This is a genomic window from Rhodococcus sp. NS-SX18 (genome assembly GCF_057367935.1).
Window position 1 is genome coordinate 4,051,270 of sequence record NZ_CM170633.1, and the last position, 115,343, is coordinate 4,166,612.

A 115,343-nucleotide genomic window follows, 5' to 3' on the forward strand; every position below is an offset into this window, starting at 1 on the left:
AGGCCCTGACCGCCGCCTTCGCGATCCTGCTGATCGGGCAGCAGTCGATCGGCGGATCGAACGGACTCAACCGCTTCCGCAGCTTCTTCGGCCTGTCGCTCGCCGACCCGGCGAACAAGCGGATGCTGTTCTTCGTCGCCGCGGGTGTTCTGCTCGTCGTCGTCGCGCTCACCCGGCAACTGATGTTCTCCCGGTACGGCGAGCTGCTCGTGGCCGTGCGCGACCAGGAGGAGCGGGTCCGCTTCCTCGGCTACGACCCGGCCGACGTCAAGGTCGTCGCCTACGCCACGGCGGCCTTCTTCGCCGGCATCGCCGGGGCGCTGTTCGTGCCCGTCGTCGGCATCATCTCCCCCGCCGACGTCGGCATCGTCCCCTCCATCGCGTTCCTCATCGGCGTCGCCATCGGCGGCCGCACGACCCTGCTCGGCCCGGTCCTCGGGGCCATCGGCGTCGCGTGGGCCCAGACCGCCCTGTCGGAGAACTTTCCGTCCGCGTGGACCTACGCCCAGGGCCTGCTGTTCATCGTCGTCATCGGGTTCTTCCCCGCCGGCCTGGCCGGGCTCGCGACGTTGCGCCGGCGACGCACCCGCACCGGCCCGGCCCGCCCGATCCCCGCACCGACCACGACGATGGAGCCGGCGAGATGACCGAACCTCACTACGGCGGCAACGCCGGTATGTCCAGCCAGTACCTCGAGATCCGCGATCTGCGGGTGAGTTTCGACGGGTTCACCGCCGTCGACGGCGTGGACCTGACCCTGTTGCAGGGCGACCTGCGCTTTCTCATCGGCCCCAACGGCGCGGGCAAGACCACCCTCGTGGACGCCGTCACCGGGCTGGTGCCGGCCACCGGGTCGGTCACCAAGTCCGGCACCGAACTGCTCGGCAAGAAGGTGCACAAGATCGCCAGGCTCGGGGTGGGCCGCACCTTCCAGACCGCGTCGGTGTTCGAACAACTCACCGTGCTGCAGAACCTCGACATCGCCGCCGGCGCCGGTCGCTCCCCGTGGTCGCTGCTGCGCCGCCGCACGACGGTGCTGCCACAGATCGAGGAGGCCCTCGAGACGATCGGCCTGACCGGCCTGCGCGACGTGCCCGCCGGCATCCTCGCGCACGGGCAGAAGCAGTGGCTCGAGATCGGCATGCTGCTCGTGCAGAACTCGGACGTGCTGCTGCTCGACGAGCCGGTCGCCGGGATGAGCCACGACGAACGCGAGGAGACCGGGCAGTTGCTGCGCCGGATCGGGGCGCAGCGCACCGTTGTCGTCGTCGAGCACGACATGGACTTCATGCGCGCCTTCGCCACCTCCGTCACCGTTCTGGCCCGCGGCAGGGTGATCGCCGACGGCACCGTCGAACAGGTGCAGAACAACCCGCAGGTCCAGGAGGTCTACCTCGGGACCGCCACCGCTGTACAGGAGGCGTGAGATGCTCGAGCTCGTCGACGTGCGGACCGGATACGGCCGCACCGAGATCATCCACGGGGCCACCCTGACCGTCCCCGCCGACGGAGTCGTCGCCGTCATGGGTCACAACGGAGCCGGCAAGACCACCCTGCTGCGCGCCGCCGTCGGCCTGCTGCCCACCACGTTCGGCCGGATCCTCCTCGACGGCGAGGACATCACCTCGCTGCGGCCCGCCGCGCGCGTCGCCCGCGGCCTGGCCTACGTCCCCCAGGGGCAGCAGTCCTTCGCGCAGCTCACGTGCGCCGAGAACCTGCAGGTCGTCGCCGACGGACGCAGACGCGGCAAGCAGCTCGTCGCCGACATGCTCGAGCTGTTTCCCGCCCTCGTGCCGTTGCTGGACCGACGCGCCGGTCTGCTCTCCGGTGGTCAGCGCCAGCAACTCGCGATCGCCCGCGCTCTGATCACCGAGCCCCGCATGCTCATCCTCGACGAACCCACCGAGGGTATCCAGCCGTCGGTCGTCGCCGAGATCGAGAGCACTGTCGTCGAACTCAGCCGGCGCGGCGACCTCGGGGTCCTGCTCGTCGAGCAGCACATCGGCTTCGCCCTGCAGGCCGCGCAGCGGTACTACGTCCTCGAATCCGGCCGCATCACCGCCAGCGGCGACGGCGGGACGGACGCCGCCGGCACCGTCCGCGCGGCCATGGCGATCTGATGAGCGCCGGCGGCACGCGGCGTGACCGGGTCTACCGGGCGCTGCGTTCGGATCTGATGACGGGCGTTCTGCCGCCGGACGCCCGGCTCGGCGAGGAACGACTCGCCGAGCAGTACGGGGTCTCCCGGACGCCGGTGCGGGAAGCACTGGCGCGGCTGGTGTCCGACGGGCTGGTCGAGCGGCGCGAGCAGGGGCTGTTCCCGTACCGGCCGCGCTTCGACGACCTCGCCGACCTGTACGAGCTGCGGACCACACTGGAGCTGAGAGGCATCCGCCGGGCGCTGGCCGATCACTCGGTCCGGCACGATCCGCACGTGCTCGGCGCCGAGCTCGACCGGTGGTACGCGCTGCGGCGGGACCTGCCCGAACCGGACGCGGGCTTCGTCGGGCTCGACGAACAGTTCCACCTGGCATTGCTGGCCGCCGCCGGCAATGCGGCCCTGTGCGACGCACTGGCTGCCGTGAACGCGAAGGTGCGGCCCGTGCGCATGTTCGACTACCTGACGCACGACCGGATCACGGCGACCGTCGACGAGCACATCGGCGTGGCGGAGGCGGTGCTCGCCGGCCGCCTCGAAGACGCCCACGACCAGCTCCTCGCCCACATCGACATGTCCAGGGCGGTGGTGGTGCAGCGCGCCGAGCAGGCCCGGACCATGGCCCGATTGGCGCGTGCCGTGCGAGACTGACCGGCATGTCGCCTCGCATCCGGCCCGGCCGGTTCAAGGAACTCGGCCCGCTCAACTGGGCGGTCTGGCGTGTGCTGTCGACCGTGGCGGGAACGAAGGACGCGCACCTGTTCAGCACCCTCGGCCGTACCGGCGGCCTGTTCCGCGGCTGGCTGCACTACTCCGGGAAGCTCATGCCGTTCGGGCGGTTGCCCCGGTTCGAATCCGAGCTGGCCATCCTGCGGGTGGCGCATCTGCGCGAGTGCGGCTACGAGTGGGACCATCACACCCGCCTCGGCCGCCGCGCCGGCATCAATCCCGAGATCCTGCAGCGCATCCTCGACGGCCCCGAGGCCCCCGGGTGGAGCCCGCGGCACCGGGCGATGCTCGCGGCCGTCGACGAACTGGTCACCACCAAGGACCTCGGCGACGAGTCGTGGGCGGCGCTGGCTGCTCACCTCGACGACCGGCGGATGATCGAATTCTGCCTGCTGGTAGCGCAATACGACGGCCTGGCCACCACCATCGGCGTGCTGCGCATCGAGCGGGACTTCTGAGAGTTCTTCCTAACCGTCGCTTTACCGCGGGCAATCTCGGCGAAACACGACGTCCATAGCGTATACAGCTATGTCGACACGTACGGATACAGCCACGGCGCAACCGCTCCGGACCCGGGTGTACCGGGAACTGCGTACCGAACTGATGAACGGCTCGATCCCGGTCGGTGAGCGGCTGACCGAGCCGAAACTGTCCGCGCGCTTCGGCATCTCCCGCACCCCGGTCCGGGAGGCCCTCGCGATGCTGTGCGCGGACGGCCTGCTGCGCCGCGAGGAGTACGGATTCTCGCCGGTGCCCCCGAGCATTCCCCGCATCCGCGACCTCTACGAGCTGCGGATCACCCTGGAACTGCAGGGCATTGCGCGCGCGATCGACAATCCCGATGTGCGGCACGACCGCGTCGCCCTCGCCGCCGAACGCGAACGATGGTTGCGCCTGTCCGCCCATCCGCCGCAGCAGGAACCGGGTTTCGTGGTGCTCGACGAGGAGTTCCACGTGGCCCTGCTCGCCGCATCGGGCAACGCGGAACTGGCCGGCTCGCTCGAGTCGGTCAACTCCCGGATCCGGCACGTGCGGATGTACGACTTCATGGTCAACAGCCGGATCGAGACGTCGATCGCCGAACATCTCGCCGTCGTCGACGCCGTCCTCGGCGACGAACTCGAACTCGCCCACCGGTTGCTGCACCGGCACATCGGCGAATCCCTCGCAGTGGTGCTCGACCGGGTGACCCGTGCCGTCACCGCGATGTCGTTCGCGCACTGACGACCGTTCCGCCCCCACACCTTTCCCTTCCCCGTCACCGAAGGAGCCTGTCGTGACGTTCGCTTTCGACACCCTGCTCGTCGCCAACCGCGGCGAGATCGCCTGCCGCATCATGCGTTCGGCGCACACGCTGGGGCTGAAGACCGTCGCCGTGTACTCGGATGCGGACGCGTCCGCCGCGCACGTCGAAATGGCGGACATGGCGGTGCGCCTCGGCCCGGCCCCGGCTGCGCAGTCCTATCTGCGGGCGGATGCGGTGATCGAGGCGGCGCTGTCGACCGGCGCCGGCGCCGTCCATCCCGGCTACGGCTTCCTCTCGGAGAACGCCGAATTCGCCGCTGCCTGCGAGACGGCGGGCATCGCGTTCATCGGGCCCACCCCCGAGCAGTTGCGGGTCTTCGGCGACAAGCACACCGCCCGCGAGGCGGCCCGTGCCGTCGGGGTCCCGCTCGTCGAGGGCAGCGGCCTGCTCGGGTCCGTCGACGACGCCCTCGCCGCTGCCGACACCGTCGGTTACCCCGTGATGCTCAAGGCCGTCGGCGGCGGCGGCGGCATCGGGATGCAGGCCTGCCACACCCCGGGCGAACTGCGGGACGCCTACGAGCGGGTGCAGCGTCTCGCGTCCGCGAACTTCTCCTCGTCGGGCGTGTTCCTCGAACGGTTCGTCGCCCACGCCCGCCACATCGAGGTGCAGGTGTTCGGCGACGGTCTCGGCCGCACGATCAGTCTCGGCACACGCGACTGCTCGCTGCAGCGACGCAACCAGAAGGTCGTCGAGGAGGCGCCCGCACCGAACCTGCCCGACGCGGTCGTCGAGGAACTGCTCGCGTCGTCGCGACGGCTCGCGTCGTCGGTGCACTACCGCTCCGCCGGCACCGTGGAGTTCGTGTACGACGTGGAGCGCGGCGAGGCGTCGTTCCTGGAGATGAACACCCGTCTGCAGGTCGAGCATCCGGTCACCGAGGAGGTCACCGGCATCGACCTGGTGGAGTGGATGCTGCGGCTCGGCCGGGGCGAGACCGAGATGCTCGACGCCCTGCCCGACAGCGGACCGCGCATCGTCGGTCACGCCGTGGAGGCGCGCGTGTACGCGGAGGACCCGGGGCACGACTACCGGCCCAGCGCCGGGCTGCTCACCGCCGTCGAGTTCCCGGCCCACACCCGCGTCGAGACGTGGGTGGACACCGGCACGGAGGTGAGTTCGTTCTACGACCCGATGCTCGCCAAGATCATCGTGCGCGGCGAATCCCGTCGCACCGCGTTCGCGGCCCTCGCCGAGGCGCTCGACGACACGCACCTGTACGGGGTGCAGACGAATCTGCCGCAGCTGCGGCGCATCTGCACGGCGGAGCCGGTGCTCGGGGCCGCCCACACCACCGCGACGCTGCGGGAGGTGCGGGCGACGGGCCACCGCATCGACGTGCTGCGCGCGGGCACCATGACCACGGTGCAGGACTTCCCCGGCCGGATCGGGTTGTGGGCGGTCGGCATTCCGCCGTCGGGGCCGATGGACGACCTGTCGATGCGCGCCGCGAACGGCGCCGTCGGCAACCCGGAGGGGGCGCCGGCGCTGGAGTGCACGTTGCAGGGTCCGCGTCTCGAGTTCTCCGACCCGACGCTCGTGTGCGTCACCGGTGCCCCGGTCGTGGTCACCGTCGACGGGACCCGCGTGCCCATGTGGGAGCCCCTGGAGGTGCCGGCCGGCGGCGTGCTCGACGTCGGCACCCCGGCCGAGCAGGGCCTGCGCACCTATATTGCGGTGCGTGGCGGTCTCGACGCCCCGCTCTACCACGGCAGCGCTTCGACGTTCACGCTCGGCGGCTTCGGGGGCCTCACCGGCAGGGCCGTCGCCACGGGCGATGTGCTCGGTGTGGCCGAGTCCCGCGCGCTCGCCTCCCCCGCGCCGGTGCCCGTGGACCGTCGGCCGGAGTTCACCCGTACGTGGCACCTCGCGGTCACCGAGGGGCCGCAGCCGGCACCGGCGTACTTCACCGAGGACGACCTGGCCCAGTTCTACGCCGCCACGTGGACGGTGCAGTCCCACGCGAACCGCACCGGGATCCGCCTGGACGGCCCGAGACCCGGCTGGTCCCGCACCGACGGCGGGGAGGCCGGGCTGCACCCGTCGAACCTGCACGACAACCCCTACTCGGTGGGCGCGCTCAACGTCTCCGGCGACACCCCGATCCTGCTCGGCCCGGACGGCCCGAGCCTGGGCGGATTCGCCTGCCCGCTGACGGTCGTCTCCGGGCACCGCTGGAAGATGGGACAGATCCGGCCCGGGGATTCGGTGCGGTTCGTCCCGGTGACCGACGAGGCGGCGGTCGAGCTGCGCGGCGCCACCACCCGCGCCCTCGACGTCCCGCCCGTGGCGCGGCCGTCCGCACTCGACGGTGGCCGCTTGGCCGGCACCCCGGCATTCCTGGATCGCCCCGAGGTGGTCTATCTCCGCGGCGGCGACGACAACGTCCTCGTCGAATACGGCGACATGGTGCTCGATCTCGGTCTGCGGATGCGGGTGCACGCGCTGTCCGAGGCACTCGCGGCGCTGCGCCTGCCGGGCATCGTCGACGTCACGCCGGGTGTGCGGTCCCTGCACGTGCACTTCGACCCGGACGTGCTGCCTCAGCACCGCGTGCTGGGGATCCTGCAGGATCTCGAGACCGAACTGCCGGCCACGCACGACCTGGTGGTCCCCAGCCGCACCGTCCGCCTGCCGCTCTCGTTCGACGACCCGTCGATCGCCGAGGCGATCTCCCGCTACCACAGCGGTGTCCGCGCGTCGGCGCCGTGGCTGCCGTCGAACACCGAGTTCATCCGGCGCATCAACGGACTCGACTCCATCGAGCAGGTGCGGGACACGGTGTTCGACGCCGAGTACCTCGTCCTCGGCCTCGGCGACGTGTACCTCGGTGCGCCGCTGGCCGTTCCGCTCGACCCCCGGCATCGGCTCGTGACGACGAAATACAACCCGGCACGCACGTGGACCCCGTCGGACGCCGTGGGCATCGGCGGCAAGTACCTGTGCGTCTACGGGATGGAGTCCCCCGGCGGCTACCAGTTGATCGGGCGGACGGTACCGATCTGGTCCGGATACCGGCAGTCCGGCCCGTTCGAGGACGGCAAGCCGTGGCTGTTCCGCTTCTTCGACCGGATCGTGTGGGAACCGGTGAGCCCGGAACAGCTGCTCGAGCACCGCGCCGCGTCCCTGGCAGGCCGGTTCGACGCCGAGGTCTCGGAGGGTACATTCGCCCTCGCCGACCATCTGCGGTTCCTGGCGGACAACGCCGAGTCCATCGACTCGTTCCACGAGCGGCAGTCCGCGGCGTTCGAGACCGAGAAGCTGGCATGGCACGCGGCCGGTGAGTTCGACCGGGCCGAGACGGCACCGGCAGAAGTGGCCGAGTCCGCCGACCCGCTCGCCGGGATGCCGGCCGGATCCGTCGTCGTCGAAGCCCCCATGGTCGGCAACGTGTGGCGGGTCGAGGTGGCGGAGGGCCAAGAGGTCGGCGCCGACGACACCGCCGTCATCCTCGAGGCCATGAAGCTCGAGATGCCGGTGCCGGCCGCCGTGCAGGGGACCGTCCTGAAGGTCCTCGTCGGACCGGGCGCGAAAGTCGCCCCCGGTACCCCTCTTCTCGTGATCGGAGCAGCATGAGCATCGTTGTGGAACAGGCACTCTCGGATACGCAGGAGTCGAGCCGGGCCCGCGCGGAGGCGGCGCTGCGCCGCATCGACGAGGTGGACCGGCCGGAGGTGTGGATTGCGCTGCGGCCTGCCGACGAGGTGCTCGCCGACGCCGACTCCGTGGACGAGCGCGTCGCGGCGGGCGAGAACCTGCCGCTCGCGGGCCTGCTCGTCGCGGTGAAGGACAACGTGGACGTCGCGGGGATGCCGACCACGGCGGGCTGTCCCGAGTTCGCGTACACCCCCACCGAGACCGCCTCGGGCGTCGCGCGCCTCGTCGACGCCGGTGCGGTGATCCTGGGCAAGACCAACCTCGACCAGTTCGCCACCGGTCTCGTCGGCACCCGCAGCCCGTACGGCGCGGTGCGCTGCTCCTGGGATCCCGAACGGGTGTCGGGCGGCTCGAGCTCGGGTTCGGCGACCGCGGTCGCACTCGGTATTGCGGACCTCGGGATCGGCACCGACACCGCGGGTTCCGGCCGGGTCCCGGCCGCGCTGCAGGGACTCGTGGGGATCAAGGCCACCCTGGGCGTGATCCCGGCCCACGGTGTGGTGCCGGCCTGCGTGGACTACGACTGCCTCACGGTGTTCGCCACGTCGCTCGACCTGGCGGCGACCGCCGCGGCGGTGATGGCCGGGCCGGAACCGCGCGACCCGCGCAGCCGGACGTGGCCGGCCGACGTAGCGTTCGCGGCGCCGGCGTCGCCGCGTGTCGCGGTTCCGCGCGCCGAGAATCTCGTCGCGCTGTGCGACGACTACCGGGACGCGTTCGCGCGCACCGTCACTGCGGCGCGCGACGCCGGGATGGAGGTGACCGAAGTCGACGTCACCCCCCTGCTGGAGGCCGCGACGCTGCTCTACGACGGCGCCGTCGTCGCCCAGCGGTATGCAGCCGTCGGCGAGTTCCTGGCGACGAACCCCGCCGGCGCCGATCCGACGGTCGCGGCGATCGTCGCGGCCGCAAAGCGCCCGGCGGCGCACGAGCTGGTGGCCGACCTCGACACGCTGACCCACGTCGAGGCCGTCGCGGCGGGCCTGCTGGACGGGTTCGACGGGCTGTTGCTGCCCACCACCACCGAGCACCCGACGATCGCGGCGGTGCAGGCGGACCCGACCGGGATCAACCGGCGGATGGGCACGTTCACGAACTTCTGCAATCTGCTCGACATGGCGGCCGTCGCGGTGCCGGGTGCACCGACCGCCGACGGCCGTCCCTTCGGGGTGATGTTCGTCGTGCCGGCCTTCGCCGATCAGGTCGCGGTCGATCTCGCGGCCCGGTTGACGGGCGTCCCCACGCCGGAGTTCGTCACGGGCGGGGTGGAGCTGGCGGTGTTCGGGGCGCACCTGCGCGGTCAGCCGTTGCACGTCCAGCTCGAGGAGATCGGCGCCCGGTTCGTCGAGGAGGTTCGCACCTCCGACGCGTACCGGCTCACGGCACTGAACACCACTCCCCCGAAACCCGGCCTCGTCCGTCACGGCGCAGGCCGGGGCGCGCCGATCGTCGGCGAACTCTTCCGGGTCTCCGAGGCCGGCCTCGGCCGGTTCCTGGCCGCGCTGCCCGCTCCGATGACGCTCACCAGCGTCGAACTGTCCGACGGTCGGTGGGTCGTCGGCTTCGGCTGCACGCACGACGCCGCGGCGGACGCCGTCGACATCACCGAGTTCGGCGGCTGGGTGGCGTACCGGAGTCGCTGAATCGGTGCGCGACTTCGGGATCTGCCCACACCCCGGCGTGGGCAGATTCCGGTTCACCGCTTCGATTTCCGAGCGACGGCACGGGCGAATCGTTCGGCGACGACGTCGAACCGCTCCAGGTCGGCCCACGTCCACCGGACGACCTCGAGCCCGAGATCGCGCAGCGCGTCCTCCCGATGCTTCTCCGCGACGAGATCGCGGCGGTCGGAGTACTTCCCGGCGCCGTCGAACTCGCCGACGACACCCTCGGTTTCCCAGAAGAAGTCCACGCGGTACCGGCGCCCGTCCCGAACCACGACCTCGTGCTGCAGTTCGGGCCGCGGCAGGCCGCATCGAGCCATCCGCAGACGGGACAACGACTCCCCGACACTGTCGCTCCGCCCGTCGAGTAGGTTCACCACCGCGGCTGCCCGAGATGCGCCGGTACGGTGCCGGGCGGCGGCGAGCACCCCCGGCAGGAGCTCCCGCGCGGACGGTTCGGCGCGCAGGCCGGAGTCCCCGGCGACGACGGCCTCGTCGAGCGGCAGCGACCGCCCGAGGTCGACGACGGTCCGCGCCACGGAGGTGACGTGGACGCCGTCGATTACGACGACGTCGCCGTCGCGCCAGTCGGTTGCATGCACATGGAGGTATGTGGCCTTGCGCCCGCTCGCAGATGCCCGCGAGACGTGCACCCGGCGCAGGTCCACGTTCCACACGTCCAGGCCGAGCAGGACGGCGGCCGACACGTGGCTGAGCGCATCCCCGGGCCGCAGACCCGCGCCGAAGTGCCGCGCCATGACCCGGTGGCGGCCCACGTCGTCGAGGGACGCGACGTCGGTTCGGCCCAGGTAGACGCCGGGTTTCAGCGCGACGAGGTCTCCGGCACGCAGCGCCGCCCGGATCCGGTCGTCCGATATGCCTTGCGTCAGCAGGTCCTGTCTCGTCATGGCGATGGGATCGGTCATGCAAGGAGGGTGACGCACGCCTCGGGCGGCCGCGGTCGGAATATGCGCGGACCGGCGCATCTGGGGATGAAGCCGCTGCCTGTGGACAACCGGGATTCCCACGGTGTTTCGGAATCCGCCCAGGTCACGACGTGAGCGGATTCCGAAGGCGCGCGCGGATCCGCGATCGTCAGCGCGGCGGCGGCTCGACCTCCACACCGCCGTGCTCGTGCTCCGGACCGGCGGCCGGGTGGTCTGCCGGCAGCCGGCTGCGGAAGCGGGCCGCCTCGCTCGGCGCCGCCGCCGACGGATCGTCCGCGCTGCGGTACGGCCCCGGCTTCGGCCGCGGCTTGCCGCCGGGGAAGGCCAGACGCAGGATCGTCCGGTGCACGGTGCCCCACTGCTTCGACAGGGGCCCGGTGTTGTACGGCAGCCCGTAGCGCTCGCAGATGTCCTTCACCGCGGGCGCCACCTCGGAGTACCGGGTGCTGGGCATGTCGGGGTAGAGGTGGTGTTCGACCTGGTAGCCGAGGTTTCCGCTGATGACGTGGAACAGCGGACTGCCCTCGATGTTGGCCGCGCCGACCAGCTGACGGACGTACCATCCGCCGCGGCTCTCGTTCTCCACCTCCTTCCGGCTGAAGGTGTACGTCTGATCCGGGAAGTGGCCGCAGAAGATGATCGCGTGCGACCACACGTTGCGGATGATGTTGGCGGTGAAGTCTGCCGCCAGGGTGGCCAGAAACGTCTTCTCCACCCCCGGCAGGACCTTGTCGAGCACGTCGGCCACGGCGTCGGCCCGCGGGGCAGCACCACCGCGCCCGAGACGGCCGAGGCCCCGCAGCCGGCGTCCGATCCGGGAGGTCCGCGGCTGCGGGATCCGTCCGCCCGACAGCAGCGCCGCGGCCGCGAACGCGCCGGCCGAGACCAGCGGCCAGCCCACGTAGTCCTTGACGAACTGCCGCCGCGCCTTGCCCGCGATGCCCTTCAGCTCCTCGAGCACCTGCCCCGGCGTCTTCTCCCCTGCCCACAGCGCGTCGAGATCGAGGTCGTGCAGCGCCACCCCCCACTCGAAGAACGCCATGAGCAGCACGTTGTAGAACGGCTGGGCCAGGTAGACCGGGTGCCACTTCTGGTGCGGATCGATCCGCATGATCTCGTACCCGAGATCCTTGTCCTTGCCGCGGATGTTCGTGAAGGTGTGGTGGATGTAGTTGTGGGAGTGCTTCCAGCCCGCCGCGGTCGAGGCGGTGTCCCAGTCCCACACCGACGAATGGATGTCCGGATCGTTCATCCAGTCCCACTGCCCGTGCATGACGTTGTGGCCGATCTCCATGTTCTCGAGAATCTTGGCCATGCCGAGGCAGGCCGTGCCCGCGACCCAGGCCGACTTCGACGCCGAACCGAGCAGCAGGGCCCGGCCGGCGACGGCCAGCTGGCGCTGCGTCGCGATCACGGTCTTGATGTAGCGACGGTCGCGCTCCCCCAACTCGGAGTAGACCTTGTCGTGGATGGCGTCGAATTCCTTCGCCAGTGCGTCCAGCGTTTCCTCGCTCAGATGCGCGAGTGGACTCTCGATCTCCGTCGTCATCTCGCGTTCCTTCCGTTCACAGCTCGATTTCGATGTCGCCCTCGGCGGTGTGGATGCAGGTGCGGACCGCAGCGCCGGCGGGTTCCGCGACCTCGTCCGTACGCAGGTCCCGGATCTTGCCGGAACGCAGCGTGCCCACACAGGTGTGGCAGATCCCGATCCGGCATCCGTACGGAAGCTGCAGGCCCGCCTTCTCGCCCGCCACCAGGATCGGCGTGCCGCCGTCGCATTCGACGTCGGCCTCGCTGTCGAGGAAGTGGACCGTACCGCCCTCACCCGATCCCGCATTCCCGCCGATGATCGGCTGGAAACGCTCCATGTGGAGCTTCTTCGGATCACCGTGGTCGTTCCAGTGCTCGACGAATGCGTCGAGCATGTCGCCGGGGCCCGAGCAGAACGCCTCCCGCTCCCGCCAGTCGGGGCACTGCTCGTCCAGATCGGCCGGGGTCATGCGGCCCTGCTCCGCGGTGAGCCGCAGCACCAGCCGGAAGCCGGGGCGGCGCGTGTCGAGGTCACGCAGCACGGAAGCGAAGATGACCTCGTCGGCGGTGCGGGCCGAGTGCACCAGAACGACGTCGTCGAGGCGATCGCGGTGGTCCAGGCTGCGCAGCATGCTCATGATGGGGGTGATGCCGCTGCCTGCACTGACGAACAGCATCTTCCCCGGCAGTGGATCGGGCAGGGTGAACACACCCTCGACCTCGCCGAGCCGCACCACGTCGCCGGGCCGGATGCGGTGCACCAGGTAGGGCGAGACCACGCCGGTCTCGACCACCTTCGGGGTGACGCTGATCAGTCCGTCCTCGGGATCGGGATCGGAGGTCAGCGAGTAGGCGCGCCAGTGGTAGACGCCGTCGATGATCACGCCCAGTCGTACGTATTGACCGGGGCGGTGTCCGCGCCACTCGTACGCGGGACGGATCAGTACGGACGCCGCGTCGGGCCCTTCCGGTACCACCCGCTCGACCCGGCCCCGCAACTCCCTCGTGGTCCACAGGGGATTGATCATCTCGAGGTAGTCGTCGGGCCGGAGAGGAGTGAACAGGTGTCGGACGGCGCGCAACATCATCTTGCGCACCGGATGCACCGTGGGACGCGCACCCCGTTCTGCCATGCCGACAACGTACCCCGCGTCACGGGTATCCAATCAGGTTTCGTCTCCCGAGACGACGACAGCCCGCGGCGACGTTTCGGTCACCGCGGGCTGAGGCCGGTACATCCGAGCGGGGATCTGCCCGCGCGGAGGATCTTCGACGCGCTGGGATCAGAAGTTGATCATGTGGCCTGCGAGGCCGTGGATGGCCTCCTGCAGTGCCTCGCTCAGCGTCGGGTGGGTGTGGACGTTGCGGGCCAGTTCGTTGACCGTCAGGTCCCACTTCTGCGCGAGGGTCAGCTCGGGCAGGAGCTCGGAGACGTCGGGGCCGATCAGGTGGCCGCCGAGCAGCTCGCCGTGCTTGTTGTCGGCGATCAGCTTGACGAAGCCGTTGGGATCGCCGAGGCCGTGGGCCTTGCCGTTCGCGGTGAAGGGGAAGGTGGCGACCTTGACGTCGTAGCCCTCGTCGCGGGCCTGCTGCTCGGTCAGGCCGAAGCTGGCGACCTGCGGCTGGCAGAACGTCGCGCGCGGCATCATCCGGTAGTCGTCGAAGGTGAGGGTCTCGGCGCCGCCGATGGTCTCGGCCGCGACCACACCCATCGCCTCGGCGACGTGCGCGAGCATGAGCTTGGCGGTGACGTCACCGATGGCGTAGATGTGCGGCACGTTGGTGCGCATCACGTCGTCGATGGCGATCGCGCCCCGGTCGGTGAGTTCGACGCCGGTGTTCTCGAGGCCGAAGCCCTCCACCCGCGGGGCGAACCCGACGGACTGCATGACCTTGTCGACGACCACGGACTCGACGTTGCCCGACTTGTTGTCCTTGATCGCGACGGTCACCTTGTTGCCGTCGTCGTCGATGGACTGCACCGCCGCCCCGGTCATGATCTTCACGCCGAGCTTCTTGTACGCCTTCGCGATCTCCTTGGAGACGTCGGCGTCCTCGTTGGGCAGCGCCCGGTCGAGGAACTCGACGATGGTGACGTCCACGCCGTAGTTCTTCAGCACGTAGCCGAACTCCATGCCGATGGCGCCGGCGCCGACGATCAGGATCGAGCCCGGCAGGTCGCGGGTGAGGATCTGCTCCTCGTAGGTGACGACGTTCTCGCTCAGCTGCGTGCCGGGCAGCAGCTTGGTCACCGACCCGGTCGCGATGATCGCGTTGTCGAAGGTGACCGTCTCGGTCCCGCCCTTGTTGAGCTCGACCGAGATGGTGTTGGCATCGACGAACGAGCCGGCACCGTCGTATTCGGTGATCTTGTTCTTCTTCATCAGGAAGTGCACGCCCTTGACGCGGCCGTCCGCGACCTTGCGGCTGCGGTCCATGGCCGCGCCGAAGTCGAAGGACACGTCCCCGGACATGCCGAACGTCTTGGCCTCTTTCGTGAAGAGATGCGCCAGTTCGGCATTGCGGAGAAGCGCCTTGGAGGGAATGCAGCCCACGTTCAGGCAGACACCACCCCAGTACTTCTTCTCGATGATGGCGGTGCTCAGGCCCAGCTGTGCCGCGCGGATAGCAGCGACGTACCCACCGGGACCGGCTCCGAGGACAACGACGTCATAGTGTGAGGTCACGAACAAACAGCGTAGACCTGCCGCTCCGGCGTGTCTGCGGATGGTCCGGTTACTCGCCGGTAGTCCCGGCACCGGGCACGAATCGGGCGTGCACACGGGGTCGAACGGAGCGGAAACCGTATGCGCGGCCCGCGGTCAGCGGCGGAAGCTCCGCATCCGCCGCACGTAGCGCAGCACCTTCCGGACCGGCACCGGTCGCGGCCAGTCGACGGCGCGGAACCACGCCTCGCTGCCGCCGTCGACCACCACGACCGAGCCCACGAGGAAGTCCGCGGCCGGGGACAGCATGAACTCCACCCACTCGGCGATCCGGTCCGGCTCGCCGAACCCGCCGATCGGGACGGGGAAACTCCGGACCCGGTCACCCTCCGGGCTCGCGAGCTGGGTGTCGAGGAGGGGGGTCGCCACCGCGCCCGGCGCGAGGATGTTCAGGCGGATCCCCGCCCCCGCCCAGTCCGGGGTCACCGCGTTCCGGCGCACCCAGTGAGTGACGGCAATCTTCGATGCGGCGTAGGTGAAGGGCGCGGCCGCGGGCCGGATCCGTCCCGCCCGCCGCACCCCTTTGTCGAGGTCGCCGGCGAGGAACGCCCGCACCGCCGACATGGGCACGGCGGGGGTGGTGGTCGTCGAATTCGACCCGAACACGACGACCTTGCTGTTCCCGGCCGCGGCGAGCGCCGGGCGCCATCCTTCGAGCAACTCGATCACGCCCCGGACGTTGACCTGGGCGAGGGTCTGCTCCTTGCCGGGCACCGGGCCGAGACCCGCGGCGAGCACCGCACCGTCGAGCCGGTTCCCGGCGCGCTCGAGGGTTTGACGCACCGCCGCGGACCGCCCCGCCGGGGTCGCGAGGTCGGCGACGACGTCGCCCTCCTTCAGGTCGATAGTGATCACGGTGTGGCCCGCGGCCCGCAGCCGGTTCGCGCTCGCCGCGCCCATGCCGGACGCCGCCCCGGTCACCGCGTACACGCCCATCGCCACTCCCTCGTCGATCCGGTTCCGACCGGCACGCTACCGCCGGAACCGTCCCGAACCAAGCAGTTGCTCGCCCGCATCTCGGGGCCTCCGGGTACGCCTTGCCTACGCCCGCGCGACCTGCGCGAGGGCCTCGCGCAGCAACGCCTCGTACCGGTCCAGCTCTCCTGGCTCGATCACCTGCGGACTGGTGGTGATCGACAACATGACCACGTCGCCGATTCCGTGCACGCCGTGGGTCAGGCCCATGACCGGCGACAACCCCGGGAATCCGGCGGTGAAGCGCACGGCGGCCCCGCCGAGTACCAGATCCTCCGCGCCGCGGTACACGCTGGAGACGACCGTGTTGCCGGTGACGGTCCGCGGCACCGCACCGAGGTCGGCGCGGGCGAGCCCGAACCGCAACAGCGGCGCCGGAAGGTGCGTGAACGGACGGTCCCGGAGATCCACGGCCGGATGCGCGAGCCGTCGTCGCCGCAGCGCCAGGTCGGCGGCGATCGCCGCGGCACGTTCCCGGGGATCGTCCACGTGCGCGAACAGCCGGACGCCGGCACTGCGGTAGGAGTTGCGCGCCATCCCGTTTCGGGCGACGGAGACCGGCACCTCCGCGCCGAGCCGGTCGGCCGGGAAGTCGCCGAGGAACTCGCGGAGCGCGGACGCGATCGCGGTCAGCGCACCGACGGTCACGGTCCCCACCGTGCGCAGGTCCGTCGCCGGGCACACGATCGTCCGCACCGCACGCCGCGGGCCGGGATCGGTGTTCACGGCGCTCAGCGGGCATCCCGGGGCCGGCGGCGGGACGGCCGGATCGGCCAGGTCCCGCTCGGCGCGGCCCGCGCGTGCCCCCGTCACGACCAGTGCGCCCAGCTGGATCGGCATCCGGGTCACGGCCCGCAGCAGCATCGCCGGCACCGACGGCGCCTCCGGCCCGGTCTCGGCACCGTCGGCGGTCGGACCGGGACCCGACAGCAGCGCCCGGGCCAGGGCCGAAGCGCGCATCCCGTCCGCGAAGGCGTGCGAAACCTGCAGCACGACAACGGTTGCGGTCGTGGTGCAGCGCGGCGCCCCCGTCACGCCGGCCAGCAAGTGCAATCGCCACGGCGCGGCCGTGATGTCGAGCCGGTCGGTCAGCAGTTCACCGAGGGCCCGCTGCACTCCCGGCCAGGACGGATCCGGCAGCCGGTGCACGACGAACCGGTCGGCACCGACGAGTCCCGCCGCCCAGTACGGGTAGTCCAGACCCCCCGGCACCGGCACGGCGCGCAGCCGGAGTTCGGGGACGGCCGACGCCCGCTGCCGAAGTTCGGTCACCAGGGCGTCCGGGTCGCCGGCCTCCCCCTCGAAACAGAACAGCAGGAACTGGTCGCTGCGGACACGGTCGTCGAGCCAGTCCCGCAGGGCGTCGGAGGGATGCAGCTGCATGCCGCCAGTGTGGCGGGTGCGGCGCGGGAGCCGCGCCCGCGGTCCCCGCCGGGTCGTTCCGGCCCGGATGGGTAAGAATTGCCTATGGCCGACGACACGAACGACCCGCACCTCTGGCTCGAAGACGTCACCGGCGACGAGCAGCTCGGGTGGGTGCGCGCGCACAACGACCGCACCGTCGACGAGTACACCCGCACGGAGGCGTTCGAGACGCTGCAGTCCCGGATCCGGGAGGTGCTCGACACCGACGCGCGCATTCCGTACGCGCGGCGCCGCGGCGAGTACCTGTACAACTACTGGCGCGACGCCCGGCACGTGCGCGGCCTGTGGCGGCGGACCACCATGGAGCAGTACCTGCGCGACGAACCGGACTGGGACGTGCTGGTCGACCTCGATGCGGTCGCCGAGGCGGAGGGCGAGAACTGGGTGTGGTCGGGGGCGCAGGTGCTGCGACCCGACCAGTCCCGGGCCCTGATCGGCCTGTCACGCGGCGGCGCCGACGCCACCGTGATCCGCGAGTTCGACATGGAGTCAAGGAAATTCGTCGACGGGCCGGACAGTTTCACGGTGCCGGAGGCGAAGACCGACATCGGCTGGATCGATGCGGACACCGTGTACGTCGGCACCGACTTCGGCGACGGCTCGCTCACCGACTCCGGGTATCCGCGCCTGGCCAAGCGCTGGCGCCGCGGTACGCCGCTGACGGAGGCCGAGACGGTGTACGAGGGCGACAAGTCCGACGTCGCCGTCTCCGCCTGGTACGACCGCACTCCCGGTTTCGAGCGCAGTTTCGTCGAGCGCGCCATCGACTTCTACACGTCGCACCGGTTCGAATTGCGGCCCGACGGGGAACTCGTCCGGATCGAGGCCCCGGACGATGCGAAGGTCTCCGTGTACCGCGACCACCTGCTGATCCGGACCCGGTCACCGTGGCTCGGACATCCGGCGGGCACCCTGCTGGCCGCGAACTACCCGGACTTCCTGGCCGGGTCGCGCGAGATGACGGTGCTGTTCGCACCGGACGCGCACAGCTCGCTGGAACAGTACGCCTGGACGCGCAACCACCTGCTGACGGTCGTGCTGCGCGACGTGCAGACCGAGGTGCGGGTGCTCACCCCGGACGCCGACGGGTGGACCGATCGACCCGTCGACGACGTGCCGCCCGCGACCACCACCTCCGTGATCGACGTCGACCCGCTCGAGAGCGACGAATTCTTCCTCAACTCCAGCGGTTTCACCGTGCCCGCGACGCTGCTGTCCGGCACGGTCGGCGGGCCGCTGGAGTCGATCAAGCAGGCACCGGCGTTCTTCGACGCCGAGAACATCACCGTCACACAGAATTTCGCCACATCGGACGACGGGACCCGGATCCCGTACTTCGTCGTCGGCCGCGACACCTCGTCCCCCGCTCCGACCCTGCTGTACGGCTACGGCGGATTCGAGAACTCGATGGTGCCCGCGTACAGCGGCGGCGTGGGCCTGGCGTGGCTCGAACGCGGTTACACCTACGTGATCGCCAACATCCGCGGCGGTGGCGAGTACGGGCCGCAGTGGCACACCCAAGCGCTGAAGGAGAACCGGCACAAGGTGTTCGAGGACTTCGCCGCGGTGGCACGAGATCTGGTCGCGCGCGGCATCACCACCGCCGACCGTCTCGGCATCCAGGGTGGGAGCAACGGCGGCCTGCTCATGGGAGTGATGCTCACCCGCTACCCCGAACTGTTCGGAACGATCGTGTGCCAGGTGCCGCTCCTCGACATGAAGCGCTACCACCTCCTGCTCGCCGGAGCGTCGTGGATGGCCGAGTACGGCGACCCCGACGATCCCGACGAGTGGGCCTACCTGCGCGAGTACTCGCCGTACCAGAACACCGCCCCGGACGCGGCGTACCCGCCGATCCTGATCACCACCTCGACGCGCGACGACCGAGTGCACCCCGGACACGCCCGGAAGATGGTGGCCCGGCTCGAGGAACAGGGCCACGAGGTCTGGTACTACGAGAACATCGAGGGCGGCCACGGCGGCGCCGCGGACAACGCCCAGGCCGCCTTCAAGGCGGCACTGACGTTCACGTTCCTCGAACGCATGCTGTCCGGGTAGGGGTCACCGGTCCTTGAGCCAGGCCGCGACGCGGTCGACGGTGTCCGCGTTGTCGCGAATCCAGCCGTTGTGCCCCAGCGGCCGGGACTGGTGCCACGTCGTCACGTCCGCGCCCGGCATCTTCTCGAGCAGGTGCCGGGCGGCGGCGACCGGCGTGAGGTCGTCGCCCTCGACGGTGACGGACAGGACCGGCAGCTTCAGCTCGGCGAGCCGCTGCTCGTAGTCGACGTCGGCGTCGCGGGGCTCGAAACGCCCGCTCCGGGCCAGGCGCGCCCAGTCCGAGATGAGCTGCCGGGACTGGCGACCGAAACCGGCGACGTCGAGCCGGTCGCCCGGCCAGAACCCGGCGATGCTCGCGGTGATCGACATCGCCGCGGACCCGAGGAGCAGACCCGGCCCGCGGATCCCCGCGTGGTGGCGGTAGTACGGGGTCCCCGCGGCGACGAGAACCAGGCCGCCGAGCCGGCCGGGGTTGCGGGCGGCATAGAGCGCCCCGAGCTGCCCGCCCATCGAATGCCCCAGCAGGTACGGGGTGGAGTCGAGGAACCGCTCGTGCACCACCTCCAGCATGGCCGGCAGGTCGACGGCCACCAGTTCCTGGTAGCCGTAGTCGCTGTCGGGTCCGGGGCGGGGCCGGCTGTCCCCCTGTCCGGGTAGCTCGCAGAGCGCGGCGTCGAACCCGTGCGCGGTCAGGGCGTCGGCGAAGGGCTCGTAGTAGCCCGCCGGAATGCCGAGGCCGGGCAGGATCACGACGACGGGCCGCGGCGCGTCGATGCGGGCCGGTTGTTCCGGACCGGGGAACAGGCGAACGGGTGTCGTCGTGCCGCCCGGCAGCTGGATCGGTACGGTCTCCACCGGCTCAGCCTAAGCGGTTCCGGTGTCCGGGTCAGGCGGTTCGGCGGTCGGCGCGGTACCGAGTCCCGCGGCGTCGAGGGCGGACTCGGTGAGGCTGCGCCCGAGCGCGATCATCTCCGCCGCGCGGTGGAAGTCGAGACTGCGACCCGACTTGCGGGGGATGCGGATGAGCACGTCCGGTGGGTACCCGGCGAGCTGGTAGCGGGCCAGGGCCGACTGCATCAGATCGAGCGAGCGGTTCATCACCTCGAAGCGGCTGAGCTTCGGGACCGGCACCGGATCGTCGGCGGCCTCGACGTCCTCGGCGGCCACGTCCTCCGCGGCGTCGCTGCGCGCCACCGGTCCACCGCCGAATCGACCGACCATCGTGCGGACGACGTCCCGCTCGAGCAGTTGCGCGGCGCTGCGCCGGAATCGGCCGATCCACTCGTCGACCGGTCGCGGCTCCGCACTCGCGTGGGCCGGGGCCCCGCCCTCGACGTCGCGTTCCTCGGCCCCGAGACTGACACCGATGGTGACGTCGGCGCCCGCGGCGAGGATCGGGGCGAGCGGCAGCGGATCGAGGATCCCGCCGTCCGCGAGCACCCGCCCGTTGAGCACGTACGGGGTGATCACGCCGGGGATCGCGATGGATGCGCGGATCGCCACGTCGACGGGGCCGCGCTGGAACCAGACGGATCGTCCGGCGGCCAGGTCCGTCGCGACGGCCGTGTACGGGATCCGCAGCCCCTCGATGGGCGTGTCGCCGAGGATCTCGCGCACCTTGTCGAGGATCTTCTCGGCGTGGATGGCGCCCGGCGCGGACAGCGACACGTCGAGCAGCCGCAGCACGTCGAGCTGTGTCAGCGACGTCGCCCAGCGGGTGTAGTCGTCGAGCTTGCCCGCCGCGTACAACCCGCCCACGAGCGCGCCCATGGACGAGCCCGCCACGCCGGCGATCTCGAGTCCGCGTTCCTCGAGCGCCTCGATCACGCCGATGTGCGCGTAGCCGCGGGCGCCCCCGCTGCCCAGGGCGAGCGCCACCCGCGTCGGTCCGGCCATGCCCAGATCCTACGGAGCCTCGTCGGTGCGCACCCCGAGACGGAAGTTCAGGGTGTGGATCGGGGCGTCACCCGATGTGGAACGGGTCCTGCGCCCGGCACGCTCGACGGCATGACACGCACTTCGAGCAGTTCCCTCGTCGTACCCGAAACCGCGCGCCGCTCAGGACGTTCGATGCGCGCCTCGATCGCCGCCGGGTGCGCGGCGGTGTTGCTGGGCGCCGGGGCGGCGGTGTTGCCGGGCGCCGGGACGGCGGCGGCGCGGCCGGCCCCGAACGTGGTCGGCATGAGCGAACAGCACGCCCGGGCCACGCTCGAGGCGCAGGGCGTGCCGTACAACGTGGTCAACCGCGCGGGCGCGGCGTCCGGACACTGCCACGTCACCGGCCAGCGCGACCGGGGCTACCGCACCGAGGTCGACATGCAGTACGACCACGAGAAGAACGAGTTCGAACGGGTCGAGACGCCGATCTGGCAAGGCGTGGGCCTGACGGTGGTCTGCAACTGACGAGTTCTCGCCGACGATCGGGCGAGCCGGGATTCCGGCCCGCCCGATCGTCTTTCCGGTTCACCGACCGGCTCAGGAGGCTACTCTCCTGGCATGGTCCGTCTGCTCGCGTCCGCGGTCGTCGCACTGCTCGCCAATGCACTGGCGCTGCTCGTCGGCGCCTGGGTCCTGCCCGGCATGTCGCTCGACGGCGTCGCCTTCGTCATCGCCGTCGCCCTGTTCACCGTGACGGCGATGCTCGTCGACCCGCTGCTGCGCCAGCTGGCGGTCACCAAGACCCCGGCACTCCTGGGCAGCAGCGCGCTCGTCTCGACGCTGGTCGCGCTGATCGTCACCTCCCTCGTCAGCGACGGCCTGCAGATCCGTGGCGCGGCGACCTGGATCCTCGCGACGGTCATCGTGTGGGCCGTCGCGCTGGTCGCCCGGATGCTGCTGCCCTTGGTGGTCTTCAAGAAGACGCTCGCCAAGAATCGCTGAGGACGCACCCCGAGACGAAAGATCAGGGTCGGAATCGGGGCGTCACCCGATGTGGCGGGCAGGCCCGCGGCGGCACTCTTGTCGCATGACATTCGAGAACAACACCCCCGCTCCCCGTCCCTTCGCCCGTTCCCGCTCGCAGCGCATGCTCGGCGGTGTGTGCGGCGGTCTCGCCGAGTACTTCGGCATCGACGTCAACCTCGTCCGTGCCGGCGTGGTGGTCGCCGCGTTCGTGACCGGAGGCGGCGCCGCCCTGGTCTACCTGGCGCTGTGGATGCTGCTGCCGGAGTGACGGCGAGCCTGCACCCCTTCCACGAAGCGTGCACCCGCTCCGGAACGTCGGAGAGGGTGCACGCTTCCCATACCGGGTGTCGGCTCGCCCCGGCGGTGTCCTAGCGTCGACTCATGTTCTCCAGGATTCCCGTGCTCGGTCGCCTCGACCCGTTCCTCGTCGGCATCCTCACCACCGTCGCGGTCGCGGGACTGCTGCCGGCCTCGGGCACGGCCCTGGACATCTTCACGTGGGCCGCGAAGATCGCCATCGGTCTGCTGTTCTTCCTCTACGGGGCACGACTGTCCACGCGCGAGGCACTCGAGGGCCTCCGGCACTGGCGCCTGCACCTGACGATCCTCGCCACCACGTTCGCGCTGTTCCCGCTGCTCGGGCTGGCGACGAAGCTGCTGGTGCCGACCGTCCTGACCGAGCCGCTGTATCTCGGAGTCCTCTACCTGTGCCTGCTGCCGTCGACGGTGCAGTCGTCGATCGCGCTGGTCTCGGTGGCCCGCGGCAACATCGCGGGCGCGGTCGTCTCCGCCAGTGCCTCGAGCCTGCTCGGCATCGTCGCCACCCCGCTGCTCGTCGCGCTGACGATGACCACCCAGGGCGTGACGTTCAGTGCCTCGGCGGTGCTCGACATCGTGCTCATGCTGCTGGTCCCGTTCGTGGCGGGCCAGCTCCTGCGCCGCTGGATCGGCGGCTGGGTCGGCAGGCACGGCAGGCCGCTGAAGATCGTCGACCGCGGCTCGATTCTGCTCGTCGTGTACGTCGCGTTCAGCCGCGGCATGAACGAGGGCATCTGGTCGAGCCTGTCGCTCGGGCGGCTGCTCGCCCTGACGGGCGTGTGCCTCGTGCTGCTCGCTCTGGTCCTGGCGATCACGTGGTTCGGCGCACCGCGCCTGGGTTTCGCCTACGAGGACCGCGCGACGATCCTGTTCTGCGGTTCGACCAAGTCGCTCGCCACGGGCCTGCCGATGGCGACGGTGCTGTTCCCGGGCCAGCCGATCGGGCTGATCGTCCTGCCGCTCATGTTGTTCCACCAGATCCAGCTGCTGGTGTGCGCGGCGATCGCGGCGCGGCTGGCGAAGCGCGCGGCCGCCCCGGCCGTCGCGGTCTGACCCGGTCGCCCCTCACCCGAACGCAGCCGCGGCGGCAGGAGATCCTGCGGCTGCGGCTGCGATTCGGTTGCGGTCTCGGGCCGCGACTAGTCCGCGCTGCCCGAGCCGAGGTCGGCGATCAGTTCGAGGATGGGCGTGATGAGGTCGAGCAGGCTGCCGATCATGATCTTCTCCGTCCGGGTGGTGGGTGGCCGCTAGTCGTCTGCACTCAGCGAGTCCAGAACCTCCAGCAGATCGAAGTTTTCGAGCACCCAGCCGATGATGTCCGCGAGAGATCCCATGGCGACTCCTCCTTGATTTCGTCCGTGTCACGGATGCGCGGCCCTGGAATGCGGCCGCGACGCCATTGTTACAACAGGACACGACCCGAGAACGCGGAAATCGGAGAAATCACCCGAACTGCCGACGCCACGAGGCCCGGCCCACCGAAGTGGAACCGGGCCTCGAAGACGGTCGGGGGTGGATCAGAAGTCCATGCCACCCATGCCGCCGGTCGGGTCGCCGGCGGGAGCGGCGGCCTTCTCCGGCTTGTCGGCGACGACAGCCTCGGTGGTCAGGAACAGGGCCGCGATGGACGCCGCGTTCTGCAGCGCCGAGCGGGTGACCTTGACCGGATCGTTGATGCCGGCGCCCAGCAGGTCCTCATACTCGCCGGTGGCGGCGTTGAGGCCGTGGCCGGCGGGCAGGTTGCGCACCTTCTCGGCGACGACGCCGGGCTCGAGGCCGGCGTTGAAGGCGATCTGCTTCAGCGGAGCCTCGAGGGCGACCTTGACGATGTTGGCACCGGTGGCCTCGTCACCCTCGAGCTTCAGGTCGTCCAGAACCGGGGCGGCCTGCAGCAGCGCGACGCCGCCGCCGGCGACGATGCCCTCCTCGACCGCAGCCTTGGCGTTGCGGACGGCATCCTCGATGCGGTGCTTGCGCTCCTTGAGCTCGACCTCGGTGGCGGCACCGGCCTTGATGACCGCGACACCGCCGGCCAGCTTGGCCAGGCGCTCCTGCAGCTTCTCGCGGTCGTAGTCCGAGTCCGACGCCTCGATCTCGGCGCGGATCTGGTTCACGCGACCGGCGATGGCGTCGGCGTCGCCGGCACCGTCGACGATGGTGGTCTCGTCCTTGGTGACGACGACCTTGCGCGCACGGCCGAGCAGCTCGAGGCCGGCGGTCTCGAGGGAGAGACCGACCTCTTCGCTGATGACCTCGCCACCGGTGAGGATGGCGATGTCGGCGAGCTGGGCCTTGCGACGGTCACCGAAGCCGGGGGCCTTGACGGCGACCGACTTGAAGGTGCCACGGATCTTGTTGACGACCAGGGTGGACAGAGCCTCACCCTCGACGTCCTCGGCGATGATCGCCAGCGGCTTGCCGGACTGGATGACCTTCTCCAGCAGCGGCAGCAGGTCCTTGACGGTCGAGATCTTGCCCGACACGAGCAGGATGTAGGCGTCTTCGAGCACGGCCTCCTGACGCTCGGCGTCGGTGGCGAAGTACAGCGAGATGTAGCCCTTGTCGAAGCGCATACCCTCGGTCAGCTCGAGCTGGAGGCCGAAGGTGTTGGACTCCTCGACGGTGATGACGCCTTCCTTGCCCACCTTGTCGATGGCCTCGGCGATCAGTTCACCGATCGCGGGGTCGCCCGCGGAGATGCCGGCGGTGGCGCCGATCTGCTCCTTGGTCTCGACCTCCTTGGCGGTGTCGAGCAGCTTGGCGGTGACGGCCTCGACGGCCTTCTCGATGCCGCGCTTGAGGCCGAGCGGGTTCGCACCGGCAGCGACGTTGCGCAGACCCTCGCGCACCAGCGCCTGGGCGAGCACGGTGGCGGTGGTGGTGCCGTCACCCGCGACGTCGTCCGTCTTCTTGGCAACTTCCTTGACCAGCTCGGCGCCGATCTTCTCGTACGGGTCCTCGAGCTCGATCTCCTTGGCGATGGACACACCATCGTTGGTGATCGTGGGGGCGCCCCACTTCTTCTCGAGCACGACGTTGCGACCCTTGGGCCCCAACGTCACCTTGACAGCGTCGGCGAGGCTGTTCAGGCCCCGCTCGAGGCCGCGACGGGCCTCTTCGTCGAACGCGATGATCTTGGCCATTGCGAAGTGATCCTCCGGATATGGGGGTGACACGCAGGGCGACCGCTCGTCGGGTCGCCCCATGTACGCCTTCGGCCGGAAGCAGTGCCCGCGACGGACGACCAGGGGTGTCGATATTCCCGGCCTCACCGTCCCGACCTGGCACTCACGTGTTGCGAGTGCCAAGAGCATTCTTAGCACTCGAGGGTGGCGAGTGCAAGGTTTGGAGCACCCGCCACCCTCGTCGCGCAGGCCCGGTCCGGGGTGGGATCAGCGACGCGTGGAACCGACGCCGACGGCGCACCACTGGCCGGTGGCCGTGTTGACCGCGAACGACTGCGGACCGACGCAGGTGACGCCGGTCGGGTCGGCCGTCGCCCCCGAACCCCAGCCGGCGACGGACACCGTCGTCGCCGGGCCCTGGGCCGAGGAATGGCTGAGCCCGCCGCCGAGGGCGTATGCATAGGCGCGGCCACCGTCCCCGGCCCCGCTCAAGGCTGTCCCGAAGCCCGTCGCGTGGGCTTCGGCCGCGCCCGCCGTCTGCGCCGACGACACCGCGGTGCCGCTCTCGGAAGCGAACGAGTGGGCCGTGCCGCCCTCGGTGGCCGTCGCACCGCAGCTCGCGGTGTCGGACACCAGGATCTCGTTGGCCGACGGCGGCGACACGCACGTCACCGGTGCCGCCGCGGCGGTGCCCACGCCGAGCAGGGCCGCCGATGCGACACCGAGAGCGGCGACCACACCGGCCCGGAGGAGACGGCGGGGGACTACGACGGCACGGATGGATCGGATGGACAACAAGGTCTCCTCTGCGCTGGGCCGGGGCTCGGATACTGCGGACGGGGGCGACTCCCCCGGCGCGAGGGTACCGGCCGGACCCGCCCGGAGCGAGAGGGCGTCAGAGCGTGTCGAGGAGCTCCGGCAGGTCGGCCACCGAATCGACCACCCGGTCGGGACGCTCGACCGCGAGATCGAGCACCGACTGCCGAAACTTGCCGGTGCGCACCAGGATTCCCGTCATACCGAGTCGCTGGCCGGGGATGACCTCGGCGTGCAGGTCGTCGCCCACCACCGCCATCCGGTCCGGTTCGGTGCCCATCAGCTCGGCCGCGGCGAGAAAGCCCCGCATCGACGGCTTTCCGACCGCGACGACGGTCTGCCCGCTCAGCTCCTCGAGACCCGGCAGATAGACGCCGGTGTCGATGCGCAGCCCGTCCGCGGCCTGCCACGTGGCGCCGCGGTGCATGGCCACCACCGGCACCCCGTCGAGCATCAGTTCGGCGACCCGGCTGAGGGCACGGTGGCTGAATTCCGGCCCGGCCCCGCCCAGCACGACCACCTCGGGGTCGTCCTCGTCGCGCACGATGCCCTCGAGGTCCGCCTCCACGTCGCCGTGGTTGAGCACCCAGCAGCGCCGGCCCGGGTAGGTCTGCCGCAGATACTCGGCGGTGAGGGACGCGGCCGTCACGATCTCGGCGGGTTCGACCGGCATGCCCAGGCCGGAGAGGGTCTCGGCGATCTGCGCACACGTCCGCGACGTGGTGTTGGTCAGGAAGGCCCGATGCACGCCGCGCTCGCGGAGCCCGGCAAGCACCTCCGCGGCGCCCGGCACGGGCACCCACGACGTCACGATCACGCCCTCGATATCGAACAACACCCCGTCCACACCGGCCATGGTGCGAGCCTATCGGGTCACCCCACCCCCGCCGCCCACGGACCGAATGTCACATCGCATCGATCGAATCGACGCGATGTGACATTCGGCCGGAAAAAAGGGTGAGCCGGAGGGGCGCGCGCCTACAGCGTGCGCGCGAGGCGCTCGGCGAGCAGGCGGGCGAACGCCGCCGGGTCGTCGAGTTCCCCACCCTCGGCGAGCAGCGCGGTGCCGTACAGCAATTCGGCGGTCTCACCGAGCGTCGGATCGTCGGCGCGCTGGGCGTGCGCGTCGCGCAGCGCCGTGACCAGCGGGTGGTCCGGGTTGAGCTCGAGGATGCGCTTGGTGTGCGGGACGGGCTGGCCCGACGCCCGGTACATCCGCTCGAGGGCGGGCGACATGGCGAACGTGTCGCCGACGAGGCACGCGGGCGACGTGGTCAGCCGCGACGACAACCGCACCTGCTTCACATGCTCGTCGAGCGTCTCGCCGAGCCACGACAGCAGTTCGGCGTACTCCTTCTCCCGCTCCTCGCGCTCGGCCTCCGCGGCCTTCTTCTCGTCCTCGGTACCGAGGTCCACCTCGCCCTTGGCGATCGACTGGAACCGCTTGCCCTCGAACTCGGGGACGGACCCCACCCACATCTCGTCGACCGGGTCGGTGAGCAGCAGCACCTCGAGACCCTTGGCGCGGAACGCCTCTATGTGCGGCGAACTCTCGATCTGCTGCCGGGACTCGCCGGTCATGTAGAAGATCTCGTCCTGGCCCTCCTTCATCCGCGCGACGTACTCGGCGAGCGTCGTCGTGGCGTCCTCGCTGTGCGTGGACTCGAAGGAGGACACCGCGAGCAGGGTGTCGCGGTTGTCGAAGTCCGAGAGCAGACCCTCCTTGAGGACCCGGCCGAACTGCGACCAGAACGTCCGGTACTTCTCCGGCTCGTTCGCCGCCATGTCCTTGATCGTCGACAGCACCTTCTTGGTGAGCCGCCGGCGGATCGCGCGGATCTGCCGGTCCTGCTGCAGGATCTCGCGGGAGACGTTGAGCGACAGGTCCTGTGCGTCGACCACGCCCTTGACGAACCGCAGGTACTCCGGGACCAGTTCCTCGCAGTCGTCCATGATGAACACGCGCTTGACGTAGAGGTGGATCCCGGTCTTGCGCTCACGCATGAACAGGTCGAACGGCGCCTGCGACGGAATGAACAGCAGCGCCTGGTATTCGAAAGTGCCCTCGGCCTTCATCGGGACGACCTCGAGCGGCTCGTCCCACGCGTGGGCGACGTGCTTGTAGAACTCGTTGTACTCCTCGGCGGAGACGTCGTCCTTCGAGCGCGCCCACAGCGCCTTCATCGAGTTCAGGGTCTCGGTCTCGCGGACCACCTCGGCGACGGACCCCTCGCCCTCGGCCGGCTTCGTGTGTTCGACCTGCATCCGGATCGGCCACGCGATGAAATCCGAGTAGCGTTTGACGATCTCCTTGATCTTCCACTCGGCCGTGTAGTCGAACAGGTGGTCCTCGGTGTCCTCCGGCTTGAGGTGCAGCGTCACCGACGTGCCCTGGGGTGCGCCCTCGACCGTCTCGATCGTGTACGTCGCCTCGCCGCTCGACTCCCACCGGGTGCCGTCGTGCTCGCCCGCCTTGCGGGTCAGCAGGGTCACCTTGTCGGCGACCATGAAGGTCGAGTAGAAGCCGACACCGAACTGCCCGATGAGCTCCTCCGGCGCAGCCGTTTCCTGCGCCTCCCGCAGCTTGCGGCGCAGTTCCGCCGTGCCCGACTTCGCGAGGGTGCCGATCAGGTCGACCACCTCGTCCCGCGACATGCCGATGCCGTTGTCGCGGACGGTGAGGGTGCGCTGCTCCTTGTCGACCTCGATCTCGATGTGCAGATCCGAGGTGTCGACCTGCAGGTCCTTGTTGCGGAACGCCTCGAGCTTGAGCTTGTCCAGCGCGTCCGACGAGTTGGAGACGAGTTCCCGGAGGAAGGTGTCCTTGTTCGAATACACCGAGTGGATCAGCAGATCCAGCAGCTGACGAGTCTCCGCCTGGAACTCGAGCTGTTCGATACCCGTGGTCATGGATGGTTCCCTTCGACAGCAGAACGTTCGACGAAATCGTACGACCGGTCCGGTCCACTCTTCCAAGGGGCCACGGCCGGACCGCGAGCGCACTCGGTCTCGGATCCGACACATCCGCCCGGACCTGTTGTCGCGGGGTGCTCCACCGCAGTGTCATGGAGTGAGGCGAAGGCGCGCCGGTGTCGAGAGGAGGCCCCATGGCCACCGGAACAACCCCCTCCCCCGGACCACGGCCCGTGCGCGCCCCGCGCGGTCCCGAGTTGCGATGCCGCGGCTGGCAGCAGGAGGGCGCGCTGCGACTGCTGATGAACAACCTCGACCCCGACGTCGCCGAACGACCGGACGACCTGGTGGTCTACGGCGGCACCGGCCGGGCGGCCCGCAACTGGGCCGCATTCGACGCGATCGTGCGGACCCTCGAGACCCTCGGCGACGAGGAGACGCTGCTCGTGCAGTCCGGCAAGCCCGTCGGGGTGCTGCGCACCCACGAATGGGCGCCGCGCGTGCTGCTGGCCAACTCGAACCTGGTCGGCGACTGGGCGACCTGGGAGGAGTTCCGCCGTCTGGAGGCGCTGGGACTGACGATGTACGGGCAGATGACCGCGGGGTCCTGGATCTACATCGGCTCGCAGGGGATCCTGCAGGGAACCTACGAGACGTTCGGGGCCGTCGCCCGCGCGCGGTTCGGGGGCAGCCTCGCCGGAACGGTCACCCTGACCGCGGGCCTGGGCGGCATGGGTGGGGCGCAGCCGCTGGCGATCACGATGAACGAGGGTGTGGCGATCTGCGTCGAGGTCGACGAGGCCCGGGTCGACCGTCGGCTCGCGCAGGGCTTCCTCGACACCAAGGCCGACGGTGTCGAGGCGGCGCTGGCCGAGGCGCTCGCGGCACGGGAGGCGCGCCGACCCCGCTCGATCGGAGTGGTCGGCAACGCCGCCGACGTCGTGCCGGCGCTGCTCGCGATGCAGGCCCCGATCGACATCGTCACCGACCAGACCTCCGCCCACGACCCGCTGTCCTACCTGCCGCGCGGGGTGACGGTCGAGGAATGGCACACCCTCGCGGCGAAGGACCCCGTGTGGTTCACCGAGCAGGCCCGCCGGTCGATGGCCCGGCACGTGGAAGCCATGGTCGGGTTCCTCGATCGCGGCGCCGAGGTGTTCGACTACGGCAACTCCATCCGCGACGAGGCCCGCAAGGGCGGCTTCGACCGGGCATTCGCCTTTCCCGGCTTCGTCCCCGCCTATCTCCGTCCGTTGTTCGAGGAGGGCCGCGGACCGTTCCGGTGGGTCGCGCTGTCGGGCGATCCCGCGGACATCGCGGCCACTGATCGGGCCGTGCTCGAACTGTTCCCCGAGAACGAGCATCTCGTCCGATGGCTCACCCTGGCCGGACGCGCGGTGCCATTCCAGGGGCTGCCGGCCCGCATCTGCTGGCTCGGCTACGGCGAACGGGACCGGGCGGGCCTGAGGTTCAACGAGATGGTCGCCGCCGGAGAGGTCTCCGCCCCGATCGCCATCGGCCGGGACCACCTCGACGCCGGGTCGGTGGCCTCGCCGTACCGCGAGACCGAGGCGATGGCCGACGGTTCGGACGCGATCGCCGACTGGCCGCTGCTCAACGCCCTGGTGAACACGGCGTCCGGTGCGTCGTGGGTGTCGATCCACCACGGCGGCGGGGTCGGAATCGGCCGGTCGCTGCACGCCGGGCAGGTGTGCATCGCCGACGGCACCGACCTCGCCGCGCGCAAGCTCGAGCGGGTGCTGACGAACGACCCGGGCACCGGCGTCCTCCGGCACGCCGACGCCGGTTATGCCCGGGCCACCGAGGTCTCCGCGCGTCGCGGACTGCGCATCCCGATGCGGGAGAGCTGACGCGATGTCGCACCGACGGGACTGGACCCTGCTCGACAACATCGGCTGCCTCGTCACGAACGACCCGGAGCTCGGGCGGGGCCCGCTGGGCCTGCTCGTGGACGCCGCGGTCGTCGTGGGCGAGGGTCTGGTGCGGTGGGTGGGGCCGAGCACGCGGATCCCCGAAGGCGCCGCCGGCACCCGGCACGATCTGCAGGGCCGAGCCGTGCTGCCCGGGTTCGTGGACAGTCACGCCCATCTCGTGTTCGCCGGCGAGCGCGCCGAGGAGTTCGCCGCCCGGATGGCCGGTGCGCCCTACACGGGCGGTGGCATCGCCACGACGATCGCGGCGACCCGCGCGGCAACCGATCGCGCGCTCGCGGCGACGGTCTCGCGACTCGTCGCGGAGGGCTGGAGGTCCGGGACGACGACGGTCGAGTGCAAGTCCGGGTACGGCCAGTCCGTCGCCGACGAACTGCGCAGCCTGCAGATCGCCGAGGTGTACACACCCGAGACGACGCTGCTCGCCGCGCACGTCGTGCCGCCGGAGTTCGCGGGCCGCCCCGACGACTACGTCCGGCTGGTGTGCGAGGAGATGGTTCCCGCGTGCGCTCCGCACGCCAGGTGGATCGACGTGTTCTGCGAGCGAGGCGCGTTCGACGCCGATCAGTGCCGGGCCGTGCTGCAGGCGGGGATGGCGCACGGCCTCACCCCGCGGGTACACGGCAATCAGCTCGGTCCCGGGCCCGGCGTGCAGCTGGCGGTGGAGCTCGGCGCGGCGTCGGTGGACCACGTCACGTACACGACGGCGGCGGACGTGGCGGCGCTCGCCGCTTCCGGCACGGTCGCGACGCTGCTGCCGGGCGCCGACTTCTGCACGCGCAACCGGTATCCGGACGCGCGGGCACTGCTGGACGCGGGCGTGACCGTCGCCCTGGCCACCGACTGCAACCCCGGCACCTCCTATCTCACGAGCATGCCGTTCTGCGTCGCGCTGGCGGTGCGCGAGATGCACATGAGCCCGGAGGAGGCGGTCGGTGCGGCGACCGCCGGTGGCGCCGCGGCGCTGCGCCGCACCGACGTCGGCGTCGTCCGGGAGGGCGCACGGGCAGATCTGATCGCGCTGGACGCCCCGTCGTACCTGCACCTGGCGTACCGGCCGGGAGTGCAGCTGATCCGCGAGGTCTGGCAGGAAGGAATGCTGATGTGACGATTCCGGTCGACGTGCCGCCGGCGCCGTGGACGGGCCGCGACGACGGGCCCGGTCCCGAGCACCTCCGCTGGCACGGTGTCGTCTCGCCGCTGCCCGCGGACGCAGCGCGGGCTCAGGTCTTGATCGGATTCCGCAGCGACGAGGGTGTACGTCGCAACCGGGGGCGGCCCGGCGCGGCGGACGGGCCGGTCGCATTGCGGCGCGCCCTGGCGTCGCTGGCGCTACCCGCTCCGGTCGCCATCCACGATGCCGGTGACATCGAGGTGCGCGGCGGCGCCCTCGACGACGGGCAGCACCGTCTCGGGACCGCGGTCGCCGCGCTGCTCGACGCGGAGCACGCGGTGGTGGTCCTCGGCGGCGGGCACGAGGTGGCCTTCGGCAGCTACCTGGGCTGGGCCGAGTCCGCGGCCGCGCGGGCCGGGGCCCGGTGGGGGGTGCTGAACCTGGACGCGCACTTCGACCTGCGGGCCGCGCCCGTCCCGACGTCGGGCACCCCGTTCCGGCAGATGGCCGAACGCGAACGCGAACAGGGCCGGTCGCTGCGCTACGCGGTGGTGGGCATCGCGCAGCCGAGCAACACCGCCGCGCTGTTCGCCGCCGCGGACGAGTTCGGGGCGCAGTACCTACTGGACGACGAGTGCCGCGCCACGAACCTGCCCGTCGTGGAGACGTTCGTGGAGGACTTCGTCCGCGAGCTGGACGCGGTGCATCTGACGATCGATCTCGATGTGCTGCCCGGCTGGGTGGCACCCGGGGTGAGTGCCCCGGCGGCCTGTGGGGTCGCGTTCGAGGTGGTGCAGCACGTGTGCGACGTCGTGGCGCGCAGCGGCCGGCGCGCGCTCGTCGAGGTCGCCGAACTGGCGCCGGCCCTCGACGTCGACGGGCGGACGGCACGGGCGGGGGCGCGGTTGATCCACCGGATCGTCACGGGACGGCGGGACGGCGGCCACCCTCGGTTCGCGGGCACCGAACCCGCGGACGGTCCATGATGGAGGTGATGGGGTACCTCGAGATCGGGAGTGCGTCATGGCGATTCGTCGGGTCGTCGTCGTCGGGGCGGGCTTCGCCGGGTTGTCGACGGCGTGGTTCCTGCAGGAGCGCGGCGTCGAGGTCACGGTGCTCGACCGGGCCGGGGTCGCGGCGGATGCATCGTGGGGCAACGCCGGCTGGCTGGCGCCCGCGCTGACGTTGCCGCTGCCGGAACCGGCGGTGCTGCGGTACGGGATCCGATCGATGCTCACCCCGTCGTCACCCGTGTACGTGCCGCCCGCGGTCGACCTGCGGTTGTGGCGGTTCCTGGTGGGTTTCGCGCGGCACTGCACCACCCGCCGGTGGCGGGCGGCGATGACCGTGTTCGCCGAGGTGAACCGGAGCGCGCTGGGTGCCTACGACGATCTGGCCCGCGGCGGGGTCGTCGAACAGACCCGGCCGGCGGATCCGTTCCTGGCCGCGTTCGCGTCCGAGGACGACCGTCGCGTGCTCGTCGAGGAGTTCCGGCAGGTGGTCGCGGCCGGCGGCGAGGTGGATTTCGACCTGCTCGACGGCGACACGATCCGCACCCTGGAACCGCTGCTCGGCGACGGGGTGCGGGCCGGGATCCGGCTGCGGGGGCAGCGGTTCCTCGATCCGCCGCGGTTCGTCACCGCACTGGCGGACTCGGTGCGTGATCGCGGCGGTGCGGTCGTCACCGGGTGTGAGGTGCAGGCGGTCCGGGACGACGCGCGCGGCGTGCGTGTGGTCGGTACCGACGGCACGGACCGGGCGGCGGACGCGGCGGTGCTGGCCACCGGCGCCAGGCTGGGCGACCTCGCCCGGCCGTTCGGGGTCCGGATGCCGGTTCAGGCCGGTCGCGGCTACAGCTTCAGCGTGCGCCCGGCGGACCTGCCGAAGAACCCGATCTACTTCCCGGCGCAGCGGGTCGCATGCACACCGCTGCACGATCGGTTCCGCATCGCCGGGATGATGGAGTTCCGGCGGCCCGACGCCCCGCTCGACCCGCGCCGGATCCAGGCCATCGTCGACGCCGCGCGGCCGCTGCTCACCGGCGTGGACTGGTCCGCCCGCACGGAGGAATGGGTGGGCTCGCGCCCCTGCACTTCGGACGGTCTGCCGCTGGTCGGGGGGACCCGCTCGCCGCGCGTGTTCGTCGCGGGCGGTCACGGCATGTGGGGGGTGGCGCTGGGCCCGCTGACCGGGCGGCTGCTGGCCGACACGATGACCGGTACGCCGGCGACGGTCCTGCGGCACTTCGATCCGCTGCGCTGACGATCAGTCCAGCGCTCCGATCGCCGCCTCCGCCGCGGCGACGAGTTCCCCGCTCGCGGCGAGCCGGACCGCGACGTCGATCTCGGGACCGAGCCGCCGGTCCGGGCCGGGGCCGGCCACGTACCGGCGGAGTGCGGCGACGACGGCGCCGGTCCCGGGCGCCGGAGCGAGCGGGGCGCGCAGGTCCAGGGCACGCGCCGCGGTCAGCGCCTCGATGGCCAGGACCCGGGTCAGTGCGTCGAGGCTGCGGCGCAGCTTGCGAGCGGCGGACCAGCCCATCGATACGTGGTCCTCCTGCATGGCCGACGACGGAACGGAGTCGACACTGGCCGGCACGGCGAGGCGTTTGAGGTCTGCGACGAGCGCGGCCTGGGTGTACTGGGCGATCATGTGTCCGCTGTCGACGCCGGGGTCGTGCGCGAGGAACGGCGGCAGGCCGTGGCTGCGGGCCACGTCGAGCAGCCGGTCGGTGCGGCGTTCGCTGATGCTCGCGACGTCGGCGACGACGACCGCGAGGAAGTCGAGGACGTACGACAGCGGGGCGCCGTGGAAGTTGCCGTTCGATTCGATCCGGCCGTCGCCGATGACGACGGGGTTGTCGATCGCGGAGGCGAGTTCGCGTGCGGCGACCTGCTCGGCGTGGGCGAGGGTGTCACGGGCCGCTCCCGCGACCTGCGGGGCGCACCGCAGCGAGTAGGCGTCCTGGACCACCGGGCAGTCGGGGGTGCGGTGGCTGGCCACGACGGCGGACCCGGCGAGGAGCCGGGTCATGTTGGCGGCGGCCGTCGCCTGGCCGGGGTGCGGCCGCAGGGCGTGCAGGTCGGCGGCGAAGACCCGGTCCGTGCCGAGCAGCGCTTCGGTGCTCATCGCGGCCGTGACGTCGGCGAGCCGCAGCAGGGCGCGCAGGTCGTGGCACGCGAGGACCAGCATGCCCAGCATCCCGTCGGTGCCGTTGACGAGGGCCAGTCCTTCCTTCTCGGCGAGCACGACGGGATCGAGGCCCGCCGCGGCGAGGGCCTGGGCGGCCGGCACGAGCGCGCCCGCGGCGTCGCGGACGTCGCCCTCGCCGGTGAGGGCGAGGGCCACGTGGGCGAGGGGCGCGAGATCCCCGGAACAGCCGAGGCTGCCGTGCTCGGGCACCACCGGCGTGATTCCCGCATTCAGCATGGCGGCGTAGGCCGTGGCCGTCCCGGGACGGACCCCGGTGTGCCCGGTGGCGAAGGTCGACAGGCGCAGCAGCATCATCGCGCGGACCACCTCCCGCTCCACCTCGGGTCCGGTCCCGGCGGCATGGGAGCGGATCACGCTGCGCTGCAGATCTATTCGTGATTCCGGCGGAATGTGGCGGGTGGCGAGCGCCCCGAAACCGGTGGTGATGCCGTACGCGGGCCGGGGGTCGTGGGCGAGCGCGTCGACCACTGCGCGGGCGGCGCCGACGAGAGCGAGCGCCTCCGCGGAGATCCGGACCGGCACACCGGACCGCGCCACGCGCAGGACGTCGTCCGCGGCGACGGGACCGACCCCGACGACGACTTCCCCGGCCACGGCCACCTCCCGGTCGATGCGCGCTATCCGGATTGTGTCCCCGGCACCGGCCGGTTCGCCGCGGAATCGGAGCGGGAAGGCCGGCCGGGTGACCGCGACCCGATCGTGGGCGCGGTCGCCCGCCCAGGGTTACGACAGGCGCAGGTTCACGAGACGCCCGGGTTCACGGCCCCAACGAGTCCTCGACCCGGTCGAACCACTCGAGCACGGCTCGTTCGTAGACGATGCCGAAGTCCAAGGTCGCCGACGAGTACGGATCCGCACCGCATTCGGCAGCGCGCTCGTAGTCGGCGAGCCGGCGTTCGTGGGCCACGCGGTGGACGGCGAGCATCTCCGCCAGCCTGCCGGGGGGCAGATGCCTGCCGAACGCGACGGTGAGCAGCAGCGGGTAGCGGATGTTCTCCGGCCCGGGTTCGCGTTCGATCCACTCGGCGAACGCGGCCCGGCCGGCGTCCGTGAGCGCAAACGGCTTACGGTCGCGCGGGCCCACCTCGCCGGCCTCGACCAGACCGGCCCGTTCCATCGCGGCGAGTTCGCGGTACACCTGGCTGGTCGTGATCGACCAGAACTTTCCGATCCGCTCCTGCGCGGTCACCACCAGATCCCATCCCGTCTTCGGGCCGTCGTGCAGGAATCCCAGCAGCGAGGCCGCGGTGGCATTCAGCGGGCGGGCTGCGGTGATCTTGCGCGGACGGGCCGCGGTGACCTCGGACGGGCGGTCGGCCATAGCTGACACCTTCCATGGGGGTTGACATTCCACTGTGGCATATCCACCATGGTGATAGCGACCTTCCACTGTGGAACTTCGACCCGCAGACCCGGTCGCCTCGATCCCTCCGGGAGGCAACGATGGAATACGCCGACGGCGTCCGCATCTCCGACCCCGAACGCGAACGTCTCGTCGACGAACTTGGCCGGCACCTCACCGCCGGCCGGCTCACGATCGGCGAGTTCGACCAGCGCGTCGGCGCGGTGTACCGATCCGTCACCACCGACGAGGCGCGCCGGGTGCTGAGCGACCTTCCCGCAGCACCCCCGCCCGCACCCGCCCCCGCCCCCGCTCGCACCGCCGGCCCCCGGCTGCCCGTGCATCAGCGGATCGAGTGGGCGGCGTGGGCCGCAGCCGGGACGATCAACCTCGCAATCTGGGCGATCGTGTCGATCGCCGTCGGCGCGGCGGTGTACCCGTGGCCGATCTGGGTGATCGGACCGTGGGGACTGGTACTGCTCGGCCGAACGCTCGCCGGACGAGAGGGCACCGCCCCCTCCACGGTCTTCAGCCGCAGCGGACGGCAATCTCACCGGTGGTGCGCATCACAACTTCGGCTATGATCGACGGGAATTACTTGTAACTCGCGGTTACGCGAAGGATCAGGGAGGACCCCCGTGTCGAAGACGCTCGAAGCCACCGTCGAGATCACCGCATCGCCGCAGCAGGTGTGGCAGGTGATCTCCGACCTGAAGCGGATGGGCGAATGGAGCCCGCAGTGCCGGAAGATGGTCGTTCTCGGCGGACCCGTCGGCCCCGGGACCAAGACGATCAACATCAACCGCAAGGGCCTGCTCGTGTGGCCCACCACCGCCAAGGTGCTCTCGTTCGAGCCGGGCCGCCTGCTCCGCTTCCGGGTCGCGGAGAACGGAACCGTCTGGTCGTTCACTCTGGATCCGACCGAGACCGGCACCCGGGTGACCCAGAGGCGGGAAGCCCCCAACGGCACCAGCAAGGTCTCACAGTTCCTCATCGACAAGGTTCTCGGTGGCGCCACCGCCTTCGACGACGACATGGTGGTCGGCATGAATGCCACCCTCGCACGCATCAAACGGGAGGCCGAGGGCGCGGCCCTCGCCCGGTGACCCTCCTCGCGTAGGCTGTGATAGCCCGCGGGCCGCACGCCCGCGGGTCACACCGCGCGACACTAAGAGGAGCCGTGGCCCGAAAGCCCACACCCCCCGGAACCCCACCGCCCACCAGCGTCGAACACGTACTCGAACTGGTCCGCAAGACGATTCCACCGCTCCACCCGGCCGGCATCCCCTTCGTCGCCGCGCCGCTCGCCGTCGCGGCGCTCGGCCGCAACCGCAAGTGGATCCGTCGCGCCGGCCTCGCCTCGGCCGCCGCCACCGCCGGGTTCTTCCGGCATCCGCACCGGGTGCCGCCGAACCGGGTCGGCGTCGTCGTGGCCCCGGCCGACGGTGAGGTGGCACTGGTGGACACCGCGGTGCCGCCCGCCGAACTCGAGATGGGTACCGAGCCACGGCCGCGGGTGAGCATCTTCCTGTCCGTGCTGGACGTGCACGTCCAGCGCAGCCCCGTCGGAGGCACCGTCTCCAAGGTCGTGCACCGGCCCGGGCAGTTCCTCTCGGCCGATCTCGCCGATGCCAGCGAAGTCAACGAGCGCAACAGCATGCTGCTCGAGACGCGCGACGGGGCCGACGTGGCCGTCGTCCAGATCGCCGGGCTGCTCGCCCGCCGCATCGTGTGCGACGCCCAGGTGGGTGACACCCTGCCGATCGGCGACACCTACGGCCTGATCCGTTTCGGTTCCCGCGTCGACACCTATCTGCCCCCGGGCAGCACTCTCCTCGTCGAACGCGGGCAGAAGACGATCGGCGCCGAGACCGTCATCGCGCAGCTGCCGTGAGCCCGTCCCCGGCCTCCCAGGCAGCCCCGGAGCGCAGACGTCGCGGGCGCCCGCAGGCCGTGCGGCTCCTGCCGAGCGTCATCACGATCCTTGCGCTCTCCGCCGGGCTGTCGGCGGTGAAGTTCGCCCTCGACGGCCAGCTGGGCACCGCGCTGGGCATGATCGGTGCGGCGGCCGTGCTGGACTCCCTCGACGGACGCATCGCCCGCCTGCTCGACGCCACCACCAAGATCGGCGCCGAACTGGACTCGTTGTCCGACGCGGTCGCGTTCGGCGTGGCGCCGGCCCTCGTGCTGTACGTGACGCTGCTGGACGGCAGCCCCTTCGGCTGGATCGTCGCCCTGCTGTACGCGGTCAGCATCGTGCTGCGCCTGGCCCGGTTCAACACGCTGCTCGAGGACGACACGGTGCCCGCGTACGCCCGCGAGTACTTCGTCGGCGTGCCGTCCCCCGCCGGCGCCCTCGTCGCCCTGGCACCGGTCGCCGCGCACGTCCAGTGGGGCGACGGCTGGTGGGACTCCTACCCGGTGGTGGCCGTCTGGACGCTGCTCACCGCCGCCCTCGTCGTCAGTCAGATCCCGACCCTGGCGATGAAGTCGGTGTCCGTCCCACCGCGCTACGCAGTCGTCCTGCTGGTGCTCGTGGCGGTCGCGGCGGCCGCACTGGTCACCTACCCGTACGTGCTCATGCTCGTCCTCGTCGGCCTGTACCTGGCGCACATCCCGTTCGCGGTCCGCTCCAAGCGCTGGGTGGCGGCGCGGCCGGAGACGTGGAACATCAAACCGTCCGAGCGGCGCGCCCTGCGCGCCGAGCACCGCGCCCTGCGGCCTCGCCGGGTCGGGATCCGGCGCGCTCCGCAACCCCGGCAGTCCGCCGCGCGGCTCGGTCTGCGCCGCCCCCGCGGACGCTGACGACGCTCTAGGCTCGGCGGGGTGAGCAGCCCCGAACTCGCATTGACCGTCCGTCTGAACACCTCTGCGGCCGATGCGCGCCGCGGCGTCGTCCGCGTGCACCCGGAGGTGCTCACCGCGCTGGGCCTGCGCGAATGGGATGCGATCGGCCTGATCGGCGGGCGCCGCACGGCGGCCGTCGCCGGCCTCGCCCCCGCCGGCACCCCGACCGGCACGATCCTGCTCGACGACGTCACGCTGTCCAACGTGGGGCTGCGCGAGGACGCCACCGTCCTCGTCGGCCCGGTCGTCGTCCACGGTGCCCGCACCGTCGCGGTCGCCGGATCGGCGCTCGCCACCCACACGATCGACGACGTCACGCTGCGTCAGGCACTGCTGGGCAAGGTCCTCACCGTCGGCGACGCGGTGTCACTGCTGCCCCGCGATCTCGGTCCGGGTACGAGTACCGCCCCCACCACCCGCACCCTGTCCCGCACGTTCGGGATCGCCTGGACCACGGAACTGCTCACCGTCACCGCCGTCGACCCCGGCGCACCGGTGAGCGTGCAGCCGAACACCGCGGTGAGCTGGGGCAGCGCCCCGGCCGGACGACTCGTCGCCGAGACTCGTCCGGCAGCCGTGCGGTCGGCCCGGTCCCCGGTTCCCACCCCGCCGCCGCCACCGGTGGAGGACCTCGTCGGCGTGCAGACCCAGGCCGGCAAGCTCTCCGAGTGGCTGAAGCTGGCCCTCGACGAGCCGGAACTGCTGCGCACCCTCGGCGCCTCCCCCCACCTGGGAGTGCTGATCACCGGGCCCGCCGGCGTCGGCAAGGCCACCCTCGCCCGGGCGGTGCTCGCCCACCGTCGCGTCGTCGAACTCGACGGGCCCGGCGTGGGTGCCACCGCCGCCGACGACCGGCTGCGCCGCGTCACGGCCGCCGTCGCCGACCTGGCCGCCGGCGGGGTCCTGCTGGTCACCGACATCGATGCGCTGCTGCCCGCGAATCCCGAACCGGTGTCGGCGCTGATCCTCGACCAACTGCGCCGCGCCGTCGACACCGTCGGGGTTGCGCTCGTCGCGACCACGGCGCACCCCACCGAGGTGGACTCGCGGGTCCGGTCCCCCGAGATCTGCGACCGGGAACTGGCCCTGCCGCTGCCCGACGGCGCCACCCGTCGCGCCCTCCTCGACGTGCTGCTGCGCCGGGTGCCCACCGGCGACCTCGCCCTCGACGCCGTCGCCGCCCGCGCACCCGGCTTCGTCGTCGCCGACCTGGCCGCCCTGTGCCGGGAGGCGGCTCTGCGGGCGGCCGCGCGGGCCAGTCGCGACGACACCGAGCCGGAGCTGACCCAGGACGACCTCCTCGGTGCGCTCGAGGTGATCCGCCCCCTGTCACGATCGGGCACCGAGGAGCTGGCCATCGGCAGCGTCACCCTGGACGACGTCGGCGACATGGTCGACACCAAACAGTCGCTCACGGAGGCGGTGCTGTGGCCGTTGCAGCACCCCGATTCCTTCGCGCGCCTCGGTGTCGAGCCGCCGCGCGGTGTGCTGCTCTACGGGCCCCCGGGGTGCGGCAAGACCTTCCTGGTACGGGCACTGGCCAGCTCGGGACAGCTGAGCGTGCACGCCGTCAAGGGCGCCGAGTTGATGGACAAATGGGTGGGCGCCTCGGAGAAGGCCGTGCGGGAACTGTTCCAGCGCGCCCGCAACTCGGCACCCGCACTGGTGTTCCTCGACGAGATCGACGCGCTCGCCCCCAGACGCGGGCAGAGCTCGGACTCCGGGGTCACGGACCGGGTGGTGGCCGCACTGCTCACCGAACTCGACGGGGTCGAACCACTGCGCGATGTCGTGGTGCTCGGCGCCACCAACCGGCCCGACCTGATCGATCCGGCGCTGCTGCGCCCCGGCCGGCTCGAACGGCTGGTGTTCGTACCGCCGCCGGACGCCGAGGCGCGCGCGGCGGTTCTGCGCACCGCGGGCCGGTCGGTGCCGCTGGCCGACGACGTGGACCTCGATGCCCTCGCCGCCGACCTCGACGGTTACTCCGCGGCGGACTGTGCGGCGCTGCTGCGGGAAGCGGCGCTCGCGGCGATGCGCCGCAGCGTGGACGCCGCGGCGGTCACCGCCGGCGACGTGGCGGCGGCACAGAAGACGGTGCGCCCCTCGCTGGACGCCGCCCAGGTCGAACACCTGCGCGCCTACGCCGAAGGACGCTGACGATGCCGGCCGTGACGGTGCGAGTGGACGAACCCGTCGCGGGGCTCGCCGCGTTGTGTGCGGGCGCTCTCGCCGGCTTCGCCGTGTCGGTGGACGTGGTGGCACTCCCCGCCGGCACCGGCAGCGCGGCGGCACCGATCGTGTTCGCGGTGGCGGCGGTGCTGGCGGTCGCGGGGCTGCAACACTCCGGCTCACGCCGCACGGCGTGGCTGCTGGCCGCCGGCTGCACGGTGGTGCTCGCCACGGTGCGCTTCGCGGTGCCGACCGCCGACGTCGACACCCTCACCGTGCTGGACCTCATCGGCGCGGGAGCCGCCGGGATCCTGCTGGGGTCGGCGGTCGCCGCGGTGTGGGGGGAACCGATCGGGCCGTGGGCGGTGGTCACCGGGACGTGGGCGGCGTTCCTCGTCGCCGGCCCGGCGGAGACGTCGCTGCAGTCGTCGGCACTGCCGTCGCCGCTGCAGTGGCCGCTCGCCGTCGGGGCCGGAGCCGTGGTGCTCGCAGCGCTCGTCGCGGGGCCCGGAGCCCGGGTACAGCGGGCGGATGCACGGATGCCGATCGTCGCGGTCGGGGCGACGGCGGCGCTCGTCGTCGGCATGCACGTGCTCGGGGGCTGGGTGGACGAGTATGCGGCGGGGACGTGGATGTGGCCCGTCGTCGTCGGCGCGCTCGCCGCGACGGTGCTCGGCGTCGAAGCCGTCGCCCGTGTCCTGCCCTTCGCGGACGGCCGGTTCCCCGTCGCCGCGCTCGGGGCGACGGCCGCGGCGTACCCGCTCGTCGACGAGCTCGCCGGGACGGAGGTGTCCGCGTGGGTGCCCGCGACCGGGTTGCTGGCCGTCGCGGCGGGAGCGGCACTCGCGTGGCGGGTTCCGCGCGTCGAGCTGGGACTCGGGGTGGCCCTGATCGTCACGCTGACCGCTGCGCTGTGGCCGGGCGTCGGGACGGACGGCCCGCAGTTGCTGGTGCGCGTCGCCCTGGTCGCCGCGGGTACCGGGCTCGCGCTGGGGGCGGCACTGCCGCGGACGGCGCCGGTCGCCGCGATGGGGCTGGGGCTGCCGTTCGCGGCGGCCACGGTCGCCGCGGTAGGGGCCTTACCCGCCGACCAGCGGATGCTCACCGGCGCGCTGGCGGCAACCGTCGCGGTGTGCGCCTGGCGCTGCCGGGGTTGACGTGACCGATCTCACCGAGCCCGGACCAAACCGAGTGCGTGCAGGTGCTCGAACACCAGCATCGAGCCCGGCGCGACCTCGGGAAGGGCGGCGTAGTCGGCGATCGTGAACCAGCCGAGCTCGGCGATCTCCGCCGCCGGACGTGGCTCTCCGGCGAGTTCGGCCGTGAAGCAGGTCATGTGCAGGCGGGTGCCGGGCGGGTGTCCGAACGCGTCGGCCTCGAAGATCCCGATCTCGGCCACGGTGCCGTCGACGAGGCCGACGCCGAGTTCCTCGCGGATCTCCCGGTGCAGTGCCTGCTCGGGTGTCTCACCGGGATCGATCTTGCCGCCCGCCATGTAGAAGGCGGTCTTGCCGACGGAACGGGTCTGCAACAGACGTCCGTCGCGGACGTACGCGAGCGCGGCGGTGCGGATCGGGCCGGTGGCGGGCATGGAGGGACTCTACGATGGGAGTCGGGCGCCTGAGCGTCGACGGTCCGTTCGCAACGTTGTGAACGATACCGGTAGACTTCAGTCAATCCGATTTGTCCATTTGCACAGCAGCGCGTGTGCCGGGGCTTTCCCGGTTCCGCGTAGTTCGGGCATCGCCCCCAGCGGGCGACGCCCGCCAATTGCAAGCCTGTTACACCCCGCCGCCAGGCCCGACCCCGACGGAGTGCCTTTTGCTCGCCATACTCATCGCCCACGCGGTCGCCACTCTCGTCGCGCCGCCTCTGGTCAGAGTCATGGGGAGAAATGCGTTCCTGCCGCTGGCGCTGGTGCCGCTGGCGAGCCTCGGCTGGGTGATCGGCAACTGGAGCACCGAACGCACCCTGCAGATCGCCTGGGCTCCGGGTCTGTCGATGAACATCGACATGCGCTTCGACTCCCTCGCAGCGATCATGTCGGCGCTGGTGCTGGGCATCGGCGCGCTCATTCTGCTCTACTGCGCCCGGTACTTCACCGACGACGAGCCCCGCCTGGGCATCTTCGCCGCCCAGATGGTCGCCTTCGCCGGGGCCATGTTCGGCCTCGTGACCAGCGACAACATGCTGGTTCTCTACATCTTCTGGGAACTGACCACGGTCCTGTCGTTCCTGCTGGTCGGCCACTACGCGGAGCGGGCGTCGAGCCGCCGCGCGGCCACCCAGGCCCTGCTCGTCACCACCGCCGGCGGCCTCGCGATGCTCGTCGGCGTCATCGTGCTGGGGCAACTGGTCGGAAGCTACAACCTCTCCGACGTGATCGCGGCCGCCCCGAGCGGCTGGCTGGCCGGGGTGGGTATCGCTCTGGTGCTGGTCGGCGCCCTCTCGAAGTCCGCGGTGGTCCCGCTGCACTTCTGGCTACCCGGCGCGATGGCGGCCCCGACCCCCGTCTCCGCGTACCTGCACGCCGCCGCGATGGTGAAGGCGGGCATCTACCTGGTCGCGCGGCTGGCTCCGGCGTTCGCCGATGCGGCGCCGTGGCGGCCCATCGTGGTCACCCTCGGCCTGGCCTCGATGCTGCTCGCCGGCTGGCGCGCGTTCCGGGCCTTCGACCTGAAGCTGATCCTGGCCTTCGGCACCGTCAGCCAGCTCGGTTTCCTCATCGCGCTCGTCGGGATCGGCAGCCGGGAGGCAGCACTGGCGGGCATGGCCATGGTCGTGGCCCACGCGATGTTCAAGGCGTGCCTGTTCATGGTGGTGGGCATCGTCGACCACGGCGCGGGCACCCGCGACATCCGCAAGCTCGCGCACCTCGGGAAACGGGCCCCGTTCCTCGCGGCAGTCGCGGCCGTCGCCGCGATGAGCATGGGCGGGTTGCCCGTGTTCATCGGGTTCGTCGGCAAGGAGGCCGCCCTCGAGGCCGTGCAGGTGACGACCCTGCTGAGTCCGTGGGCACGGATCGCAGTCCTCACTGCGATCGTGGTCGGGTCGATCCTCACCCTGGCGTACAGCATCCGGTTCGTGTGGGGCGCCTTCGGACGCAAGCAACTCAAGCGCCCCAGTCCGGCCGTGCAGGGCTTCCACGCGCCCGGGCCTCTGCTGCTGTTCTCTCCGACCGTCCTGGCCTTCGGCGGCCTGGCCGCCGGACTCGCCGCGCCGTGGATCGACACGCTGCTCTCGCCGTACGCGGACACGCTGCCCAGCACCCTGGACAAGCCGTACCACCTCGCGCTGTGGCATGGCGTCGGCCTCCCCCTCGTGCTGACCGCCGTCGTCGTGGTCGGCGGAACCGCGCTGTACTTCGCACACCGCACCATCTCGCGCCTGAAGTTCGAGCGTCCGATGCTCGGCAACGCCGACCGCATGTACGACGAGACGTTGCGGCTCATGGACACGGTGTCGATGCGTCTGACCGGCTTCCTCCAGCGTGGTTCGCTGCCCTTGACCCAGGCGACGATCCTGATGACGCTGGTCCTGCTCCCCACGATCCTGCTGTTCGTGTTCGGTGTCGCGGAACGTCCCCGGCTCCGCTGGTGGGACAGTCCGTTCGAGTTCGTGGTGGTGCTCGCGATCATCGGCGGTGCCCTCGCCGCCGCGATCATGCGCAACCGCATCGCGGGCGTGCTCGTCGTCGGCCTGACCGGATACGGCTGCGGCCTGCTCTTCGCCTTCCACGGCGCACCGGACCTCGCATTGACACAGGCCCTGGTGGAAACTCTCACGCTGGTGATCTTCGTGCTGGTGTTGCGCAAGCTGCCGGCCGAGAACCGGCACGTCGCCGGCAACCGCCTCCGCCGAGCCCTCCTCGGTGTGGCCGTCGGCGCGACGGTCACCGGAATCGGGGCCTTCGCCGTCGCGGCCCGCAGCACCGAACCGATCGCCTTGCTCCTCCCGCAGGCCGCCTACGAGTCCGGCGACGGCAAGAACGTCGTCAACGTCCTGCTCGTCGACATCCGGGCGTGGGACACCCTCGGGGAGATCTCGGTACTTCTCGTGGCCGCGACGGGCGTGGCGAGCCTGGTCTTCCGTACCCGGCGGTTCGGAGCGGCCCCCCGGGTCGCCGACGCCCCCGCCGCACAACTCGATGCGGTGGCCGCCAGCACCGAGACGACCTGGCTCCGAGGTGGGGACCTGATCGATCCGCGACACCGGTCGTTGATCCTCGAGGTCACAACCCGGCTGGTCTTCCCGACCATGATGGTGTTGTCGGTGTACTTCTTCTTCGCGGGCCACAACGCCCCGGGCGGCGGCTTCGCCGGTGGGCTCACCGCGGGCCTGGCGCTGGTGCTGCGCTATCTCGCCGGTGGTCGCTACGAACTCGGCGAGGCCGTCCCGATCGACGCGGGCAAGATCCTGGGCCTGGGCCTGACCTTCTCGGCGGGCACCGCGCTCGTCTCGCTGTTCCTCGGGGCGCCCGCGCTCTCCTCGGCGACACTCGAACTCACTCTGCCCCTCCTGGGAGACGTCAAGATGGTGACCGCCCTGTTCTTCGATCTCGGTGTGTATCTGATCGTGGTCGGCCTGGTGGTCGATGTGCTCCGCAGCCTCGGGGCCCGGCTCGACGCCGAGATCGTCGGTGAACGCCGATGACCGTCAACCTGACCCTGCTCATCGCCACGGGTGTGCTCGTCGCCTCCGGTGTGTACCTCCTGCTCGAGCGCAGCATCATCAAGATGCTTCTCGGGCTCCTGCTGATCGGCAACGGCATCAACCTGCTGATCATCGGGCTCGCCGGTCCCGCCGGCGAGCCGCCGATCATCGGATTCGGCAACGAACTCCACGAGGAGATGGCCGATCCGCTCGCCCAGGCGATGATCCTGACCGCCATCGTCATCACGATGGGTATCGCGGCGTTCGTGCTCGCCCTGACGTACCGGTCCTTCACGCTCAGCGCACGCGACGAGGTCGAGAACGATCCCGAGGACACCAAGGTGTCCCAGCGCCGGGCTCTCGCCGACGCCCCGGACCGGGACCGATCGGACGATCCGATCACGGGCGAGCCGAGCAAGATCGGCGACGCCTTCGATTCCGCCGGCAACCCCATCCCTCTCGAGGAGCTGACCAACATCGAGGATCTCGAGTGCTACGAGGACCTGCACGACGGGGATTTCGACGACGAGACCGACTCCGCCTACAGCGACGGTGAACCGGCACGCGGAGACGATGCGCCGTCCCCGCGAGGAGGGAACCGATGACCCTGTCCGCAGCCGCCCTCGTACCGCTGCCCGTCCTCATTCCGATGCTCGCGGCGGCTACCACCCTGATCCTGGGGCGCCGGCCGCGTGCCCAGCGTGCCGTCACCGTCGTGTCCCTCGTCGCGGTGCTCGTCGTGGCGGGCCTGCTGCTGTATCTCGCGGACCGGGACGGCATCGCGACGTTGCAGGTCGGCGGATGGGAGGCGCCCATCGGGATCACGCTGGTGGTGGACCGCCTGTCCGCCCTCATGCTCGTGGTGTCGGCGATCGTGCTGCTCGCCGTCATGCTGTACGCCGTGGGTCAGGGCATCCACGACGGCAACGAGCAGCAACCCGTGTCGATCTTCCTGCCGACCTATCTGGCGCTGACGGCAGGCGTGTGCAACGCATTCCTGGCGGGAGACCTGTTCAACCTGTTCGTCGGTTTCGAGGTCCTCCTCGCCGCGTCGTTCGTGCTGCTCACGTTGGGGGCGAGCGCCGACAGGGTGCGCGCCGGCGTCTCGTACGTGATGGTGTCGATGGTCTCGTCACTGATCTTCCTCGCGGGGATCGCGCTCGCCTACGCGGCCACCGGCACGTTGAACCTGGCTCAGCTGTCCGTGCGTCTCGACGACGTGCCCGCCGGCACGCGGGCGGCGATCTTCGGAGTCCTGCTCGTCGCGTTCGGCATCAAGGCCGCCGTCTTCCCCCTGTCCTCGTGGTTGCCCGACTCGTACCCCACCGCCCCGGCACCGGTCACCGCGGTGTTCGCCGGTCTGCTCACCAAGGTCGGCGTGTACGCGATCATCCGCACGCACACCCTGCTGTTCCCGGGCGGGGAACTCGACAACGTCCTGCTCATCGCCGGCCTGCTCACGATGCTCGTCGGCATCTTCGGTGCCATCGCGCAGAACGACATCAAGCGCCTGCTGTCGTTCACCCTCGTCAGCCACATCGGTTACATGGTGTTCGGCGTCGCCCTGTCGACGCAGGCCGGGCTGTCGGGGGCGGTGTACTACGTCGCGCACCACATCCTCGTCCAGACCACCCTCTTCCTGGTGGTGGGGCTGATCGAACGCCAGGCCGGATCGGCGTCCCTGCGCCGTCTCGGCGGTCTGGCCCTGGCGAGTCCGCTGCTGGCGATCGTGTTCCTGGTCCCGGCCCTGAACCTCGGCGGCATCCCGCCGTTCTCCGGTTTCATCGGGAAGGTGGCGCTCCTGCAGGCCGGCGCAGCCGAGGGCTCCGTACTGGCGTGGGTGCTCGTGGCCGGTGGCACCGCCACCAGCCTGCTCACCCTCTACGTGGTGGCCCGCGTGTGGACGAAGGCGTTCTGGCGCGCGCGTGCCGACGCACCCGAAGGCGACCTCGCCGACACGGCGCCGTCCGCACTGCTCGACCGCTCCGAGGAAGACATCGCCTTCGGCGACCGGGCGGACGTGGGACGCATGCCCCCCGCGATGCTCGTCCCGACGGTGGGTCTCGCACTCGTCGGCCTCGGTCTCACCGTCTTCGCCGGCCCGTTGATCGACATCAGCGATCGTGCCGCGGCGAACCTGCGCGACCGCTCCGTCTACGTCGAGGCGGTCCTGGGAGGAGTGCCGGAATGACCAGACGTGCATCGCTGCTCCGGGTCCTCGTCCTCGCCTGGATGGTCCTGGTCTGGGTGCTGCTGTGGGGCACCTTCTCCGTCGCGAACGCCCTCAGCGGCCTCGTCGTCGCGTCGGCGATCATGTTCCTGCTGCCGTTGCCGAGGGTGCCGGTCGAGGGCCGGGTCCACCTGTTCTCCCTGGTCAAACTGGCGCTTGTCATCGTCGGCGACACGATCCGGAGCACCGCGTCGGTGGCCTGGCTGAGCATCCGGCCGGGACCCGGTCCCCTGACCGGGGTCCTGCGCTGCCGGCTGATCATCAAGTCGGACCTGGTCCTCACCCTGTGGACCGACATCATGAACAACATTCCCGGAACCATGGTGCTCGAGATCGACCGGGTGCGACGGATCGTCTACGTGCACGTCCTCGACCTGAGCAGCGACCGGGCGGTGGCCGAGTTCTACCGGTCGGCGCGCCGGATCGAGCGGCTGCTGATCTCGACGTTCGAACGGAACTCCGAGTGGCAGCCGAGTCCCTGGTACCGGGACCCGACCTCGGCAAACAGGGAGGACATCGCATGATGGTGATCCTGGCAATCTCCGGCGTGCTGCTGGCGTCGGCAGCCGCGCTGCTGGTATTCCGGGTGCTGGCCGGACCGAGTTCCCTGGATCGGCTGGTGGCCATGGACTGCATCCTGGCCCTCACGCTGTGCGGGATCGCAGTGTGGGCGGTCTACAGCCGCGACACCAGCATCGTTCCGGCGCTCGTGGCCTTCTCCCTGGTGGGCTTCATCAGTTCGGTGTCCATCGCTCGCTTCCGGGTGCGTGACGAATGATCACGGACATCCTGGAAGTGGTCGGTCACATCCTCATCCTCCTCGGCTCGGCGGTCTGCCTGGCCGGGGCGATCGGGGTTGTGCGCTTCCGCGACACCCTGGCACGCATGCACCCCGCCACCATGCCGCAGGTGGTGGGGGTCCTGCTCGTGCTGAGCGGTGCAATCCTCAACCTGCGGGGCAGCGTCGACATCTGGATGCTGGTGCTCGCGTCGATGTTCATGGTGCTGACCGCACCGGTCGTCGCGCACCGGGTGGGGCGGGTCGCCTACCGGGAACAACTCGGTCGCGACGGCCTCCCGACGCCGGACGAACTGCCCTCGGATTGACGTCCACCCGGCTTTCGGGCCGACGCGGACGTCATAAGGACTCGTTCGTGGTGTCCGCCCGGGTCGGCGCGCCGGATCCGGACGGGGTGCCCTCGGGGGACGCGCCGGTGCTCGTGAAGGTGACGTGGAAGGCCACCGCCACCACCACCAGCGAACCGATCAACAGCGGCCCGGCGAGCAGCGGGTGCTCCGCCATGAGCTCCGGCAGGTACCGGTAGGCCGTCAGCTGCGCGGCCAGCACCGCCGTACCGCCTGCGACGAGCCGGATGCGGAACCAGCCCCACCCGCGGTCCGGGTCGCGCAGCGCCGCCTCGAGTGTCAGGCACAGTACCGCGCCGGAGACGAGGTCCACGCCGTAGTGGTAACCGAAGCCCAGCGTGGCGGCGAGCGTGCACCCGAGCCATCCGGTGCCGAGGAGCCGCAGCCAGCCGGGACCGCCGCGGGTGTGCAGGAACAGCGCCAGCGCCCACGCGGTGTGCAGGCTCGGCATGCAATTGCGCGGGGTGATCGTGTCGAACGGGATCGGCTGCGGGTCGGGATTCCACGGCACCGTACCCGGCCAGAAGGTCCCCACCTGCCAGCCCTCGCCGTGCTCGCCGAATGCGAAGATCGGGCCCACCACCGGGAACAGCATGTAGATCAGCGGACCCACCAGGCCGATGAGCAGGAAGGTGCGCACCAGGTGGTGCGCGGGCCAGGGACGGCCGTCGCCGACGTGGCGAAGCTGGTAGACGGCGACGACGATCGCCGCGACGGGCAGTTCGATGTACACCCAGTGCAGCACGGCGTACACGCCGGGTCCGAGCCATTCGAGGACCTGACCGGCCAGCCACGACGGATTGCCCAGCGCGTGGTCGGCGAGCTGGACGTACTCGTCGAGCACCTCCGGCCGGGTCTGCGCGGTCAGCTCGAGCCAGGTGTCGCCGATCTTGACGGAGAGCACGAGCAGCACGCCGAGGGCGATGCCGCGCAGCGCGCCGCGGCGTCGGCCGCCCTGCAACGCGACCGCGGCGTATCCGGCGAGCAGCACGAGCACGATCGTCGGACCGTTCCCCGCCGTCAGGGGTCCGCCGGTGAGGTACCGCTCGGCCGCGAATGCCGCGTCGAGCAGCACCGCGGCAGTGAGGGAGACGACCCGCAGGCGGGTGGTCAGACCGACCATTGCCAGCGCGAGACCGGCCCACGGCACGGACGCCGACGTCGGAACGGCGACGACGTCACCGACGAGTGCGGGGACCAGCCCGGGGAACCCGCTGTACCGCGCGACCACCTCGGCCACGAGGACACCGAGGACCGCACCGATCAGAGCGAGTGGAACGAACAGTTGCGGCACATGCGCCTGCTGCGCCTTCGGGCGCTCCACCCCTCGGATCGACACCGACACATGGTAAACAGCCGGTGAACTGCGCGGGAACGCGGCCGCCGGGTCAGGCCCGCAGTTCCTCGACCAGCGAATCCACCACGGCGACGAGGTCGCCGCCGGTCTGCTCGGCGATCCGACGTTGCCGCTGGTAGGAGGCGCCTCGCACGGGGATCTGCGCCACCTGGGCGAGTTCGTCCGCACAGCCGAGCCGCACTGCCGTGGGTGTGAGCTGCTCGAGCAGGTCGTTCAGGTCGTCGGTGACGAGCCGTTCGTGGCACACCGGGTCGAGGATCACCTCGGCCTCGAGGCCGTAGCGGGCGGCACGCCACTTGTTCTCCTTGACGTGCCACGGCTGCAGGGTGGGCAGCTGCTCGCCCTGCTCGAGGCGTTCGTCGTAGTACACGACGAGCGAGTGCACGAGCGCGACGAGGGCGGCCAGCTCGGCCTTGTTGGTGATGCCGTCGAACACCCGGATCTCGATGGTGCCCCACCGCGGCGACGGGCGGATGTCCCAGTGCATGCCGCCCGGCTTCGTGATGACACCGGACTTGAGCTGATCCTCGATGAAGCTCTCGTACTGTGCCCAGCTCTCGAAGTGGTACGGCAATCCGGCCGTCGGCAGCTGCTGGAACATCAGGGCACGGTTGCTCGCGTAGCCGGTGTCCACACCCGCCCAGATCGGCGAGGACGCCGACAGCGCCAGCATGTGCGGGTACTTCACCAGCAGTGCATTGAGGATCGGGATGACCTTCTCGGCGGAGGAGACCCCGACGTGGACGTGCACCCCCCAGATCAGCATCTGCCGGCCCCACCAGCGGGTGCGCTCGATCATCTCGTCGTAGTCCGGGGACCGGGTGACGACCTGGTCGGTCCACTGTCCGAACGGATGGGTGCCGGCGCAGATCAGATCCACACCCGCCGGATCGGCGGCCGTGCGCAACAGGTCGAGGGACTCGGCGAGGTCGTCGACGGCCTCGGCGACGGTGTCGTGCACATCGGTGACGAGTTCGACGGTGTTGCGGAGGAACTCCTTGGTGAGCCGCGGGGTCTGACCGGCACGTTGCTCGACCGCGTCGAAGACGACGGCGGCGGTGTTGGACAGGTCGCGGGTCTTCTTGTCCACCAGCGCGATCTCCCACTCGACGCCGAGGGTCGGGCGGGGCGAACCGGGAAACGGAACGGGCACGAGTCGATCCAACCACAGGGCCCCGGCGACCGTCGCCGGTCGCCGGGGCCCTGGGGAAAGCAGTGCCGGGAGGTCGCCGTCAGGACACGACGCCGCAGGCGAGACGTTCGCCGCCGGCGGTTTCCTCGTGGACGACGACGGAGGTGCCGTCCCCGCCCTGCAGGTCCTCGAGGGTGAACTCCTCGGTGACGACGGTCAGCGACCCGGTGCCGTCCTCGCGCACCACGACCGCGCCGAGGTCACCGCTCTCGGGGACGCTGGTGTTGCCGCCGGCCTGCAGATGCCCGCCCGCGGACAGGTAGTTGCCGGGTGCGCCTCCGGTCGGTGCGGTGGAGTTCGTCTCGCACTTGCCGACCTCGTGGACATGGACGCCGCGGTAGCCGGTCGGCATACCCTCGAGATCGACGGTGACCTCGACGCCTCCGTCGACCTCGGTGAAGGTGACCGTGCCGGCGGCCTCGTCCGCCGGGGTCCGCAGTTCGGCGGAGTTGTCCGCGCCACCGTGACCACCCGATGCACCCTCCGTGGCCTCACCCGGGACCGCGCCGCCGCCGTGGGCCTCGTCGGCACCCTCCGGAGCGGGGGATCCCGTCCACACCGGCGGGGTGGTGCCGGGGGTGTCGCTCGGCTCCTCGCTGTTCGAGCACGCGCTCAGGCCCACCGCAGCGATCGCGACGATCGGGGCCAGGGCACGCCAGGACATGCGACGGGTGGAACTCGAGGCCATCAAACCGCTCCTTCGAAGTGGCGAAAAGTCACCCGATCATAACCGGGCGGCGGACGCCCTCACGGCGAGGTGACGATGACGATGACCCCGGGCGCGGAGTCCGCGATCCCGGCGAAGCGCGGCTGTGCCGTCACCCCCAGTGCCTCGGCCACCGCCTCGGCGGTCTGCCGCTCCCCCGGACCCGTGCCGTAGTACACGGACGTGGATGCGATCACCCCGTCGCTGTAGTTGCCCGTCTCCGCGACGGTGAATCCCTCGTCCTCGAGCAGGCCGGCCGTCTGGGCGGCGAGGCCCGTGACGTTGCTGTTGTTCAACACTCGTACCGGTGCGGTGGCGGCCACCGGGGAGGAGGTGGTGGCGGAGACGGTCGTCGTCGCACCGGCGGTGGTCGTCCGCGCCGGTGTCGCGGCGAGCGGCGCCGATGTCGCGGATGTGGTCGCCGGCGCGGCCGCCGGTTCGGTCGCAGGCTCGGGAACAGAGCCCTCGGAATCGGAGTTTCCGAGCGAGGCGAGGCCGAGGCCGGCGAACAGGATGGCGAGAGAGATCAGCACCATCGCGAGCGCTCGCAGCGGCGGACCCGACGATTCCGAGGTTGTGCTCACGCCGTCGACCTTAGTTGCCGCGTCCGCCGGAGCACCGTCGTACTCGCACTACGTGGTGATCTCGAACCCGAGCCGGCGCGCGGCCCGGGCCTTCTGCCGGCTCGCGCGCAGGCGCCGCAACCGCTTGACGAGCATGGGGTCCGCTGCCAGTGCCTCCGGCCGGTCCACCAGGGCGTTGAGGACCTGGTAGTAACGGGTCGCGGACAGGCCGAAGAGCTCCTTGATCGCCTCTTCCTTGGCACCCGCGTACTTCCACCATTGACGTTCGAAAGCGAGGATGTCGCGTTCCCGGCGAGACAGACCGTCCGTGCCCGCCTCGTCCGGGTTCACGACGGTGGGGTTGTTCTCGGCGTGGTTGCTCCGGTCGGAAACCTGCTCGGATTCGTTACCGATATGCGCTGCTGCGCCGTCCATCTCACTCCTCGACTGCCTCGAATCACACCGGCGTCCGATCGGACCCGGGTGTTTCCGAGGGCAATTCAACCATGGTGGTACGACAGGTACCGGCTCAACGGACGGGCGAGTCCCGCCCACTATCCTCTTGCACCATGGCAATTCTTCCGATCCGGATCGTCGGTGACCCCGTCCTGCATCACCCGACGAAACCGGTCACCCAGTCGCCGGCCGAACTGGCCCAGCTGATCGCCGACATGTACGAGACGATGGACGCGGCGAACGGCGTCGGCCTGGCCGCCAACCAGGTCGGGGTCGACCTGCGGCTGTTCGTCTACGACTGCCCGGACCGGGACGGGTCCGGCAACGTGGTCCGCCGCCGCGGCGAGGTGATCAACCCGGTGCTCGAGACGTCGGAGATCCCCGAGACCATGCCCGACCCCGACGACGACGTCGAGGGATGCCTGTCGGTCCCCGGCGAGCAGTTCCCCACCGGGCGCGCCGAGTGGGCGAAGGTCACCGGCACCGACGCCCAGGGCGACCCGGTCGAGATCGAGGGCCACGGCTTCTTCGCCCGGATGCTGCAGCACGAGGTCGGTCACCTGGACGGCTACCTGTACGTCGACAAGCTCATCGGCCGCAACGCCCGGGCCGCGAAGAAGACCATCAAGCGGGCCGGATGGGGCGTGCCCGGCCTGAGCTGGGTGCCGGGCACGGTCGAGGACCCGTTCGGCCACGACGACGAGGACTGACGCCGCGGTGACGACCGAGCAGCCCGTACCCGTCGGCACCCGGGTGGTGCTGCGCTACCGGCTGCCCGCCGGTTACAGCCACCCGATGACCGACGTGATCGGGGAACTGGTCGCCCTCGACCCGGCCGTGGTGGTCCGCACCGCCGACAGCCGTCTCGTGCAGGTCGCGCCCGACGCCGTGGTGGCGCTCAAGGCACTCGGCGCCCGCCCGATCCGCACCGGCGAGATCCGCGCCCTCGAGAACGCCGCAGCCGCCGCCTGGCCCGGGCTCGAGCAGGGCTGGATCGACGGCTGGCTCCTGCGGGCCGGCGCCGGCTTCACCGGCTGCGCGAACTCCGCCACGCCGCTGGGCGACCCGGGCACGGTCGCGGACCCCCTCGACCCGGACGTACACGCCCGGATGCGCGAGTGGTTCGCGGACCGGGGCCTGCCGCTGCGGCTCCTGCTGCCGGACCGGCTCGCGCGCATCCCGCACGGGTGGACCCCGAGCGACGAGGTACAGGTGCTGGCCGCCGACCTCGACAACGTGCCGCTGCCCGGCGTCGCCACCCCCGTGACCGTGAGCCCCGGCCCGGACGCCGGCTGGCTGTCGCTGTACCGGTATCGCGGCGCTCCGGTGCCTGCCGAGGGCCGGGCGGTCGTCGAGTCCGTCCTGGGCGGCGCGCTGGGGTTCGGCCGCATCGGCAGCGATGCGGAGACCCTGGCCATCGGCCGTGCCGCGGTCACCGACGCCCCTGACGGCCGGCGCTGGGTCGGGCTGACCGCCGTCGAGGTGGCCGCCGCACACCGCCGGCACGGCCTCGGCACACTCGTGTGCGGCGCCCTGCTGCAGTGGGGACGCGACCGCGGGGCCACCCACGCATACCTGCAGGTCGCCGCGGACAACAGCGCCGCCCGAGGCCTGTACCGGGCGCTCGGATTCGTCGAGCACCACCGCTACCGGTACGCGACGGAACCTGTCCGTCCGCTCGCCTAGAGTGAGGACGTGCGTCTTGCTACCTGGAACGTGAACTCCGTCCGTGCCCGTGCCGACCGGATCCTCGACTGGCTGCAGCGGTCGGGCACCGATGTGCTCGCCATGCAGGAAACCAAGTGCAAGGACGAGCAGTTCCCGTACGAGCGGTTCGAAGAGCTCGGTTACCGGGTCGCACACGTCGGGCTCTCCCAGTGGAACGGTGTGGCCATCGCCTCCCGTATCGGCCTCGACGACGTGCAGATCGGGTTCGAGGACCAGCCCGGGTTCACCAAGGACCCGGACGCCGACCCGGCGCAGGAGGCCCGGGCGATCGGCGCGACGTGCGGCGGGGTGCGGGTGTGGAGCCTGTACGTGCCCAACGGCCGCGAGCTGGCCGATCCCCATTACGTCTACAAGCTCGAGTGGCTCGCGAAGCTGCGCGCCGACGCACAGGCCTGGCTCGCCGCCGACCCGCAGAAGCAGATCGCGCTCGTCGGCGACTGGAACATCGCGCCCACCGACGAGGACGTGTGGGATCCGGCATTCTTCGATGGGAAGACCCACACCTCGGAGCCGGAGCGGGAGGCGTTCCGCGCGTTCCTCGACAGCGGTTTCACCGACGTGGTGCGCCCGCACGCCCCGGGCCCGGGCGTGTACACCTACTGGGACTACACCCAGCTTCGATTCCCGAAGCGTCAGGGTATGCGGATCGACTTCGTCCTCGGTTCCCCGGCTCTCGCGGCACGCGTGGCGGGCGCGGAGATCGACCGCAACGAGCGCAAGGGCAAGGGCGCGAGCGACCACGCGCCCGTCGTCGTCGACCTCACGGACTGAGGAGCCGAACCCCGGCCCGGCGGATACCGCGCGTCAGCGACGGGCAGCGGTCCGTCCGCTCGGCAGCACGACGTCCCGATACTCGGGATGGGCGGTGAGGAATCGCTGCACGTAGGTGCACACGGGACGGACCCGCCAGCCCCGCTCACGCGCGAGATCCAGGGAGCGGCCCACGAGTACGCCCGCGAGTCCGCGGTGCCCGAAGTCCTCGACGATGACGGTGTGCAGGAAATCGACGACGGGATGGTTGCGTCCGGGCACGCCCGAGGGACGATCCGTGTCGAAATACCCGAGGATCCCGACAAGATCCCCGTTCAGGCGTAGCTCGAAGCGGTTCTGATCCTTGTTGTCGGTCACCTCGGTGCGCGGCGCGTTGACGAGCATGATCCCTCCGAGGTGCCGTAACCGAACTGTGACCTACGCCACTATAGAGCATGCAGGGTGCATCTGCCGAGACGTGTGGGACAAAACTGGACGTTGTCCCGGGACAGCGCTGCGCCGGTGTGGCAGCGCACATCGGCGGCCGCGCGGCCGCTCATCCGACAACCGGCCGGGCCCGCAACCGGACCGGATCGGTAGGGTCGCAGCCGTGAAGCTGCTGCCCCTGCCACCGAAGGGCCGAACCCCGGTCCGTGCCCTCACCATCGCCGGAACCGATTCGGGGGGCGGGGCCGGCATCCAGGCCGACTCGCGCACCATGGCGATGTGCGGCGTGCACGCCTGCGTCGCCGTCGCGGCCGTGACCGTGCAGAACTCCGTGGGCGTCAGCGGTTTTCACGAGATCCCGCCCGAGACGGTGGCCGCGCAGGTGCGCTGCGTCGTGGAGGACATCGGCGTCTCGGGCGCCAAGACCGGCATGCTCGCCTCCACCGGGATCATCGAGGCGGTCGCCGCGGTGTGCGCCGAGGTCGGCATCGGACGCGATCGACCGGTGCCGCTCGTGGTGGACCCGGTGTGCGCGTCGATGCACGGCGATCCCCTGCTGCACGCGGAGGCTCTCGACGCGGTGCGGCACACCCTGATACCGCAGGCCACCGTGGTCACACCGAACCTCGACGAGGTGCGGCTGATCACCGGTATCGAGGTCGTCGACGACCCCTCCGCGCGCCGCGCCGCCGAGGCCCTGCACGGCCTCGGCGCGCAATGGGCCATCGTCAAGGGCGGGCACCTGCGCACCTCCGACGTCAGCACCGACCTGCTGTTCGACGGGGATCGATTCCTCGAGTTCACCAGTCCCCGCATCGACACCGGCAACGATCACGGCGGCGGCGACACGCTCGCCGCGGCGATCGCGTCGGCCCTGGCTCACGGATGGTCCGTGCCCGATGCCGTCGCGTTCGGCAAGGAGTGGGTCACCCGGTGCCTGGAATGGTCCTACGACCTCGGCGCCGGGCACGGTCCGGTCAACCCTCTGTGGCGACTGCAGTCCTGACCCGCCAGATCCCGAGTTCGGGCGGCACTCCCTTGGGGGCCGAGGTGAACAGACCTCGCCGGTGCGGGCGCACCTCGAGGCCGAGCACGTCGACCGCGCCGGCCGGCAAGGCGTCGAGCGTCGCGGACGACACCACCACGTGCCCGTTCCCGGCGAGTTCCATCATGCGGGCCGCAACGGTGACGTCGACGCCCAGCCAGTCGCTGCCGATCCGCCGGGGCAGGCCCGTGTGCGCGCCGACCCGGATCCGCGGCAGGTAACCGTCCACGGTCACCTCGGTCAGGGCGGCTCGGGCCGCGAAGATCGCTTCCAGCGCCCGTTCCGGCCGGTCGAACACCACCATCAGCCCGTCGCCGAGCCGCTTGACGACGGTGCCGCCGCGTTCCGTGAACGCCGGCTCCAGTGCCCCGGCGACGCGCCGCAGCAGGTCGAGGGTGGCGACGTCACCCGCGGCGAGGGACCACGTCGAGAACCCCACGAGGTCGGTGAAGACCACGGTGACCTCCCGGTCGCCGCGACCGGCGCCGGTGCGTTCGAGCAGCGCCTGCCATGCCTGCAGCACGCCGAATCCGAGTTCGTGCACCGCGCTCGGCTCGTCGACGCCACCCCACCTCCCGGCCAGCCGCGCGGTGCGCCACTGCCCGGCCAGCCGGGCGACCGCCTGCGGCCCGCTGGTCCCCGCCGTGGACAACGGATCGCCGAAGCCGGGGTCGCCGGGCAGCGTGCGCCGCAGCCGCCGGGCCAGCCGGACCAGTTCGGGCCGCCGGTCCACGGCCGCGAACCGGTCCGCGAGGCGACGGCCGAGTCCCGGCGTCTCATCCATCGGATCGGGCCTCGGTGCGTTGCGGTCCGACCGGTACCCCGTCCGGCCCCGTGACGGCTCGCGCATACGTACCGACCGCGTACCCGACGGCCGAGGCTGCGACGGCCAGCGCCGCCCGGTCGATGTTCGCGAGCGTGTCCTGCGGGCTGTGGTAGTTCGGGTCGAACGGTTCGTCGCCGGTGCCGCCCCACTTCTGCGCCTGCTCCGGGGTCTTGCGGTCGTCGGCACCGGAGAACACACCGCCTGCGGGGATGCCCGCGTCCACGAACGGCCCGTAGTCGGAGCGCCCGTCGAAGTCGGTCCCCTCTGCGGCGACGCCGCGTGAGGTCAGGTACGCCAGGAACGTGCGCTCGATGCCGGCCGAGCCCTCCGGTCCCGGACCGGTGCCCACCGCATCGGAGTCGTCGCCGTCGTAGACGAGGTATCCAGGGTTGGGCGAGCCGAGCATGTCGAAGTTCAGGTACAGGGCGATGTCCTCGCGGGCGGCGTCGTCCAGGGAGGCCACGTAGTCGGTGGAGCCGACCAGCCCGACCTCCTCGGCACCCCAGAACGCGAACCGCACCGCATTGGTGACGCCTGGTTCGCTGCCGAGTTGCAGAGCCGTCTCGAGCACCGCGGCGACGCCGGTGCCGTTGTCGTTGATCCCCGGCCCCTCCGGGACGCTGTCGAGGTGGGCGCCGACGACGACCACGTCGTCGGTCGAGCCCGTGGCCGTCTGCGCGAGCACGTTGCGTGAGCGCACGCTCTCGATGCGGGTGTCGAGGACGAGGGTCACGGTGGTGGGGGCGGCGGCGAGCGCGCGGCCGTCGGCGCCGCTGATCCCCGCGGCGGGCACGCGGTCGTCGCCCTCCTCGCCGAGGGTGGCGCCGACGAGCGCACCGTCCTCGTTGTTGGCGACGAGCAGCGCCGCCGCGCCGCGTTCCGCAGCGACCTGCTGCTTGACGGAGAACGGGCACACGCCGCGGGTGACGAGCGCGACGGCACCGGAGACGTCGAGACCCTCGTAGTCGGAGGCCTCGCATCCGGGTGTGTCGTCGGCGGGCACCGGCACGAGCCGGGCGGTGAGCCCGTCCGGACCGGTCGACGGCGAGAACTCGAGGGCCCGGACCGGCACCGGCGCGCCGGCGACGGTCAGGGTCTCGGTCTCGACGTCGAAACTGCGAACGTCGAACTCCGGGGTCTGCACGTCGAATCCCGCGCCGCGCAGCCGGCCGGCGACGTAGTCGACGCTCGCGTCGTAACCGGCGGTGCCCACGGCGCGGTTGCCGTCGTGCTCGGTGGCGATACGGTCGAGTTCCGTGAGGTGGCCGACCACCGCATCGATTCCCACGGCCTCCGCCAGCGCGGCCGGATCCACCGGCGGTGGTGGCTCCTCCGAACATGCCGCCGCGAGCAGCACGATCGCTGCGACGACGCCCCCCGCCCGTACCCGCGCTCCCCGGTTCATCCGCCGAGGATACTCACGCGTCGCGCCGGTTCACCACGACCAGCGCGGCCGCGAACACCACGGCGACGAACACCGCGAAATACACCAGCGAACCCCACGGCCCCCAGTGGAAGTCGATGCCCTGGTCGCTGCCGAGGAAGTGGTTGGCATTGGCGAACGGCAGGAAGGGCTGCACCCGCCGGCCGAACGAGCCGAACAACGCGAACAGCGACTCGATCAGCAGCGGCCACAGCAACAGCAGCGCGATGGTGCCGGCGGACTGGCGCAGCAACGCCCCGACGGCGACGGCGAGCACCGCGCACAGCAGCGCGTAGATCGAGACGCCGTAGATCGACCGCCAGGCCTGGTCGCCCTCGAGAACGAGCTCCCGGCCCGCCTCCGGACCCGCGAGCGCCTTGGCGAGATAGAACGACGCGAGCGCCAGCACGCCGGTGAGCACCGCACCGAACAGCCCGATCAGCAGCGCCTTGACGACGAGCACGACACTGCGGTTCGGCATCGCCTGGAACGTGGTGCGGATGACCCCGAACCGGTACTCGCTCGTCACCGACAGCGCCGCGAGGATCATCAGCACGAGCACCCCGAAGCCGGCGACGCCGCTCACCGCGACGTCCACGGTCGGGTAGAACCGGCCGACCTCGTCGTCGACGGACATGCTCGCCTTGGAGGCGGCGCCGAGGATCGCCGCGAGACCCAGGCCGAGCGCGACGATCACGACGGTGCACCACCACGGCGACTGGGTGGAGGTCAGTTTGATCCGTTCCGCCTTGACGGTGTCGACGGCCACGCTCGCCGCCCCGGTGTTGTCGACCGCCACGCTCATCGCAGCTCCCCCTTCATCGGCTGCACGGCCGGGCCTCCGGCCACGGCTCCCTGGTACTGCACGTCGTCTCCGGTCAGTTTCATGAACGCCTCCTCGAGCGACGCGTTCCGGCTCGCCAGCTCGTGCAGCACCACCGAGTGCGCGGCGGCGAGCTCCCCCACCTGCGCGGTGGTGACGCCACTGACGATCAGCGCGCCGTCGTCGTCCCGGACGGTGTGGCCCTGCCCGGCCAGTGCCGTGCGGAGGGTGTCGAGCTGCGGGCTGCGCACCCGCACCGTCGCCTCCGACGCCCGCTCGACGAACTCCGCGACGGACGTGTCGGCGATGAGCCGGCCCCGGCCGATCACCAGCAGATGGTCGGCGGTCTGCGCCATCTCCGACAGCAGGTGGCTCGACACGAGCACGGTTCGCCCCTCAGCGGCGAGGGCCTGCATGAATTGGCGGATCCACACGATGCCCTCGGGGTCGAGGCCGTTGACGGGCTCGTCGAACAACAGCACCTTCGGATCCCCGAGCAGAGCGCCGGCCAGTCCCAGCCGTTGCGACATGCCGAGCGAGAAGCCGCCCGCGCGCTTGTCGGCCACCTCGGTCAGGCCGACGAGCGCGAGCACCTCCTCGACGCGCGAGTTCGGCAGGCCGTTGGACGCGGCGAGCCAGCGCAGATGGGCCCGCGCCGATCGGTTCGGGTGCACCCAGCGCGCATCGAGCAGCGCACCGACGGTCCGCAGCGGCCGTTTCAGCTGTCGGTAGGGGACGCCGTCGATCAGCGCGGTCCCGGCGGTGGGCCGGTCGAGGCCGAGGATCATCCGCATCGTCGTGGACTTCCCGGCGCCGTTGGGGCCGAGGAATCCGGTGACGATCCCCGGGCGGACCGTGAACGTCACGTCGTCGACGGCGACGGTGGAACCGAAGGTCTTCGTCAGTCCGGTCACTTCGATCATGACCCACAGCCTGCCCGATTCGGCCCGATCGTGCCGCGCCGGGTCGCCCCACAGTCCGGTGCACAGGTCGCCGGCGGAAGCTCGTCGCAGGTGACGGCGAGGCGTCCCGGCCGGTGCTGCGGAGCCGACGAGCGAGAAGGCGCCGAATCGGGCGCAGGGACCGAGGTGACGATCGTCCCCGTTGTCGAGTTCCGCCGAGCCGGTGGACGGCACGGGACCGGAGAGTACCGGCTGTTGCCGCTGCCGGCCGCCGTCACGGCGGATTCCGAGAGCAGCCGGTCGTGGCGGTGAGCGCCGGGACACGGCCGGCGCGGGTGATGTCAGGTCGAGCCCGGCTCGGTCCGGTCGGCGTGGAGTCTGCGGTAGCGGCCGTGTCGACTCCGTTGCACTCCAGTCTGTTTCATGGGATTCGACACGTCCGATGAGGCCGGTCCCGTCGCCTCCTGCCGGGCCGTGACGTCGACGCGCGGTCCGAGACGTGGACGGCGGCGCGGCAGGTGGGGACGGAGCCTGTCGATCAGGCGGTTTCGGCGATGACGAGTGCGGTGACGTAGCCGCCGTACTTGTCATCGAAATTCTTGTCGGCGTAGTCACATTCCACGCGGAAGGTCACTGTGCCGCCCGAGATCGACACGAGATCGGTGTCGACCTCCACGATGTTGATGTGGTGATCATCGGAGTCGTAGTCGAGCTTGAAGCCGTTGAGGGCGACTCCGGCGCGCAGCACGTTCCGCGGAAACGACACCGACTGCTGGATGCTCCTGCGGCCCGTCCCGACCGGAATCGTGACCGACGGAGTGAGAAACGATATTGCCATGGGACCGGTCCTTTCTGATGGTGACCTGACATATCGACTGTGAGCTGCGGGGTGCGCGGCAGCCACGCACCCTGGGGGTGCATCCACACGACCCTCGGGCTGAATTCGCTCGATACCGGCAGCTACGCGGGGATTGGCCGGGCGAGGTATGCGCTGTGCTGCGCTACCGACCTCGCCGTCGAGCTCTGCGAACTGCCGGGGCCGGAACGGAGAGAGATCCGCCGCCCGGATCGCCCATGCCGTCGACGCCGCGCACGCCGTCGCCGTAGCACTCGCCGTGTTCCACCCGAACTGCGATCCGGACAGGACATTTCGTACATGACGTCGCCGCCCCTCTGCCCGGAACCGACCCGGACTCCCGGGCACATCGTCTCCGTACGGCATTGTGATCTCTTCGGCGCAGAACCCCCGACCGGGCCGACCGATATCCACATGGACCTGGGGAAAGGCGCGTTCCTCCCAACTGCCGTACCGCATCGAAGCCTGCGCGTTCCGCCCCCGGATCAGGAGCGTAACGCGGGCCTCCCCCTGCCGTCCGGCAGCCGATCCGCCCTGCAGCGGCGACCGGAGTCGCGATATGTCGCGCCGGGTTCGGTCGTCGCCGGCGGCGTCCGCCGCATCCGGCGGCGTGCCGGTACCGCCGGTACCCCTACATACCGCATGAATGCATTGTCCTTCAACGAAATCCGCTACTGTCGGCCGCCAGAGGCGCGAATCGGTGCGACAATCCAAGTGTCGAAGGGAGGCACGTGATGACCCAGACACGAGCCGTGATCGGGGAGAGCGTCGAGGAGTCGATCGGCGGCGGTGAGGACGTCGCGCCCCCGAGACTCGGGGCGGCCGTCGGCGCCCTGGCCGACGTGTTCGGTCACGGCCGGACGGTGGCCCGGCACGGCGTGTCGTTCGGCAAGGAACTGGCGAAGATCGCCGTCGGCCGCTCCACGGTGGCCCCGGCGAAAGGCGACCGGCGGTTCGCCGACCCGGCCTGGAGCACGCACCCGGCCTACCGCCGGCTCGAGCAGACCTACCTGGCGGCCAGCGGTGCCGTCGACGGCGTCGTCGACGACGTCGGCCGCGGCATCGACCCCCGCCGGGCGGCCGAGGCCAAATTCGCGGCCGACATCCTCACCGCGGCCCTGGCCCCGACGAACTACCTGTGGACCAACCCCGCGGCACTGAAGGAGGCGTTCGACACCGCCGGCCTCAGTCTCGTGCGGGGCACCAGGCACTTCGTCTCCGACCTGCTCGAGAACCGGGGCATGCCGTCGATGGTCGACCGCGGCGCCTTCACCGTCGGCACCGACCTGGCGGTCACCCCGGGCGCGGTGATCTCCCGCGACGAGGTCGCCGAGGTGCTGCAGTACACCCCCACCACCACCACGGTCCGCCGCCGGCCGGTGCTGGTGGTGCCCCCGCCGATCGGCCGGTACTACTTCCTGGACCTGCGACCGGGACGCAGCTTCGTCGAGTACAGCGTCGGCCGGGGCCTGCAGACCTTCATGCTCTCGTGGCGCAACCCCACCGCCGAGCAGGGCGACTGGGACTTCGACACCTACGCGGGCCGGGTCCTGCGGGCGATCGACGAGGTGCGGGAGATCACCGGCAGCGACGACGTGAACCTGATCGGGTTCTGTGCCGGCGGGATCCTCGCCACCACGGCGCTCAACCACCTCACCGCCCGGGGCGACGACCGGGTGCACAGCATGGCGTACGCGGTGACGATGCTCGACTTCGGCGATCCGGCACTGCTCGGCGCGTTCGCCCGGCCCGCCCTGATCCGGTTCGCCAAGGGCCGCTCCCGCCGCAAGGGCCTGATCAGCGCCCGGGACATGGGATCGGCGTTCACCTGGATGCGCCCGAACGACCTGGTGTTCAACTACGTCGTCAACAACTACCTCATGGGACGCACCCCACCGGCGTTCGACATCCTCGCCTGGAACGCCGACGGCACCAATCTGCCCGGCACCCTGCACGGTCAGTTCCTCGACCTGTTCCGGGACAACCTGCTCGTCGAGCGCGGTAAGTTCACCGTGCTGGGCACACCGGTGGACCTGAAGTCGATCACCGTCCCCACCTTCGTCTCGGGCGCGATCGCCGATCACCTGACCGCCTGGCGCAACTGCTACCGCACCACCCAGTTGCTCGGGGGAGACACCGAATTCGTGCTCAGCTTCTCCGGGCACATCGCCAGCCTGGTCAACCCGCCCGGCAACTCGAAGGCGCACTACTGGACCGGCGGCACACCGGGCCCGGACCCGGACGCCTGGCTCGAGCACGCCGAGCGGCAGCAGGGCAGCTGGTGGCAGGCCTGGGCCGACTGGGTGCTCGCCCACGGTGGGGAGGAGACCACTGCGCCGAGCGCACCCGGCAGTACCCGGCACCCCGCGCTCGAGGCGGCCCCCGGCCGGTACGTGCGCGACCTACCCGCAGACCGACCCCCTGGATCCGGAATCCGACCCGGACCGACAGGCAGACCCCTGACCGTCGGCGGCTGACGTCAGCAGGTGGCGACCCGTCGTCGACGGCAAGGTGGAGGACGCGCGGCGCCGGCGCCCTCCGGCTCACGCCATCTCGGGGACGTGCAGGTGGGCGATGGCGAGCTCGAATTCGCAGGTGTCGAGTATCTCCGCGCCCGCTTCGCGAACCACTGCCGCCCGGATGCCGTCGAGGCGTTCCCTGTGGCGTTCGATCGCCTCGGCGCTGTCGAACGTCATCGACGACACCCCGCGGCCGGATGCGCGGTCGATCATCAGGCTGGCGCTGCAGAACCCGTCGAGTTCCTCCACCTTGGGCAGTGCGCCCATCTTCCACAGGTCGACGCCACGGTCCATATGCGCCGGCTCGGTCCTGATCCACGTGACCCGGCACCATGCCCCGCGATCCGAATGGTGGTCGCGATGCATGACGGCGATCTCCCACCGCGACACCTCCGTGGTGCCGTGGAAGATCCTGGCGGCCTCGTCACGTAGTGTGCGCACCGCTCCTTCGCTGGCGCGCATCGATTCCTCGTCGCGCCACGAACTGGTCGCGATGCACCGGCCCGAGCCGCGATCGATCAGCAGGGACATGCCGAGGCAGCCCTCGATGTCTGCCAGCGTGGGCATCACGGTGTCGCGTACGTGCCTGATCCCGGCGTCGATGTACGACGGATGCGCGTGAATTGTGGTCGAGCGTGCGAACACGATCGGCACCCTTCTCCTCAGGGCGGTGCCGACGCGGCGCCGCCGGTCGTTGTCGTTCCCCAGGTTTCACCTTGCTCCCCCGATCCACTGGAGGCAATAGGCACATTCCGCTTCGACCGGTTTCGCCCGAGTTGCACGACCCGGCCACCGCTGCCGTCCCTCGATCGTGGGAAGAGAACCACCCGTGCACGACTGCTCGCCGACGACGACGCGGTGGTGCCGCGACGCGTGCGGCACCACCGGGTCCGGTGAGAAACCGACCGTCACGGCCTCACATCGGGTCGTCTCAGGGCTCGAGCGGGGACGACGCCTGCGCCCAGAACCGCTTCGGGATGCGGCCCGCGTGCCGGGCCCGGAAGCCGGCCTCGACGGCGTGGCGCATCGCGGACGCCATGAGAGCCGGGTCCTTCGCCCGGGTCACCGCGGTCGCCAGCAGCACCGCGTCGCACCCGAGTTCCATCGCGAGCGCGGCGTCCGAGGCCGTGCCGATGCCCGCGTCGAGGATCACCGGCACCCCGGCGGCCTCGACGATCATCTCGATGTGGTGCGGGTTGGCGACCCCGAGGCCCGTGCCGATCGGCGAGCCGAGCGGCATCACGGCGGCGCAGCCGACGTCCTCGAGCCGTCGCGCCAGCACCGGGTCGTCGTTGGTGTAGGGCAGCACCACGAACCCGTCGTCGACGAGTTGCTCGGCGGCCGAGACGAGTTCGATCGCGTCGGGCAGCAGCGTGCGTTCGTCGGCGACGACCTCGAGTTTGACCCAGTCCGTTCCTAGCGCCTCGCGGCCGAGTTGTGCGGTGAGCACCGCCTCGGCGGCGCCGCGGCAGCCGGCGGTGTTGGGCAGCGGCACGATGTCGAGGCGGCGCAGCAGATCGAGCACGCCGGTCCCGGACGCCGCGTCCACCCGGCGCATCGCCACGGTGGTCAGCTCGGTGCCGGAGGCGACGAGGGCCTCCTCGAGCACGGCGAGGTTCGCGGCCCCACCGGTGCCGGTGATCAGCCGCGAGGCGAAGCTGCGTCCGGCGATCGTCAGGGGCGGCAGGTCGTGGCCGGGGTCGGGGCCGAAGTCGCGCTCAGCCACCCTGCACCGCCGTCAGCACCTCGATCTGCCAGCCCTTCCCGACGCGCTCGGACCAGCGTCCCCGGGGGAAGACGGCACCGTCCACGGCGACGGCGACCCCCCTGTCGGGCAGCCCGAGCCCGCTCAGCAACTCGGCCATCGTCGGCGCCTCGGCGAACCAGCGCTCCTCCCCATTGACCGTGACTCCCACCGTCGGCGCACCGTTCATCACACTCACTCCTCGGTAAATCGTTGCGGATCAGCATATTTCGCCACAGCGAGCGGTTCGTCCGCGAGCTCCGCGACCACCGCGTCCGCCGTGACCGGGGTCAGCAGCACGCCGTTGCGACCGTGCCCGGTCGCGGCGATCACCCGCTCGGACAGCCGGCCGATCAGCGGCAGGTTGTCCGGGCTCACGGGTCGCAGTCCCGCACTCGCCTCGTACAGCTCGTACTCGCCGATCGCCGGGAACAGCGTCTCGGCGTCGGCGATGAGATCCCGCACCCCCGCGACGGTGACCTGCGTGTCGTCGGCCTCGTACTGGGTTGCGCCGACGACGAGCCCGTCCGCGCGCGGCACCAGGTACGCGGGCCGGCCGTGCACGCTGCCGCGGACCGTCCGGTGCGGGGCGGGAGCCGCGCCCGGACGGGTCCGCAACCGCAGGATCTCCCCCTTGACCGGCCGCACCGGCAAGCCCGGCCACAGCCGCGCCGAGGCGGCGCCGGCCGCGAGCACCACCCGGTCGGCGTCCAGGTCCGTGACGTCAAGGACCGGCTCGTCGACGAAGGTGACCCCGGCCGCGGCGGCCGCCCGTCGCAGCGCGTCGACGAGAACCCGGTTGTCCACGGCCAGCTCGTCCGGGGCCAGCAGCCCGAGACGGATGCGCGGGCCGAGCGACGGCTCGAGTTCGCGCACCTCGGCGCGGCCGAGCACGCGCATCTCGTGCCCCTGGGCCGACACCCACTCGGCGATCGTGCGCAGGTCGGCGGCGTCGGCCGCGTCCAGCGCGACGGTCAGCGACGCAGTGGAGGTGAACAGGTCGAGGCCGGTCTCCCGCAGCAGCTCGGCGCCGAACGCCGGCCAGCGGGCCAGCGACGCGGCGCCCAGCTCGAGGACGTGTTCCTCACCCGGCCAACCCTCCGACAAGGGCGCCAGCATCCCCCCGGCCACCCAGGACGCCCCCGCTCCCGGGGACGGGTCGTGCACGGTCGCGGTCCAGCCGGCCCGGGCCGCGCGCCAGGCGATCGACAGCCCGATCACGCCTCCGCCGACAACGGATACGGTTCCCAACAGTTCGTCCACCTCACTCCCTGCGCCGGCATGATCCGGTTCAGGTGCTGACGGTCGGGGCCGGCAGGCCCCCTCTCAGCCCCGCGATCCCCGGGACTCCCGTGTCGATTCGTTCAGAGCAGAGACTACCGTCTCCGCCGTGACTACCTACCGCGGCAACCATCCCGCCCCCCGGGAACGCCTCGCGCAGGCCCGGCTCTACCTGTGCACCGACGCCCGTCGCGACACCGGCGACCTGGCTCGATTCGTCGAGGAGGCCCTTGCGGGCGGTGTCGACATCGTCCAGCTCCGCGACAAGGGCTCGGCAGGCGAGAAGAAGTTCGGCCCGCTCGAGGCGCGCGAGGAACTCGAAGCACTCGAGGTGCTCGCCGCCGCCTGCCACCGGCACGGCGCCCTGCTGGCCGTCAACGACCGCGCCGACATCGCCCTGGCCGCCGGCGCCGACATCCTGCACCTCGGGCAGGGCGACCTGCCGGTGCGGTACGCCCGGCAGGTCCTCGGCGACGACGTGGTGATCGGCCGCTCGACCGCCAGCCGGGCCCAGGCCAGCCTCGCCGACATCGAGGACGGTGTCGACTATTTCGCCAACGGACCGGTGTGGGAGACCCCCACCAAGCCGGGTCGCACCGCAGCGGGACTCGAGGTGCTGCGGGAGGTGGCCCGGTCGCAGCCGCGGCGGCCGTGGTTCGCCATCGGTGGTATCGATGCCGAGCGGTTGCCCGAGGTGCTCGACGCCGGTGCCACCCGCATCGCGGTGGTCCGCGCCATCACCGCGGCACCGAATCCGCGGGCCGCGGCGGCGGCCCTGAAGGCCGCGCTGCCCGGCTGAGAGGCCGTCACAGCCAGTCGAGCACCGTCGACGGCGCCAGGGTCGGCACGTCCCCGGGCAGCCGGGCACGCAGTCCCCGGTCGGCCGTCACCACTACGGTGAGCACCTGGTCCAGGACCGCCGACGTGCCCTTCGCCAGGACGGCCAGCTCGTCGTCTCCGCTGCCGGCCGCGGAGTGCACCGGGGTGCGGTCGTCGTCGATCACCGCTGCGCGGGCCTGCCCCTCGAGGACCGCCTCGATGCGGCTCACCCAGCCGAAGGACCCGCCGGGCAGCTCGACGGTGCGGGGCACCGACTCCGCCAGCTCCGCGAGCAGTCGTGCGGTGGCACCCGGCCGATCGCGCCACCAGCCGTTCGGCCGCGAGCCGAGGACGTTGGCCGTGTCGAGCAGCATCCGCACCGCCCGGGTTCGCAGGTCCGGCCAGGCCGCCGCGAACCCGGAGTGCAGGGGCATGGTCTCGACATCCGCCTCCGGCACCCAGCGCAGTTCGGTGCTCTCCCCGTTGAGGGTCGTCGCCATCGGGCTCGGGGTGTCCGCGACGACCGTGGTGTACGTCCATCCTCCGGTCACGCCGGAGGTGACCCGCTCGGTGCGCACGTTCACGGCAGCCGCGTCGATCCCGGTCTCCTCCTCTGCTTCCCGTACAGCCGCGGCGACGGGACTCTCGTCGCTGTCGCGGGCGCCGCCGGGCAGGGCCCACGTGCCGCCCTGGTGGCTCCACGCCGCGCGGTGCTGGAGCAATACGGCCGGCGTGCCGTCGGGCAGCGGTGCACGCAGCAGCAGCCCGGCCGCGCCGAACCTGCCCCACCGGCGACCACCGTCGGGTCCGACGGCCCAGCCGTCCCCGTCACCTCGCATCGCGTCCGCCTCCCTGCCGCCCGGCCGCCGACCGCGAGCCGGGCGTCCACCGTCCTCGGACGGCAACAACATCCCATTACTGCTTATATGCTCGCCACACACAGTGCCACATCGGAAGGGGTGCTCTCGTGGACGTGCGCGTGACCCCCACGCTCGGCGCGGTCGGGGGTCGCCTCGAGCGCGGCGACGTGTCCGGTCCCGTCGTCGACCACGACCGCCGCGCCGACGACTGGCGCACCCTGCTCCGATCCACCCCCGCCGCATTCCTCACCCTCGGCGCGCTGCTGTCGATCCTCCTCATCGTCTCCGGCATCGTCGCAGGTCAGACCGTGACGAGCCGGCAGGCCACGCACAGTCGGCTGCTCACGTCCGTCGAACCCCTCGCCGACGCAGCCCAGAGTCTCTACAGCGCGCTGTCCGTCGCGGACGCGGCCGCCGCCACGGGTTTCATCGCGGGCGGTATCGAGCCCGAGGAGGTGCGGGAACGCTACACCCAGGCCGTCGGCGAGGCGTCCACCCAGCTCGTCGCCGCGGCCGGCGGAATCGCCGCCGACGACAGGGTGAGTGCCCGGTTGCTGGCGGACATCGCCGGCCGGCTCACCGTCTACACCGGCCTGGTGGAGACGGCCCGTGCGAACAATCGCGTCGGAAACCCCGTAGGCGCCGCCTACCTCGGCGAGGCCTCGTACCTGATGCAGTCCGAACTGCTGCCGATGGCGCAGGAACTGTACGAACGCAGCTCGTCCGCCGTCACGTCCACCCAGCGGGCGGCGGTGCAACCGCCGTGGACGTCGATCGGGATGCTGCTGATGACGGTCGTCGCGCTGACCGGCGTGCACGTGATCGTCTCGCGGATCAGCCGCCGCACCCTCAACCTCGGACTGCTCACGGCCATCGCCTCGACGGGGATCCTGCTGTGCTGGCTCCTCGTCGCGGGACTGATCTCGTCGAGCGCCACCCGGAACGCCGTCGAGCGCGGCGGCGAACCGCTCGGGGTCTTCACCGACAGTCGGATCCTCGCCCAGCAGGCCCGGACCGCCGAGACGCTGCAGCTGGTCCGGCGGGACGTCACCGGCGAATACGACGCGATGTTCGACGGCAGCATGGACCGTCTCGAGGAGTTGCTCACCGGCTCCGCGGCCACCGACGTGGAGTCCCAGGCCGAACCGGCCGGCCGCGCCGCCGAAGCGCGCACGGCGTGGCTGGCATCGCACGACCGCGTGCAGGCGGCACTCGACCGGGGCGACTACCCGGCTGCCGCGATCCTCGCCACCGGTCCCGGGCCCGACGAGGCGGCGGCCCAGTTCCACGCCGTCGACCGCGCCCTCGAACAGGGCATCGACCTCGCGCGCGCCGAACTGCGTGGCAACGAGGTCCGCGCCGCGGACACGCTGTCCGCGCTCGCACCGGCCGCGTGGGTGCTCACCGTGCTTGCGTGGCTCGGCGTCGTGGGAGGACTGGCGCCACGAATCCGGGAGTACCTGTGAACATCCGCAACACCCTGCTCGCCGTCGCCGTCGCCGCGGCCGTCCTCACCGGTGGGTGCGCGACGTCGCAACCGGAGATCGTCGCCGGTCCCGACGTGTCCTACACCGAACCGCCGTTGCCGGAGCGCGCCGCACTCGCGCCCACCGACGTGCCGATCCCCCCGGAGCCGGACTGCGGCGACCCGACCGCCGGGCTGCGTCCCGACGGGGCGACGACCGGACCGGCCCTCGATGCGATCCGGGCGCGCGGACGCCTCGTCGTCGGGCTCGACACCGGCAGCAACCTGATGAGTTTCCGCGACCCCTCGACCGGCCGGATCGCCGGGTTCGACGTGGACATCGCCCGCGAGATCGCCCGGGATCTGCTCGGCAGTCCGGACCTGCTCGACTTCCGGATCCTGAACTCCGCGGACCGGGAGCAGGCCCTGCAGGATTCCACCGTCGACATCGTCGCGAAGACGATGACGATCACGTGTGCCCGACGTGAACGCGTCGACTTCTCCACGGTGTACTTCGTCGCCCAGCAGCGTGTCCTGGTGGTCAAGGGCTCCGACGTCCGGGAAGTCGCCGATCTCGCCGGCCGGCGGGTGTGTGCGGTGCGCGGCACGACGTCGCTCATGCGTCTGCGGCAACTGCAACCGTCCGCGGCGATCCTGACCGTCCCGTCGTGGGCGGACTGTCTCGTCGTGCTGCAGCAGCGCCAGGTCGACGCCGTCAGCACCGACGACACGATCCTCGCCGGGCTCGCCTCCCAGGACCCCTACCTGGAACTGGTGGGGGCGCCGCTCGGAACCGAGCCCTACGGCATCGGGATCGCGCAGGGCCGTGAGGACCTGGTGCGGTTCGTCAACGGCACCCTCGAACGGATCCGTCGGGACGGCACGTGGACACAGATCTACAACCGTTGGCTCACCGTCCTCGGTCCCGCCCCGGCGCCGCCGACCCCGACGTACGTGGACTGAGAGAACGCATGTCCGACACCGACGACGACACCGGACCGGCGACAGCACCGGCGGCACCCCCGGATTCCGGTCCGGCGACCGCACCGAGCGCCCGGCCGGGAACAGCACCGGACATCGGTCCGGGTACAGCACCGAGTTTCGGTCCCGGTACTCAGCGCAGTCGCCGGGGAAGCGTGCCGTCGCAGCGGTCGTCCTCACGCCGCTCCCGGTCGCGGTTGCCGTCGCGGCGGCGTCTCGCGGGTCTCGTCGACATCCCCGTCCCCACACCCGTCGACCCCGAGTCCGTCGTCCTGCGCGACCCGCACGTCGCCGAGGGCAAGCGGTTCTGCTGGAAGTGCGGCAAGCCGGTCGGCCGCAGCACACCCAACGGCCCCGGCGCGACGTCGGGCCGATGTCCTTCGTGCGGAACCCCGTTCGAGTTCACTCCGCTGCTCGCGGTCGGCGACGTCGTCGGCGGGCAGTATGTGGTGCAGGGCTGTCTCGCCCACGGTGGTCTCGGCTGGATCTACTTGGCGATCGACCGGAACGTCAGTGATCGCTGGGTGGTCTTGAAGGGTCTGCTGCACTCCGGAGACGCCGAGGCGCAGGCCGTCGCGCTGGCCGAGAAGCAGTTCCTCGCCGAGGTGACTCATCCGAGCATCGTGAAGATCTTCAACTTCGTCGAGCACCCTCGCCCCGACGGCAGCCCGATGGGCTACATCGTCATGGAATACGTGGGTGGGCACTCGCTGCGCGAGGTGCTCGACACCTGTCCCAAGCCCTCGCGGATGCCCGTCGAACAGGCCGTCGCGTACGTCCTCGAGATCATGCCGGCGCTGAGCTATCTGCATTCGATCGGGCTCGTCTACAACGACCTCAAGCCCGAGAACATCATGGTCACCGAGGAACAGCTCAAACTCATCGATCTCGGTGCCGTCACCGGCATCGAGGACTACGGCTACCTGTACGGCACGCCGGGCTTCCAGGCGCCGGAGATCGTGCGTACCGGCCCGACCGTGGCATCCGACATCTACACCGTCGGCCGGACCCTCGCCGTGCTGACCCTCGACATGCCGTGGACGCAGGGGCGTCCGGCCGACGGCCTCCCGACGCCGGCCGAGGCGCCGCTGCTGGCGGAGTACGAGTCCTACCACCGGTTGCTGCTGCGGGCCATCGATCCCGATCCGCAGCGACGGTTCGAGTCGGCCGACGAGATGGCGAGCCAGCTGACGGGTGTCCTGCGCGAGATCCTGTCGCAGCAGACCGGCGAGGAGCATCCGGGTCTGTCGTCGGTGTTCAGCCGGCAGCGGACGACGTTCGGCACGGACGAGGCTGTCGGGCGCACGGATTCGATCGTCGACGGTGTCGAACGGGACGAGAAGCTCGCGGCGCGTGATGTGGCGGCAGCGCTGCCCGTTCCGCTGCTCGATCCGCTCGATCCGAGTGCGGCACTGCTGGCGGCGGCGGTGCACAGCGAACCTCAGCAGACACTCGACGCGCTGCGCCACGCGCGCGACAACGGCATCGAGCGCGTCGTGGGCACGGCCGATGTCTCGTTCTCCCGGGAGATCACGCTCGCCGAGGTCCGTGCCCATCTCGACCTCGGGCACGGCGCGCGCGCCACCGAGATCCTGGGCAAGCTGGAACGTGATCTGGGAGCGGACTGGCGCATCGACTGGTATGCCGGTCTCGCCGAGCTCATCAACGGCGAATACGAGTCCGCCTTCGGCAGATTCGAGAAGGTGCTCGCCGCGATGCCCGGCGAGACCGCACCCAAGCTCGCTCTGGCGGCCACCGCCGAACTCATCCTGCAGCATTGGGAGAGCGAGGATCCCGACGCCTGGCGCGCGTTCTGCGAGAACTACTACCGCACCGTGTGGCGCACCGATCACAACGTGGTGAGTGCCGCGTTCGGCCTGGCGCGGCAACTCACCCTCCGCGGCGAGCGGACAGCCGCGATCGCCGCCCTCGACCAGGTGCCGCCCAGTTCCCGGCATCACGCTGTCGCCCGGATGACGACCGTGCTGATCCTGCTGCACGACCGCCCCGTCGACGAGATCGAGGAGGCCGACCTGCGCGAGGCCGCGCGGCGGGTGGAGACGTTGTCGCCGGAGGAGGGACGGCTCCTGCAGATGCGCACCCTGGTGCTGTCGATCGCTCTCGACTGGGTCCGCGCGGGGCACTCGGCACGCCGCCGATCGGACCCGATTCTCGACGTCCCGTTCGACGAGAGGGGCCTTCGCAGCGGCACCGAGTCCGGTCTGCGAGACCTGGCCCGCAATGCGCCGACCCGCGCCCACCGATTCACCCTCGTCGACCTGGCCAACGCCATCCGCCCCCGCAGCCTGCTGTGAGCCGAGCGGGAGGATCTCGCGGCATCGGCCGAGTGGGCTCGACGACAACCTCCCGCTCGGCGCGGAATCCGCCCGCTCACCACCGCTGTGGACAACCCCGAAGTTGTCCACAGTCCGGTGACCGGGGGTTCCGCAGCGGCCGGACGCCCTGCATCGTGTGCGTCCGTGCATTCCTTCGACGCTCCCTTCCGGGGCACCGAGGCGATCGCGTCCGGTGCGCTGACCGCCTACGAGTTGCGGCACGGATTCGTCCGCCTGCACCGTGATGTCTACGTGCGGCGCGGTGTCGCGCCCACGGCACGCACCAGAGCCCGGGCCGCCTGGTTGTGGTCGGCGGGCAGGGGAACGCTTGCCGGCCTGTCGGCCGCGGCGCTGCACGGGACGAAGTGGATCGACGGCTCCGCCCCGGCGGAGCTGCTTCGGGCCGGTCACGTGCGTGCGCCCTCCGGCATCGTCGTCCGGCAGGGCATCCCCGACGACGACGAACTGTGCCGCGTGGACGGAATGACGGTGACCGGTCCCGCGCGGACGGGGTTCGACCTCGGCCGTACGGTGAAGGGAGACCGCGCTGTCGAACTCCTCGACGCCTTGTGTCACGCCACCGGCGTGATGCCTGCGGAGATCCGCGAGCTCGCCGGTCGGCACGCGGGAGCGCGTGGGGTGTCCGCACTGCGGCAGGTGCTCGGGCACGTCGACGGCGGCGCCGAGTCCCCACCCGAGACACGGACGCGCCTGCTGCTCGTGCGCGCCGGACTTCCCGCTCCCGAGACCCAGATCCACGTCCGTGCCGCGGACGGACGACTACTCGCCCGCGCTGACCTGGGGTGGCGATACTGGCGGGTCCTCGTCGAGTACGACGGCGAACACCACTGGACGGACCCCGCCCAGCGCACCCGGGACATCGACCGGTACGCACTGCTCGAGTCCGCGGGCTGGCGCGTCGTCCGGGTCGACGCCCGACTGCTCGCCCAACGCCCGGACGTCGTGCTCGAGCGCGTGCGGGCGGCGTTGTGGGCGGCCGGCGCCCGGTGGTGAGGAAGCGAGCGGGAGGATCTCGCGGCATCGGCCGGGTGGGCTCGACGACAACCTCCCGCTCGGCGCAGAAACGTCCCGCTCGCCTACACCAGCGCCGCGGCCGCCCGCGCGATCGCGAGCTCCTCGTTGGTCGGGATCACGAGGACCTCCACCTGCGACGTGTCCGCCGAGATGCGCCGCTCGCCGCGCTCGGGCGCGACGTTGCGGGCGTCGTCGACGACGATGCCGAGGCGTTCGAGGCCGGCGAGGGCGTCGCGACGGACGTCGACGTTGTTCTCGCCCACCCCGCCGGTGAAGACGACGACGTCGACGCCGCCGAGCTCGACGAGATATGCGCCGAGGTACTTGCGCAGACGGTGCACGTAGACGTCGTAGGCCAGCTTCGCGTCCTCGGAACCCTCGGCGACGAGCCGCAGCAGCGCCCGGAAGTCGTTGACACCGGACAGACCCTTGAGCCCGGAGCGCCGGTTGAGCAGGCCGTCTATGGTGTCGACGTCCATGCCCGCGCTGCGATTCAGATGCAGCAGCACGCCGGGATCGATGTCGCCGCAACGGGTTCCCATGACCAGGCCCTCGAGAGGGGTCAATCCCATTGATGTGTCGACGGGCCGGCCGCCGGCGATCGCGGAGGCCGACGCACCGTTGCCGAGATGCAGCACGATCTGGTTCAGCTCGGACAGTTCTCGTCCGAGGAACCGGGCCGCACGTTCGGACACGTACTGGTGCGACGTGCCGTGGAACCCGTACCGCCGGATGCCGTGTGCCCGCGCGACGTCCCGGTCGATCGCGTAGGTCGCGGCTTCGGCGGGCAGGGCGTGGAAGAACGCCGTGTCGAACACCCCGACGTGCGGAATGTCGGGCAGTTCCTCGCGCGCGACCTCCATGCCGATGACGTTCGCGGGATTGTGCAGCGGCGCAAGAACGGACAGTTCCTCAACGGTGCGCACCACGTCGTCGTCGACGAGAGTGGGTTCGTGGAACACCTCGCCGCCGTGGACGAGCCGGTGGCCGACGGCGATGATGCCGGCCTCGCGCAGTGGCCGGCCCAGTCCCTCCACCCAGTCGAGGACGATCCGCAGTCCGGCCCGGTGGTTCTCGATGGGACCGACGTGTTCCTCTGTGCCGGTGGTGTGGTGGAACACGACCCGGCCTTCCGGCTCGCCGATCCGTTCGACGAGACCGTGCGCCACCGACTCTCCGGTCTCGGGGTGGACGAGCTGGAACTTGATCGACGACGAGCCCGAGTTGAGCACCAGTACGGTGCCTTCCGTCCGGGCGCTCATTCGCCGGTCTCCTGCGCCTGGATCGCGGTGATCGCCACCGTGTTCACGATGTCCTGGATCAGCGCTCCCCGCGACAGGTCGTTGACGGGTTTGCGCAGCCCCTGCAGGACCGGACCGACGGCAACGGCTCCGGCGCTGCGCTGCACGGCCTTGTAGGTGTTGTTGCCGGTGTTGAGGTCCGGGAAGATGAACACGGTCGCCCGGCCGGCGACCTCCGAGCCGGGCAGCTTGGCGCTGGCGACGGACGGTTCGATCGCGGCGTCGTACTGGATCGGCCCTTCCACCGGCAGATCGGGCCTGCGTTCGCGCACCAGGGCGGTGGCGGCGCGGACCTTGTCGACGTCGGCGCCCGACCCGGATTCGCCGGTCGAGTAGGACAGCATCGCGATGCGCGGTTCGATGCCGAAGCGTGCGGCGGTGGCGGCCGAGGAGATCGCGATGTCGGCGAGCTGTTCGGTGGTGGGGTCGGGTACCACCGCGCAGTCGCCGTAGGCGAGCACCCGGTCCGACAGGCACATGAGGAAGATGCTCGACACCGTGGACACGCCGGGTTCGGTCTTGACGATCTCGAAGGACGGGCGGATCGTGTGCGCGGTGGTGTGCGCGGCACCGGAGACCATGCCGTCGGCGATGCCGAGATGCACCATCATCGTGCCGAAATACGAGATGTCGCTCATGATCTCGCGAGCGCGTTCGATCGTCATTCCCTTGTGGGCACGCAGCCGGGCGTATTCCTCGGCGAACTGCTCGGCGAGTTCGGACGATCTGGGATCGAGCACCTTCGCGGCGCTCAGGTCCACGCCGAGTTCGGTGGCCCGGCGCCGGACCTGCGTCTCGTCGCCGAGGATCGTCAGGTCGGCGATCCGGCGTTGCAGGACACGCCCGGCCGCGCGCAGGATCCGATCGTCCTCGCCCTCGGGCAGCACGATGTGCCGGCGCTGACGGCGCGCCCAGTCGATGAGCTGGTACTCGAACATCTGCGGGGTCGTGACGGACGGCCGCGGTACGTCGAGGCGGCTCAACAGCTGATCGGTGTCCACGTGCTGTTCCATCAGCGCGACGGCGGTGTCGATCTTGCGGTGCGCGCCGAGGGCCATGCGCCCACGTGTCCGGTCGGCGGCCGACGCGGTGTCGAAGGTTCCGAGGCTCGTCGTCAGGATCGGCAGGCTGGGCTTGAGTCCGGCGACGAGCTGCGCCACCGCCGGGTGCGGCAGGAGGCCGCCGTTCATGATGATCCCGGCCAGCGACGGAAAACCCTGGGCCGCATTGGCATTGACGAGGGCGAGGAGCACGTCGGAGCGGTCGGCGGGGGCGATGACCACGACGCTCTCGGTGAGGCGTTCGAGGATGTGTTCGGCGGTCATGCCGCCGACCATGACGCGCAGCGCTTCGCGGTGCAGCAGTTCCGGGTCGCCGCTGTAGAGTTCGCCGTCGATCGCGGTGAGCAGTTCCCCCATGGTCGGCGCGACGAGAATCGGCACCTCCGGCAGGGTCCACAGCGGCACACCCCGGTCGCCGACAGCCGCGGCGATCTCGTCGAGGCGGTCGGCGGGGCAGCGGTTGACGACGATTCCGGTCAGGTGGGCATGCTGGGCGGCGAGTTCGGCGGTGCACACGCTGGTCAGTTGCGCCACCTCGTCGGGGGTGCGCCGAGAGCCACGCAGGACGAGCAGGACGGGCGCGTCGAGATTGGCAGCGATGCGGGCGTTGTAGCCGAGTTCGCTGGGGTTGGCGATCTCCGTGTAGTCGCTGCCGACGATGACGACGGCGTCGCAGCGGTCCGCGACGGCGTGGTACTTGACGACGATCTCGCTGAGGGCGGCCTCGGGGTCGGCGTGGACGTCGTCGTAGGTGGCGCCGACGCACTCGTCGTAGTCGAGGTCGACGGTGATGCGTTCGAGGAGCAGTTCGAGGATGTAGTCGCGGTCGTTGTCGGAGCGGGCGATGGGACGGAAGACACCGACGCGCGCGGCGGAGGCGCACAGCGCCTGGAGCAGGCCGAGCGCGACGGTGGACTTGCCGGTGTCGCCTTCCGGCGCGGCGATGTAGATGCTCGACACGGACTCGGCGGCGGCGCTCATGGGTCACACGATATGCGGCTTCGCCGCCGGTGTGTCCTTCGGGCTGTGGGAGCAACCCGAAGGACACACCGGCGGCGCGGGGCGTGTCAGTCCGCGAGTGGATCGAGCGCGAAGTCGTACGTGGCGACCTTGCTTCCGGCGTCGTCGACCTGCGGATCGAGGACGAGTTCCGGCTTCGTCGCCGTCGCGACGTCGTCGTCGAGCCAGTCACCGCCGGCGAAGTACAGCTGGGTGACGATCGGCTGCCGGTCGGGTGCGGTCACCCGCAGGTGCAGGTGCGCCGGGCGCCACGGGTGCCAGCCGGCCGCCTCGATGAACTGGCCGGTGGGCCCGTCCGTCGGGATCTGGTACGGAGCCGGTTCGATGGTGGTGATCGCGTACCGGCCCTCGGCGTCGGCGACGACGGTGCCGCGCAGATTCCACTGCGGCAGGTGCGGGGCGAACTGCGAATAGTAGCCCTCGTCGTCGGCGTGCCAGATCTCGATGCGTGCGCCGTCGAGGCCCCGACCGTCGAGGTCGGTGACCTGCCCGCGCAGGACCAGCGGGGGGTGGACGCGGTCCTCGTCGCGCATCGGGAGGGTGCACAGTGCGGGTAGTTCGGGGGCGCCCGGAACGTAGTACGGCCCCTCGATGCTGCCCTTGGTGCCGCGGAACCGCCGGGAGTTGACGTCCTCGATCTCGTGCTCGACGAACACGTCCAGCAGGAGGGGCCACTCGCCGCCCTCGCCGACGTCGATGAGCCACTGCTTGAGCACGCGGTACTCGTCGTAGGTGACGGCGTGCTTCCGGATCAGCGCACCGAATCCCGCGAGTGCTTCGGTCGCGATGGCGGACAACCGTTCCGGCGAGGTGTCGGCGGTGAAGCGTTCACCCTTGAACTTGTCGGTGGCGGCGTTGCCGGAGGTGACCGCGGTGGGACTTTCGATGGTGGTCATGATGTCTCCCGGGAAGTGTTCAGGCGCGGCGGAAATGGGACACGTCGTCGTTGCCGACGAGGTCGGGCACGGTCCAGCCGTCGAGGTCGTACTCGCTCATGAACTGCTCGGCCAGGCCCTTCATGGAGGACACGTCTCCACGGCCCTCCGCCGCGAAGAGGAGCTCGGCCTTGACGTTCTCGTGGTTGCCGGCGTAGTTGCGCTCGTAGAGTTCGTGGCGGCCACCGAACTCGGAGCCGATCGAATCCCACAGCGCCTTCATCACCTTGACCCGGTCCACCGCGGTGATGCCGTCCGAGCCGCGGACGTACTTGTCCAGATACGGACGCACGTCCGGATTCTTGAAGTCCGCGGCCGAGGACGGCAGGTAGATCAGGCCCGAGGCGACGTCCTGCTCGATGATCTCCTTGATGCGCGGGTAGCCCTGCATCGCGAACATCCGGTAGGTCAGGCCGTACTCGAGCTTGGGGATGACGGTGTCCCCGATCCACGGTTCCGGGTTGTTGACCATCGCGTCGGTCAGCGACCAGAACAGGTTGCGCCAGCCGATGACCTCGCCCACGCGGGTCTGCACGCCGCGGAACCCGCCGGCGCCGGTCGCGTCGAGCGCCTTCATCAGCAGGCCGGCGATGAAGTCGAGCTTGACCGCCAGACGGGTGCAGCCCTGCAGAGTGAAGCGCTGGAGGAATCCGGAGCCGCCGAGGAAATTGTTGATCTTCTCCACGTCGCCGTACATGAAGACGTTCTCCCACGGCACCAGCACCTTGTCGAAGATGAAGATGGCGTCGTTCTCGTCCATGCGCGAGGACAGCGGGTAGTCGAACGGCGAACCGACGACATTGGCGTTCTGCGAGTAGGAGGCCCGCGAGATCAGCTTGATGCCCGGGGCGTCCATCGGCACCGTGCAGATCAGGGCGAATTCCTTCTTCTTGATCGGCAGGCCGTAGTGGGCGATGAAGTTGTAGTTGGTGATCGCCGAGCCGGTGGCGACGACCTTGGCGCCGGAGACGATCAGGCCGGCGTCGGTCTCCTTCTCCACCTTCATGAACACGTCGCCGACCTCGTCGGGCGGCAGCGACCGGTCCACCGGCGGGTTGATGATGGCGTGGTTCCAGTACAGGACCTTCTCCTGCGACTCGCGGTACCAGCGCTTCGCGTTGTCCTGGAACGGCGAGTAGAACTCGTCGTTGGCACCGAGCGTGCCGAGGAAGGAGGCCTTGTAGTCGGGGGACCGGCCCATCCAGCCGTACGTCAGTCGCGCCCAGGTGGCGATGGCGTCGCGGTCGGCTCGCAGGTCGTCCGCGGACTTCGGGGTGCGGAAGAACGGCATGGTCACCCCGCCGTTGCCGGTGTCGGTGGGGGCGGTGAGGGTGCCGACATGCTCGCCGGTGTGCAGCGCGTCGTACAAGCGTGCGGTCATGCGGATGGAGTTGCGGAACGCCGGGTGGTTGGTGAAGTCCTTGACACGCTCACCGTGCAGGTAGATCTCGCGGCCGTCGTCGATCGACGCGATGTACTCGTCGCCGGTCATGGGCCGCGTGGCGAAGTTCTTCTGCTGATTGGCCGGGTGGTCTGCGGCGACGTTCACCTTCGACCGGTCGACGGTGCCGGTAGCGGGGGCTGCTTCGGTGATGGTCATGTTCTTCCCTTCGAGAGAGGCGGGAGTGGGATCAGGAGGCAGCGCGGGCGAGTTGCGCGGGCAGTGGGGTGAATGTGGCTGTGGCGTCGAACCATCCGCTGTGCGGATCGTCGAGGCACCCGTTCCACGCGGTCGAGCCGGATCGGTCCCCGAGGTCGTGGAAGGTGCTGCGGAAGAACAGGAGCGGGTCCTTCTCGGCGTCGACGGAGGCGTCGACGATCTCGCCGACGAAGATGACGTGGTCGCCGCCGTCGTACTCGGCCCACGGTCGGCAGAGCAGGGTGGCCGCGTTGCCGGGGAGGGCGGGTGCGATCCCGGTGTCGTCCCATGCCGGCGCGACGGCCTGCGGCCTACCGGCGAAATGCAGTGCGGTGGAGAGCTGGTCGGCCGCCAGGATGTTCACGGCGAACGGCGCGTCGCTGAGGTAGCCGCACGCCTTCGACGTCCGCGTCAGCGTCACCTGGCACAACCTCGGCTCCAGCGAGACGGCGGTGAAGGCGGTGACCGTGGCCCCGTGCGGGGTGCCCTCGGCGTTGGCGCACGTGACCACCGTGACCCCGCTGGCGAACTGGCCGAAGATGTTGCGAAGTGCTCGCTGGTCCATGGGGAGACCGCCTTTCTGCACGCTGTGCGGTTGCGGGTCGATCCGGAACGAGGACCAACGTATGACCCGGATCACACCCCGTCGATCCGCGTTGCGAAGGGCCGATCCGCATTGCGAAGCGGGCTCGAATCGACCGGACGGCACGTGACCGTCGTCACAGTACGGTGCTAGCGTGGGGAGTTGCCCACACACCGGCACAGCACCAGTTGGGAGGGTTGGAGGGGCGAATGCGAGCACCGGAGAGCCGCAGCTTCACGGACTGGGACGAAGTGCACGATGTGGTGTCCCAGGCGTACTTCCCGCACCAGCTGACGCTTCTCGGCCGTGGGTCCGCAGCCCGCACGTCACTGGAATCCACCCAGCTCGGCGCCTCGCGGCTGGCGAGAATCGGCTTCGGCGTGGACGTGTCGATCCGCTCCGAGCACCCCGGCGCGTACGGCATCAACATTCCCCTGACCGGCCACCTCGTCACCGCGGTCGGCCGCGACGAGGTCGTGTCGGCTCCCGGGCTGGCGACGGTCTGCCCGCCCGACACTCCGACCGTCATCACCCGGTGGAGCAGTTCGTGCGAGATCATCGGGTTCAAGATCGACCGCGACTACGTGCAGCGCGAGATGGACCGCCTGCTCCCCCGCCCCGGCAGGCGGCTGCCCGCGCAGCTGGATCTGCGGTCCGGCGCGGGGGCCGACTGGTTGCGCCTGGTGCGTGCGATCGCCGACGAGTCGCTGCGGGACAACGCCCTGCTGCGCAGCGACCAGGTGGCCGAGCAGCTGTGCCGCGCCGTCACGACAGCACTCGTGCTCGCCGCCGCACCGGACGACGGCGACTGCCCGGTCGGAGCACGACCGCGGACCGTCAAGCGGGTGATGGACGCGATCCAGCAGGATCCGGCGCGTCAATGGACCGCCGTAGACATGGCCGAACTCGTCGGCGTCAGTGTCCGTCGCATCCAGCAGGGGTTCCGCGAGTGCGTCGGCATGACACCGATGGAGTACCTCGCCGACGTCCGGCTCGAGCGTGTCCATGCAGATCTGTCCGTGAGCGAGTGCACCGCAACTGTTTCGGATGTCGCGTATCGCTGGGGAATCATGCACACCGGTCGGTTCGCGGCCGCGTACCGGCGCAAGTACGGGGTGAGCCCGTCCGAGACGCTGCGCGGCAGGACCGCCTGATCTGCAGCGCGACTGCGCACCCGATTTCGCTCGGCATCCACTGCGGCCCCGCAGGGCGTTTGACTTTCGTGTGACCCATACCACATCATGATGTACGCATAGTGAATCGTACGTACGCATTGCGTACATCTTGTGGGTGGTGCCGTCGGCGATCCGGACGGCTCGTGCCGAAGACGAAAGGTGAACGATGACGAAGACTGTTCCGCACTCACGTCTCGGCAGGCGAGCAGCGGCGGCCCTCGCGGCGGGCGCGCTCTGCTTCGCGGTCGCGGCCTGTTCGTCGTCCGAGCCCGCCGGCTCCGCGTCCGTCGCGGCGACCGGTGGCGTCTCCGCCGACGACGCCCCGCACCCCGCGGCCACGCCGGTCGCCGAGGGCGAGATGCGAGTGACGTTGCTGGGCACGGGTAGTCCTGTCCCGAGCACCACCCGCTACGGCATGTCGACCCTGGTTCAGGCGAACGGTCTGAACCTGGTGTTCGACGCCGGTCGCGGCGCGACGGTACGCCTGAACCAGGCGGGCGTTCCACTCGGGCAGATCGACGGCGTGTTCCTCACCCACTTCCATTCCGATCACGTCAACGGCCTGGACGACCTGTGGCTGACCGGGTTCATTCCCGCCTTCGGCGGTCGCGAGGGCACGTTCGACGTGTACGGACCGACGGGCGTGAAGAACATCACCGACGGGCTGGCCCAGACGTTCCGCAACGACATCGACGTCCGCGTCGCGGACGGCGAGGTCGATCGCGCCACCACCACGATCGTCCCGCACGAGTTCGACCGCGACGGAATAGTTTTCGATCGGGACGGGGTGCAGGTCACCATGTTCGAGGTGCGGCACGATCCCGCCGATGCCATCCGTCCGGCGGTGGGGTACCGCGTCGACTACGCCGGGAGGTCGGTCCTGATCAGCGGCGACACCGTGCCGGTGGACAACGTCGTCCGCTACGGCACGGGCGTGGACGTCCTGATCCACGAGGTGGCCGAATTCGAGGATCCCGCGGCCCTGCCGAGCGTCTACGCCCACCACACCAATCCGAGGCAGGCCGGAGAGATCTTCACCGAAACCGCACCGAAGATGGCCGTCTACAGCCACATCGTCAACGGCATCCCCGGCCGCGTACCCGGCGTCACCGACGAGGTCCTGGTCGAGCGTACCCGCGAGACCTACGACGGCCCCCTGACCGTCGGCGCGGACCTGATGAGTTTCACGATCACCGCCGACGACGTCCGCGTCGACTAGGCGGCTCCGCCGCCGGTGTGCCTTTCGGGCTGCCCTGACCGCCCAAAGGACACACCGGCGGCGTCAGCCGAGTCAGGCCAGCGCACGCAGGCGCGGCGCCAGATCACGCTCGAACAACTCCAGAAACCGCCGCTGATCGTGCCCCGGCGCATGGAACACCAGATGATTCAGCCCGGCCTTCACATACGCGGCGACCTGCTCGACCGCCTCGTCCGGATCCGACGCCACGATCCACCGCCTGGCGACCTGCTCGATCGGCAACGCATCCGCCGCCGCCTCCATCTCCACCGGATCGTCGATCGAGTGCTTCTGCTCCGCCGACAGCGACAACGGCGCCCAGAACCGGCAGTTCTCCAACGCCTTCTCCGGATCGGTGTCGTAGGAGATCTTGATCTCGATCATCTTGTCGATCCCGCCGGCGTCCCGCTCGGCCTTGCCCGCGCCCTCCGCCACCGCCGGCAACAACTTCTCGGTGTACAGCTCCATGCCCTTGCCCGAGGTGCAGATGAACCCGTCCCCCGCCCGGCCCGCGTACCGCGCCACCACCGGACCGCCCGCCGCGATGTACACCGGGATCCCGCCGGCGGGCACGTCGTAGATCGACGCCCCCTTCGTGGTGTAGAACTCCCCCTCGAAGTCGACCCGCTCCCCCGTCCACAACGCCCGCATCAACCGCACCGACTCCCGCAGCCGCGCGAACCGCTCCTTGAACTCCGGCCACGCCCCCTCGTAGCCGGTGGCGATCTCGTTGAGCGCCTCCCCCGTGCCGACCCCGAGCATGATCCGCCCCGGATACAGACACCCCATCGTCGCGAACGCCTGCGCGATCACCGCCGGGTTGTACCGGAACGTCGGGGTGAGCACACTCGTGCCCAGCTGCAACCGCGACGTGCGCTCGCCCACCGCGGTCATCCACGCCAACGAGAACGGCGCATGCCCCCCGTTGTGCCGCCACGGCTGGAAATGATCCGACACCGTCGCCGAATCCATCCCCCGCTCCTCGGCGAGCACCGCCAGCTCCACCAGCTCCCGCGGCCCGAACTGCTCCGCCGACGCCTTGTACCCCAACTTCAGACCCTGCGACACCACGAACTCCTACCCGTCTACGTTTCTCAGCCGGTTCGAGTATGGCCCAGCCGACTGTGACAGGCGCGACGTCACGTCTCGAGTTCGGCCGGATGCAGATGCGGCTGCCAGTCGTAGACGACGCTGGTGCGCAGGAGGATGTCCTGCAGAGACCGACGGCGCCGGTCCACCGCCACCCACAACAACCCGAAGCCGAACATCACGCACAGCCAGGCTCGCACCGCGCAACGAATCCACCCGACGAGGTCGCCGTTGCGACTGACCACCCGTAGCCCCATCACCACCGCGCCGAGCGTTCGTCCCGTCGTCGCCCAGCACGCCGTCAGGTACACCACCGCGAGACCGACGAACACGGCGACGGACAGCAGGATCTGTGCGTCCGGGAGGGTGAATTCCTGCGGAGAGAACAGCAGCCGCGCGAACACCACGGCCAGGTAGACCCCTCCCATCATGGTGAGCACCACTCCGAGGTCGACGGCGGCTGCGATACCCCGCGTGACGATCCCGGCCGGCCGGTGCTGCTCCCCGCCGGTCACGCGGGTGCTTCCGGGGATTCCGGCACGCGTCCGAACAACCGCCCGACGAACCCGGACACCGCGTCGTCGGCGTGCATCCCTTGGTTCCGGACGCCGCGGACCGCCTCGGTGGACATGGACCCGGTCGACTCCCGGATGATGCTCGGCAGGTCGACCCCCTCGATCACCGAGTTCGCCAGGCCGACGAGGTCGACCCGCCCGATGATCGCGTCCACGTCGATCTTCGCCGCAAGTGCGTCCAGGTCCACGCGGTCGATGATCGCGTCCACGTCGATCTTCGCCGCGAGCGCGTCGAGATCCACCCGGTCGACGATCGCCGCCACGTCCACTCGTTCGGCGACCGCGTCGATGTCGACGCGGGCCAGGATCGGTGCGATCGCGACTCGTGCCGCGACGGCGTCGATGTCGACCCGATCGAGGATCCGTTCGATGTCGATCCCCTCGGCGAGCGTGTCGAGGTCCACGTGGTCCCGCACGACGGCGGTGATATCCACGACGTCCAGGGCCGCGTCCACGACCCTGCGCACCACGGTGTGCAGCACCCGGTCCGCGATCTCGTCCCCGGCGCGCAGGGTCTCGGCGCCGCGCGACTCGAGGGCGACGAGCGCCGGGTCCACACCCGGTAGCCGGCGTGCCGCGTCGACGCCGAACAGGAGCATGCGACGAATCCCGTCGCCCACGGTTGCCGCGGCACCCACCGCCACGCGCACCGGGTCGAGGGTGGACCTGCCGTTCATACCGATATCAAAGCCCTCCGGCGCCCGAAATGCACGTAGTTCACGATCGGCTGAGGGCCGCCGGCGTTCACGCGGATCGGTCCAGGCTCCGAGCGGTCCGGAGCGACGCCGGGGCGAATTCGACGGTGACGGACCGGGCGCCGGAGTACGCGAGGAGTGCCTGCACCGCCTCGGTGTACCGGCTCCGAGGGTCCGGGATCCGCCGGACGACATCCGGTACCGGAACAACGGGCGCCTCCGACACGGGCAACAGGATCTCCGCGTCGAGCCGGCTGCGGCTCCCCTCGATCAGCAACCCTTCGGCGACCACGCGGCGCACCGGCACATCGTGCCTCCGCCGGACGTCGCCCACCACCAGCGCCACGTACTCGTCGTCGTCCACGACGACGGTGATCAGACGCCCGCGCCGGGTCCCGACCGTCAGCGGCACGTCCGAGACGAACTCGGCGCCGCCCGCCGGCGTCCCGGGAACCGGGCATCTGTTGGTGTGCAGGATCATTCGTCTGCGGTTCCAGCTGAAGAACGGCTCGTCCACGACTCTCGTTCCTCCTTCGCGCTGTCGACGAGATGTGCTGTCTCCATCTTCGGCAGGAAGAGCGGTCGCGAACTGTCCCACATCCGGACAGGGGGTCGCACCGTGCGGCGGCAGGTTCGGTGACCCGCGGGGGCCTACTCGCCGGTGAAACCGAACAGGGTCAGTTTCCGGTACAGCGACGACCGGGAGATTCCCAGGGCGCGGGCGGCGTGCACCCGGTTGCCACCGGTTTCCCGCAGGACCTTGGCGATGAGATCCCGTTCGGCGGACTCGACCGCGTTGAGCTGGCGACGCGGACCGTGCCGGCACCATTCGGGTAGGTCCTCGACGGTGATGGCACCGGCAGGCCGGTGCGCGACGGCGCAGCGCAACGCCGCTTCGAGCTCGTGGATGTTACGCGGCCACGGATAGCGTGTCAGCACCCGCATGGCGTCGGGAGCGACGGTGCGGCTCTGCGATCCGGTGATCTTGCGGAGGACCTGGGCCGCGACTCCTGCGATGTCGTCGGTGCGGTGTCGCAGGGCGGGCACGTGCACCGTCCGGTCGAGGGCCGCGAGCAGCGGGGCGAGGGCCTCGGACGGCGGCTCCTCGGACTCCTCCATGGTGGCCACGACGAAGACGTGCTCGGCGACGGGTTCCGCCAGGGTCTCGGCCAGGGTGGCCGTGAGCGGGCCGGGCATCGCCTGGATGTTGCGCAGCACGTACAGGGTGGGGTTGGCGGAGGGCACCGTGAGTCCGGACAGATCGGTCTCGCTACCGTCCACGAGGATGCTCAGTCCCCCGCCGTACAGGGAATGGAAGATCTCGGACGCGAGAGAGGCCTTCCCGGTGCCCGGTTCGCCGGTGAGGAGCAACTTCGCCCCGGCGGACAGGGCCTCCTCGATCTCGTTGCAGGCGCGCATCCACAGCGCGGAGGAACCGCTCGAGCGGAGACGATCCGTGCCGGCCGCGGCCAGTCCGACCCGCCCGGAGTGCATGCGGTGTTCGCGAACGCGGTTCGGAACGGGCGGAAGCGGTGCCGCGGCCGCGGCCGCTTCGGAGACCTCGACGAGGTATCCGGCGGTGTCCTCGCCCGCCAGGATCCGGGTGGCCCGGACCCGGACGGACAGGCCGGTGCTCAGCTCGAGCAGTTCGTCGATTCGCGCGCGGTGCCCGATGACGTAGTCGACGTGCTCACCGACCCGGCGCTGGTCCTCCGGCGCGAGGAGGGTGTGGGCGAGCGGATTCGCGAGCGACATCGCGCTCCCGATCGCCATGAGGGCCGCGCCGCCGCGGGCGTCGGCGCGCACGAACGCGTCGAACAGCGCGTGCTGGCGGGCGCTGCGGTCGCGGAACAGATTCTGTTCGATCTCCGCTGCCGCGGTCCGCACGACGGTCGTCAGCAGCGGCGACGAATGCTCGGTGAGGCAGCTGATGTCGATGACGCCGGCGACCCGTCCGCTGAACGGGTCCCGGATCGGCGCGCCGGAGCAGGCGAACGGCTGGAACCGTTCGTGGAAGTGCTCGGCGCCCTCGATCTGCACGGCACGCCCGGATTCGAGCACCGTGCCGACACCGTTCGTGCCGATCTGGCCCTCGTTGTAGTCGAAGCCCGGTGCGAGCGAGACGTGGTCGAGCAGCCGTCCGATGGCCCGGGCACCGTCGAGTCGCATCAGCACCTGCGCCTTGGCGTCGGTCAGGGCGATGCTCACCGGGACGTCGACGGTCTCCTCCGCGAGCCGGTCCAGAACCGGCAGCGAGCACTGGACCAGGCGGGAGGTCCGGTCGACCTCACCCGCAAACCGGACCTCCCCACCGGACGGTCGCACGCCCGCCGCGGCGGAGCGTCGCCACGACGCCGACACGACGGAGGAGACCAGCGAATCGTCCGGTTCGCCGGAGTCGAGGAATCCGGCCCGGGCCACCGCCACCCGCAGCCGTCGGTCCGCGCTCTTCACCGGCCGCCCCGCCCCGGTGTGGTCGTGATGCATGTCACGCCTCCAGGGTAGCGTCCGCCCTCCGGCCGGTGCCGCTCCCTGCGGCACCGGCGTGCAGGTCGTCCACGATCAGGCACCGGGAACGTCGAGTGCGGCCAGCCGGGCGAGCACCGTCTCCGGGACCGCGTCCGCCGGCAGGTGCGCGAGCCGGAAAACGCCGTGCGCGTCCGGGACTGCGGCGTCCTCGGCGAGCCAGTAGTCGGAGCCGAGGACGTCACCCTCGTGCTCGCCGATCGAGACGGTGTCCTCGCCGCGCAGTCCGATCTCCCACCGGTAGTGCGCGGCCACGTTCGTCACGGGCACGTACGACTGCGGATCGACCGGCGGCAACGCGGCGGCGTCCGCCGCGATCCGCTCGTCGAGCAGGACCGCTGCGACCGGCACCTCGGCGAATCCGCGCAGCCAGTCCGCGACGTACATGGCCGCGGCCTCGACACGGTCCGCGTCCAGATCCGCGGCGTCTCCGGGATGGGTCGCCGCCAGCCAGGCCCGCGGTGAGGGGATCTGCAGCAGCAGCGGCAGCCGGGTGGTGCCGGCCACCGTGGCGGCGAGCGTGGTCACGGCCCGGGTGGTCGCGGCGTCCGCGAGCAGCGCCCGCAACGCGTACCCGGTCCGGGACCGTGCGGACATCGCCTCGCCCAGACGGGGGTCGCCCGCCGCGATGCGGTAGAACTCACCGAGATCGAGCAGCGTGACGTCCGGACGCAGCAGCCCGTGCGCCTGGTTGAGGAAGTTCGACAGTGCGGTGGGATCGGCCCAGGGCACCGGGTTGCCGCGGAGCAGGATCCGGCGGCTGTAGTCGAGATGGTCGACGACGAGGGGAACCCGGCGCCCGGAGACCGGCGCGTCGAGCACGGCGGGAAACGAGATGGTCATGACTGTGACTCCAGGGAATGGGTGCCCGCACGGTGAGGGGAGCACACGTGCGGGCACCCGGTTCGGGGTGGATCCGGTGACCGAAGCGGGCCGGATCGGTTTCAGGACTTGCGGTGGACGATCTCGCCGTGCTTCGCCTCGAGTTCCTTCACCCGGGCCGCGAGTTCGGCGATCTTCAACTCCCGGCGGTCGGGCATCATGATGATCGGCATCTTGTCGATCGTCGTGGTGACCCGCTCGGCGCCGTGGACGGTGAAGTGGGTGGCCGTCAGTTCCTCGGTGTCGCCCCAGGACCCGTAGTACAGCAGGTCCTGCGGCGGCTCCGGCGTCACGAACTTCTCGACGAACTCCCCGTAGGGCACACCGCGCGAGAGCCGGTCGCGTCGCATCGAGGCACGCAGCGCCTCCGTGGCGTCGACGTCCACGACGAAGGTGTCCGGTGCGTACACGACACCGTAGATGTCGTGCGCCACCTTCGCGGAGATCCGGTCGATCTCGAGATCGGCAACCACGTCCTCCGGGGCGCGTTCGAGCGGATCTCCGTAGCCTCCGCCCGTGCCCTGCGAAATCATGTACAGCTCACCGTCCTTGGCGACGTCGAACTGCAGGCCCATGTGGCTGGTGCTGTACTCGGCGCCCTCGAAGGGCTGTTCGTTCATCACCTTCTCGATCGACAGGTCGAACCGTTCCGGGTTGCGGCGCAGTTCGTCGTAGACGTTGACGCCCTTGACCGTCGCGAGCGGGTAGGTGTTGCAGCCGTACCCGCCGAACTGCCCGCTGATGGAGGAGAACTTCGCGCCGGAGGTCACCGTCATGAAGCCCCACAGCGGGGTGCCCTCGGCCGCGACGATCATCTCGTAGCCCATACCGCCGCGGTACTTGCCGAACCCCTGGTTGTCACGGACGATCCGCTTGCTCACCAGCTGCATGAAGGGCACCTCCTCCTCCATGACCTCCTGCTCGGCCGTATCGGCCATCGCGCAGAAGAGCGGGGAGACCGCGTCCTCGCCGTCGCGGAACGCCTTGGCGCCGCCGCCCATTCCGTTCAGGTCGGCGCACAGGTTGCCGACCTGGTCGCCGTGCTGGGTGACCCCACCCCACAGGAAGGTGTTGATCTGGTTGAACCAGGGCGCGATGACGTTGGAGAACTTCTCCGGGTTGGAGAACTGCAGCTTGGCCCAGGGGTTCTGGAGCGCCGAGAAGCCGCGGAAGGAGGCCTGCAGCGATTGGCCCATGGGGGCGTCGTAGCCGGCGTCGGACCACGTGTGCTCGTCGGAGATGATCTCGATAGGGCTCATCGCGGAGGTGCAGCGCGGCAGGTCCGGCCACCAGAACGCGAGGATCGCCTGCATCATCATCGATTTGACCGAGCACAGCGGCGAATTGATGGCCCGGTTCAGGATCTCCGGTCCGCTGCCGCGCAGGTCGATGGTCATCTTCTCGCCCTTCACCGTGATGGAGCAGGCGAGCTTGATGAGGATGTTCTCCTTGAGGGTGGAGTCCATGAACTGGTTGAACCGGACCGTGCCGTCGGGCAGTTCCCGGATACGCCGGCGCACCTCGGCTTCGACGTCCTCGACGGTGATCCGCAGCGCCGCGACGAACGTCTCCACGCCGACCTCGTCGATGATCTTGTCGACGCGTTCCTGGATGCGCTGGACCGCACCGATCTTCACTTTCAGGTCCGCCAGCTGGAGCTTCGGGTCTCGGACCGAGTGCTGCAGGAAGGTGAGCAGGTCGCGGCGCAACTCGCCGCGCTCGACGATCTTGAACGGGCTCATCCGCAGTCCGTCGTCGAACGGGGTCTCCGAACCGGAGGGCATGCCGCCCGGTTCGCAGGCGCCGTTCTCGCCCTCGTGGATCGTGGCGGCAACCCACGCGATGATGCGGTCGTCCCGGATGATCGGCATGATCATCGACTGGTCGGTGTTGTGGACGTTGCCGAAGCGGGCGTCGTTGTGGATGAACCCGTCGCCGGGATGAATTCCGACGGTCGGCTCGTCCTTCCAGTACTTCATGATGTACCGGATCGGGTGGTGCAGGATCGCGGAGAACGCGATCACGCCGTGGCAGGACAGGTAGGTGACGTCCCCGGCCGCGGTGTAGATGGCCGTGGTGAGGTCGCCCCACTTGGCGCCCGGGGCAGCGCCCATCGCCTCACACATCTCGAAGCCCTCGTCGAGGGCGCCGGCGAGGCGCTTGCGGATGCGGTCCACCTGGAGGGGGTCGACGCCGTCGGCGAGGCACTGCTGTTCGAACTCGCTGCGGGAGGTGATGTGGTGCGAACGCATGATGTCGCGGTCCGGGCCGAGGAACAGCGTCGTCTCGTCCATGAAATCGTCGACCCACTGCTGTTCCTGCTCGTTCAGCGAGGCCGTCAGGCGCTGCTGCGCAGCGGTTGCGAGGCGCTGCTCCGCAGCGGTTGCGAGGTCGTCGTGAAGTGCGGTCATGGCTGTGTCTCCTGTGCTTTCTGCGCTAGTCCTTGAGGAACCAGACGGCGCCCTGTGGTGAGGGTTCGAGGCGCCAGCCGGGCTCGACGAGGTAGGTCGTGTTCTCGGTAGTGACGATCGCCGGACCGGGAATCACGTGGTGGTGACTCAGCGCGTCGGCGTCGTAGATCGCGGTGGTGATCACCCGGGGATGCGCGACGAAATGGACGTCGCGGTGCCCGACCGGTGCCGGCAGCGTCCGTTCCCCGTCGTGATGCAGGGAATCGAACTCGACGGTCTCACCATTGACGTAGGACGCGACGCGGATGGTCTGGACGCGGATGCCGGCCTCGGGTGCTGCCGACCCCTCGCCGTAGCGCTTGGAGTAGATGTCGGAGAACGTGCGGATCAGGTGGAGCACGTCCCCGACGCCGTGGATCCGGTTGATGTCGAACGCCACTGCGGTCGTCACGAGCTGGTTGCCGTAGCGCAGATCCATCTCGAGGCGGTGCTCGATCGCGCCGTCGCCGACGCCCTGACGGCGCAGATCCTCCGCGCCCCGGGCCTCGAGCGCCGCGACGATCTCGTTGAACTCGTCGTAGCTGTCGTAGAGCCCCCGGGTGGTGGCGTTGTAGAGCACCACGTGGACGCCGCGTTCGTGGATGTGCAGCTGCTTCATGTTGCCGGCACCGCAGGCGGAGAACACGGAGGAGAACGGCGGGGCGAGGATCTTGCGGATGCCGGCCTGGTCGGCGATCCCGCACGCGTGCAGCGGGCCGTTGCCGCCGTAGGCGAGCATCGTGAAGTCCTCCGGCAGGTAGCCGCGCACCCGCAGCTCCTTGGCGATGCCGATCGCCATCTGCTCGTCGACCGATCGCTTGATGACCTTGGCGACGTCGATGACGTCGAGGTCGAGCTCGTCGCACAGTTGTTCCTCGACGGCGAACACCGCCCGCTTGCGGTTGAGCTTGATGAAACCGTTGGCGTAGTTGTCCGGGTCCAGGTAGCCGAGCAGCAGGTCGGCGTCGGTCACCGTGGGGCGCAGCCCGCCGCGGTCGTAGCAGGCCGGACCGGGGTCCGAACCGGCGGACTCGGGCCCGAGCCGGACCGAGTGGTGGATCCGGTCGTAGCTCGCGATGGATCCACCTCCGGCACCGAGGGTTTCGAGGTGGATCATCGGGACCGAGACCAGCCAGCGGTCGATCGTGGGCTGGAAGTCGTAGTGCTTGACGCCACCCGCCGGCACCAGGCCGATGTCGAAGGACGTGCCGCCCATGTCGGTGGTGATGATGTTGCCGATCCCCGAGGACTCCGACAGATGCTCGGCGGCACTGACACCCGCGACGGGACCGGAGTGGATGGTCTGCAGGGCATCGGTCGAGTTCATCTGGGCCATGCCACCGGAGTTGTGGATGATGAGCATCGGCTTGTCGTAGCCCGAGTCCCGCAGGTTGTTCGCGAGCTGGCTCATGGCGTGGAACATGATGCCGTGCAGGAAGCCGTCGACGATGGTGGACGTCGCGCGGACGTATTCGCCCTTGCGTCCGGAGACCTGATGGCCGAGCAGGACCGGGATCGCGCCGAGCTGATGCTCCGGATACTCCTCCTGGATGATCTCCATGATCCGCAGCTCGTGGGCAGGATTCTCGGTGGCGTTCACCAGCGACACCACGAGCGCCTGCGCGCCGGCGTCGACGAGCTCGCGCACCATCTCGCGCACGTTCCGCTCGACGAGCGGGACGACGATCTCGCCGGCGGAATTGACCCGCTCCTGGACCGACCGGATCAGGCTGCGGTGGACCAGCGGCTCGGGGCGCTCCGCAGCCGGAAGGTTCTGCTGCATCGACGGATCGAGTCCCTCACCGTAGCCCCGTCCGCGGGAGAGCGGGATGGTGTCCTCGAAACCGTGCGTGACGATGGCACCGACGCGCGGACCCTTGCGTTCGATGAGGGCGTTGGTGCCGAGAGTGGTGGCGTAGCGGACCGAATCCACCTGGGACAGCACGTCGTCCCGGTCCAGATCGGCGCGGCGGCAGGCGAGGTCGAGGGCCTCGTTGAAGCCCTGGGCCAGGTTGTGGTGAGTGGTGAGGGCCTTGGCCTCGACGTACTTGTCGTCCCAGGCGAAGAAGCAGTCGGTGAAGGTGCCGCCGATGTCGACGGAGATTCGTTTCATGGTGACGGTGTTCCTTGCGGGTCGCGGTGACTAGTGGTGGTTGTGGCGCCGGCCTTCGAACTCGCCCTCGGCGTCCTGGCCGGGGCCGTACGTGACGACCTGGCCGGGATCGGTGCCGCGTTCGAGCCACTGGGCGCGCAAGGCGTCGACGTCCCATTCCATGTCGACGGTCGGGGGATGTCCGGGCGGGATGTACTCGGTCTCGATCTGGGTGCCGCAGCCGGGGCAGTAGTACTCGAGGATGCGGCAGTAGTTCGGGTCCGGTGAGAAGGTGAACTCGTAGCGGTCGGGATCGATGATGGGCTGGTGGATCTCGCGCGGGTCGCGGTCGTAGACCAGGGTGCCTTCCTTGTAATTGCCGCGGGCGCTGCCGAGTTCGTGCCGGCACTCCCGGCACACCCACAGTTCGGTCTCGAGGTCGATGACCAGGTATTCGGTCATGGGAATCTGCATGTCGTGCGTCCTTCGAACGGTCGAACAGGCTTCGGGATCTGTCGGTCAGTGGGTGTCGGTGAGCAGCAGGTCGCCGCCGGCGGTGACGTCGAACTTCCAGCCCTCCTGCACCCGGGCGGTGAAGAAGGGGCCTTCGACGATGGCCGGGCCCTCGGCGGTGGCGCCGGGCTCCTGGTCGGCCAGCGCGAACACCGGAACCGGCTGCCGTCCGGCCGCTCCGAGCACGGTGCGTTCGCCGGCCGCCCGGGGGGTGCGGGCCTCGGCGAAGGAGCCGTGCGGGAGCTCGATCCGGTTCATCCGGCGGGTGGCCACCAGGGTCAGGGCGGTGGACGCACCGGGCAGCAGCTCGACGCACTCGCCGGGCTCGTACGGCGTCTCGTCGACCGTGGCACCGTGTGCGTCCTCGGTGGTCAGGCTCCAGGACAGTTCGCAGTCGACGAGGGCGTGCCCTTCCTGGAACATGTCCCGCTCGGCCTTGGCCAGGAGGTCAGCCACGGCCGCGGCGAGTGTCGCCTCCGCCGTGTCCGCGACGTCGGCCTCGTAGCTCTGCCCGATGTCGGAGAACCCGATACCGAAGGCGGAGAACACCGCGGCGAGCTTGGGCACGAGCACGCTGCGCACGCCCGCGACCCGTGCTGCGCCGCACGCACTCATCGGGCCGGCGCCGCCGAACGCGGCGATGGTGGTCTCGTCGGCGTCGGACACCGCGGGGGCGACGGCGTTGCCCATCGCGGTGAAGTACGCCTGTTCCATCGCCAGCAGCGCCTCGTCGAGGGTGAGACCGAGCGGTTCGGCGACGGTGGTGGTGACGACGGCGCGGGCCCGGTCCGCGTCGAGCGTGAAGTCGCCGTCGAGGTAGGTGGCAGGGTCGAGCACGCCGAGGAGGAGGTTGACGTCGGTGATGGTGGCGGACGTGCCACCGAAGCCGAAGCAGGCCGGTCCGGGTGCCGCGCCGACGCTTTCCGGTCCGACGGTGATCGCCCCGTCGGTGACGGTGATGACGGAACTGCCGCCGATGCCGGCCGACTCGACGTTCGACATCGGGAAGGAGGTCGGGATGCCGGCGATGGTGCCGCGGCGGTCGGTGAGGATCTCGCGCCCGGCGACCGTGCCGATGTCGGTCGTGGTGCCACCGACGTCGATCATGAGAACGTGCTTGAGGCCGTAGATCTCGGCGAGCGCCCGGGTGCCCTCGAGTCCGCCGCGCGGGCCGGACGAGTACGTCTTGAGGGCCACGGACTTCGCGACGCGCGAGGAGGCACCGTCGTTGCGGTAGATCAGCAGCGGGTTCTTGACGCGGTGGTCGCGCAGCCGGTGCTCGGCGTTGTAGAGGAACCGTTCCATCGTCGGGTGCAGGAACGTGTTGATCACGGCCGACCAGACTCGCCGGGCCGGCGTGCGGTCGGTGGTGAAGTCCCATGAGTACAGGAACGGAACCGAACCGAGCAGGTGGCGCGGGAACTTGCGCAGCAGGATGCCGCGCAGCGTCCGTTCACGTCCGTCGTCGGTGTTCCCGACGGCGACGACGATGCGGGCGGCACCGTCGGTGGTCAGACGGTTGACCCGGGCGACCAGTTCACCTTCGAGGTCCGCGGCGTCGGTGTCGACGACGGCGACGCGGGTGCCGACGAGGTCGTCGAACAGGGCCCGCTGCTCGGGGGTGCGGCGCAGCTCGTCGACGAGGGTTGCCGAGTCGGTGACGATGCCGATGCGGGGACCTTTGCGCTCGACGAGCGCGTTCGTCCCCTGCGTGGTCGAGTAGCGGATGTGCGCCGTGGAGTGCAGCAGCGTGGGCAGGTCCTCGGCGCCGTAGATCTCCTTCGACACCTTCGTCAGTCCGTCGAACAGGCACTGCGACAGATCGAACGGCGTGGTGAGGGTCTTGGTGAAGCTGAATTCGTGGCCGTCCCAGGCGCAGATGTCGGTGAGCGTGCCACCGTTGTCGATGTTGATGAGTCTGTCCATCGGGTGTCCCCCGTTCGGGTTGCGGTGTTGCGGATCGAATGGGGAAAGCCTGGGCCGGACCGGCGGGTGTGAAGTGTGCCACTTCCGGACACCGGCTATGACGTGGCTCATCTTCCACCTCGAGACGTCCTCTACCTGCGAGTTCGGCGCGACACCGGAACGGAGGCGTCCGGCTACCCGGGTTGCGGGACGGCTTCCATCGACGGACGGTGTCCGGAAATGGGACGGTGCGCCGCCGCACGGCGCGGCGGGCCGCTCCGTCTCCGCGGCGGCCGCGAAAGACCCTTCCGGACAGCGGATTCGAGTAGCCCCGCCGATCAGGGGTGGCGGCGACCGCGCACTTCGGCGGCTGACGTAAGGTCGGCTCGGTGACACCGCTGGAACTGTTCGTCGTCGCCCTGGCCGGGTTGGGCGCCGGCGCGATCAACGCGCTGGTCGGCTCCGGGACCCTCATCACCTTCCCGACGCTCGTCGCGTTCGGGCTGCCGCCGGTGACCGCCACGATGTCCAACGCCGTCGGGCTCGTCGCGGGTGGGGTGTCGAGCACATGGGGGTACCGGCGCGAGCTCCGCGGGCAGTGGCCGCGGCTGCGATGGCAGATCCCCGCCTCCGTCTCCGGCGCGGTCCTCGGGTCGTGGCTGCTGCTGAACCTGCCCGAATCGGCCTTCGAGACGATCGTGCCCGTTCTGCTCGTGCTGGCGCTGCTCCTGGTCGTGTTCCAGCCGAAACTGCAACAGTGGGTGCTGCGGCGCTCCGGCGGCCCGGCCGAGCAGATCGGGCCGGCGCGCATGACGGCGCTGGTCGTCGGCACCTTCGCCGTGGGCGTGTACGGCGGCTACTTCACGGCCGCGCAGGGCATCCTGCTGATGGGATTGTTCGGGGCGCTGCTGCACGATCACATCCAGCGGCAGAACGCCGCGAAGAACCTGCTCTCGCTGCTGGTCAACGTCGTGGCGGCCGTCGCCTACACCCTCGTCGCGTTCGACCGGATCGACTGGACGGCGGCGGCGCTGATCGCCGTGGGCTCGCTGATCGGCGGTGCCCTCGGCTCCCGGTACGGCCGCCGGCTCTCGCCCACCGCACTGCGGGCCGTCATCGTCGTGGTCGGCTTGGTCGGCTTGTACCGGCTGCTGGCGTGAGCGGTCGGTGACACACTCGAACGGTGAACGACGAACCCGTACCCGCGCCGGTCTGGAACTACCTCATGGACATGGACGGCGTCCTGGTGCACGAGGAACACCTGATTCCCGGCGCCGACGCGTTCCTGAGCGAGTTGCGTGAGAACGGCACACCGTTCATGGTGCTCACCAACAACTCGATCCGCACTCCGCGAGATCTGCGCGCCCGGCTGCTGCGCACCGGCCTCGACATCCCGGAGAAGTCGATCTGGACGTCGGCGCTGGCGACCGCGACGTTCCTGGCGAATCAGCGACCCTGTGGCAGCGCGTACGTGGTGGGCGAATCGGGACTGACCACAGCCCTGCACGACATCGGCTACGTCCTGACCGACAACGACCCGGACTACGTCGTCCTCGGGGAAACCCGCACCTACTCGTTCGAGGCGATCACCACCGCGATCCGGCTCGTCGAGCGGGGTGCCCGGTTCATCGCCACCAATCCGGACCCGACCGGACCGTCGCGGGAGGGCTCGCTCCCCGCGACCGGGGCCGTCGCGGCGCTGATCACCCGCGCGACGGGTCGCGAACCGTACTTCGTGGGCAAACCGAATGCCCTGATGATGCGATCTGCTCTGCGCGCGATCGGCGCGCACTCGGAGCACACGCTCATGATCGGCGACCGGATGGACACCGACATCGTCTGCGGCCTCGAAGCGGGCCTGCAGACCCTGCTGGTGTTGACCGGCATCTCGACTCGCGAGTCCGTGGAGATGTTCCCCTATCGACCCACTCGCGTCATCGAATCGGTCGCGGAACTGGTGGGGCGCACCGCGAATCCGTTCTGACCGGAGCGGGCGGTTTCGGCAGCGAGAGGGAGGTTCTCGCTCACGCCACTCGGGCGATGCCGCGACAACCTCCCTCTCACTGCTCACCCACAGCGCCACTGCCCGGCCCCCACCGGACCGGGCAGCGACAACGCCCCGCCGACGAGAGGATGAGGTTCTCGTCGGCGGGGCTGCTCACCTCTGGAAGGCGCCTCGATCAGCCGATGCTGAAGGGCTGGCCCCAGAGGGTGACCTGCTGGACGTTTGTCCCGGTGTCGACGGTGACCTTGATGTAGCTGCGGGCCTGGGCGTAGCCGGCGCAACCGGACACGCCGAGGGTCGAATCGGTCCACGTGACGCTGCCGCTGCGGCCCTTGACGACGTTGAACGGCACGTGCTGCTCTTCGTCGAAGGCGTTCGCGATGGTGCGGTCGAGGATCTTGAAGTCCTGGGCCTGGCCCGGGCCGAGCGTGACGGTGCCGCTGCCGTTGACGGACGGAGTGATCGAGGAGGTCTGGCCCGAGTAGCCGGCCTTGACGCCGGCGCCGCCGCCTGCGGTGCCGCCAAGGTTGATCTGGCAGGCGACGATGTAGCCCGGCTGGAACTTGGTGGTGGCCTTGTCCGCGCCCTCGCCGCTGATCTCGACCTTGGCCGTACCCGAGACCCACACGTTGCGGTGCAGAGGGGTAGCGCCCATGGACGGGGAGATGTTGGCGGTTTCACCGACACGGCTGAGGGTCACCGTGGTGCCGTTCAGGGTCTCGGTGATGCTGCCGTCCGGCAGCGGCACGAAGGTGTCGGCGTTTGCCGCACCCGCAGAGGCGAATCCGATGGCGACGGCGACGGTGGCGCCGATACCGGCCGCCTTCAGACCACGGCGCAGGCCGTGGGCGATGCTGGTCTTCATGTTCTCTCTCTCGAGGGTTCGACGCTCGTGTGAGCGAAAGCAGGAGGGACGGACGGTAGCGGTCAGCCGATGCTGAACGGCTGGCCGTACAGGGTGGTCTTGGAGTAGTTGGCCCCGGTGACCTCGAGGACCGTGTACGCCCGGGCCTGCGCGTAGCCGCCGCAGCCCTGGACCTCGATCTGCGCGTCCTGGTACTTGTAGCTGTACTTGCCGTCCTTGAGGATGTCCTTGCCGTCGATGCGCGCGAACTTCACCTGCCCTGCAGAGATCGGAACGCTGATCGAGCCACTGAGGCTGCCGCCGCCCGCGGAGGGGCCGATGTCGAAGCCGGCGCCCAGGTTGCCCTTCAGACCCGCGATGTCCATCTGGCAGCCGATGAGGTAACCCGTGGTCAGGTGCGGAACATCGTTCGTAGAGGTGCCGTTGGTGCCCTGCGTACCAGTGGGGTCACCGGTGGCGATGCCGCCATTGGTCGGACCGGCCTTGAGGTCGGCCGGAAGACCCTTGACGTCGACCTCGATCGTTCCGGACACCCACGCCACGCGGCCGGCACCGTTCGCAGCCAGAGAGGGCGAGATGAGGGCACTCTCCGCGGTGCGCTTGATCATGGCGTTGCCGTTCGCGGCGACGATCTCGCCGTCGGGCAGCGGCACGAAGGTGTCGGCGTTCGCCGCACCCGCGGACAGGAAGCCCAGGGCGACGGCGGCAGCTGCTGCTACACCACCGATGCGTGCGCCGCGGCGGAGGCCGGACGTGTGCTTGTTGCTCAATTCATTCCCCTACTCAGGTGTGCGGTTACCCGGGCGCCCCCGGGCACGGCTGATCACGGCCGCGGGCGGGCCGCCGCGGTCGATTCGGATGTGCATTCTGGTCAGGTCGGGGCGAGATACCGGTCGGTTTCTCGCACAGGCGGATTCAGGTGTCGTTGGCGTGCTGCCCCGAGGGGCACTGTGGACCGACACCCCCGCTCGGACCCCAGTTCGTTTCGGAACGATAACACGCCTGATGCAGAGGGTCACTAAACAGTTACGGCTGTGTTCCAGATCACATGTGCGCACAGCCGTGCGCCGTCGAGGGTTATGTGTGACCGGGAATCCGACTTGCGCAGAACGCAGTTCGGTGTTCTAACGCAAACGCGTGGGGATGCCGGCGACGACCAACGTCACCGACTCCGATTCCGCCGCCACCCGCGCGTTGAGCCGACCCAGCAGGTCCCGGAACAACCGGCCGGACGCCGTCGCCGGGACCACGCCGCTGCCCACCTCGTTGCTGACCGCCACCACCGGCACGGCACACGAACGCCACGCATCGAGCAACTGCTCGACGTCCGCCTCGACCGCGGTGACGTCCCCGCCCGACCACACGTCGTGACGGTCCAGGCGGGCGGTGAGCCAGGTCCCCAGGCAGTCGATCAGCAACGGCTCGTCCGCCCCTCGGAGCACGGCCGCCACGTCGTCGGTCTCGACCGTCGTCCACGACCGCGGCCGGCGGGCCCGGTGCAGCGCGACGCGCTCGGCCCACTCCGCGTCGCCGTCGCGCGTGCCGCCCGTCGCCACGTACGTCACCGCCGGGAACGATTCGAGCAACTCCTCGGCGTGCCGCGACTTTCCGGAACGCACACCGCCGAGTACCAGAGTGCGCCGCGCCGCAGCTACTTTGCCGGTCGCAGATCCCACCGTCGTCACCTCACCGTCGTCGCCCGCTCGCGCCCCGCAGGCCGCCAGCCGGATCCGCAGCTGCTCGACCGGCGGGTTGTGGTGGCCCAGATGCACGGCCACCACATCGGTCCGCTCGGTCACCGCCCCGCACGCGCGCAGGGTCCGCACCGTCTCCCCGAACGCCGGCAGCGTGTGGTGCGCGGAGCCCAGATCCATTCGGTCCCCGAACGTCTCCTCCAGGAACACCGCATCGTATTCCGCACCGGCGACCCGGTCGAACCACTCCACGGGCAGGGGTCCGGTGTCGCATGCCCACAACATGCGGTCACCACCGGGGCCCTGCACGTCGTAGAGCACGGAGTCTCCGTCGACCAGGACGCGGTGCGCGGCGGGCAGCACCCGCACCCGGTACTCGCCGACTGTCAGCACGTCCCCGGCCGCGACCGGCACGAACCGCACCGGGTCGGTGGGTGCGATCCAGTCCCGGCACTGGTCCAGCGCGTCGACCGGGCCGATCACCTCGATCTCGGAATCCGTTGCCGCCCAATATCGGAAGAGCAGCGCCTGCGGGCCGAGGTGGTCGGGATGCGAGTGGGTGAGCAGGACGTGGCGCACCCCGGCGAGGGTGCGGCCGTGACGCAGCGCCGCGCGCGGCGCCTCGGGTCCGCAGTCCAGCAGGAGCACGTCGTCCACGAGTGCGGCCGTCTGCCCGCGTATCTCGCCGCGAGCAGCCGCGTCCGCGCACGACGGGCAGGTGCAGAACGGATTCGGCCAGCCGTCGGCGGCACCCGTGCCCAGCAGCAGTACCTCCATCACGAATCCTCCGATTCTGCTCCGCCCGAGAAGCTTCCACGCACCGGAACGACGGCCGGGCCGGTGCCGGGACGGTCCAGCACCTCAACGCGCGCGCCGTACACCTCGGCGATCCGCCGGACCGTGAGCACCTGCCGGGGCGTGCCGTCGGCGACCACGCGACCGTCGGCGAGCAGGACCAGCCGCCCGCCGTACAGCGCCGCCGAGGTCAGGTCGTGCATCGCAGCGAGGACCGTGATCCCGTTCTCCACGCGCATCGACTCCACAAGGTCCAGCACGTGCTGCTGGTGGCCGATGTCGAGGGCGCTGGTGGGTTCGTCCAGCAGCAGCACCTGCGGTTCCTGCGCGAGTGCGCGCCCGAGGACCACGCGTTGCAGCTCGCCGCCGGACAGCTCCGTCGCCGGACGGCCGGCCAGCGCGCGCAGGTCGAGCCGGTCGAGGACCGACTCGACCATCTCACGGTCGTGTGCCGACTCGGTCGCGAACCGCGGCAGGTGCGGGGTGCGCCCGAGCCGGATCAGGTCGGTGACCGTCATGCCCTCGGGCACGATGGGCCGCTGCGGCATGAGCGCCACCGTGCGGGCCATCGTCCGGCGCCCGGAGTGTGCGGGGTCCAGTCCGCCGACGCGGACCCGGCCGGTTGCGGGTACCAGTCCCGCCAGCGCGTGCAGGAGCGTGGTCTTCCCCCCACCGTTGGGCCCGACGAGGGCGATCCACTCCCCCTGCCCGACGGTCAGGTCCACCCCGTGCAGGACGGTCTTGCCGCCGCGGTCGACGCGCAGGCCCCGGCAGTCGACGGCGTTCACGACACCCCCCGATGCCGGCGCAGCACCACCAGGAAGAAGGGCGCGCCGACGGCCGCGGTCACCACGCCGATGGGCAGTTCGGCCGGGGACATCACGGTCCGGGCCAGCACGTCCGCGAGGACGAGGAAGGCAGCTCCCATCATCAGCGACAGCGGCAGCAGTAGCCGGTGCCCCGGTCCGACGATCAGCCGGATGGCGTGCGGCACCACGATTCCGACGAAACCGATGAGGCCGCTGGCGCCGACCACGGCGGCGGTGCCGAGGGTCGCCACGCACACCAGGATCAGCCGGACCCGCGCCGGGTTCACCCCGAGGCTCGCGGCCTCGACGTCGCCCACCGCCATCACGTCGAGCATCCGGCGGTGCAGCAGGATGACCGCCGCGGACACCACGACGTACGGCAGCACGACGACCACGTCGGACCAGCCGTCGGTGCTGAGGCGGCCGAGCAACCAGGTGTACACCTGCCGCAGGGTGTCGTCGTAGAGCTGCTGGACGAACGTCTGCGCCGCGTTGGCGAAGGCCGCCACCGCGACGCCGGCCAGGATGATCACCACCTCCGAGCGCATCCCGCCGACACTGCGTCCGAGCGCGTAGGTGGCGGCGACGGCGACGAGGCCGCCGGCGAACGCGGCGACCGGCACCCCGACGGAGGCGAGCACTCCGCCGAGGGCGATCGCGAGTGTGGCGCCCAGGCCGGCGCCGCTCGACACCCCGAGCAGGTAGGGGTCGGCCAGCGGGTTGCGGAACACCCCCTGGTAGGTGGCGCCGGCGATGGCGAGCATCGCGCCGACCAGCGCACCGAGCGCCACCCGCGGCATGCGGATGTTCCACAGGATGGCCTGCTGCCGGGTCGTCAGCCCGGAGTCGACGTCGACGAAGGGCAGGGCGTCGATCAGTTCCAGGAACACGCCGCGCACGGTCAGTCCGGCGGGGCCGACGAGCACCCCGACGTGCAGCACGACCACCAGGACGAGGGCTGCCGCGCCGAGCACCAGGGCCGGGTGGCGCGCGGCGCGGGTCACCGGGTGGGCTGGGCGGCGGGTTCGGCGGCAGCCACGATCGCTCCGAGGTCCCGCACGAGGTCCACGACCCGCGGTCCCCAGCGGCTGGCGACGTCCTCGTCGAGCACGTGGATCTGTCCGGAGCGGACGGCCGTCAGCTCGCTCCAGCCGGCGCGGGCGGCCACGGTTTCCGGCGTGACCCCGCAGCACTGCCCGTCGGCGAGGAAGATCAGGTCGGGGTCGGCGTCGAGGACGTACTCGGCGGACAGCTGCGGGTAGGCGTCGGCACCGGCGGCGTCGCCGATGGAACGCAGACCGAGCATCGCGTAGATGCCCCCGATGAAGGTGTCACCCGTGACGCTGTAGTAGGTGTCGTCGAGCTCGTGGTAGTAGGTCAGCGGAGCCGGGCGGGGAGGCAACCCGGCGACGACCTCGTCGATGTCGCTGCGCATCGACGCGACCAGTTCGGCCGCGTCCCCGATGTGCCCGGTGGCGGCGCCGAGCTGCTCGATCTGCGTGTACGCCTCGTCGAGGGTGGTGGCGGCCGGCAGCAGCAGCGTGGGGACGCCGGCCGCATCGAGGCCGGAGACGAGGTCGCCCACGTCGTCCATCGCGACCACGAGGTCCGGTTCGTAGCCGAGCACGGCTTCGACGTTCGGCGAGTATCCGGACAGGGCGGTGACGGGCACCCCGGCGGGGTAGTCGGACTGGTCGTCGACCGCGACGACCTGGTCGCCGGCGCCGACGGCGTAGAGCATCTCGGTGGCGGTGGGACTGAGGGAGACGATCGAATCCGGGGCCGCATCGAGGGTGATCGCTCCGTCGCCGGAGTTCACGGTGACGGGGAAGCTCCCGTCACCGGAGGGCGCGGAGGCCGGTTCGGAGCCGCCGCTCGAGGCGCACGAGGCGGCGAGCAGGGCGAGCGCGGCGAGTCCGGCGGCGAACAGCCGGCGGGTCGGCACAGTGAGGACAGGCACAGTGGGGGCAGGCACAACCATCCTCCGTGAGGCGGAGGACGAAAACAGCACGGCTGCAACGATCACCGTTGCGGCACGACACCGTCCTTCGTCCGAGGACCAGTACGTGACCGCCGCGCCGGCCGACCTGACTCGTCCGGCAGCGCGCTGCCGGCCTCACAGTTGCGGGACAGTGCCGGATTACACCGGACTTCACCGATACGCTGCGGCACCCCACCCGGAAGCGGGGTCACCGCAGCGTATCGCAGGGCTCCGGGCCCGGGGACGGCAGGCCGGGGTCCGTCAGTGCGCCGCCTCGCGCTTCTTCCGTTTCGGAATCAGGTGCGCGATCAGCACGATGATCGCGCCCACGACGAGCCCGACGACTGCGGACGCCACGGTCCCCGCGGTCCAGGACAGCACACCGCCGAAGCCGCCCTGCACGAGATCGCCGAACCAGTGTTCGAGGTCGTGCAGGCGATCGGCCGGCCAGTGGAATCCGGCCTCGCCGACGTTGACGAGCAGGATGTGACCACCGACCCACAGCATCGCGGCGATCCCGACCACGGTGAGCACCGTCATCACCTTCGGCATCGCGGCCACGAGCCCCCGGCCGACCCGCCGGCTGAACGACGATTCGCGTCCGGCGAGCGCCAGGCCCACGTCGTCCATCTTCACGATCAGCGCGACCGCGCCGTACACCAGGGCGGTGATGAGGATCGCGACGACGACGAGCACCGCCAGCCGGGTGAGGAACGGTTCGTCCTCCACCGACGACAGGGAGATCACCATGATCTCGGCCGAGAGGATGAGGTCGGTGCGGATGGCCCCGCTGACCATGGACTTCTCGACTTCGGGTCCGCTCAGTACCGCGGGGGTGTCGGCTTCGTGGTGACCGCCGGTCAGTGCTTCGTAGACCTTCTCGGCCCCCTCGAAGCACAGGAACAGGCCTCCGGCGATCAACAGGTAGGGCAACGCCTGAGGAAAGAACTGGCTCAGGAGCATCGCCACCGGCAGGATGATCAGCAGCTTGTTGCGGATCGACCCGATCGCGATCTTGCGGATGACCGGCAGTTCCCGGTCCGGGGTGAATCCGTGCACGTAGCGCGGGGTGACGGCGGTGTCGTCGACGACGACACCTGCCGCCTTGACGCCGGCCTTGCCGGCCGCGGCGCCGATGTCGTCGATGGACGCCGCGGCCGCTTTCGTCAGTGCCGCGACGTCGTCCAGCAGGGCGACGAGACCACCAGCCACGGGAACCTCCCACAGTTCGGCTGCGCAGAGCCGATCGAACGACACGCAGTTGCGGGTCGACTCTGTAACTTACCGAAGCGCGCACGGCCGTGGGATCGGGTCTTCCGCGGTCTCCGGTGCGGCCGGTGTCGCCGACCTGGCATTTCCGGGTGGTGGATCGAAGCCCCGACCCGTCGGCAGGGCTTCGATGCAGCTGCGGCCTTCGACCTCGCCGCCGGTTACCGCAGCGCCTGCTCGAAGTCCTCGAGCAGATCCTCCGTGTCCTCGAGCCCCACCGACAGCCGCACCACCCCGTCGGACAGGCCGATCGCCGCCCGGCCGTCCGGCCCCATCGCCCGGTGCGTCGTCGTCGCGGGGTGGGTGATCAGCGACTTGGCGTCGCCGAGGTTGTTGGAGATGTCGACGATGCGCAGCCCGTCGAGCAGCTCGAATGCGCGCTTCTTGCCGGCGCCTTCGGGGGCGTCCAGTTCGAAGGTCACGACCGTGCCGCCGCCGCTCATCTGGGACCGCGCCAGGTCGTACTGGGGGTGCGAGTCGAGGAACGGGTACTTGACCCACTTGATCGCGGCGTGGTCCTGGAGGAAACGGGCGATCCGCTCGGCCGACTCCACCGAGTGCCGGATCCGCACCGCCATCGTCTCGAGGCCCTTGAGCAGGGTGTGGGCGTTGAACGGGCTCAGTGCCGGACCGGTGTGGCGGATCAGGTGCTGGACCGGGCCGTCGATGTAGTCCTGCGGGCCGAGGATCGCCCCGCCGAGCACCCGACCTTGGCCGTCGATGTGCTTGGTGCCCGAGTACACGACGATGTCGGCGCCGAGATCGAGGCTGCGCTGCAGCAGGGGGGTGGCGAAGACGTTGTCGAGCACCACCTTGGCGCCGGCGGCGTGCGCCATCTCGGAGACCCGGCGCACGTCGACGAGAGTCTGCATCGGGTTGGAGGGCGTCTCGAAGAAGACCGCCGTCGTGGGCACGGACAGCGCCCGCTCCCACTGGTCGAGGTCTTCACCGTCGACGAACACGGTCTCGACGCCCCAGCGCGGGAGGATCTCGTTGCAGACCACGAAGCAGGAGCCGAACAGGCTCCGGGCCGCGACCAGCCGGTCGCCCTTGCCGAGCAGCGCCGCGAGGGCGGTGAAGACCGCCGACATGCCCGAGGCGGTGGCGTAGCAGCCCTCGGCACCTTCGAGCAGCCGCAACCGCTCCTCGAACATCTTCACCGTCGGGTTGCCGTACCGGGAGTAGACGAAGTGGTCCACCTCGCCGGTGAACGCCTGCTCCGCCGCCTCGGCCGATTCGTAGACGAAGCCGGAATTGAGGTAGATCGCCTCGGAGGTCTCCTCGAATCCGGACCGCATGGTGCCGCCGCGCACGCCGAGCGTGGCGGGACGCACCGATGCCGGCAGCGGCCGCTCGAAGGCGCCGCCCCTGGGGATTGTGCTCACGACTGCCTCCACGGCAGGCCCGCGGCCCGCCAGCCCTCGGCGCCGCGATGCCGCTCGGCATCGAGGCCGCCTTCGAATCCTTCGAGGATGTTGTACGACGGGGCCAGGCCCGCGGCGGTGGCCGCCTCCGCGGCGGCGATGGAACGATGTCCCGAGCGACACAGGAACACGATCGGCCCGCCGGTCACGCCGGCGTCCTTCAGCTGGTCGACGAAGTTCTCGTTGCGGGCACCGTTCGGGTAGCGCACCCATTCGACGAAGACGGTGCGGCGCCCGATGGGGGACGTTTCGGGAACCCCCACGTACTTCCATTCGGCGTCGGTACGCACATCGACGAGCACGGCGTCCGGGTTCTCGCGCAGCAGCTCCCAGGCTTGCTGCGGCGTCATATCACCTGCGTAGCTCACCGCACCAGCTTTTCACAGCTCTCGGCGAGCCGACCAGGCGGGCGGGCGGCGGTCAGAAGGTGCAGATCCGCCAGACGTCGTCGATCCGGACGAACTGCCACGTGCTGGTCTGCTCGTTTCCGGCGATCCGGGCACGCACGTCGGCGCTCGCCCGGTCGTCGTTCGTCTCGACGTTCTCGACGGCCTCGAGCCGCACCTCGCCGTCGATACCGGCCAGCGGGGCCCGGTCGGCCGCGAGCTGGTCGCAGCGCAGGCGGTCCTGCGCGGCGCGGTCACCGGCGTTGTGGGCACGGACGTAGTCGTCGACCGTCCGCACGACGAGTTCGGTCCCGGAGGTGCTGCGATCCGACGGCGACACCAGCTGGGCGGCGAACACCCCGACGACGAGCACCACGATGATCGCGAGTGCCGCGAGGAACGGCGTCGCACTGCTGCGGTCCGTTTCGTCCGGGTCGGGCTCGGGTGCGCGTTCGGCTGCCATGGGGCGATCCTAGGCCGCGCCGGGACGGCCCCACGCGGGCGCATTTGCCCCGATAAACCCTCTCGAGGTAGGAATTGGCCATGGCCTCTACGCACCTCGTTCGACGTCTCGCCGTCGACCTGTGTCGAGTGAGCGCCCACATGTGTTGTCGCTGAAGCGAATTCCCGTCGCGCCCGGTTCGTCGCGCAGTTCTTGCCGCTCCCGCGTGCCCCCTGGCAGCCGCCCCTGCCGGCTCCCTTCCTCAATTAAGCTGAATCACGTCCGTCCGCACACCGAAGAGGTAGTTGACCCCTGATGACCGATCAGACTCGTCCCCTTCGCGTCGCGATCGTCGGTGCCGGCCCCGCCGGCATCTACGCCGCCGATGCGCTCATGAAGTCCGACACCGAGGTCAGCATCGACCTGTTCGAGCGGATGCCCGCCCCGTTCGGTCTCATCCGCTACGGCGTGGCGCCGGACCATCCCCGCATCAAGGGCATCATCACCGCCCTGCACAAGGTGCTCGACAAGCCCCAGGTCCGGCTGCTCGGCAACCTCGACTACGGCACCGACATCACCCTCGAGGACCTGCGCCGGTTCTACGACGCGGTGATCTTCTCCACCGGCGCCAACGCCGACCGCGCCCTGAACATCCCCGGCATCGACCTCGACGGCAGCTACGGCGCCGCCGACTTCGTCTCCTGGTACGACGGCCACCCCGACGTGCCGCGCAGCTGGCCGCTCGAGGCCGAGAAGGTCGCCGTGCTCGGCGTCGGCAACGTCGCCCTCGACATCGCGCGCGTCCTGGCCAAGACCGGCGACGAGCTGCTGCCGACGGAGATCCCCGCCAACGTCTACGAGGGCCTGAAGAACAACAAGGCCGTCGAGGTGCACGTGTTCGGCCGTCGCGGTCCCGCTCAGGCCAAGTTCACCCCGCTCGAGCTGCGTGAGCTCGACCACTCGCCCACCATCGAGGTCATCGTCGATCCCGAGGACATCGACTACGACGAGGGCTCGGAGGCCGCGCGCCGCAATTCCAAGCAGGTCGACATGGTCGCCAACACCCTGCAGGACTGGGCCATCCGCGACGTCGGCGACCGCCCGCACAAGCTGTTCCTGCACTTCTTCGAGTCCCCGGCCGAGATCCTCGGCGAGGACGGCAAGGTCGTGGGCCTGCGCACCGAGCGCACCGAGCTCGACGGCACCGGCAACGTCCGCGGTACCGGCCGCTTCCGCGACTGGGAGGTCCAGGCCGTGTACCGGGCGGTGGGCTACCTGTCGCAAAACATCGCCAAGCTGCCGTTCGACGAGCAGGCCGGCACCGTGCCCAACGAGGCCGGACGCGTCGTCGCCGACGAGTCCGCGGAGGGTCCCGAGCGTTTCCTGCCCGCCACGTACGTCACGGGCTGGATCAAGCGCGGTCCCGTCGGTCTGATCGGCCACACCAAGGGCGACGCGAACGAGACCGTCGCGAACCTGCTCGCCGACCGGGCCCACGGCCTGCTGAACACCCCCGAGGACCCGTCCGAGGACGCGATCGTCGCCTTCCTCGAGGACAAGCAGCTGCCCTACACCACCTGGCAGGGCTGGTACCGGCTCGACGCGCACGAGCGCAGCCTCGGCGAGGCCGAGGGCCGCGAGCGCGTCAAGGTCGTCGAGCGTGAGGACATGTTCCGCGCGTCCGAGCCGCACAAGGCCTGACACCCCCCGACCCCTGGTGGCCGAATGTCACATTCCGTCGATGGAATCGACCGGATGTGACATTCGGCCACAGTCGTACCGGGCCGCCTCCGGTCAGGTGAACAGCACCGCGCCGAGCCACACGCCGGCCGCGATCAGGCCGCCGAGCAACTCGACGAGGATCGACAGCGCCACCGCCTTGGTCGCGTGCACGGTCGACACCCACGCGTCACGGTGGGTGCGGTGCCGCTGCACCTCGGACAGGTAGGTGCCGAGCAGGAACCCGAGCAGCAGCCCGATCACGGGAACGACGAAGAACCCGACGATGCCGAGCAGGCCGCCGGCGACGATCGAACGCGTCGGCACCCCGGCCCGCCGCATCCGGCCGCCCGGCCAGGTGTACTTCACGATGCCGGTCACCAGCAGGGCTGTCGTCGCGACGGCAAACACCGTCCACGCGACGGTGCCGCCGGTGAGCCACGCCCACACCGCGATCGCCCCGAAGATCAGCAGGGTGCCCGGCAGGATCGGCACGACGATGCCGACGAGTCCGACGAGGACGGCCAGGCCGACGAGGACCTCCGCCCCGGCGGTCACGGTGCGACCGCCCGCACGGGTGAGGCCGCCTGGACGAGTGCGACCAGGGTCTGCGAGTCGCTCGTGTCGACGGTGTGTGCGCGATGCCCGGGCGCATTCGGGTACCGGTCCACCGCGATCACCTCGACACCGGGCCGCTGCGGCGCGACGACCGCTCTGTTGCCCAGCGCACCCGCGTCGAGGAGCCGACGCGCAGGGCGCCGGGAGTCAGCGGGGTACCGATTCGTGGTGAGACCATGGGGGGACTATATGTGCCCCTCAGGTCGCACCCGGAGGTCGCGATGGACGTCGCCGAACCGAATCTCGAGTCGGACACCGGACGGTTCTTCACCACGGCCGGGATCGATCCCGCCGACGAGCTGGACTGGCAGCGGCGCGACGCACGCATCGTCCACCACGGCACCGGCGCGGTGGTGTTCGAACAGCGCGACGTGGAGTTCCCCGCCGCCTGGTCGCAGAACGCGACGGACATCGTCGCGCAGAAGTACTTCCGCGGCGCTCCGGGCACCGCCGCCCGGGAACGGTCGCTGCGCGACGTCGTCGCGCGCATCGTGGACACGATCACCGCGTGGGGCGCGGCCGACGGCCACCTCGACGACCCGGAGGCGTTCGCCGCCGAGCTGACGTACCTGGTCCTGACGCAGCGGGCGTCGTTCAACAGCCCCGTGTGGTTCAACATCGGGGTGCCCGACACTCCGCAGCAGGCCAGTGCGTGCTTCATCCTGTCGGTCGAGGACAGCATCGACTCGATCCTCGAGTGGTACCGGCAGGAGGCGGTGATCTTCAAGGGCGGGTCGGGCGCGGGGGCGAATCTGTCGCGCATCCGGTCGTCGGCCGAGCCGCTGGCGGGTGGGGGCACCGCGTCGGGCCCGGTGAGTTTCATGCGCGGCGCCGACGCCTCGGCGGGCACCATCAAGTCCGGCGGCAAGACGCGCCGGGCCGCGAAGATGGTGATCCTCGACGTCGGCCATCCCGACGTCGAGGAGTTCGTCGACTGCAAGGCCGTCGAGGAACGCAAGGCGCGGGTACTCGCGGAGGCCGGGTTCGACATGGGGCTCGACGGTCGCGACATCCATTCGGTGCAGTACCAGAACGCCAACAACTCGGTGCGGGTGAGCGACGAGTTCATGCAGGCGGTCGCGGACGGCGCCGAGTGGCCGCTGCGCGCGGTCACCACCGGTGCGACGGTGCGCACGGTGCCTGCCCGCGATCTGTTCCACCGGATCGCCGCAGCCGCCTGGGAGTGCGCCGATCCCGGGCTGCAGTTCGACACCACGATCAACCGCTGGCACACCGCGGCCGCGACCGGCCGGATCAACGGATCGAATCCGTGTTCGGAGTACATGCACCTGGACGACTCGGCATGCAACCTGGCGAGCCTGAACCTGCTGGCGTTCCTGCGCGACGACGGCACGTTCGACGTCGCCGGATTCCGGCACGCCGTCGCGGTGGTGCTCACCGGCCAGGAGATCCTCGTGAGCCGCGCCGACTACCCCACCGACCGTATCGCGGCGACGTCGCGGCGGTTCCGGCAGCTCGGTCTCGGCTACGCCAATCTCGGTGCGCTGCTGATGGCGCTGGGGCTGCCGTACGACAGCGACGCCGGCCGCGCCTACGCCGCGGCCCTGACGGCCCTGATGACCGGGCACGCGTACGCGGTGTCTGCACGGATGGCTCGCCGGCTCGGGCCGTTCGAGGGGTTCGCCGAGAACCGGGAGCACACCCTCGCGGTGCTGGCTCGTCATCGCGGCGCCGTCGACGACATCGACGAGCAGGCCGCGCCCGCCGACATTCTCGCCGCGGCGCGGGAGGACTGGGACGCGGCGTGCGCGCTCGCCGAGGCACACGGGGTCCGCAACAGCCAGGTGACGGTCCTCGCGCCGACCGGCACGATAGGCCTGGCCATGGACTGCGACACCACCGGCATCGAGCCCGATCTGGCGCTGGTGAAGACGAAGAAGCTGGTCGGCGGCGGGACGCTGTCCATCGTCAATCGCACGGTGCCGCGAGCACTGTCGCGGCTCGGTTATCCCCCGGATCGGGTGGCCGAGTTGCTCACGCACATCGACACGCACCGCACGGTCGTCGGTGCGCCGCAGTTGCGGGCCGAGCATCTGCCGGTGTTCGCAACTTCCATGGGCGACAACGTGATCGAACCGCGAGGGCACGTGCTGATGATGGCCGCGGTGCAGCCCTTCCTCTCGGGCGCGATCTCGAAGACCGTGAACCTGCCGGAGTCGGCGACCGTGGCCGACATCGAGGAGTTGTTCCTCGACGCGTGGCGGCTCGGGATCAAGGCGATCGCGGTGTATCGCGACAACTGCAAACTGGGGCAACCGTTGTCGGTCACGGCCGCGCCCCCCACGACGACGACAGCCGGGCCGAGGCGGGAACGGCTGCCCCGGTTGCGCCGGTCGCGCACCTTCGAGTTCCGCGTCGCGGACTGCAAGGGCTTCGTCACCGTGGGCCAGTACGACGACGGCCGTCCGGGCGAGATGTTCCTGCGGGTGGCCAAGCAGGGCTCGACCCTGGCCGGCATCATGGACGCGTTCTCGATGGCGGTGAGTTACGGCCTGCAGTACGGGGTTCCGCTGCGCACGTTCGTCAACGCGTTCACGAGCACCCGATTCGAGCCGGCGGGCATCACCGACGATCCGGACCTGCGGATCGCGACGTCGATCCTGGACTACATCTTCCGGCGGCTGGCAGTGGAGTACCTCGACGCGGACGAGCGGGCCGAACTCGGCATCCGCACCGGGCCCGAACGCAGCGAGCCCGCCGCCGAGGTGGTCGTGGACACCCGCCAGGGACGCGCCCGCGGCAGCGATGCGCCGTACTGCATGCAGTGCGGGGTGCAGATGCAGCGTTCCGGCTCCTGCCACGCGTGCCCGTCGTGCGGAAACACCAGCGGGTGCAGCTGACGAGCCCGGGACGTGCCTAGCCGGCGACCTCCATCAGCGACAGGACGTTGCCGTGCGGGTCGCGGAACCACGCGACCCGCATGCCCTCGGGCGACGTCCACGCGTCGTGGTCGTCCTGGTCCATCCCGTTGTAACGGACGAATTCGACACCCTTGGCCCGCAGGGCTTCGACGGTCGCGTCCAGGTTCGGCACCCGCCACCCCAGGGCGGTGTAGCCGGTGTCGGAGCGGGACTGCACCAGCGTCACCCGGACCGGTGCACCACCGCCACCGTCGAGGATCAGCGTGAAATGGTCCCGGGACAGCTTCCCGAAACCGAGCGTGTCGACGTAGAACATCTCCGAGATGTCGAGGTCGGTACTGGGCAGGAAGCTCACGAGCTGACCGCTGATCGTCATGGAGTCCACTGTGCGCCCCGCCTCGCGGCCAGGCAAGGACGCGACAATCCGAGCGTGGCGGGCTCGGAGTACTAGCATCTGCGACATGAGCACCTCCGAGATCGCGACCGTCCTGGCCTGGCACGACGCCGTCAACTCCAACGACATCGAGACGCTGCTGGCGCTGTCGAGCGACGACATCGTGCTGCCCACCGGCGACGACGACGAGGACCAGGGCCTCGACGAGCTGCGCGAGTGGGCGACGACGGCGGGCGTGACGTTCCAGCCGGGCCGGATGTTCGTGCACGAGGGCATCGTCGTCGTCGAGGAGACCGCGACGTGGGCGGCCGATCCGGAGCACCCGCGCAGTGAAGCGATCGCGTTCCG

At 70.4% G+C, this 115,343-nt stretch carries 104 protein-coding genes, 1 pseudogene and 2 riboswitches (2 of these 107 only partly in view); of the genes and pseudogenes, 46 read left to right on the forward strand and 59 right to left on the reverse strand.

Translation table 11 applies throughout. The features are described from left to right. From urtC to atzF, 8 genes are all read left to right on the forward strand, one after another. A protein-coding gene (gene urtC, locus AC2IPW_RS18615) for an urea ABC transporter permease subunit UrtC (protein WP_003937457.1) crosses the window boundary here: on the forward strand, window positions 1-647 show its 3' portion. Its footprint begins 472 nt before the window's first position; the window shows 647 of its 1,119 coding nt (coding positions 473-1,119); the start codon falls outside the window, past its left edge; the stop codon is at window positions 645-647. Beyond that, a complete protein-coding gene (gene urtD, locus AC2IPW_RS18620; RefSeq protein ID WP_003937456.1) occupies window positions 644-1,426 on the forward strand; it encodes an urea ABC transporter ATP-binding protein UrtD in 783 nt (260 codons plus the stop codon). Before urtC ends, urtD begins: the two co-directional genes overlap by 4 nt. Before the next feature lies 1 nt (window position 1,427). Further along, window positions 1,428-2,120 carry an urea ABC transporter ATP-binding subunit UrtE gene (gene urtE, locus AC2IPW_RS18625; RefSeq protein ID WP_003937455.1) on the forward strand — a complete coding sequence of 231 codons (693 nt, stop codon included), beginning with the start codon at window positions 1,428-1,430 and terminating at the stop codon, window positions 2,118-2,120. Further along, window positions 2,120-2,809 (forward strand): GntR family transcriptional regulator, encoded by a 690-nt coding sequence (locus AC2IPW_RS18630; protein WP_003937454.1) that lies wholly within the window; start codon window positions 2,120-2,122, stop codon window positions 2,807-2,809. Before urtE ends, AC2IPW_RS18630 begins: the two co-directional genes overlap by 1 nt. A 5-nt stretch (window positions 2,810-2,814) precedes the next feature. Beyond that, entirely contained in the window at window positions 2,815-3,345 is a 531-nt protein-coding gene (locus tag AC2IPW_RS18635; RefSeq protein WP_003937453.1) for a carboxymuconolactone decarboxylase family protein, read from the forward strand. Between the two features lie 70 nt (window positions 3,346-3,415). Then, window positions 3,416-4,111 (forward strand): GntR family transcriptional regulator, encoded by a 696-nt coding sequence (locus AC2IPW_RS18640; protein ID WP_052033989.1) that lies wholly within the window; start codon window positions 3,416-3,418, stop codon window positions 4,109-4,111. A 52-nt stretch (window positions 4,112-4,163) separates the two neighbouring features. Next, window positions 4,164-7,769: an urea carboxylase gene (gene uca / locus AC2IPW_RS18645; RefSeq protein ID WP_003937451.1), complete on the forward strand. Its 3,606-nt coding sequence runs from the start codon at window positions 4,164-4,166 to the stop codon at window positions 7,767-7,769. Beyond that, entirely contained in the window at window positions 7,766-9,493 is a 1,728-nt protein-coding gene (atzF, locus tag AC2IPW_RS18650) for an allophanate hydrolase (RefSeq protein WP_003937450.1), read from the forward strand. The genes uca and atzF overlap by 4 nt, the downstream gene beginning before the upstream one ends. A 53-nt stretch (window positions 9,494-9,546) precedes the next feature. On the opposite strand, the gene AC2IPW_RS18655 is transcribed toward atzF, so the two are convergent. The 6 genes from AC2IPW_RS18655 to AC2IPW_RS18680 form a co-directional block, all read right to left on the reverse strand. Further along, on the reverse strand, window positions 9,547-10,440 hold the full coding sequence (locus AC2IPW_RS18655; protein WP_486375352.1) for a hypothetical protein: 894 nt from the start codon (window positions 10,438-10,440) through the stop codon (window positions 9,547-9,549). A gap of 169 nt (window positions 10,441-10,609) precedes the next feature. Further along, window positions 10,610-12,010 (reverse strand): fatty acid desaturase family protein, encoded by a 1,401-nt coding sequence (locus AC2IPW_RS18660; RefSeq protein ID WP_371383952.1) that lies wholly within the window; start codon window positions 12,008-12,010, stop codon window positions 10,610-10,612. A gap of 16 nt (window positions 12,011-12,026) precedes the next feature. Beyond that, window positions 12,027-13,124, reverse strand: coding sequence for a ferredoxin reductase (locus AC2IPW_RS18665; protein WP_486375353.1), 1,098 nt, complete (start codon window positions 13,122-13,124; stop codon window positions 12,027-12,029). 150 nt (window positions 13,125-13,274) lie between these two features. Further along, window positions 13,275-14,678, reverse strand: coding sequence for a dihydrolipoyl dehydrogenase (lpdA, locus tag AC2IPW_RS18670; RefSeq protein ID WP_003937446.1), 1,404 nt, complete (start codon window positions 14,676-14,678; stop codon window positions 13,275-13,277). A 135-nt stretch (window positions 14,679-14,813) separates the two neighbouring features. Further along, window positions 14,814-15,653, reverse strand: a complete 840-nt coding sequence (locus tag AC2IPW_RS18675; protein WP_003937445.1) for an SDR family oxidoreductase — start codon at window positions 15,651-15,653, stop codon at window positions 14,814-14,816. A 105-nt stretch (window positions 15,654-15,758) separates the two neighbouring features. After that, a complete protein-coding gene (locus tag AC2IPW_RS18680) occupies window positions 15,759-17,075 on the reverse strand; it encodes a wax ester/triacylglycerol synthase domain-containing protein (protein WP_003937444.1) in 1,317 nt (438 codons plus the stop codon). Between the two features lie 84 nt (window positions 17,076-17,159). Between AC2IPW_RS18680 and AC2IPW_RS18685 the strand changes: the two genes are divergently transcribed. Beyond that, window positions 17,160-19,175 carry a prolyl oligopeptidase family serine peptidase gene (locus AC2IPW_RS18685; RefSeq protein WP_486375354.1) on the forward strand — a complete coding sequence of 672 codons (2,016 nt, stop codon included), beginning with the start codon at window positions 17,160-17,162 and terminating at the stop codon, window positions 19,173-19,175. Window positions 19,176-19,178: 3 nt separating this feature from the next. On the opposite strand, the gene AC2IPW_RS18690 is transcribed toward AC2IPW_RS18685, so the two are convergent. Next, window positions 19,179-20,030, reverse strand: a complete 852-nt coding sequence (locus AC2IPW_RS18690; protein ID WP_003937442.1) for an alpha/beta hydrolase family protein — start codon at window positions 20,028-20,030, stop codon at window positions 19,179-19,181. A gap of 9 nt (window positions 20,031-20,039) precedes the next feature. After that, window positions 20,040-21,071, reverse strand: a complete 1,032-nt coding sequence (locus AC2IPW_RS18695; RefSeq protein ID WP_003937441.1) for a patatin-like phospholipase family protein — start codon at window positions 21,069-21,071, stop codon at window positions 20,040-20,042. A 111-nt stretch (window positions 21,072-21,182) separates the two neighbouring features. Here AC2IPW_RS18695 and AC2IPW_RS18700 point away from each other — a divergent pair, with 111 nt between their 5' ends. From AC2IPW_RS18700 to AC2IPW_RS18715, 4 genes are all read left to right on the forward strand, one after another. Beyond that, entirely contained in the window at window positions 21,183-21,578 is a 396-nt protein-coding gene (locus AC2IPW_RS18700) for a PASTA domain-containing protein (RefSeq protein WP_235157412.1), read from the forward strand. Between the two features lie 93 nt (window positions 21,579-21,671). Further along, a complete protein-coding gene (locus AC2IPW_RS18705) occupies window positions 21,672-22,055 on the forward strand; it encodes a phage holin family protein (RefSeq protein WP_003937439.1) in 384 nt (127 codons plus the stop codon). 85 nt (window positions 22,056-22,140) lie between these two features. Continuing rightward, the gene (locus AC2IPW_RS18710) at window positions 22,141-22,347 is read left to right on the forward strand and encodes a PspC domain-containing protein (protein ID WP_003937438.1); all 207 of its coding nucleotides are present in this window, start codon (window positions 22,141-22,143) and stop codon (window positions 22,345-22,347) included. A gap of 113 nt (window positions 22,348-22,460) precedes the next feature. After that, window positions 22,461-23,450, forward strand: coding sequence for a bile acid:sodium symporter family protein (locus AC2IPW_RS18715; RefSeq protein WP_040782943.1), 990 nt, complete (start codon window positions 22,461-22,463; stop codon window positions 23,448-23,450). A 464-nt stretch (window positions 23,451-23,914) separates the two neighbouring features. Here the strand turns inward: AC2IPW_RS18715 and groL are convergent, their stop codons facing one another. The 4 genes from groL to htpG form a co-directional block, all read right to left on the reverse strand. After that, window positions 23,915-25,540: a chaperonin GroEL gene (gene groL / locus AC2IPW_RS18720; RefSeq protein WP_010592200.1), complete on the reverse strand. Its 1,626-nt coding sequence runs from the start codon at window positions 25,538-25,540 to the stop codon at window positions 23,915-23,917. Window positions 25,541-25,789: 249 nt separating this feature from the next. Continuing rightward, window positions 25,790-26,317: a DUF6764 family protein gene (locus AC2IPW_RS18725; protein ID WP_003937436.1), complete on the reverse strand. Its 528-nt coding sequence runs from the start codon at window positions 26,315-26,317 to the stop codon at window positions 25,790-25,792. Window positions 26,318-26,417: 100 nt separating this feature from the next. Next, a complete protein-coding gene (locus AC2IPW_RS18730) occupies window positions 26,418-27,194 on the reverse strand; it encodes an HAD-IIA family hydrolase (RefSeq protein WP_003937435.1) in 777 nt (258 codons plus the stop codon). Window positions 27,195-27,316: 122 nt separating this feature from the next. Further along, window positions 27,317-29,248 carry a molecular chaperone HtpG gene (htpG, locus tag AC2IPW_RS18735; protein WP_486375355.1) on the reverse strand — a complete coding sequence of 644 codons (1,932 nt, stop codon included), beginning with the start codon at window positions 29,246-29,248 and terminating at the stop codon, window positions 27,317-27,319. Between the two features lie 197 nt (window positions 29,249-29,445). Between htpG and hutU the strand changes: the two genes are divergently transcribed. From hutU to AC2IPW_RS18755, 4 genes are read left to right on the forward strand one after another with little or no spacing between them, the layout of a single operon-like run. Beyond that, a complete protein-coding gene (gene hutU, locus AC2IPW_RS18740; protein ID WP_486375356.1) occupies window positions 29,446-31,122 on the forward strand; it encodes a urocanate hydratase in 1,677 nt (558 codons plus the stop codon). A gap of 4 nt (window positions 31,123-31,126) precedes the next feature. Further along, complete coding sequence (hutI, locus tag AC2IPW_RS18745; RefSeq protein WP_003937432.1) at window positions 31,127-32,311, forward strand: imidazolonepropionase; 1,185 nt, start codon at window positions 31,127-31,129, stop codon at window positions 32,309-32,311. Next, window positions 32,308-33,303 (forward strand): formimidoylglutamase, encoded by a 996-nt coding sequence (hutG, locus tag AC2IPW_RS18750; protein ID WP_003937431.1) that lies wholly within the window; start codon window positions 32,308-32,310, stop codon window positions 33,301-33,303. Before hutI ends, hutG begins: the two co-directional genes overlap by 4 nt. Window positions 33,304-33,340: 37 nt before the next feature. Next, the gene (locus tag AC2IPW_RS18755; RefSeq protein WP_486375357.1) at window positions 33,341-34,579 is read left to right on the forward strand and encodes an NAD(P)/FAD-dependent oxidoreductase; all 1,239 of its coding nucleotides are present in this window, start codon (window positions 33,341-33,343) and stop codon (window positions 34,577-34,579) included. A gap of 3 nt (window positions 34,580-34,582) precedes the next feature. Here AC2IPW_RS18755 and hutH read toward each other — a convergent pair whose 3' ends face one another. Together hutH and AC2IPW_RS18765 are read right to left on the reverse strand one after the other, a co-directional pair. Next, entirely contained in the window at window positions 34,583-36,130 is a 1,548-nt protein-coding gene (gene hutH / locus AC2IPW_RS18760) for a histidine ammonia-lyase (protein ID WP_486375358.1), read from the reverse strand. 157 nt (window positions 36,131-36,287) lie between these two features. Further along, a complete protein-coding gene (locus AC2IPW_RS18765; RefSeq protein WP_486375359.1) occupies window positions 36,288-36,851 on the reverse strand; it encodes a PadR family transcriptional regulator in 564 nt (187 codons plus the stop codon). A gap of 122 nt (window positions 36,852-36,973) precedes the next feature. Between AC2IPW_RS18765 and AC2IPW_RS18770 the strand changes: the two genes are divergently transcribed. The 6 genes from AC2IPW_RS18770 to AC2IPW_RS18795 all read left to right on the forward strand — a co-directional run bounded on the left by AC2IPW_RS18770 (window position 36,974) and on the right by AC2IPW_RS18795 (window position 43,048). After that, the gene (locus AC2IPW_RS18770) at window positions 36,974-37,456 is read left to right on the forward strand and encodes a DUF1707 SHOCT-like domain-containing protein (RefSeq protein ID WP_486375360.1); all 483 of its coding nucleotides are present in this window, start codon (window positions 36,974-36,976) and stop codon (window positions 37,454-37,456) included. Window positions 37,457-37,510: 54 nt separating this feature from the next. Beyond that, a complete protein-coding gene (locus tag AC2IPW_RS18775) occupies window positions 37,511-37,978 on the forward strand; it encodes an SRPBCC family protein (RefSeq protein WP_416061587.1) in 468 nt (155 codons plus the stop codon). Between the two features lie 74 nt (window positions 37,979-38,052). After that, complete coding sequence (locus tag AC2IPW_RS18780; RefSeq protein ID WP_003937425.1) at window positions 38,053-38,766, forward strand: phosphatidylserine decarboxylase; 714 nt, start codon at window positions 38,053-38,055, stop codon at window positions 38,764-38,766. Between the two features lie 59 nt (window positions 38,767-38,825). Next, window positions 38,826-39,677, forward strand: coding sequence for a CDP-alcohol phosphatidyltransferase family protein (locus AC2IPW_RS18785; RefSeq protein WP_003937424.1), 852 nt, complete (start codon window positions 38,826-38,828; stop codon window positions 39,675-39,677). Between the two features lie 21 nt (window positions 39,678-39,698). Continuing rightward, window positions 39,699-41,879 (forward strand): AAA family ATPase, encoded by a 2,181-nt coding sequence (locus AC2IPW_RS18790; protein ID WP_416061588.1) that lies wholly within the window; start codon window positions 39,699-39,701, stop codon window positions 41,877-41,879. 2 nt (window positions 41,880-41,881) lie between these two features. Continuing rightward, a complete protein-coding gene (locus AC2IPW_RS18795; RefSeq protein ID WP_486375361.1) occupies window positions 41,882-43,048 on the forward strand; it encodes a hypothetical protein in 1,167 nt (388 codons plus the stop codon). Between the two features lie 11 nt (window positions 43,049-43,059). On the opposite strand, the gene AC2IPW_RS18800 is transcribed toward AC2IPW_RS18795, so the two are convergent. Next, complete coding sequence (locus AC2IPW_RS18800) at window positions 43,060-43,482, reverse strand: NUDIX hydrolase (RefSeq protein ID WP_486375362.1); 423 nt, start codon at window positions 43,480-43,482, stop codon at window positions 43,060-43,062. Between the two features lie 230 nt (window positions 43,483-43,712). On the opposite strand from AC2IPW_RS18800, the gene AC2IPW_RS18805 reads away from it, so the two are divergent. The 6 genes from AC2IPW_RS18805 to mnhG are packed head-to-tail and all read left to right on the forward strand — an operon-like array spanning window position 43,713 to window position 49,881. Beyond that, on the forward strand, window positions 43,713-46,544 hold the full coding sequence (locus AC2IPW_RS18805) for a Na+/H+ antiporter subunit A (protein WP_486375363.1): 2,832 nt from the start codon (window positions 43,713-43,715) through the stop codon (window positions 46,542-46,544). Then, entirely contained in the window at window positions 46,541-47,149 is a 609-nt protein-coding gene (locus AC2IPW_RS18810; RefSeq protein WP_003937419.1) for a Na(+)/H(+) antiporter subunit C, read from the forward strand. The genes AC2IPW_RS18805 and AC2IPW_RS18810 overlap by 4 nt, the downstream gene beginning before the upstream one ends. Then, window positions 47,146-48,735 (forward strand): Na+/H+ antiporter subunit D, encoded by a 1,590-nt coding sequence (locus tag AC2IPW_RS18815; protein ID WP_289379064.1) that lies wholly within the window; start codon window positions 47,146-47,148, stop codon window positions 48,733-48,735. Before AC2IPW_RS18810 ends, AC2IPW_RS18815 begins: the two co-directional genes overlap by 4 nt. Further along, window positions 48,732-49,298 carry a Na+/H+ antiporter subunit E gene (locus tag AC2IPW_RS18820; RefSeq protein WP_486375364.1) on the forward strand — a complete coding sequence of 189 codons (567 nt, stop codon included), beginning with the start codon at window positions 48,732-48,734 and terminating at the stop codon, window positions 49,296-49,298. The genes AC2IPW_RS18815 and AC2IPW_RS18820 overlap by 4 nt, the downstream gene beginning before the upstream one ends. Further along, on the forward strand, window positions 49,295-49,552 hold the full coding sequence (locus AC2IPW_RS18825) for a monovalent cation/H+ antiporter complex subunit F (protein ID WP_486375365.1): 258 nt from the start codon (window positions 49,295-49,297) through the stop codon (window positions 49,550-49,552). Before AC2IPW_RS18820 ends, AC2IPW_RS18825 begins: the two co-directional genes overlap by 4 nt. Then, window positions 49,549-49,881, forward strand: coding sequence for a monovalent cation/H(+) antiporter subunit G (gene mnhG / locus AC2IPW_RS18830; protein WP_486375366.1), 333 nt, complete (start codon window positions 49,549-49,551; stop codon window positions 49,879-49,881). Before AC2IPW_RS18825 ends, mnhG begins: the two co-directional genes overlap by 4 nt. A gap of 31 nt (window positions 49,882-49,912) precedes the next feature. Here mnhG and AC2IPW_RS18835 read toward each other — a convergent pair whose 3' ends face one another. The 5 genes from AC2IPW_RS18835 to napA form a co-directional block, all read right to left on the reverse strand. Further along, window positions 49,913-51,244: a DUF5933 domain-containing protein gene (locus AC2IPW_RS18835; protein WP_486377030.1), complete on the reverse strand. Its 1,332-nt coding sequence runs from the start codon at window positions 51,242-51,244 to the stop codon at window positions 49,913-49,915. A gap of 64 nt (window positions 51,245-51,308) precedes the next feature. Then, complete coding sequence (locus AC2IPW_RS18840) at window positions 51,309-52,430, reverse strand: glutamate--cysteine ligase (RefSeq protein ID WP_054371695.1); 1,122 nt, start codon at window positions 52,428-52,430, stop codon at window positions 51,309-51,311. 79 nt (window positions 52,431-52,509) lie between these two features. Further along, window positions 52,510-53,157, reverse strand: coding sequence for a superoxide dismutase family protein (locus tag AC2IPW_RS18845; RefSeq protein WP_003937406.1), 648 nt, complete (start codon window positions 53,155-53,157; stop codon window positions 52,510-52,512). 59 nt (window positions 53,158-53,216) lie between these two features. Continuing rightward, window positions 53,217-53,759, reverse strand: a complete 543-nt coding sequence (locus tag AC2IPW_RS18850; protein WP_486375367.1) for a LytR C-terminal domain-containing protein — start codon at window positions 53,757-53,759, stop codon at window positions 53,217-53,219. A 48-nt stretch (window positions 53,760-53,807) separates the two neighbouring features. After that, window positions 53,808-54,173: a nucleoid-associated protein NapA gene (gene napA, locus AC2IPW_RS18855; RefSeq protein WP_003937404.1), complete on the reverse strand. Its 366-nt coding sequence runs from the start codon at window positions 54,171-54,173 to the stop codon at window positions 53,808-53,810. Window positions 54,174-54,307: 134 nt separating this feature from the next. Here napA and AC2IPW_RS18860 point away from each other — a divergent pair, with 134 nt between their 5' ends. The 3 genes from AC2IPW_RS18860 to AC2IPW_RS18870 are packed head-to-tail and all read left to right on the forward strand — an operon-like array spanning window position 54,308 to window position 56,693. Beyond that, a complete protein-coding gene (locus AC2IPW_RS18860; protein ID WP_054371692.1) occupies window positions 54,308-54,904 on the forward strand; it encodes a peptide deformylase in 597 nt (198 codons plus the stop codon). A 7-nt stretch (window positions 54,905-54,911) separates the two neighbouring features. Beyond that, complete coding sequence (locus tag AC2IPW_RS18865; protein ID WP_486375368.1) at window positions 54,912-55,880, forward strand: N-acetylglutamate synthase, CG3035 family; 969 nt, start codon at window positions 54,912-54,914, stop codon at window positions 55,878-55,880. Window positions 55,881-55,889: 9 nt separating this feature from the next. Then, complete coding sequence (locus tag AC2IPW_RS18870) at window positions 55,890-56,693, forward strand: exodeoxyribonuclease III (protein WP_003937401.1); 804 nt, start codon at window positions 55,890-55,892, stop codon at window positions 56,691-56,693. Between the two features lie 33 nt (window positions 56,694-56,726). On the opposite strand, the gene AC2IPW_RS18875 is transcribed toward AC2IPW_RS18870, so the two are convergent. After that, window positions 56,727-57,077 carry a GNAT family N-acetyltransferase gene (locus tag AC2IPW_RS18875; protein WP_003937400.1) on the reverse strand — a complete coding sequence of 117 codons (351 nt, stop codon included), beginning with the start codon at window positions 57,075-57,077 and terminating at the stop codon, window positions 56,727-56,729. Window positions 57,078-57,282: 205 nt separating this feature from the next. Here AC2IPW_RS18875 and thiD point away from each other — a divergent pair, with 205 nt between their 5' ends. Next, a complete protein-coding gene (gene thiD / locus AC2IPW_RS18880) occupies window positions 57,283-58,125 on the forward strand; it encodes a bifunctional hydroxymethylpyrimidine kinase/phosphomethylpyrimidine kinase (protein ID WP_003937399.1) in 843 nt (280 codons plus the stop codon). Here thiD and AC2IPW_RS18885 read toward each other — a convergent pair. From AC2IPW_RS18885 to AC2IPW_RS18905, 5 genes are all read right to left on the reverse strand, one after another. Further along, window positions 58,097-58,948, reverse strand: coding sequence for an adenylate/guanylate cyclase domain-containing protein (locus AC2IPW_RS18885; protein WP_003937398.1), 852 nt, complete (start codon window positions 58,946-58,948; stop codon window positions 58,097-58,099). The two genes, thiD and AC2IPW_RS18885, sit on opposite strands and share 29 nt — an antisense overlap. Further along, window positions 58,941-60,395 (reverse strand): M20/M25/M40 family metallo-hydrolase, encoded by a 1,455-nt coding sequence (locus AC2IPW_RS18890; RefSeq protein WP_486375369.1) that lies wholly within the window; start codon window positions 60,393-60,395, stop codon window positions 58,941-58,943. The genes AC2IPW_RS18885 and AC2IPW_RS18890 overlap by 8 nt, the downstream gene beginning before the upstream one ends. Before the next feature lie 13 nt (window positions 60,396-60,408). Then, window positions 60,409-61,218 carry an ABC transporter permease gene (locus AC2IPW_RS18895; RefSeq protein ID WP_003937396.1) on the reverse strand — a complete coding sequence of 270 codons (810 nt, stop codon included), beginning with the start codon at window positions 61,216-61,218 and terminating at the stop codon, window positions 60,409-60,411. Next, entirely contained in the window at window positions 61,215-62,159 is a 945-nt protein-coding gene (locus AC2IPW_RS18900; RefSeq protein WP_040783049.1) for an ABC transporter ATP-binding protein, read from the reverse strand. Before AC2IPW_RS18900 ends, AC2IPW_RS18895 begins: the two co-directional genes overlap by 4 nt. Before the next feature lie 517 nt (window positions 62,160-62,676). Next, complete coding sequence (locus tag AC2IPW_RS18905) at window positions 62,677-62,976, reverse strand: hypothetical protein (RefSeq protein ID WP_003937394.1); 300 nt, start codon at window positions 62,974-62,976, stop codon at window positions 62,677-62,679. 752 nt (window positions 62,977-63,728) lie between these two features. Between AC2IPW_RS18905 and AC2IPW_RS18910 the strand changes: the two genes are divergently transcribed. Next, a complete protein-coding gene (locus tag AC2IPW_RS18910) occupies window positions 63,729-65,471 on the forward strand; it encodes a PHA/PHB synthase family protein (RefSeq protein WP_486375370.1) in 1,743 nt (580 codons plus the stop codon). A 66-nt stretch (window positions 65,472-65,537) separates the two neighbouring features. Here AC2IPW_RS18910 and AC2IPW_RS18915 read toward each other — a convergent pair whose 3' ends face one another. The 4 genes from AC2IPW_RS18915 to thiO form a co-directional block, all read right to left on the reverse strand. Next, the gene (locus AC2IPW_RS18915) at window positions 65,538-66,167 is read right to left on the reverse strand and encodes an antibiotic biosynthesis monooxygenase (RefSeq protein ID WP_486375371.1); all 630 of its coding nucleotides are present in this window, start codon (window positions 66,165-66,167) and stop codon (window positions 65,538-65,540) included. 277 nt (window positions 66,168-66,444) lie between these two features. Continuing rightward, window positions 66,445-67,239, reverse strand: coding sequence for a thiazole synthase (thiG, locus tag AC2IPW_RS18920; RefSeq protein ID WP_486375372.1), 795 nt, complete (start codon window positions 67,237-67,239; stop codon window positions 66,445-66,447). Then, on the reverse strand, window positions 67,232-67,447 hold the full coding sequence (thiS, locus tag AC2IPW_RS18925) for a sulfur carrier protein ThiS (protein WP_040783040.1): 216 nt from the start codon (window positions 67,445-67,447) through the stop codon (window positions 67,232-67,234). Before thiS ends, thiG begins: the two co-directional genes overlap by 8 nt. Before the next feature lie 5 nt (window positions 67,448-67,452). Then, window positions 67,453-68,520 carry a glycine oxidase ThiO gene (thiO, locus tag AC2IPW_RS18930; RefSeq protein ID WP_416061603.1) on the reverse strand — a complete coding sequence of 356 codons (1,068 nt, stop codon included), beginning with the start codon at window positions 68,518-68,520 and terminating at the stop codon, window positions 67,453-67,455. Next, window positions 68,509-68,621, reverse strand: a riboswitch (TPP riboswitch). Its footprint overlaps the gene before it by 12 nt. A 26-nt stretch (window positions 68,622-68,647) precedes the next feature. On the opposite strand from thiO, the gene thiE reads away from it, so the two are divergent. Next, window positions 68,648-69,337, forward strand: coding sequence for a thiamine phosphate synthase (thiE, locus tag AC2IPW_RS18935; protein WP_003937388.1), 690 nt, complete (start codon window positions 68,648-68,650; stop codon window positions 69,335-69,337). Between the two features lie 7 nt (window positions 69,338-69,344). Here the strand turns inward: thiE and AC2IPW_RS18940 are convergent, their stop codons facing one another. Next, complete coding sequence (locus AC2IPW_RS18940; RefSeq protein ID WP_486375373.1) at window positions 69,345-70,196, reverse strand: NUDIX hydrolase; 852 nt, start codon at window positions 70,194-70,196, stop codon at window positions 69,345-69,347. Window positions 70,197-70,324: 128 nt separating this feature from the next. Here AC2IPW_RS18940 and AC2IPW_RS18945 point away from each other — a divergent pair, with 128 nt between their 5' ends. The 4 genes from AC2IPW_RS18945 to AC2IPW_RS18960 all read left to right on the forward strand — a co-directional run bounded on the left by AC2IPW_RS18945 (window position 70,325) and on the right by AC2IPW_RS18960 (window position 76,013). Beyond that, window positions 70,325-71,683 (forward strand): hypothetical protein, encoded by a 1,359-nt coding sequence (locus AC2IPW_RS18945; RefSeq protein WP_486375374.1) that lies wholly within the window; start codon window positions 70,325-70,327, stop codon window positions 71,681-71,683. Further along, on the forward strand, window positions 71,680-72,645 hold the full coding sequence (locus AC2IPW_RS18950) for a glutamate ABC transporter substrate-binding protein (RefSeq protein ID WP_486375375.1): 966 nt from the start codon (window positions 71,680-71,682) through the stop codon (window positions 72,643-72,645). Before AC2IPW_RS18945 ends, AC2IPW_RS18950 begins: the two co-directional genes overlap by 4 nt. Before the next feature lie 8 nt (window positions 72,646-72,653). Continuing rightward, window positions 72,654-74,978, forward strand: coding sequence for a serine/threonine-protein kinase (locus tag AC2IPW_RS18955; protein ID WP_486375376.1), 2,325 nt, complete (start codon window positions 72,654-72,656; stop codon window positions 74,976-74,978). Window positions 74,979-75,143: 165 nt separating this feature from the next. Then, a complete protein-coding gene (locus tag AC2IPW_RS18960; RefSeq protein ID WP_486375377.1) occupies window positions 75,144-76,013 on the forward strand; it encodes an endonuclease domain-containing protein in 870 nt (289 codons plus the stop codon). An 83-nt stretch (window positions 76,014-76,096) separates the two neighbouring features. Here the strand turns inward: AC2IPW_RS18960 and AC2IPW_RS18965 are convergent, their stop codons facing one another. The 5 genes from AC2IPW_RS18965 to AC2IPW_RS18985 all read right to left on the reverse strand — a co-directional run bounded on the left by AC2IPW_RS18965 (window position 76,097) and on the right by AC2IPW_RS18985 (window position 82,555). Then, the gene (locus AC2IPW_RS18965; protein ID WP_003937382.1) at window positions 76,097-77,296 is read right to left on the reverse strand and encodes an acetate kinase; all 1,200 of its coding nucleotides are present in this window, start codon (window positions 77,294-77,296) and stop codon (window positions 76,097-76,099) included. Further along, window positions 77,293-79,377, reverse strand: coding sequence for a phosphate acetyltransferase (pta, locus tag AC2IPW_RS18970; RefSeq protein ID WP_003937381.1), 2,085 nt, complete (start codon window positions 79,375-79,377; stop codon window positions 77,293-77,295). The genes AC2IPW_RS18965 and pta overlap by 4 nt, the downstream gene beginning before the upstream one ends. A gap of 86 nt (window positions 79,378-79,463) precedes the next feature. Beyond that, window positions 79,464-80,312, reverse strand: coding sequence for a catechol 1,2-dioxygenase (catA, locus tag AC2IPW_RS18975; RefSeq protein ID WP_486375378.1), 849 nt, complete (start codon window positions 80,310-80,312; stop codon window positions 79,464-79,466). Window positions 80,313-80,331: 19 nt separating this feature from the next. Then, window positions 80,332-81,951 carry a 4-hydroxyphenylacetate 3-hydroxylase family protein gene (locus AC2IPW_RS18980; protein WP_416061611.1) on the reverse strand — a complete coding sequence of 540 codons (1,620 nt, stop codon included), beginning with the start codon at window positions 81,949-81,951 and terminating at the stop codon, window positions 80,332-80,334. Window positions 81,952-81,982: 31 nt separating this feature from the next. Next, window positions 81,983-82,555, reverse strand: a complete 573-nt coding sequence (locus tag AC2IPW_RS18985; protein ID WP_040783036.1) for a flavin reductase family protein — start codon at window positions 82,553-82,555, stop codon at window positions 81,983-81,985. A gap of 227 nt (window positions 82,556-82,782) precedes the next feature. Here AC2IPW_RS18985 and AC2IPW_RS18990 point away from each other — a divergent pair, with 227 nt between their 5' ends. Further along, the gene (locus tag AC2IPW_RS18990) at window positions 82,783-83,727 is read left to right on the forward strand and encodes an AraC family transcriptional regulator (RefSeq protein ID WP_416061613.1); all 945 of its coding nucleotides are present in this window, start codon (window positions 82,783-82,785) and stop codon (window positions 83,725-83,727) included. Window positions 83,728-83,914: 187 nt separating this feature from the next. Then, on the forward strand, window positions 83,915-84,967 hold the full coding sequence (locus tag AC2IPW_RS18995) for an MBL fold metallo-hydrolase (RefSeq protein WP_486375379.1): 1,053 nt from the start codon (window positions 83,915-83,917) through the stop codon (window positions 84,965-84,967). A gap of 72 nt (window positions 84,968-85,039) precedes the next feature. Here AC2IPW_RS18995 and fgd read toward each other — a convergent pair whose 3' ends face one another. From fgd to AC2IPW_RS19045, 10 genes are all read right to left on the reverse strand, one after another. Then, complete coding sequence (fgd, locus tag AC2IPW_RS19000; RefSeq protein WP_486375380.1) at window positions 85,040-86,053, reverse strand: glucose-6-phosphate dehydrogenase (coenzyme-F420); 1,014 nt, start codon at window positions 86,051-86,053, stop codon at window positions 85,040-85,042. A 71-nt stretch (window positions 86,054-86,124) separates the two neighbouring features. Next, window positions 86,125-86,589, reverse strand: a complete 465-nt coding sequence (locus AC2IPW_RS19005) for an RDD family protein (protein ID WP_268965943.1) — start codon at window positions 86,587-86,589, stop codon at window positions 86,125-86,127. Further along, window positions 86,586-87,326: a hypothetical protein gene (locus AC2IPW_RS19010; RefSeq protein ID WP_308071985.1), complete on the reverse strand. Its 741-nt coding sequence runs from the start codon at window positions 87,324-87,326 to the stop codon at window positions 86,586-86,588. The genes AC2IPW_RS19005 and AC2IPW_RS19010 overlap by 4 nt, the downstream gene beginning before the upstream one ends. A gap of 67 nt (window positions 87,327-87,393) precedes the next feature. Next, window positions 87,394-87,861, reverse strand: a complete 468-nt coding sequence (locus AC2IPW_RS19015) for a hypothetical protein (RefSeq protein WP_308071986.1) — start codon at window positions 87,859-87,861, stop codon at window positions 87,394-87,396. Window positions 87,862-87,995: 134 nt separating this feature from the next. Further along, entirely contained in the window at window positions 87,996-89,831 is a 1,836-nt protein-coding gene (locus AC2IPW_RS19020) for a sigma-54-dependent Fis family transcriptional regulator (RefSeq protein WP_486375381.1), read from the reverse strand. A 75-nt stretch (window positions 89,832-89,906) separates the two neighbouring features. Continuing rightward, window positions 89,907-90,713 (reverse strand): hypothetical protein, encoded by an 807-nt coding sequence (locus AC2IPW_RS19025; RefSeq protein ID WP_486375382.1) that lies wholly within the window; start codon window positions 90,711-90,713, stop codon window positions 89,907-89,909. Between the two features lie 101 nt (window positions 90,714-90,814). After that, a complete protein-coding gene (locus AC2IPW_RS19030; RefSeq protein WP_486375383.1) occupies window positions 90,815-93,163 on the reverse strand; it encodes a hydantoinase B/oxoprolinase family protein in 2,349 nt (782 codons plus the stop codon). 25 nt (window positions 93,164-93,188) lie between these two features. After that, on the reverse strand, window positions 93,189-95,315 hold the full coding sequence (locus AC2IPW_RS19035; RefSeq protein WP_486375384.1) for a hydantoinase/oxoprolinase family protein: 2,127 nt from the start codon (window positions 95,313-95,315) through the stop codon (window positions 93,189-93,191). A 30-nt stretch (window positions 95,316-95,345) separates the two neighbouring features. Continuing rightward, window positions 95,346-95,768 carry an acetone carboxylase subunit gamma gene (locus AC2IPW_RS19040; protein WP_486375385.1) on the reverse strand — a complete coding sequence of 141 codons (423 nt, stop codon included), beginning with the start codon at window positions 95,766-95,768 and terminating at the stop codon, window positions 95,346-95,348. Between the two features lie 45 nt (window positions 95,769-95,813). Beyond that, window positions 95,814-97,733 (reverse strand): hydantoinase/oxoprolinase family protein, encoded by a 1,920-nt coding sequence (locus tag AC2IPW_RS19045; protein WP_486375386.1) that lies wholly within the window; start codon window positions 97,731-97,733, stop codon window positions 95,814-95,816. Between the two features lie 368 nt (window positions 97,734-98,101). On the opposite strand from AC2IPW_RS19045, the gene AC2IPW_RS19050 reads away from it, so the two are divergent. Continuing rightward, window positions 98,102-98,872: a sulfite exporter TauE/SafE family protein gene (locus AC2IPW_RS19050; protein WP_054375030.1), complete on the forward strand. Its 771-nt coding sequence runs from the start codon at window positions 98,102-98,104 to the stop codon at window positions 98,870-98,872. 65 nt (window positions 98,873-98,937) lie between these two features. Next, window positions 98,938-99,696 carry an HAD-IIA family hydrolase gene (locus AC2IPW_RS19055; protein WP_486377031.1) on the forward strand — a complete coding sequence of 253 codons (759 nt, stop codon included), beginning with the start codon at window positions 98,938-98,940 and terminating at the stop codon, window positions 99,694-99,696. A gap of 196 nt (window positions 99,697-99,892) precedes the next feature. On the opposite strand, the gene AC2IPW_RS19060 is transcribed toward AC2IPW_RS19055, so the two are convergent. The 10 genes from AC2IPW_RS19060 to AC2IPW_RS19105 all read right to left on the reverse strand — a co-directional run bounded on the left by AC2IPW_RS19060 (window position 99,893) and on the right by AC2IPW_RS19105 (window position 109,403). Beyond that, complete coding sequence (locus AC2IPW_RS19060) at window positions 99,893-100,582, reverse strand: MspA family porin (protein ID WP_486375387.1); 690 nt, start codon at window positions 100,580-100,582, stop codon at window positions 99,893-99,895. 62 nt (window positions 100,583-100,644) lie between these two features. Next, window positions 100,645-101,352, reverse strand: a complete 708-nt coding sequence (locus AC2IPW_RS19065; protein WP_486375388.1) for an MspA family porin — start codon at window positions 101,350-101,352, stop codon at window positions 100,645-100,647. A 354-nt stretch (window positions 101,353-101,706) separates the two neighbouring features. Then, entirely contained in the window at window positions 101,707-103,053 is a 1,347-nt protein-coding gene (locus AC2IPW_RS19070; RefSeq protein WP_486375389.1) for a bifunctional adenosylcobinamide kinase/adenosylcobinamide-phosphate guanylyltransferase, read from the reverse strand. Further along, entirely contained in the window at window positions 103,053-103,859 is an 807-nt protein-coding gene (locus AC2IPW_RS19075; RefSeq protein WP_486375390.1) for an ABC transporter ATP-binding protein, read from the reverse strand. Before AC2IPW_RS19075 ends, AC2IPW_RS19070 begins: the two co-directional genes overlap by 1 nt. After that, entirely contained in the window at window positions 103,856-104,884 is a 1,029-nt protein-coding gene (locus AC2IPW_RS19080; RefSeq protein WP_486375391.1) for a FecCD family ABC transporter permease, read from the reverse strand. The genes AC2IPW_RS19075 and AC2IPW_RS19080 overlap by 4 nt, the downstream gene beginning before the upstream one ends. Further along, window positions 104,881-105,825, reverse strand: coding sequence for an ABC transporter substrate-binding protein (locus tag AC2IPW_RS19085; protein WP_486377032.1), 945 nt, complete (start codon window positions 105,823-105,825; stop codon window positions 104,881-104,883). The genes AC2IPW_RS19080 and AC2IPW_RS19085 overlap by 4 nt, the downstream gene beginning before the upstream one ends. Window positions 105,826-105,940: 115 nt before the next feature. Beyond that, window positions 105,941-106,083: riboswitch (cobalamin riboswitch) on the reverse strand. Between the two features lie 39 nt (window positions 106,084-106,122). Further along, on the reverse strand, window positions 106,123-107,073 hold the full coding sequence (locus AC2IPW_RS19090; RefSeq protein ID WP_486375392.1) for a DUF808 domain-containing protein: 951 nt from the start codon (window positions 107,071-107,073) through the stop codon (window positions 106,123-106,125). Between the two features lie 218 nt (window positions 107,074-107,291). Continuing rightward, window positions 107,292-108,515, reverse strand: a complete 1,224-nt coding sequence (locus tag AC2IPW_RS19095) for an O-succinylhomoserine sulfhydrylase (RefSeq protein ID WP_054375331.1) — start codon at window positions 108,513-108,515, stop codon at window positions 107,292-107,294. Beyond that, window positions 108,512-108,922: a rhodanese-like domain-containing protein gene (locus AC2IPW_RS19100; protein WP_003938317.1), complete on the reverse strand. Its 411-nt coding sequence runs from the start codon at window positions 108,920-108,922 to the stop codon at window positions 108,512-108,514. The genes AC2IPW_RS19095 and AC2IPW_RS19100 overlap by 4 nt, the downstream gene beginning before the upstream one ends. 52 nt (window positions 108,923-108,974) lie before the next feature. Further along, window positions 108,975-109,403, reverse strand: coding sequence for an Rv0361 family membrane protein (locus tag AC2IPW_RS19105; protein WP_486375393.1), 429 nt, complete (start codon window positions 109,401-109,403; stop codon window positions 108,975-108,977). 294 nt (window positions 109,404-109,697) lie between these two features. On the opposite strand from AC2IPW_RS19105, the gene AC2IPW_RS19110 reads away from it, so the two are divergent. After that, the gene (locus AC2IPW_RS19110) at window positions 109,698-111,083 is read left to right on the forward strand and encodes an FAD-dependent oxidoreductase (protein ID WP_289380923.1); all 1,386 of its coding nucleotides are present in this window, start codon (window positions 109,698-109,700) and stop codon (window positions 111,081-111,083) included. Between the two features lie 93 nt (window positions 111,084-111,176). Here the strand turns inward: AC2IPW_RS19110 and AC2IPW_RS19115 are convergent, their stop codons facing one another. Both AC2IPW_RS19115 and AC2IPW_RS19120 read right to left on the reverse strand, forming a co-directional pair. After that, the gene (locus AC2IPW_RS19115; protein ID WP_289380924.1) at window positions 111,177-111,659 is read right to left on the reverse strand and encodes a DUF456 domain-containing protein; all 483 of its coding nucleotides are present in this window, start codon (window positions 111,657-111,659) and stop codon (window positions 111,177-111,179) included. A 17-nt stretch (window positions 111,660-111,676) separates the two neighbouring features. After that, window positions 111,677-111,897, reverse strand: a pseudogene (locus AC2IPW_RS19120) (formate-dependent phosphoribosylglycinamide formyltransferase); the annotation flags it as partial. Between the two features lie 43 nt (window positions 111,898-111,940). Here AC2IPW_RS19120 and AC2IPW_RS19125 point away from each other — a divergent pair. Next, window positions 111,941-114,580 carry a vitamin B12-dependent ribonucleotide reductase gene (locus AC2IPW_RS19125; RefSeq protein WP_486375394.1) on the forward strand — a complete coding sequence of 880 codons (2,640 nt, stop codon included), beginning with the start codon at window positions 111,941-111,943 and terminating at the stop codon, window positions 114,578-114,580. A gap of 16 nt (window positions 114,581-114,596) precedes the next feature. On the opposite strand, the gene AC2IPW_RS19130 is transcribed toward AC2IPW_RS19125, so the two are convergent. Next, window positions 114,597-114,977: a VOC family protein gene (locus AC2IPW_RS19130; RefSeq protein ID WP_003938323.1), complete on the reverse strand. Its 381-nt coding sequence runs from the start codon at window positions 114,975-114,977 to the stop codon at window positions 114,597-114,599. A gap of 85 nt (window positions 114,978-115,062) precedes the next feature. Here AC2IPW_RS19130 and AC2IPW_RS19135 point away from each other — a divergent pair, with 85 nt between their 5' ends. Next, a protein-coding gene (locus tag AC2IPW_RS19135; RefSeq protein ID WP_003938324.1) for a nuclear transport factor 2 family protein crosses the window boundary here: on the forward strand, window positions 115,063-115,343 show its 5' portion. The gene runs 100 nt beyond the window's last position; only the first 281 of its 381 coding nucleotides appear in the window; it begins with the start codon at window positions 115,063-115,065; the stop codon falls past the right edge of the window.

Coding starts and splice junctions, on each gene's coding strand:
- urtD (WP_003937456.1), top strand. CDS start 644: ATGACCGAACCTCACTACGGCGGCAACGCCGGTATGTCCAGCCAGTAC.
- urtE (WP_003937455.1), top strand. CDS start 1,428: ATGCTCGAGCTCGTCGACGTGCGGACCGGATACGGCCGCACCGAGATC.
- AC2IPW_RS18630 (WP_003937454.1), top strand. CDS start 2,120: ATGAGCGCCGGCGGCACGCGGCGTGACCGGGTCTACCGGGCGCTGCGT.
- AC2IPW_RS18635 (WP_003937453.1), top strand. CDS start 2,815: ATGTCGCCTCGCATCCGGCCCGGCCGGTTCAAGGAACTCGGCCCGCTC.
- AC2IPW_RS18640 (WP_052033989.1), top strand. CDS start 3,416: ATGTCGACACGTACGGATACAGCCACGGCGCAACCGCTCCGGACCCGG.
- atzF (WP_003937450.1), top strand. CDS start 7,766: ATGAGCATCGTTGTGGAACAGGCACTCTCGGATACGCAGGAGTCGAGC.
- AC2IPW_RS18655 (WP_486375352.1), bottom strand. CDS start 10,440: ATGACCGATCCCATCGCCATGACGAGACAGGACCTGCTGACGCAAGGC.
- AC2IPW_RS18660 (WP_371383952.1), bottom strand. CDS start 12,010: ATGACGACGGAGATCGAGAGTCCACTCGCGCATCTGAGCGAGGAAACG.
- AC2IPW_RS18665 (WP_486375353.1), bottom strand. CDS start 13,124: ATGGCAGAACGGGGTGCGCGTCCCACGGTGCATCCGGTGCGCAAGATG.
- AC2IPW_RS18675 (WP_003937445.1), bottom strand. CDS start 15,653: ATGGGCGTGTACGCGGTGACCGGGGCGGCGTCCGGCATGGGCGCGGCG.
- AC2IPW_RS18680 (WP_003937444.1), bottom strand. CDS start 17,075: ATGCAGCTGCATCCCTCCGACGCCCTGCGGGACTGGCTCGACGACCGT.
- AC2IPW_RS18685 (WP_486375354.1), top strand. CDS start 17,160: ATGGCCGACGACACGAACGACCCGCACCTCTGGCTCGAAGACGTCACC.
- AC2IPW_RS18695 (WP_003937441.1), bottom strand. CDS start 21,071: ATGGCCGGACCGACGCGGGTGGCGCTCGCCCTGGGCAGCGGGGGCGCC.
- AC2IPW_RS18700 (WP_235157412.1), top strand. CDS start 21,183: ATGACACGCACTTCGAGCAGTTCCCTCGTCGTACCCGAAACCGCGCGC.
- AC2IPW_RS18705 (WP_003937439.1), top strand. CDS start 21,672: ATGGTCCGTCTGCTCGCGTCCGCGGTCGTCGCACTGCTCGCCAATGCA.
- AC2IPW_RS18710 (WP_003937438.1), top strand. CDS start 22,141: ATGACATTCGAGAACAACACCCCCGCTCCCCGTCCCTTCGCCCGTTCC.
- AC2IPW_RS18715 (WP_040782943.1), top strand. CDS start 22,461: ATGTTCTCCAGGATTCCCGTGCTCGGTCGCCTCGACCCGTTCCTCGTC.
- groL (WP_010592200.1), bottom strand. CDS start 25,540: ATGGCCAAGATCATCGCGTTCGACGAAGAGGCCCGTCGCGGCCTCGAG.
- AC2IPW_RS18730 (WP_003937435.1), bottom strand. CDS start 27,194: ATGGCCGGTGTGGACGGGGTGTTGTTCGATATCGAGGGCGTGATCGTG.
- htpG (WP_486375355.1), bottom strand. CDS start 29,248: ATGACCACGGGTATCGAACAGCTCGAGTTCCAGGCGGAGACTCGTCAG.
- hutU (WP_486375356.1), top strand. CDS start 29,446: ATGGCCACCGGAACAACCCCCTCCCCCGGACCACGGCCCGTGCGCGCC.
- hutI (WP_003937432.1), top strand. CDS start 31,127: ATGTCGCACCGACGGGACTGGACCCTGCTCGACAACATCGGCTGCCTC.
- AC2IPW_RS18755 (WP_486375357.1), top strand. CDS start 33,341: ATGGCGATTCGTCGGGTCGTCGTCGTCGGGGCGGGCTTCGCCGGGTTG.
- AC2IPW_RS18765 (WP_486375359.1), bottom strand. CDS start 36,851: ATGGCCGACCGCCCGTCCGAGGTCACCGCGGCCCGTCCGCGCAAGATC.
- AC2IPW_RS18770 (WP_486375360.1), top strand. CDS start 36,974: ATGGAATACGCCGACGGCGTCCGCATCTCCGACCCCGAACGCGAACGT.
- AC2IPW_RS18795 (WP_486375361.1), top strand. CDS start 41,882: ATGCCGGCCGTGACGGTGCGAGTGGACGAACCCGTCGCGGGGCTCGCC.
- AC2IPW_RS18800 (WP_486375362.1), bottom strand. CDS start 43,482: ATGCCCGCCACCGGCCCGATCCGCACCGCCGCGCTCGCGTACGTCCGC.
- AC2IPW_RS18810 (WP_003937419.1), top strand. CDS start 46,541: ATGACCGTCAACCTGACCCTGCTCATCGCCACGGGTGTGCTCGTCGCC.
- AC2IPW_RS18815 (WP_289379064.1), top strand. CDS start 47,146: ATGACCCTGTCCGCAGCCGCCCTCGTACCGCTGCCCGTCCTCATTCCG.
- AC2IPW_RS18820 (WP_486375364.1), top strand. CDS start 48,732: ATGACCAGACGTGCATCGCTGCTCCGGGTCCTCGTCCTCGCCTGGATG.
- AC2IPW_RS18825 (WP_486375365.1), top strand. CDS start 49,295: ATGATGGTGATCCTGGCAATCTCCGGCGTGCTGCTGGCGTCGGCAGCC.
- mnhG (WP_486375366.1), top strand. CDS start 49,549: ATGATCACGGACATCCTGGAAGTGGTCGGTCACATCCTCATCCTCCTC.
- AC2IPW_RS18845 (WP_003937406.1), bottom strand. CDS start 53,157: ATGGCCTCGAGTTCCACCCGTCGCATGTCCTGGCGTGCCCTGGCCCCG.
- napA (WP_003937404.1), bottom strand. CDS start 54,173: ATGGACGGCGCAGCAGCGCATATCGGTAACGAATCCGAGCAGGTTTCC.
- AC2IPW_RS18860 (WP_054371692.1), top strand. CDS start 54,308: ATGGCAATTCTTCCGATCCGGATCGTCGGTGACCCCGTCCTGCATCAC.
- AC2IPW_RS18875 (WP_003937400.1), bottom strand. CDS start 57,077: ATGCTCGTCAACGCGCCGCGCACCGAGGTGACCGACAACAAGGATCAG.
- AC2IPW_RS18885 (WP_003937398.1), bottom strand. CDS start 58,948: ATGGATGAGACGCCGGGACTCGGCCGTCGCCTCGCGGACCGGTTCGCG.
- AC2IPW_RS18890 (WP_486375369.1), bottom strand. CDS start 60,395: ATGAACCGGGGAGCGCGGGTACGGGCGGGGGGCGTCGTCGCAGCGATC.
- AC2IPW_RS18895 (WP_003937396.1), bottom strand. CDS start 61,218: ATGAGCGTGGCGGTCGACAACACCGGGGCGGCGAGCGTGGCCGTCGAC.
- AC2IPW_RS18900 (WP_040783049.1), bottom strand. CDS start 62,159: ATGATCGAAGTGACCGGACTGACGAAGACCTTCGGTTCCACCGTCGCC.
- AC2IPW_RS18905 (WP_003937394.1), bottom strand. CDS start 62,976: ATGGCAATATCGTTTCTCACTCCGTCGGTCACGATTCCGGTCGGGACG.
- AC2IPW_RS18910 (WP_486375370.1), top strand. CDS start 63,729: ATGACCCAGACACGAGCCGTGATCGGGGAGAGCGTCGAGGAGTCGATC.
- thiS (WP_040783040.1), bottom strand. CDS start 67,447: ATGAACGGTGCGCCGACGGTGGGAGTCACGGTCAATGGGGAGGAGCGC.
- AC2IPW_RS18940 (WP_486375373.1), bottom strand. CDS start 70,196: ATGCGAGGTGACGGGGACGGCTGGGCCGTCGGACCCGACGGTGGTCGC.
- AC2IPW_RS18955 (WP_486375376.1), top strand. CDS start 72,654: ATGTCCGACACCGACGACGACACCGGACCGGCGACAGCACCGGCGGCA.
- AC2IPW_RS18965 (WP_003937382.1), bottom strand. CDS start 77,296: ATGAGCGCCCGGACGGAAGGCACCGTACTGGTGCTCAACTCGGGCTCG.
- pta (WP_003937381.1), bottom strand. CDS start 79,377: ATGAGCGCCGCCGCCGAGTCCGTGTCGAGCATCTACATCGCCGCGCCG.
- catA (WP_486375378.1), bottom strand. CDS start 80,312: ATGACCACCATCGAAAGTCCCACCGCGGTCACCTCCGGCAACGCCGCC.
- AC2IPW_RS18980 (WP_416061611.1), bottom strand. CDS start 81,951: ATGACCATCACCGAAGCAGCCCCCGCTACCGGCACCGTCGACCGGTCG.
- AC2IPW_RS18985 (WP_040783036.1), bottom strand. CDS start 82,555: ATGGACCAGCGAGCACTTCGCAACATCTTCGGCCAGTTCGCCAGCGGG.
- AC2IPW_RS18990 (WP_416061613.1), top strand. CDS start 82,783: ATGCGAGCACCGGAGAGCCGCAGCTTCACGGACTGGGACGAAGTGCAC.
- AC2IPW_RS18995 (WP_486375379.1), top strand. CDS start 83,915: ATGACGAAGACTGTTCCGCACTCACGTCTCGGCAGGCGAGCAGCGGCG.
- AC2IPW_RS19010 (WP_308071985.1), bottom strand. CDS start 87,326: ATGAACGGCAGGTCCACCCTCGACCCGGTGCGCGTGGCGGTGGGTGCC.
- AC2IPW_RS19020 (WP_486375381.1), bottom strand. CDS start 89,831: ATGCATCACGACCACACCGGGGCGGGGCGGCCGGTGAAGAGCGCGGAC.
- AC2IPW_RS19025 (WP_486375382.1), bottom strand. CDS start 90,713: ATGACCATCTCGTTTCCCGCCGTGCTCGACGCGCCGGTCTCCGGGCGC.
- AC2IPW_RS19030 (WP_486375383.1), bottom strand. CDS start 93,163: ATGACCGCACTTCACGACGACCTCGCAACCGCTGCGGAGCAGCGCCTC.
- AC2IPW_RS19035 (WP_486375384.1), bottom strand. CDS start 95,315: ATGAAACGAATCTCCGTCGACATCGGCGGCACCTTCACCGACTGCTTC.
- AC2IPW_RS19040 (WP_486375385.1), bottom strand. CDS start 95,768: ATGCAGATTCCCATGACCGAATACCTGGTCATCGACCTCGAGACCGAA.
- AC2IPW_RS19045 (WP_486375386.1), bottom strand. CDS start 97,733: ATGGACAGACTCATCAACATCGACAACGGTGGCACGCTCACCGACATC.
- AC2IPW_RS19055 (WP_486377031.1), top strand. CDS start 98,938: ATGGACATGGACGGCGTCCTGGTGCACGAGGAACACCTGATTCCCGGC.
- AC2IPW_RS19060 (WP_486375387.1), bottom strand. CDS start 100,582: ATGAAGACCAGCATCGCCCACGGCCTGCGCCGTGGTCTGAAGGCGGCC.
- AC2IPW_RS19070 (WP_486375389.1), bottom strand. CDS start 103,053: ATGGAGGTACTGCTGCTGGGCACGGGTGCCGCCGACGGCTGGCCGAAT.
- AC2IPW_RS19105 (WP_486375393.1), bottom strand. CDS start 109,403: ATGGCAGCCGAACGCGCACCCGAGCCCGACCCGGACGAAACGGACCGC.
- AC2IPW_RS19110 (WP_289380923.1), top strand. CDS start 109,698: ATGACCGATCAGACTCGTCCCCTTCGCGTCGCGATCGTCGGTGCCGGC.
- AC2IPW_RS19125 (WP_486375394.1), top strand. CDS start 111,941: ATGGACGTCGCCGAACCGAATCTCGAGTCGGACACCGGACGGTTCTTC.
- AC2IPW_RS19130 (WP_003938323.1), bottom strand. CDS start 114,977: ATGACGATCAGCGGTCAGCTCGTGAGCTTCCTGCCCAGTACCGACCTC.